The sequence below is a fragment of the Streptomyces callyspongiae genome (assembly GCF_047200695.1).
Lineage (GTDB): Bacteria > Actinomycetota > Actinomycetes > Streptomycetales > Streptomycetaceae > Streptomyces.
In genome coordinates this window covers 56,435-168,024 of the sequence record NZ_JBJZOM010000005.1, presented here as the reverse complement: position 1 = coordinate 168,024, position 111,590 = coordinate 56,435, and the positions used below count along the sequence as shown (strand labels likewise).

Genomic DNA, 111,590 nt, shown 5'->3' with positions numbered 1-111,590 from the left:
CGGCGGACCGCTCGTCGAAGAGCCGCATGGCCTTGGCGGTGACGGGACCGGGAGCGCCATCGAGGAGTCGGTCGCCGATGCGGTGGACCGCCTGGACGTCACGGAGGGAGGAGGTCAGGAAGACCTCGTCCGCCCAGTGGAGGACGTCGAGGGGCAGGTCGGTCTCCCGCGCGCCCGCCCATTCGGCGACCAGGGCACGGGTGATGCCGGCCAGGCAGCCGGAGGCCAGGGGCGGCGTGTGCAGTTCGCCGTCCAGGACGACGAAGACGTTGGAGCCGGTGCCCTCGCAGAGCCGGCCGGCGGTGTTGGCGAAGAGAGCCTCGGAAGCACCTTCCTGCCGGGCCCGTGCGAGGGCGACGACGTTCTCCCCGTAGGAGGTGGTCTTCAGGCCTGCCAGCGCACCGTGCTCGTTACGCGTCCACGGCACGGTGACGACGGCTGTGCTGTCCGGCCGCCGACCGGTCTCCCCGAGCGCGACGACCAGGGTGGGACCCGCGTCCCCGCGGTCGGAGCCGAGCGGCGAGCGCCCGCCGGTGTAGGTGATCCGCAGCCGTCCCAGCGGCGCGGGATGGGCTTCCAGCACCGCGGCGCAGGCACGGCGGACCTCCTCGGGGTCGGGCTCCGGAAGTCCCATGCCCCGGGCGGACACGGCGAGGCGGTCGAGATGCCGGGTGAGGGCGAAGGGAACGCCCCGGGTGGCCTTGACCGTCTCGAAGACACCGTCGCCGACGGTCAGTCCGTGGTCGAACACGGAGACGTGTGCGTCCTCGACGTCCCGCAGGGCTCCGTCCAGCCAGATCCTCACGTCGCGGTCCTCTCGTGGTGCGTGCCCGGCACGGCCGGGCCCGGGTCTGTGTCCGACGCTACCGCGAGCAACCGGGCGGCTTTGAGCTCGGTCTCGGCCCATTCCCGCTCCGGGTCGGAGCCCCAGGTGATGCCCGCACCGGTACCGAAGCGCAGCACGGGCCCGCCGGCGGCCCCGCGGTCGATCCAGAAGGTCCGGATGCCCACGGCCAGCTCTCCGGTGCCGCGGTCGGCGTCGACCCAGCCGACACCGCCGCAGTAGGGGCCGCGCGGGGCGGTCTCCAGGGCGCGGATGATCCGCATGGCGCTGCTCTTGGGGGCTCCGGTGACCGACCCGGGCGGGAAGGTGCCCTCGAGGAGACGGGCCCAGACCGGGGATTCCCGGTGGCCTCCCACCCGGCCGCGCACCGTCGAGACCAGGTGGACGAGCCCCGGGTGTGCCTCGACGGCGCACAGGTCGGGCACCGTGACCGTTCCCGGATCGCACACCCGGCCGAGGTCGTTGCGGACCAGATCGACGATCATGACGTTCTCGGCGTGGTCCTTCTCCAACAGGTCGGCGGCAGTGCGGCCGGTGCCCTTGATGGGGCCGGAGGTGACCGTGCGGCCCTCGCGGCGCAGATACAGCTCGGGCGAGGCGGTGGCCACCTCGACGCCGTGCGCGGGGAGTCGGACCGTACCCGCGTACGGCGCCGGGTTCCCGTCCGCCAGCAGGGCCCCGAGTGCGTCGATGTCGGAGTGTTCCGCGCGCGGATCGGGCAGGCGGGCGCTGAGGACCCGGCACAGGTTCGCCTGGTAGACGTCGCCGGCTGCTATGTGCTGCCGGATCCGTCGCACACCCGCGGTGTAGGCGGCACGGTCCAGCGAACTGAGCCAGACCTCCGGTCCGGGACCGCGCCAGCGTCCGGTGGGCCGGGGTACGGGGTCGGGGCGCACATCACCGAACCGGGCACAGGTCAGGCCACCCTCGAAATCGGCGACGACGGCCCACCACCCCCGGGAGTCGAGGGCGGCCGGGTCACTGGTCACCTCGCGCAGATCGGTGGCGAGGAGCCCGCCGAAGCGGGCGAGAGGGGACGGATCGCGCACGCGTACGAGTGTAGGAGGCGCACGTCGGCGACAACGCTGTGCGAACGGAATTTGAGCTGCGCCCGGAATCCGATAGAGTTCATGGCGTCGCCGGGTCGCACCACACACCCCGGGGACGGGTTCTCCCCGGGTTCGCCCCGGGAAGACTCAGGCGGACGTAGCTCAGCTGGTAGAGCATCACCTTGCCAAGGTGAGGGTCGCGAGTTCGAATCTCGTCGTCCGCTCGGATGGGGGCCCTGCGGCCCCTGCCATGGTGGAGTGGCCGAGAGGCGAGGCAACGGCCTGCAAAGCCGTCTACACGGGTTCAAATCCCGTCTCCACCTCGGACGATTAGCTCAGCGGGAGAGCGCTTCCCTGACACGGAAGAGGTCACTGGTTCAATCCCAGTATCGTCCACTGCACCAGCGGTCCGCCGTCGCCCCTCGGCGGCGGACCGCGAGTGGTCCCGCGCGATTAGCTCAGCGGGAGAGCGCTTCCCTGACACGGAAGAGGTCACTGGTTCAATCCCAGTATCGCGCACGCATGTCCCGGACGATTAGCTCAGCGGGAGAGCGCTTCCCTGACACGGAAGAGGTCACTGGTTCAATCCCAGTATCGTCCACTCCTCGAGGAGCCCCCGGCCGCCGCGGCCGGGGGCTTCTTGCGTGCGGATGCCGCAGGCCGGCCCGCACGCCGCTTCGTCGGGATCCTCAGGAGGAGAACAGCATCCTGCCGAAGCCGCGGTGCCCGTGCCCGTGGTGTGTGCGGTGCGGGGCTCCCCAGGCGGGGCCGGAGGGATAGGGCTGCGGCGCGTGACCGGTGGGAGGCGGAGGCGGAGGCGCCTGGTGCGCCCACTGGGACTCGAACGCGCTCAGGGCTTCGAGTTCGCCGTAGTCGAGGAAGATCCCCCGGCATCCGCTGCACTGCTCGATCTGCACCCCGTTGCGGTTGTACGAATGCATCGGTGCGCGGCACTTGGGACACTGCATCGTCCGACTCATCTCCTCACCCGTCGACTTGACCGGTTCACCAGCCTACGTCCGCACAGAGCGGGAAAGTTCGACGATTCTGCTACAGGAGTCCACTAGTGCGGACTCGTCCTCGTCGAGCGGACGGCGTTCCCGCGCCGCCCGCTCGAGAGCGAGCGCGGCCGACTGCACGGTCAGGGCCCGCGCGGGGGTATCCAGCCAGGGCCACGGGTCGGCACCGGTCTCACGGTGCCGCCGGTATCCCGCGAGCAGCGCCTCCCACGCGGCAGGAGGCAGCAGACCGGCCGCGGTCCAGGCAGCGGGGCGCGCCAGATCCCATGCGGGGTCGCCGACGCCGAGATCGTCGATGTCGATGAGGTGCCACTCCCCCGACGGCCCCGGATGGCGCACGAGCTGCCCCAGATGGAAGTCCCCGTGGCACAGTGCGCGGCCTCGGTCGGCGGGCGGCTCCTCCTCTCCCCGGCACCAACGCGGCAGTCGGGCCCAGGCCAGCTCGACGGTGGTCCGCGCGGCAGCCGGTGGCGGAGGGTCGGCGGCACGCAGACGCGCCACGGCCGCTGCGGCCCGGAGGGGGCCACGCATGCGGGGCAGCGGGCCGACCCGTGCCCGGAGCGGAGCGAGCCCCACCGAATGGAGTCGGCCGAGCAGTGCGCCCGCCTCGGTCCAGGGCGCGCGGGCGGGAGAGTCGGGATCGACCGGCGGGCCGTAGGGCCAGACGGTCGCGGAGCGGCCGTCCACTTGAACGGCTTCGACGGGCGCTACGGGCGCCAGCAGCACCCCCTCCAGGGCCGGGTCGGCGGCGACCCGGAGCCGGGTGGTCAGCGCAGCCGGGTCCGTTCCGGCGGCATGGGCCTTCGCCACCGTGTCCCCGACTCTCACCACCGTGCCGTCGGAACGGTCCGCGAGCAGGATCGGCTCCCCCGCGGCGGCCGTGCCTCCCTCGGCGAGAGCGGCCAGACTTTCCGGCGGCACACGGCCCGGGCCTGCGGGACGGACAGGGTCTGGCTGCATGCGCCGGGATGCTACGCGCTCACGGCGGGCGGCGGCAGCGCGGAGCCCGGGCAGCTCCCCAGCTGCCCGGGCTCGTGAGTCGTCCGCCGTGCCCCGTCCCCACAGGGCCGGATGCCGGATGTCCCCGGCCCGGGCCGCTTTCCCGGGCCCGCTGGGGCTCAACGCCCCAGCATTCCGGCCACGGACGACGCTTGGGTGAGCACTGCTTCGACCCCGCCGAACAGCACGGCGAGCAGTGCGGCCGCAGGAACGGCCATGGCGACCGCCACCAGCGGGTGGCGGTGTCCGCCGGTGCGTCTGCCGACGGCCCCTGCCGTGGCAGTCGACCACCGGCCCCGGAGCGCGATCCGCTCTCCCGTGGAGGCCATGGGCCCTCTCCCCCGTCCGTATCGGGGCGGCGGACGTCGGATCCCGGGGGACGAGTGCTGCGCCCGCCGCTCGGCCCCACGCTAGGCGCATCCGGGCGGTGCGGGCCTCCTGCCTGCGTACCGACCGTGAGGCATCCCGGAGGATGACACCGAGGGCCCGTGTACTCCGGAGGGTGGAGGAGTCCGGTGCGTCCCGGAACTGCGCGTACCCGGCGGGGAGCGAGTCGTGAGGTGGTGATGTCTCTCACGGCGGGAGGTCCCGGACGGCCGGGAGACGGTCGCCCGCCGCGCTGCTCCCGCCGACGGGGCGAGACGGTCGGGCGGCCGTACTCGGACGCTCAAGCCAGCCTGTATCGCGCCCTGTTGACCTCGTGTCCCCTGCGTTCCCGGACTTCTGCCGTGCCCACGGGACGTCACCCTGCACACCCGGCCGCGACCTGACGGCGCGTGCGCCGCTCTCGTGGGGCGGCACCGTCAGTCCGTAAGCTGTCCCCGTCAGCAACGCACGGAGCGGACGGGGCGTCCCGCCGGAGGTAGGGGAACGACATGGCGATGATGCGGCTCCGGCGCGAGGACCCGCGAGTCGTCGGCTCCTTCCGTCTCCATCGGCGTCTCGGCGCCGGTGGAATGGGAGTGGTCTACCTCGGTTCGGACAAGCGCGGGCAGCGCGTCGCCCTGAAGGTGATCAGGCCCGATCTCGCCGAGGACAAGGAGTTCCGGTCCCGCTTCGCCCGTGAGGTGTCCGCCGCACGGCGGATCCGGGGCGGCTGCACCGCGCGGCTGGTGGCCGCGGATCTGGAGGCCGGGCGCCCCTGGTTCGCCACACAGTACGTTCCCGGGCCCTCGCTGCACGACAAGGTGACCGAGGGCGGTCCGCTGCCGGCCTCGCAGGTCGCGTCGATCGGCGCGGCACTCGCCGAAGGGCTGGTGGCGGTCCACGAGGCCGGAGTGGTGCACCGGGACGTCAAACCGTCGAACATCCTGCTGTCCCCGAAGGGGCCGAGGATCATCGACTTCGGCATCGCGTGGGCGACCGGGGCCAGCACCCTGACCCACGTCGGCACCGCCGTCGGCTCGCCCGGGTTCCTCGCTCCGGAACAGGTCCGCGGGGCATCCGTCACACCCGCGACCGACGTGTTCTCGCTCGGAGCGACGCTCGCCTACGCCGCCACCGGGGACTCCCCGTTCGGGCAGGGCAGTTCCGAGGTGATGCTGTACCGGGTGGTGCACGAGGAGCCGCAGTTGCACAACGTGCACGCCGCACTCGCACCGCTCGTCGAGGCCTGCCTGGTGAAGGCGCCCGAGGAGCGGCCCAGCACGCTGCAACTGTCGATGCGTCTGAAGGAGATCGCGGCACGCGAGGCCCGCGGCATGCCGGAAGCGGCGGGGCCGACGGAGACCCGCGTGCCCGCGGGGCGCCGCCCCACCGGCCGTCAGGCGGAGGAGTACGCCCGCCAGCACACCGCGCGGGACGGCGGAGGCACGCTGCCGGACGCCCCGGCCGCGTCCGCGGACGAGCGACAGCGCAGTGAGCGGCGGCCGGCGCCGCGGAGCACGAAGCGGCGCGCCCGCGCGCGGCGCTCCACCACGGCACGCGGCGCGCGCACCGGCACGTCGGGCACGGCATCCGGCCGGCGCCCCGCGTCCCGCCCGGCCCCCCGCACCGGGGCGGACCGCAGGCTGCTGCGGCAACGACTGGTGGTGTTCGTGACGGTGACTCTGCTGGTGGCGCTGGGGATCGCGGCGGCCCAGGGCTGCCAGAGTTCCCTCGGCGGCATCGGCGCCCCTGCCCCGCAGGACGTGCGGTCCGGCGCAGGCCCCGATGTCCGGCTTCCGGCGTCGTCCCGACCGGGTCAGGAGACGGCGTAGAACGCGACCGCGGCCGCGGCCGCCACGTTCAGGGAGTCGACGCCGTGCGCCATCGGGATGCGCACCCGCCGGTCGGCTGCCCGTTGGGCGCGCAGAGAGAGTCCGTCGCCCTCCGCTCCCAGCATCACCGCGAGCGGGCGCCCCTCGCGGACCGACGCGACGTCACCGAGCGGCTCGGCCGATGCGTCGGGAGTGAGGGCGAGTACGTCGAGTCCCGCTTCCCGCACCGTTCGCAGGCCCTGCGGCCAGCCGTCGAGGCGCGCGTAGGGCACGGCGAAGACGGCGCCCATGGAGACCTTGACGGAACGCCGGTAGAGCGGGTCGGCGCAGGACGGCGACAGCAGCACCGCGTCCATCCCGAGCGCGGCGGCGCTGCGGAAGACCGCACCGATGTTGGTGTGGTCGTTGACCGCCTCCATCACCGCGACCCGCCGGGCGGTGGCCAGCAGGTCGGCGGCCACCGGCAGCGCCTTGCGCTCCATCGAGGCGAGCGCCCCGCGGTGCACGTGGTACCCGGTGACCCGCTCGGCGACCTCCGGCGGGACGACGTACGCGGGCGCTGCCGTCTCCTCGACGACGTCCTGCATCGTGGCGGCCCACTTGGGCGTCAGCAGCATCGACCGCATGCGGTACCCGGCCCGCACCGCGCGGCGGATCACCTTCGCGCCCTCGGCGATGAACAGGCCCTCCGCCGGCTCGCGGCGGCGCCTCAGTTCGACGTCGGTGAGGTCCGTGTAGTCGTGGAGCCGCGGGTCGTCCGCGGACTCGACGGGCACCGGCAGCGGCATGGCGCCTCAGCCGTCCGTTCCGAGGCCGACAACGGGGCCGATGACGATCACGGCGGGCGGCCGTATGCCGTGCTCGGCGACGGCCCCGGCGACGTCCGCGAGCGTCGCGTCCACACGTAGCTCGGTGGCGGTCGTGCCCTCCTGGATCACGGCGACCGGGGTGCCCGGGTCCCGCCCGTGCTGCACCAGGGTGTCGGCGATGGCCCCGATCCGCTCGACCGCCATCAGCACGACCAGTGTGCCCTGCATCCGGGCCAGGGCCGGCCAGTCGACCAGTGACTGCGGGTCGTCGGGCGCGAGGTGGCCGCTGGCGACGGTGAACTCGTGGGCGACGCCGCGGTGGGTCACGGGGATGCCGACCGCGGCGGGCACACTGATTGCGCTGGTGATCCCGGGCACCACGGTGACGGGGACGCCCTGGCGCGTCAGCTGCTGGACCTCCTCCATGCCGCGGCCGAAGACGAAGGGGTCCCCGCCCTTCAGCCGCACCACGAACCGGCCCGCTCGGGCGTGCTCGACGAGGGTGTCGTTGATCGTCCGCTGCGCCATGGCACGCCCGTAGGGGATCTTCGCGGCGTCCACGACCTCCACGTGCGGCGGGAGTTCGTCGAGCAGATCACGGGGCCCCAGCCGGTCCGCGACGACGACGTCGGCCTCGCTGAGGAGGCGGCGGCCCCGCACCGTGATCAGGTCGGGGTCGCCGGGCCCCCCTCCGACGAGTGCGACTCCCCCGCTCCTGTCGCGACGGTGCGGCGCCCCGATGGATCCGTCGCGAAGTCCGTCGACGATCACGTCGCGCAGTGCGGCGGAACGGCGCGGGTCCTGTCCGGTCAGGACCGCCACGGTCACACCGGCGGTTCGGCCCGTCGCAGGAGTCCAGGCCGTCGCCGCTTCGGCGTCGTCGCTCCGGACGGCCCACACCCGGTTGGCCTCGGCCTCGGCGGAAGCAGCCGCGTTGGCGGTGTCGTCGTCCGTGGCGATGAGGGCGTACCAGGCATCGGCGAGATCGCCCTCCCGGTAGCGCCGGGGCTCCCAGGCGATCTCCCCTGCATGTGCCATGGCCTCGACGGAGGGCGTGGCCGACGGTGAGACGACGGTGATGTCCGCCCCCGAGGCCACGAGGGCCGGGAGCCGCCGCTGGCTGACGGTACCGCCGCCGAGCACCACGACGCGGCGCCCGGCCAGGCGCAGGCCGACGGGATAGGCGGGGGTCTCGGGCATCGCGGTCGGCTCCTTGCGAGTGGCGCGGCGCCGCTGCGGCGTCGGAGCGGCGGAAGGACTACGGGCGGCGGGCGGACGCGGTCGCGGCGTACAGCGCCGCTTCGTGCTGCCGATCAGCTTATGGGGCGGGCGGGGCGGTTGCTGTGCCCGGGACCACGTCCCCCCGGTCCGGGTCCGTCACGCACGGAGCCGGACCGGGGCCGGGGTCAGTTCTTCTCGGTGACACCTGCGGAGTCGAACGTGGCGACCTCGTGCATCGCCCGCGCCGCGCTCTGCACCAGGGGGAGCGCCAGCAGGGCTCCGGTGCCCTCGCCGAGCCGCAGGTCGAGGTCGATCAGCGGCCTGAGACCGAGCTTGGTGAGCGCTGCCACGTGACCGGGTTCCGCGCTGCGGTGCCCGGCGATGCACGCCGCGAGGGCCTCCGGGGTGATCTGCCGCGCGACGAGGGCCGCGGCCCCGGCACTCACCCCGTCGAGGAGCACCGGCGTACGCAGCGAGGCGCCGCCGAGGATGAGTCCGGTGAGCGCCGCGTGCTCCAGCCCTCCGATGGCGGCGAGCATACCGATCGGGTCCGAGGGGTCGGGCCGGTGGAGTTCCAGGGCACGGCGTACGACCTCGACCTTCCGCGCATGGGTGTCGTCGTCGATTCCGGTACCCCTGCCCGTGACCTCGGCCGGGTCGGCTCCGGTGCAGGCGGCGATCAGGGCGGCGGAGGCCGTGGTGTTGGCGATGCCCATCTCGCCGGTGACGAGGGCCTTGTTCCCCGCGGCCACCAGGTCGCGTGCGGTTTCGATGCCGACCTCGACGGCCCGCAGCACCTCCTCCTGGCTGAGAGCGGGGCCCTGCGTCATGTCAGCGGTGCCGGCCCTCACCTTGCGGGGCAGCAGCCCGGGTGCCGTGGGCAGTTCGGCGGCCACTCCCACGTCGACGACGCAGACCTCGGCACCCACCTGGGCGGCGAACGCGTTGCAGACGGCTCCTCCGTTGAGGAAGTTGCCCACCATCTGCCCGGTGACCTCCTGCGCCCACGGTGTCACCCCTTGGGCGTGGACGCCGTGGTCACCGGCGAAGACGGCCACCGCGGCGGGCTCGGGCACAGGCGGGGGGCACTGGCGCGACAGCCCGCACAGCTGGGCGGAGATGATCTCCAGCATGCCCAGCGCACCGGCGGGTTTCGTCATGCGCTTCTGTCGTTCCCATGCCTCGCCGAGCGCCTTGGCGTCGAGCGGACGGATCCGCTCGAGCGTCTCGGCGAGGAGATCGTGCGGTTCCGCACCGGGGAGTGCCCTGCGGCCGTAGGACTCCTCGTGCACCACCCAGGAGAGCGGTCGGCGCTTGGACCAGCCCGCCTGCATCAGCTCGGGTTCCGAGGGGAACTCGTCGACGTAGCCGATGCACAGGTAGGCGACCACTTCCAGGTGCTCGGGCAGCTCGAGGACGCGGACCATCTCCCGCTCGTCGAAGAAGCTGACCCATCCGACGCCGAGGCCCTCGGCCCGTGCCGCGAGCCACAGGTTCTCCACCGCGAGTGCGGAGGAGTAGGGCGCCATCTGGGGCTGCGTGTGCCGTCCGAGGGTGTGGCGGCCCCCTCGAGTGGGGTCGGCGGTGACGACGATGTTGACCGGGGTGTCGAGGATGGCCTCGATCTTCAGTTCCTTGAACTGCTTCGCGCGTGCCTTGGGGAGCGACTTGGCGTACGCCTCCCGCTGTGCCACCGCGAGTTCGTGCATGGATCGCCGGGTCTGCTCCGAACGGATGACCACGAAGTCCCACGGCTGGCTGTGCCCGACGCTGGGTGCGGTGTGGGCGGCCTCCAGAACCCGGAGCAGCACGTCGTGGGGGATCGGGTCGGGGCGGAATCCGTTCCGCACGTCCCGCCTCTCCCGCATCAGCCGGTGGACGGCCTCCCGTTCGGCCTCGTCGTACCCCGGCGCGGGGCCGGTGGCCCCGGGGCCCGCCGGGTCCTGCGGCGCACCGTCGTCGGGCTCCGAGGGGAGGTCCTCCTCGTGGTGCGACCGGAGCGTTCCCTCTTCGGGGGCATGGCCGTCGGACGTTTCCGCGGCGTCCTCGGGGGCTGCCGGTCCGTCCTCGGAGTCGTCCGCCGTCGCGTCGCCGGACGCGGCAGGAGCCTGCTCCTCGACGACCGGCTCCTCGACCGCCTGCTCCTCGGCGGGGGCCGTGGCGGTGACGTGCACGGCGTCTTCGGGGAGGTCCGCCGGGGCGGAGTCCGGTGCTCGGTGCTCGGCGGGCGCCTCCACGGAGACGTCCTCGTCCTCGAGCGGCGGCACGGCATCGGCCGGCTCCGTATCCGGCGCCTCGCCCGGGCTCCGGGCCGCTCCGGCGACGTCGCCGGGAAGTCCGGCCCCGGGAGGGGAGGCAGCCTGGTCCGGGGCAGGCGCACTGCTGTCGTCCGGCAGCCCCGCCTGCTCGGCTTCCTGCACGATCTCCGGGGCCGCAGGGTCCGCGGCCGGGGAGGGGGCTCCTTCTCCGTCGTCGGCCGGGAGCGCCTCCGGGAGGGGCTCCACTGCCACGGGTCCTTCCGGCTCGGCGGGGTCCCCGGCCGCCTCCTGCGGCGCTTCCTCCGCAACGGCGGGTGCCCCGGGCTGCGGGTCCGGCGCGGCACCGTCCGGCTCCGCGTGGGCGGATGCCGATTCCGCGTGCGGAGCGGGACCGTCCTCGCCCGTCGCGGCGTCCGCCCCCTCGGAGGGGGCCACCACCGGCGCCGGATCGGCGCGGTCGGCCGGTGCCGGGTCCTCGACCCCGGTCACCGGCACGGGGTTCCGGGCTGCGGGGGGTTCGGGCACGACGGGCTCCTGGACGGCCTCGGCGGCCGGTCCCTGCTCGCCGGCAAAGGCCCCGGGGAGAGGCATTGCGGCCTCGGCTGCGGCAGCGTACGGAGCGGCTGCCCCCGGCGACTCGGGAGGTGCGGTGTGCACGAAAGACCCGGCCTCCGGGGCATCCTCCATCGGACGGACCGCCTCATCGCCGGGTGCAGGGCCGGACTCGGCCGGCTGCGGAGCGGGCGGCATCTCCGGAGGCGCCGGCTGCACCGGGGCGACGTCCGGCTGCGGCTCCAGCTCGACCGCCGGCATCGGTTCGTCCTCCGGGGCCGGAGGCGGCACGGCCACGTGCGCGACGTTCTGCGGCCGACCGGCCGTCGGCGGTGAGCTCGGCCCCCGATCCGCCAACGTCCTCACGGCTCCCGACTGTTCCGGAACCGGCGGCCCGAGGTGGAGCGGGCGCCGGGGAGCACCGGTGGAGGACGCGGACTGCCATGGCTGGGCGGACTGCTGCGACGGCATTCCGGAGGAGCCCGACTGTCCCTCGCCCCAGGCCCCCTGAGCGCCCGGCATCAGCAGGTCCTCGTCGTCACCGACGTCGGCGGACTGATCGACCTCCGGATCCGCGGCGGCATAGGCACCGTGAGCGGCTGGCGCCGCGTGCGGCTGCTGCGCCTCCGCGTCCGCGTGCCCGGGCTGCTCCTCGCCCGGGAACCGGCCGGTGTCGGTCATGCGTACCCCTCGCCCATCCGTAGTCTCCTTCCACCCCGGCGGACCGCCGCCGCACCCCAGAAGGGAGAACGAGCGCCCGCTCGTTGCGGCACGTGCCCCTGCCGGCACCTTCCGGACATCGGCGGACGAATCCATCCCGGTCCGGGGCGGCACAACGATCCATCAGCCTACCTGGAGCACGCCGCCCGACCGGCCACGGGTGGGTGAGAAGCAGCACTTCGCAGCGGGGGCCCGTCAAGTCGCCCCCGGAGCCCGGAGCATGGCGTCCAGGCGTGCTCAGTCCCGGGCTCCGGAGAGCAGGAAGACGACCGTGCGTTCGGATTCCTCCCAGGACTCGGTGTCCAGTTCGATCGACTGCAGGAGTGCGCACTCGACGACGTATCCACCGTCGGCGAGCGCCCGTCCGAGCGCTTCCGCCTCGTCCCGGTTCGCCGCATGCGTGACGATCCGTTCGGGCCGACGGTCGGCGATCGCGGCGACGGTCCGGACGCCTCCGCCGCCGACCCGCACCACGTCCGGCTCGGGGAGGTCCTCCAGTACCGGAGGCGCTGCCCCGGTGACGGTCTGCAGCGGGACACCGAAGCGTCGGGCCGCCGTTGCGGTGCGGGTGCAGGCGCGGGCGTCGCGGTCCACGGCGATCACTGCGGCGCCGAGGCGTGCCGCCTCGACGGCGAGTGCCCCGCTGCCGCATCCGATGTCCCACACCAGGTCCCCGGTGCGGGGCCCCAGGCGGGCCAGTTGGGCCGCACGAAGCCGGTCGGAGGCGCCGGCGGTGGGCGGCAGCGCGTGCTCCGGGTAGGCGGAGGCCGGAAGGGCCCAGCCGCGCGGGCCGCGTCCACGGGCCGGATCGCTGCCGGCGAGCCGGACCGCCCCCTGGTCGGCAACGCCGTCGCCGGTCGCCGTCCCGCCGACGACGATCACGACGTTGGGATCCCGCCAGACATGGTCCGCCGCCTTCTCCGAGGCGACCACGACGACCTGTTCGGCATCGGTGCCGAGGGCCTCGCAGACGACGAAAGTGCGGTGCACGTCGGGGAGAAGCAGCGCGAGTTCGGCGGGGCCGGCTCCGGGCGAGGTGAGCACGGCGACCTTGGCGTGGGCCCGGCAGACGTTCACCGCACGGCGGAGGGTCCGCCGGGTGGCGGTGACGACCTGCGCATCGTCCCAGGGCATCCCGGCGCGCGCGAACGCCGCGGCCACCGACGACACCGCAGGATGCACCTCGACCTCGAGGCCGAACTCGGGCGCGCGCAGCGTCCGCACGACGCCGAAGTAGCCGGGATCGCCGTCCGCGAGGACCACGGCGGTGCCGCGGTGCCGGGCGATCCGCCGGGCGGCGAGCTCGACACTGCCGAGCCGGACGCGCTCCGCGGTGGTGGGCACCTCGGGGAGAACGAGATGGTGCGCGGCCCCCGCGACGAGGGTCGCGGCGTCCAGGGCCGCTCGGGCCGCGCCGCTCAGCGCGGACCCGTCCCATCCGATCACGGTGACGCGGTCGGCCATCGGCGGGTCACTCCTGTGCGATGCGGCGGGAAGGGCAGAGCGAGACTACCGCCACGTCCGGCCGGGCCGGCCCTCAGGGCCCTCACGACCTCCGTCGTCGCACCCGGGGCTCCGCCTCGTCAGGTCCAGTCCGCGCGGGGCACCGCGCCACCGGCCTGCGCGATGCGCTCGGGAAGGCCGTCGAGGTCCTCCGGGAGCAGGCTCCAGACGATGAGGTCGGTGCGCGCCTGCTGCCAGGTGCCGTCCGCGGCACGGGTACGGGTGATCCAGGCACTGCGGAGGACGCCCTCGCTCACGCATCCGAGTTTCTGGGCGACCTGCTGTGCGGCCGTGTTGTCGGCCGCGGTGCGCAGCTCGAGCCGCTCGAACTTCTGGTCCTGGAAGAGCCACTGCACCAGGCCGAGCAGCGACTCGCAGGCGTATCCCTCTCCCCGTGCCCAGGGCGCGGTCGCGCAGTACGCCTCGGCGGTGCGCAGCCGCCAGTCGGTCCGCCGGAGCCGGAGACCGCCGACGAGGCGTCCGGTGAGGACGTCGGCCATCGCCAGGGCGAGGCCGTCCCCGTCGGCGCGGACCGCGGGTGCGCGCCGCACGACCCATTCCCTGGCGTCCGCCTCGGTGCAGGGGGCGGGAGCGGCATTCCGGGCGGCGACAAGCTCGTCATTCATCATCGCGGTGAGCGCCGGGACGTCTCCCTCGTCGAAAGAGCGCAGCACCAGCCGTTCCGTGCTGATCGAGATGTCCGGAAAGGTGGGTGTCATGCGCCGCTCCGTGCCGATGCCGTGAGGGTCTGGGCGGTCTCCCAGGGATTGCAGCAGTGCACAAGCATGCAGCATGCTGCGGCCGTTGCGCAGCGCGGGCTCCGCCACTCCCCTGGGACCGCCGCACGGGGCCCGTACCGGCAGGGGTGGGCGCGGCGACGGGAGGCGGCCTCCTAGACTCGGAGGATGCTCACCCCGCTGACGGTCGCGATCGCCGTGGCCGCTCTCCTCCTGGCCGCCTGGTGCGGTTTCGCGGCATACCGCGACCAGCCGGCCAAGGACTGGCATTTCCTCGGCATGGCGGTCGTGTCGCTGCTCGCCCTGGTGCAACTGGTGGTCGGCGTGGTGCGTCTCGCCGGGGGCGGCGAACCCGCGGGCGGCACAGCGGTGTTCGTGGTCTATCTGGTGAGCGCCGTGTGCTGCCTTCCGGTCGTGGGGGTGATCTCGCTGTCGGAGCGGAACCGTTGGGGCTCGTTGAGCGTGGTCGCCGGCGCCGTCGTGCTGGCGGCACTGCAGGCACGGCTGCACGAGGTGTGGGGAGGCGGCGGTGCCTGAGCAGGAGGAGGACGCCGCGCCGCGAAGGCTTCCCGGGATCGGCTCGGGGCCGGGGAAGCTGCTGGTCACGCTGTACGGGATCTTCGCGGTGGGGGCGACGTCACGGGCGGTCTTCGAGCTGACCACGAAGTTCGATCAGGCACCGCTCGCCTATGTGCTGTCGGCGGTTGCGGCAGCGGTGTACGTCTTCATCACCGCTTCGCTCGTGCGCGGTGGGGAGACGGCCCGGAGGTCGGCGCTGCTGTGCTGTTCCGCGGAGTTGCTCGGGGTCCTGGTCGTCGGCACGTGGACGCTGGTGGATCCGGCGGCCTTCCCCGAGTCCACGGTCTGGTCGTCGTACGGCATGGGCTACCTGTTCCTGCCCCTGGTGCTGCCGGTGACGGGGCTGGCCTGGCTGCGCCGCCCCGGGGCGACGCCGACGGAGGGGTGAGCACTCCACCCCGGGCCGGCGGTGCTACTGCCGCGCGGGGGCGGTCTTCTCCATGGTGACGAGGGTGACCCGCCGGGGACCGGCGTCGCTCCGGGTGCCGATCGTGGCGTACCCGCACCGGCGGTACAGGCGGAGGTTGCCGTCGCTGCGACGGTCGGTGTTCAGCCGGTAGCGCGTGGCAACCCCTTCGGCCGCCAGGCATTCCTCGATGCGGATCAGCAGCCGTCCTCCCAGCCCGTGACGGCGCATGCGGGGGTGCACGAACAGGCGGCTGATGCAGGCCATGGCGTCGGACTGCACCGTGGCGCGCACCGAGCCGACGATCTCGTCCTCCCGCCGTGCGACCAGTACGCGACCGGAGGTGAGGTGGGCGCGGAACTGGGCCAGTGTTTCCGTGAGGGGATCGATCCGCCAGTCCGCGTACTGCGCGGCCTCCGACTGGTAGCACAGGTACTGCAGTTTGAGGATCTGCTCGGCGTCGCTGTCGGTCGCCGCAGCGATGGTCACGCTCGTGCCCATGTGCGCATGCCTCCCCATGAGATTCCCGTCGGCCGGTGGGCCTACCGCAGCCTTCCCCGCGGGGGTCCGCCGGCAACCCCGCCGGCCAGGCTGCGGCGCAGGCAGGCGAGGCACCGGGACCGCAGTGGCCCCAGAGCGCCGCGCGGGATGCCGATTCCGTAGGCGATCTCGCGGTACGTGCGGTCGCCGCCGTCCAGGAACGCCCGGAGCAGCATCGGGCACCGTCCGGGCATGCGCTCGACCGCGGCGCGGACCGCCCGCCGCCGTTCGGCCGCCAGCAACGGCTCCTCCGTCTCGGAAGCAGGGTCGCCGTGGCCGTCGGCGGCCAGCACCCGCCGGCCCTGCCGGGCCGTGGGATCCGTCGGCAGGCCGCGGCCGAGCGGCACCTCTCGTCGGGCCCGGCGGCGTTCGCGCCGTGCCTCGGCCCGTACCGCGGCGCGCAACCAGGCGGCAGGGACGGCCGGCCGCCCCTCGGCGCGCACCCGCTCCAGCCAGCGCAGTCGAACCGCCTGGTGCAGGTCCTCGGGGTCGGCGGCGGTCCCGTGGGCTTCAGCGGCGCATTCCGCGGCCAGCAGGGCGTTGAGCGGTCCGGTGATCTCCTCGGCATCCATGCTGTCCGGGGACGTCCGGTCTGGCGGTGGGGTTTCCGGGCGGGTCCCGCCTCACCCGCGCGGGCTGCCGTGAGCGGCGCGTAAGGGCGAACTGCCGGACACGCGGCCGACTGCGGAGGGTATCGCTCCGGTTCGGTCCAGGAGGGCTCTGCCCAGTATCGTCCTCACCTGCGGGCGGCTCATCGGCCGACCGCGCAACGTCGTCGACCGGAGGGCCCGTTGTCCCGTTTTGTGTTGATCAAGGCAGTGCTCGGCAGTGTGCTGCGCCTCCTGTTCCGCCCGAAGGTGGAGAACGCGGACCGGATCCCGGGAAGCGGTCCGGTGATCCTGGCGGGAAACCATCTCACCTTCATCGACTCGATGATCCTGCCCCTGGTGACCGACCGGCAGGTGTTCTTCATCGGCAAGGACGAGTACGTCACGGGAAAGGGCGTCAGAGGACGCCTCATGGCGTGGTTCTTCACCGGGGTCGGCATGATCCCGGTGGACCGGGACGGCGGCAGGGGTGGTGTCGCTGCGCTGATGACCGGCCGGCGCATCCTGGAGGGCGGCAACGTGTTCGGCATCTACCCCGAAGGCACGCGTTCCCCCGACGGTCGGCTGTACCGGGGGCGCACGGGCATCGCCCGACTCGCGCTGATGACAGGGGCGCCCGTGGTTCCGTTCGCGATGGTCGGTACCGACGAGGTGCAGCCGGGAGGCAGCGGCCTGCCGCGGCTCGGCGGCGGGCGGCACATCAGCGTGCGCTTCGGGGAGCCGCTGGACTTCTCGCGCTACGAGGGCATGGACCGCGACAGGTACGTGCTGCGGGCGGTCACGGACGAGGTCATGAGCGAGGTCATGCGCCTCTCGGGACAGGAGTACGTGGACATGTACGCGACCAAGGCGCGCGCGGCCTGACGTGCCCGTCCGGCCGGGGCGCCGTCACGCGGGCCATTTCCCGGTCAGCCTGCGGACACCCTGGGCGCCGCCCCGGTTCAGCACGGCCCTGGTGACACCCAGCAACGCCCCCTGGAGTGCGGAGGCCAGGAGGATCTCGCTCCAGGCGCGCTCCTCGTCCGTGGCGTCCGGCGCGTCCTCCTCGCCGGCGACGGCCTTCCAGATCCGCTGGAAGACGGCGCCGGCCAGCATGCCGCTGGACACGGCCGCAAGGAGAGCGAAGGGCTTGTAGAGGGCCTGCTCCGTCTGCATCTTCTCCCCCTCAGGCGTGCCGGCGGCGGAGTACCACCGCGAGGACCGCGAGTGCGAGGATGCCCGCGCCCGTTGCGGCCGCCGCTCCCCGGGACCATCCACCCGGGCCCCCAGGGCCCCCCGGAGCCGCTGCGTGACGGCCCTGCCCGGGCTGCATCCTCGCCCGTGTCTCGCGGGCCCGGCTCCGGAACCGCGCTGTCACATCGGCCTTCGCGGCGAGCTGGGAGACGGTGTCCGCCAGCTCGTCACGGGCGTGCTCCACCTCGGCCCGCAGCTCCTGCGTGGAGGCGGCGGACCGGCCGTTGCGGGAGACCTGCGTCATCGGTGCGCTCCTTCCCTGATCGCCCGGACATCGGCGCGGACGCTGCCGATCGTCTGTTCGGGCTTGGCCGGTACGGCCCGGGAGACCTGTGTCTTCCCGATCAGTGCGAGAAGTCCGGCGACGAGCAGCAGGCCTGCCGCGATCACGAGGGCCGCGAGCCAGACGGGCAGCGCCGTCGCGACCCCGGCCACGGCGGCCGCCGCCAGCACCTGCAGTGCGAGGAGGGCGCAGAGCAGGGCACCGCCGAGCATGCCGCCCCCGAGACCCGCGCGCCTGCCCTTCTCCTTCATCTCGGCCTGTGCCAGCCGCATCTCGCTGCGGACGACGTCGGACAGCTGCTCGGACGCCCGCCTGACCAGTTCTCCCACCGAGGCCTGGTGGTCCTGCTCCGGCCGGTGGTGCACGGTTCCGGTCATCGGCCTCTCCTCGTCTCACGCGGTCGTCTGTGGGACGGGCGGCGAGTGCCCCGGTTCGGCGAAGCTACGCGTGGCGTTCGGCAGCCGTTCCGGCGCCGGGCGCGGGCCCCGGAGCGAGGCTCATCGGGCCGCGTCGGCCCAGTCCCGCTGCCGGGCCAGGTCGGACTTCACCTCGGCCAGCTGCCGGGCGACGGCTGCGGGAGCGGTACCTCCGCGCCCGTCCCGGGCCGCGAGCGCCCCCGGGACGTCGAGCACGTCCCGGACCCGCGGGGTCAGGTGCGGCGAGATCCGGGCGAACTGCTCGTCGGTGAGCTGGTCGAGTTCGATGCCCTGCTCCTCGCAGACCTTGACGCACTCGCCGGCGACCTCGTGGGCGACACGGAACGGCACACCCTGCCTGACGAGCCACTCGGCGACGTCGGTGGCCAGCGAATAGCCGGCGGGGGCCAGCTCGGCCATGCGCTCCCGGTTCACGGTGAGCGTTCCCATCATTCCGGTGAAGGCGGGGAGCAGCAGCTCCAGCTGGTCGCAGGAGTCGAACACCGGCTCCTTGTCCTCCTGCAGGTCGCGGTTGTACGCGAGGGGGAGGGCCTTGAGCATCGCCAGCAGCCCCGTGAGGTTGCCGATGAGCCTGCCGGACTTGCCCCGGGCCAGCTCGGCGATGTCCGGGTTCTTCTTCTGGGGCATGATCGAGGAGCCGGTGGAGAAGGCGTCGTGGAGCGTCACGAAGGAGAACTCCTTCGTGTTCCAGATGATCACCTCCTCGGCCATCCTGGAGAGATCCACCCCGATCATGGCCGTGACGAAGGCGAACTCGGCCACGAAGTCGCGGGACGCCGTGCCATCGATGGAGTTGGCCGAGGAACCGCCCTCGAAGCCGAGTTCGACGGCCACCGCCTCCGGGTCCAGTCCGAGCGAGGAGCCGGCCAGCGCGCCGGAACCGTAGGGGGAGACCGCGGTGCGGGCATCCCACTGCCGGAGGCGCTCGGCGTCGCGGGAGAGCGCCTGGGCGTGGGCCAGGACGTGGTGGGCGAACAGTACGGGCTGGGCATGCTGCAGATGGGTCCGACCGGGCATGGCGACGTCCGGGTGCGCCTCCGCGAGCCCCACCAGCGCCTCGGCCAGATCGGCGAGGAGGCCGCCGATGATGCGGGCGTGGTCGCGCAGGTACATCCGGAAGAGCGTGGCCACCTGGTCGTTGCGGGACCTTCCGGCCCGCAGCCTGCCGCCCAGGTCGGGGCCGAGCCGTTCCAGGAGTCCGCGTTCGAGAGCGGTGTGCACGTCCTCGTCGGCGACGGTTCCGGTGAAGGTGCCGTCGGCGACGTCGCGCTCCAGCCGGTCCAGGCCCGCGAGCATCGCGTCCAGCTCCTGCCCGGTGAGCAGGCCCGCACCGTGCAGGACCCGGGCGTGGGCACGGGAGCCGGCGATGTCGTAGGGCGCGAGGCGCCAGTCGAAGTGCACGGACGCCGAGAGCTTCTCCAGCGCCTCGGCCGGTCCGTCCGCGAAGCGGCCGCCCCAGAGGCGGACGTCGGCGTCTTCGGTGCTGTCGCTGGTCACGCGCTGCTCCTGTGGGTCGATCGGGTGGGTGGGGCATCACCCGCGCCGGGGCCGGTCCACGAGCGCGGGCGCGCCCCCGGGCCGCCACCGCCGAACGGTGCGGGCCCCGGGGGCGCGGTGGGCGGGACGAGACTACGCCGAGGCCTGGTCCCGTGTGGCGGCGATCTTGCTGGACATGCCGAAGATCTCGATGAAGCCCTTGGACATCGACTGGTCGAAGGTGTCTCCGGTGTCGTACGTGGCGAGGTTGAAGTCGTACAGCGACTTCTCGGACCGCCGTCCGGTGACGACGGCGCGGCCGCCGTGCAGCGTCATCCGGATGTCCCCGCTGACATGCTCGTTGGCCTCGTCCACGAAGCCGTCCAGGGCGCGCTTGAGAGGCGAGAACCACAGTCCGTCGTAGACGAGCTCGGTCCAGCGCTGCTCCACCTGCCGCTTGTAGCGGGCCAGTTCACGCTCGACGGTGACGCTCTCCAGCTCCTGGTGGGCGGTGATCAGGGCGATGCCACCGGGCGACTCGTAGACCTCGCGGGACTTGATGCCGACCAGCCGGTCCTCGACCATGTCGATGCGGCCGACGCCCTGCGCACCCGCCCGTTCGTTGAGCTGCTGGATCGCCTGGAGGACGGTGACCGGCTTGCCGTCGAGCGCGACGGGGACACCCTTGTCGAAGGTGATGACCACCTCGTCGGCGTCCCGCGGGGTGGCCGGGTTCTCGGTGTAGTCGTAGACGTCCTCGACCGGCCCGTTCCAGATGTCCTCCAGGAATCCGGTCTCGACGGCCCGGCCGAAGACGTTCTGGTCGATGGAGTACGGCGACTTCTTGGTCGTCGCGATGGGCAGGCCCTTCTCCTCGCAGAAGGCGATGGCCTTGTCCCGGGTCATCGCGTAGTCCCGCACCGGTGCGATGCACGTGAGGTCCGGCGCGAGGGAGGCGATGCCGGCTTCGAACCGGACCTGGTCGTTGCCCTTGCCGGTGCAGCCGTGGGCGACCGTGGAGGCGCCGTGCTTGCGGGCCGCCGCGACCAGATGCTTGACGATCACCGGCCGGGAGAGCGCGGAGACCAGCGGGTAGCGGTCCATGTAGAGGGCATTGGCCTTGATCGCGGGGAGGCAGTACTCGTCCGCGAACTCCTCCTTGGCATCCGCCACCTCGGCCTCGACGGCCCCGCAGGCGAGCGCACGCTTGCGGATGACGTCCAGGTCCTCGCCGCCCTGGCCGACGTCCACGGCCACGGCGACGACCTCGGCCCCGGTCTCCTCGGCGATCCAGCCGATGCAGACGGAGGTGTCCAGGCCGCCGGAGTATGCGAGTACGACGCGCTCGGTCACGGGTGTCTCCTTAGAAAGCATGCGCTGTTGGGTATAAGTATGCACCTCGGTGCATGGCGCGTCAATTCACCGGCGCGGCGAGGGTCGATTTTGGCCGGGCGCGCAGGTTCAGCGGGCGGCGCGCAGGATGTCCGCGAGCACCGCGGCGTGACCGGCGCCCACGTCGCGGACGGCGGTCAGCAGGAGGAGCGGCCCGGATGCGGCACGCTCGTGCAGCAGGGACAGCGCCCGTGCCCGTTCCGGCTGCCGAAGCTCCTCGTGGTAGCGCCGCACGAACTCCTCACGACGTTCCGGGTCGTGGCCGTACCAGCGGCGCAGCTCGTGCGAGGGGGCCACGTCCTTCGCCCATGCGGCCAGGTCGGCCCGCTCCTTCGACATGCCCCGGGGCCAGAGCCGGTCGACCAGGACGCGAGCGGCCCCGGCATCCCGGGCGACGTCGTAGATCCGTCCCACCCGGACGTCACGCGGCTCCGCACCCATGGCGCCAGCGTAGGCCGCGCTCCGCCCGCACGCCCCCACGAGACCGAGCGGAGCCGATAGCGTCGCGACCATGACAGATTTCCCCTCCCTCGCCCGCTCCGTCTGGCACCACCTCGAACCGGTGCACGCCTGCGTCTACTTCTCCACCGAGGCCGAAGCCGAGTCCGAGGCCGTGGGCTACGGGACGGCCGAACGCTGGCCCCGCTACTTCGCATGGCGGACGGCGCCCCTGGGCGCGGCCGGCCCGGGACTCACCGCTGCCGCGTACTACAGCTTCAGCCCGGACCGGATCGCCCGGTACGTTCCCGCGGTCTGGGACACCGCTCCGCCGGAACAGGCCCTGGCCTCCCGGTTGCGTGCGGTGGACGCGACACTGCGCCGGCTGCTCGGCGGGCGGGTCGACGACCCCGGACTGGCCCGGGCAGCAGAACTCGCCCGCAGTGCCGCCGAGGCCGCCGACACGGCCGGACGTCCATTGGCGGCGGCACAACTCGACCTGGACTGGCCGACCGAACCGCACCTCGTCCTCTGGCACGCCGCGACGGTGCTGCGGGAACACCGCGGGGACGGCCACATCGCCGCACTGCAGGCCGCGGGCCTGGACGGCTGCGAGGCGCTGGTCTCCTTCGCCGCCGTGGGTGCGGCACCCGTCGAGAACTTCTCCTCGCGCGGCTGGGCACCCGACGCGTGGACGGCGGCCCGGGAACGGCTGGCGGCACGTGGGTGGCTCGACGACGAGGGCCGGGCGACGGAGCGGGGGCGCAGCGGTCGCGAGCGTGTGGAACGGATGACCGACGAACTGGCGGCGGGGCCCTACCGGGCGCTGGGCAGCGACGGCTGCGCCCGCCTGACGGAACTGTGCGGCCCGGTCTGCGCGGCGGTGCTCGGGGCGGGGATGCTGCCCACGCAGTCGACCTTGGGGATCCTGACCGTCGCGACACCCGGCCCCCGGAGCTGAGTCAGCGTTCCTTCTCCGCGAGGGAGAGCAGGTGCGCGGCCAGGGACTGCCCGCCGTCCGGGTCCCGGCTGATGAGCAGCAGGGTGTCGTCGCCGGCGATGGTGCCGATGATCTCGTGCACCTCCGCCTGGTCGATCGCCGAGGCGAGGAACTGGGCCGCGCCCGGAGGCGTGCGCAGCACCACCAGGTTGGCCGACGCCTCGGCGGAGATGAGGAGCTCACCGGCGAGGCGGGCCATCCGCGCCTCGCTCGCGGACTCCCCGAGCGGAGCGCGGGGAGTCCGGTCGCCGCCCTCGCCGGGCACGGCGTAGATGAGTTCGCCCCCGGTGTTCCGGATCTTCACGGCGCCGAGTTCGTCGAGATCGCGGGAGAGCGTGGCCTGCGTCACGGACAACCCGTCGTCGGCCAGGACCTTCGCGAGCTGGCTCTGGGAGCGCACCGGCTGCCGGTTCAGGATGTCCACGATGCGGCGGTGCCGGGCGGTGCGGGTGTGCGGGACCGCCTGGCCGCTGTGCTGCTCGGTCATCTTCCCCGTTCCTCGTTCCGCGTCATCGGACTCCCGCGGCGGCGTCGAGGACCGCCGGAAGCGCCCGTACCAGCGCGTCGGCCTCCCCGTCCGCGAGGATCAACGGCGGTGCCAGCCGGACGACGTCCGGAGCCACCGCGTTGACCAGGAATCCCGCCTCCTGGGCCGCCTGTTGCACCCGTTGGGCGACAGGCTCGGTCAGCACCATACCGAGCAGGAGCCCGGCACCGCGGACATGGTCCAGCAACGGATGGCCCAGGGCGTCCAGCGAGGACCGCAGCCGGGCCCCGACACGCGCGACGTTCTCGAGCGTCCCGTCCCGGGAGAGGGTGTCCAGTACGGCGAGGGCCGCCGCGCAGGAGACCGGGTTGCCTCCGAAGGTGGAACCGTGCTGGCCCGCGGCGAGCAGCTCCGCCGCCGCGCCGAAGGCGAGCGTCGCACCGATGGGCAGCCCGCCGCCCAGCCCCTTCGCCAGCGTGACGACGTCCGGCTCCACGCCCTGCGCCCGGCACGCCAGCCAGTGGCCGGTCCGCCCGATGCCGGTCTGGATCTCGTCGACCACGAGCAGCGTACCGGTGCTCCTGGTGATGCTGCGGGCAGCGGCCAGGTACCCCTCCGGGGCCGGAACGACGCCGTTCTCCCCCTGGACGGGCTCGACCACGAACAGCGCCGTGTCCCGGGTCACCGCCTCGCGCAGGGCCTCGACGTCGCCGTACGGCACGTGGGTGACCGTTCCGGGAAGCGGCCGGAAGGGGTCCTGCTTGGCCGGTTGCCCGGTGAGGGCGAGTGCGCCCATGGTGCGGCCGTGGAAGCCTCCCTCGGTCGCCACCATGTGGGTGCGGCCGGTGCGCCGTCCGATCTTGACGGCGGCTTCGACGGCTTCCGCGCCGGAGTTGGAGAAGTACACCCGCCCCGGACGTCCCGCGATCCGCAGCAGCCTCTCCGCCAGCGCCACGGTGGGTTCGGCGGCGAAGAGGTTGGACACGTGCCCCAGTACGGCGACCTGCTCGGACACGGCACGCACCACGGCCGGATGCCCGGTGCCCAGTGCGTTGACCGCGATGCCGCCGACGAAGTCGAGGTACTCGCGCCCCTCGGAGTCCCACAGCCTGGCCCCCTCGCCGCGCACCAGGGCGAGCCGCGGGGTGCCGTAGGTGTCCATCAGGGCCTCGGGCCAGCGTTGCAGCGTCGAAGGGCGGTGACCGTCCACGGCTCAGGACCTCGCTTCCGGGTCGTCCTGCGGATCCGGCACGACCATCGTGCCGATGCCTTCGTCGGTGAAGATCTCGAGCAGGATGGCGTGCTCCACCCGGCCGTCGAGGATGCGTGCGGTGCGGACGCCGCCGCGCACCGCGTGCAGGCACCCCTCCATCTTCGGGACCATGCCGCTGGAGAGTTCCGGCAGCAGCTTCTCCAGCTCCGTGGCGGTGAGCCGGCTGATGACGTCGTCGCTCGCGGGCCAGTCGGCGTAGAGGCCCTCCACGTCGGTGAGGACGATCAGGGTCTCCGCGCCGAGTGCGGTGGCCAGCGCGGCCGCGGCCGTGTCCGCGTTGATGTTGTACACGTGCTCGTCGTCGACGCTGCGGGCGACGGAGGAGACCACCGGGATGCGGCCGTCGTCGAGCAGTGCCTCCACGGCGCCGGGGTCGACGCCGACGATGTCGCCGACGCGACCGAGGTCCACGGGTACGCCGTCGACGTCGGCGTACCGCTTGGTCGCGGTCAGCGTGTGCGCGTCCTCACCCGTCATCCCGACGGCCAGCGGGCCGTGGCGGTTGAGGAGCCCGACCAGTTCCCGCTGCACCTGCCCCGCGAGCACCATGCGCACGACCTCCATGGTCTCGGGCGTGGTGACGCGCAGGCCGGCCCTGAACTCCGACTCCAGCCCGAACCGTTCGAGCTGGGCGCTGATCTGGGGACCGCCGCCGTGGACGACGACCGGCCGCAGCCCGGCGTGCCGGAGGAACACCACGTCCTGCGCGAACGCGGCCTTCAGGTCGTCGTCCACCATGGCGTTGCCGCCGAACTTGACCACGACCGTCCTCCCGTGGTGGCGCGTGAGCCACGGCAGGGCCTCGATCAGGGTCTGCGCCTTCGGCAGGGCGGTGTGCTGACGAGCGGTCATGAGGCGTACGCGCTGTTCTCGTGGACGTAGTCCGCGGTCAGGTCGTTGGTCCAGAACACGGCGGAACTGTTCCCTTCGGAGAGGTCGGCGGTGATGCGGACCTCGCGGAAGCGCATGTCGACCAGCTCCCGGTCCTCCCCGATGGCACCGCCCCGGCAGACCCACACACCGTTGACCGCCACGTTCACGCGGTCGGGCTCGAACGCGGCCGAGGTGGTGCCGATCGCGGACAGCACCCGGCCCCAGTTCGGGTCCTCGCCGTGCACGGCGCACTTGAGGAGCGCGTTGCGTGCGACCGTCCTGCCCACCTCGACCGCGTCCTCCTCGGTGGCCGCGCCGACGACCTCGATGCGGATGTCCTTCGAGGCCCCTTCGGCATCGGAGACCAGCTGGCGCGCGAGGTCGGCGCACACCTCGTGGACCGCGGTGGCGAACTCCGCGGGGTCGGGGGTCCGGCCGGAGGCTCCCGAGGCGAGGAGCAGCACGGTGTCGTTGGTGGAGAGGCAGCCGTCGGAGTCCACCCGTTCGAAGGTGGTGCGCGTCGCCTCCTTCAGGGCCTTGTCCAGTTCGGCCGGTTCCAGGTCGGCGTCGGTGGTGAGGACGACCAGCATGGTCGCCAGGCTGGGCGCGAGCATGCCGGCGCCCTTCGCCATCCCGCCGACGGACCAGCCGTCGCGCTCCGCGACGGCCGTCTTGTGGACGGTGTCGGTGGTCTTGATCGCGAGTGCGGCCTTCTCCCCTCCGTGGCGGGAGAGGGCTCCGGCGGCCTCGGCGACCCCGGGCAGCACCTTGTCCATCGGAAGGCGTGCCCCGATGAGGCCGGTGGAGGCGACGGCCACCTCGGCCGCGTCGAGACCGAGCACGTCGGCGGCCGTCTCCGCGGTGGCGTGGGAGTCCTGGAACCCTTCGGGCCCGGTGCAGGCGTTCGCCCCTCCGGAGTTGAGGACGACGGCGGAGACGAGACCGCCCTTCAGCACCTGCTGGGACCACAGGACGGGCGCGGCCTTCACGCGGTTCCGGGTGAAGACGCCCGCCGCCGCGCGGCGGGGGCCCTCGTTGACGACGAGCGCGAGGTCGCGGCCGCCGCTCTCCTTGATTCCGGCCGCGACTCCCGACGCGGTGAACCCTGCGGGGGCGGTCACGCTCACGGCATTACTCCGATCGTGCTGAGCCCCTGGTCCTCGGGGAGGCCGAGGGCGATGTTCATGCTCTGCACCGCGCCGCCCGCGGTGCCCTTGGTGAGGTTGTCCACGGCCGCGATCACGACGATGCGCCCGGCGGACTCGTCGAGAGCGGTCTGGAGTTGCACGGTGTTCGAGCCGTGCACCGCCCCCGTCGAGGGCCACTGCCCCTCGGGGAGCAGCGTCACGAACGGCTCGTCCCGGTAGGACTTCTCGTAGGCGGTGCGCAGCTCCTGCGCGGCCACGCCGGGCTTTGCGGGTGCGGTGCACGTCGCGAGGATGCCGCGGGGCATGGGCGCCAGCGTCGGCGTGAAGGACACCGTCACCGGTTCGCCGGCCACTGCGGACAGGTTCTGCGACATCTCCGGGGTGTGGCGGTGCACACCGCCGACGCCGTAGGGGCTCATCGAGCCCATGACCTCGCTGCCGAGCAGGTGCGGCTTGAGCGCCCTGCCCGCTCCGGACGCTCCCGAGGCGGCGACCACCACCGCCTCCGGTTCGGCCAGCCCGGCGCCGTAGGCCGGACTCAGGGCGAGGGAGACCGCAGTGGGGTAGCACCCGGGGACCGCGATCCGCCGGGTCCCGCGCAGTGCGTCCCGTGCGCCGGGCAGCTCGGGCAGCCCGTAGGGCCAGCTCCCGGCGTGCGGCGATCCGTAGAACTTTGCCCAGGCCTCCGGGTCGGTGAGCCGGAAGTCCGCGCCGCAGTCGACGATCAGGACCTCGTCCCCCAGTTCCTCGGCGAGGAGCGCCGACTGCCCGTGGGGCAGGGCGAGGAAGACCACGTCGTGTCCGGCGAGCACCTCCGGCGTGGTCGGCTCCAGTACCCGGTCGGCCAGCGGGGCGAGGCCCGGCTGGAGTTCGCCGAGGGGCCTGCCGGCGTTGGACCCGCCGGTCAGTGCCCCGATCCCGATGCCGGGGTGGGCGCAGAGCAGGCGGAGGACCTCGCCTCCCGCATACCCGCTGGCCCCGGCCACCGCTGCGCGCACTGTCATCGCACCTCCTGCTCGTCATGCATGACAATACGCACTACGACAGGTTTATGCAATGAGTGTGTGCCGACCCGCCGGCGGCACCCACACCGCGCAGCTCAGGCCAGGGACAGGCGCCACTCCCCCGCCCGGCCGGCGAAGACGACGGCGGAGAGCGGCCTGGCGTCGACGCGCCAGTACACGTGGGGCGGAACCCGCAGGACGTAGCAGAGCGCCGCGCGCACCACTCCCGGCTCGGCGACCGCGACGACACGATCGCCCGCAGCCGCCGGGCGCGTGTCGAGCCAGGAGCCCACGCGGGAGATGAAGGACATCAGGGGCTCACCGCCGTGCGGGGCCGCGTACGGATCGGCCAACCACACATCCACCCCGCCGGGATCGCGGGCAGCCACCTCGTGCAGCGTGCTGCCGCGCCAGCGGCCCATGTCGCAGTCGCGCAGGGCGGGCTGCGCGATCGCGTCCACCCCGACGCCCTCGCAGGTCTCGCGACAGCGGGCCGTGGGTGAGCAGTAGCGCAGTTCCGCGGTGCAGAGCGAGGCGAAACCGGGCGCGGCCCGCCGCACCTCGGCACGACCCGCGCCGTCGAGCGGGCGGTCGTCACCGAAGCGCACGTCGAGCACGGAGGAGCTGCGAGCAGCGGAGAGCAGCGTCACACGTACGCCCATCCGGTGATCGTACGGTGAAGGGAGCGGTTGTTCGAGACCGCTGGGGACACTCGTGCGGGGAGGCGGGTGCGCGGACGGAGCGGGACCTGGACTGGAGACCGCGGCGCAGCCGCCGCCGACCGGCCCCGAGGCCAAGGAGGCACCGCGGATGCATGCGAACACGGGCGACCGGCTTCTGGTGCACGGCAGGACCGTGGGTCAGCACGACAAGGTCGCGGAGATCGTCGAGGTGATGGGACCGAACGGCGAACCGCCCTACCGGGTGCGCTTCGACGACGGCCACGAGGCGGTCATGTCACCGGGGCCCGACTCGGTGGTGCGGCACGAGCGCGCATCGGGTGAGCGGGGACCGACCTGAGCCGGGCCTCCGGTGAGGGGCCCGCCCGAGGACGAGCCCCTCACCGGCGGCCCTCCCGTCAGCGCGGGGGCCGCACCCGCCACCGGTAGTGGTCCCCCACCACCCGCGTCATGGCGCCGATCGGGTCCGCGGCCACCTGCCGCGCCGAGAAGTAGATGTTGCCCCGCACCCGGGGAATCCCGGCACACAGCGCCAGGTGGCGGGACAACTCCGCGGGATCGTGCCACGGAGCGCCCTGTGCCGGGTCGGCGACCTTGTACAGGGCCTCTCCGATGTAGAGGTCCGTGCCCGTTCCCCGCACCACGTCGGCCCACCACGGCACCAGCACCGCGTAGTCGGCGACGGTGAAACCGATGTTCCAGTACACCTGCGGCACGACGTAGTCGAGCCATCCCTGCCGGACCCAGGCACGCGAGTCGGCGTACAGGTCGTCGTAGGTCTCCACCCCGCCGGCGGTGTCCGACCCGGACTCGGGGTCGGTGGACGCGTTGCGCCAGATCGCGAACGGGCTGATCCCGAAACGCACCTGCGGCTTGGTCCGGCGCAGCCGCCGCGAGGTCTCCTGCACGAGGAGGTCGACGTTGTGCCGGCGCCATGCGGCCCGGTCGGCGAAGCCGCCGCCGTACTCCCGGTATGCGGCGTCGTCGTCGAAGGACTCCCCGGCCACGGGATACGGGTAGAAGTAGTCGTCCCAGTGCACGGCGTCGATGTCGTAGCGTTCGACCGCGTCGAACATGGCGTCCTGCACGAAGCGGCGGACCTCCGGCAGGCCGGGGTTGTAGTAGAGCTTGCCGCCGTAGGGGACGACCCAGTCCGGGTGCCTGCGTGCGGGGTGGCTCGGCACCAGGCGTGCGGGGTCGTCGTGGTTGGCGATGCGGTAAGGATTGAACCAGGCATGCAGTTCCAGGCCCCGCCGGTGAGCCTCCCGGACGGCGAATCCGAGCGGATCCCAGCCGGGGTCGCGCCCCTGTTCCCCGGTGAGGAAGCGGGACCAGGGTTCGAAGCGGGACGGCCAGAAGGCGTCGGCCGTCGGCCGCACCTGGAGCACGACGGTGTTCAGGCGGCGCTCCACCGCCAGGTCGAGCAGATCGACCAGTTCCGACCGGTGGACCTCGGCGGGCAGGCCGGGTCTGCTGGGCCAGTCTATGTTCGCGACCGTGGCGACCCACATGCCGCGCATCTGCGGCCGCCTGCCGTGGTGCCGCCCGGAACGCGCGGCTGCCGCGGCCGGGCCGCCCAGCGCGGTGCTTGACAGCACTCCTGCGGCAGCCGCACCGAACAGTCTTCGGGAAATGCCCTCCACGTGCCCCTCCTCGTGCGCTCCTCGCCCGATCGTTCGCGGCACGAGCCTGCTGCTGCCGCGCACCACCGGCAAGAGGGCACGCCGTACCAGGACACCGCGCCCGTTACTCCGGGTTGTCCTGTTGACACGCAACGACACCGCATCCGCGGGGAAATCCGCGGCGGCGCCCCGGACCTCCTGGCGCCCGGCCGAGCGCGATACCGTCGCTCCCCGGGGCGGTGCGGCCCGGAGGGACTCCCACGGCCGCCGCGCCCGGGAGACCCGAAGATCTGCGAAAGGCGAGATGTGACCGACATCGAACGCGTCGGAGTGGTCGGATGCGGCCAGATGGGCGCCGGCATCGCCGAGGTGTGCGCACGCGCCGGCCTGGACGTCAAGGTCGCCGAGACGACGGGGGAGGCCCTGGAGCTGGGACGCACCCGGCTGGTGAACTCGCTGGAGAAGGCGGCCTCCCGCGGCAAGCTCACCACTCAGGAGCGGGACGCCGCCCTGGAGCGCCTCACGTTCACCACGGACCTCGGCGAGTTCGCCGACCGCGATCTGGTGATCGAGGCGGTCGTGGAGAACGAGCAGGTCAAGACCGAGATCTTCCAGGTCCTCGACCAGGTGGTGACCCGTCCCGACGCCATCCTGGCGTCGAACACGTCCTCCATCCCGCTGGTGAAGCTCGCCGTGGCCACCTCCCGACCGGACCAGGTCATCGGCATCCACTTCTTCAACCCGGCCCCGGTGCAGAAGCTGGTCGAGCTGATCCCCGCGCTGACCACCGGCGAGGAGACCGTCAAGCGCGCGGAGGAGGCTGTCACCTCGCTGCTGGGGAAGCACGCCATCCGCGCCCAGGACCGCTCCGGGTTCGTGGTGAACGCGCTACTCATCCCCTACCTGCTGTCGGCGGTCCGCATGTTCGAGTCCGGGATCGCCTCCCGGGAGGACATCGACAACGGCATGGAGATGGGCTGTGCGCACCCCATGGGGCCGCTCAAGCTCGCCGACCTGATCGGGCTGGACACCGTGGTGTCCGTGGCGGATTCGATGTACGCGGAGTTCAAGGAACCGCTCTACGCGGCACCGCCGCTGCTGCAGCGGATGGTCGATGCCGGACGGCTGGGCCGCAAGACCGGCGCCGGGTTCTACGCCTACGACTGAGCACAGGACGGGCACCGCGTCAGGGTCCGGTGCGTTCCGATTCCGGAGCGCACCGGACCCTGACGTGTCACTACTGGACCTGGCGCCGCACCAGTTCGTGGAAAAGCCCCGCAGTGTCCTCCAGAAGGTCGGCGGGCGGTCCCTGCTGCACCACCCTGCCCTCCGACATGACCACGATGCGGTCGGCGTCCATCACGGTGGACAGCCGGTGGGCGATGACCACACGGGTGGCGCGCATCTGACGCGTGCTGTCGGTGACCAGGCGCTGTGTCTCGTTGTCGAGCGCGCTGGTGGCCTCGTCGAAGAAGAGGATGCGGGCTCTGCGTATGAGGGCCTGCGCGATCATGAGCCGCTGCCGCTGCCCGCCGGAGATGCTGCCGCCGCCGTCGGAGAGCATGGTGTGCATACCCATCGGCATGGCCTTGATGTCGTCGGCGAGGCCGGCCATCCTGGCCGCCTCCCACGCCTCCTCCAGCGAGTACGTCTCGGTCCCGCAGATGCATTCGAGGATCGATCCGGTGAAGGGCTGGGAGTTCTGCAGCACGACACCGCACTGCCGGCGCACGGCCGCCTGGTCCAGGGCGGAGAGGTCCTGCCCGTCGTAGCGGACCTCTCCCGAGGTCGGCTTGTCGAAGCCGATCAGCAGGCGCAGCAGGGTCGATTTCCCGCAGCCGCTGGCCCCCACGATGGCCACGAACTCCCCGGGCTCCACGGAGAAGGAGACGTCGTCCAGGACGAGGGGCTCGTCGTCCGCGTAGCGGAAGGACACCCCGCGTGTCTCGAGTGCACCGCTGAGACGCCCCGGCTGCACGCTGCCGGACTGCACTTCGGGACGCTCGTCCAGGATGGGCCGGAGCTGCTCGTACAGGGGAAGGACGGCGACGGTGGTGATGAGAGCGCCCGTCAGCTGGGTGGCCGAGGACAGCAGCATGGTCACGCCGGAGGTGAAGGTCAGGAACGCACTGGGGCTGAGTGCTCCGCGCGCCGGGCCGGCGAGCAGCATGAACAGCACGAGCATGCTGAGAGGCAGGTGCACGGCCCCCAGCACGGTGCTCAGGTTCCGGATGCGGCCGACCCTCCGCTGCAGTTCCCTGCTGCGCGCGAACTCCCCCGCCCAGGAGGCGTAGGCGAAGCTCTCGGCCGCGGCGACCCGCAGCTTGGGCAGTCCCCGCAGGGTCTGGAAGGCCTGGTTGTTCAGCTTGTTGTTCAGCTTCACCAGACGGCGCTGCCACCGCACCTGCCAGAGTCCCGCGACGAGGAAGACCGAGAGCACGAGCACCAGCAGCCCCACCGCGACGACCGCGAGCCGGGCGCTGTAGGAGAACAGCAGGACCAGGCTGACGGCGACCATGGTCGAGGACTGCACCGCGACGGAGCTGATCCCGGAGATGGTCTTGCGGATCGCGCTGACGCCCATCGCGGCACTGGCCAACTCGCCGGTCGAGCGGTGCTGGAAGAACCGGGTGGGGAGCCGGAGCAGCCTGTCCCAGACCGCGGGTTGCAGTGTGGACTCCAACCGGCCCTCCAGCCGGAGGATCGAGGTGTTCTGGAGCAGCAGGAACGCGGCGGAGACCAGGATGATGCCCATCAGGGCGACCGCGGTCAGCACGATGAGGTTGGTCTCCGCGTTGGGTACGTAGACACCCAGCACCTGGCCCGTGGCGATCGGCACGAGCGCACCGAGCCCGACCGCGGCGAGTGAGCTCAGTACGAGGTTCCGGAGATCGAAGCCGGTACCGCGCAGCGCGAAGAGCAGCAGCCTCTTCTTGGAGAGAGGGGCATCGGGCAGGGGCCGGTAGAACATCACGCCGCGGCTCTCGTACCGGACGTGGTTCCGCTTGCCCACCGGGGTCCGCTCCCCCGTTTCCGGATCGACGGCCTCGTACCGGTTGCGCCGCCACAGCAGCGCCACCGGCGCTCCGCTGCCGGTGCGGCGCCCCACGAGCGGGCCGCAGTTGTCCTTCCACCAGTCCCCGGTGAGCCCCACGACCCTGGTGCGGACCCGGGCCGCGGTCGCGATGCGTTCGATCGGGCTCTGCCGGTCCTCGCCGGGGCCGTCGGGAACAGTGTCGGGCAGGTCGATGCCGGCCGTCCGGGCGACGAGGCGGCACGCCGCCAGCGTCGCGTCGTCGCCCGCCCGTCCTGCTTGCGAGGCGTCCTTCGACCGGCGCCCCATGGAGTTGATCAGCGCCTGGTCGGCCTGTTCGCGCACGGCCTCGCCGGCCTCGATGCCCGCGGCGGTGCGGTCCTCGTGGGCCCGTTCGAGCCGTTCGATCCAGCGGTCCAGGGCGAACAGCAGCCGCGACTGCTGGTTGACCATGTGCTGCCAGGTGGCGGGGTCGATCAGCAGGTCGGCGGATCCGTCGCCGTATGCGTCGCCGTAGGCGGTGGCGTACTGCACGCATCCGGCGGTCACCTGCATCCACAGGATGTCGTCGTCGACGCTGTCCTGCGGCACTTCCGGCACGGTGCCGGGCTGCTGGGACGGCTGGCCGTCGAGCGGGGCCTCGAAGAGGATCCGCAGACCGCGGCCGGTACCGCGCGCGAAGGCGTCCTCCAGCGGACCGTACTCGGGAAGCGCCCACTGGCCGGTGTCGCCTTCGGCCCAGGTGCCGTAGGCGGCCCACTGGCCGGTGTCCTGGGGATCCCCGACAGCCGCCCACTGCCCCGTGCCGTCGGGATGGTACAGCTCCCGCAGGGCGATCCGCCGCAGGGCGCACCCGGCGAGCGGACGTCCCACGAGCGTGTGCTGCGGTCCCTCCACCGGGCCGAGCAGCAGCGTCCCTGTCTCGAGCCGGCCGAGGAAGTGCCAGTGCCCGTGCTCGGCGACGTCGACGGCGAAGACGTCCATCGCCCCCTGGACGACGAGCCAGAGAACGTGCGGCCCTTCCAGCGAGAGGCTCCGTACGCCGGTCGCGTCGACGGGCTGGCCCAGCCCGCCGAAATGGGCGACGACGGGGTCGTGGACGTACTCCCCGGTGGTGGCGGTGGAGGGCTGTTGTGCGTAGGTCACCTCAGTGCTCCTTCACCAGCTCGGCGTACGTCCCCCCGGCGGCGACCAGTTCGTGGTGGCGGCCCCGCTCGACGACCGTTCCCCGGTCGAGGACCACGATCTCGTCGCTGTCGCGGACGGTGCTGAGCCGGTGCGCGATGACGATGCAGGCGCATCCCCGGCGGCGCAGATTGTCGATGATGAGGGCTTCGGTCTCCGCGTCCAGGGCGCTGGTGACCTCGTCGAGGACGAGAATGCTCGGGCGGCGGACGAGAGCCCGGGCGATCTCGAGGCGTTGCCGTTGTCCGCCGGAGAAGTTCCGCCCGTCCTGCTCCACACGGCTGTGGATTCCGCCGGGCCGGCGGGAGACGACGTCGAGCAGTGCGGCGTCCTCCAGTGCGGCGGTCACCGCCTCGTCGGGTATCGAGGGGTCCCAGAGGGCGACGTTGTCCCGGACGGTGCCCTCGAAGAGGAAGACGTCCTGGTCCACGAAGGAGACCGAGGAGGCGAGTTCGCTCCGGGAGACGTCCTCCAGCCGGCGGCCGTCGACGCGGATGATGCCGTCCCACGGCGAATACAGGCCGGATATGAGGCGGGAGACGGTGGACTTGCCGCTGCCCGAACCGCCGACCAGCGCCACTTGCCGCCCCGGACCGACCGCCAGCGAGAAGCCCTTCAGGAGCGGGTCGTCGAGGGGGCTGTAGCCGAAGGTGATGTTCTCCAGCGTCACGTACCCCTTGAGACGACGGGTACTGGCCTCGAGTTCGCGGGTGTAGAGGCGGTCGGCGGGGAAGGTCTCGACGTCCTTGAGGCGCGCCACGTCGGCGGCGAAGTCCTGGATGCGCCCGACGACCCCGTTCAGCCGTGTGATGGGCGTGGTGAAGCTGGTGACCAGAGCCTGGAAGGCGACCAGCAGACCGACCGTGATCACGCCCTCGACGGCGCGCATGCCGCCGATGAGGAGGATCAGGGCGCTGTTGACCGCCGCGAGGGTCGGGGCGACGATCGCCAGCACCGCGGTGGGGACGCCCAGCTTCTGCTGTTCGTCCAACGTGGTGGCGTGCTGTCCAGCCCAGCGCCGGAAGTACCCGTTCTCGCCACCGGTGGCCTTCATCGTCTCGAGGAGCTGGAGACCGCTGTAGGCGGTGTTCGTCAGCCGCGCGTTGTCGGCACGCAGCTTCTGCGTACGGGTCGCCCGCAGCCGGATGACCGTGCGCATGGCGACCACGTTGAGCAGCGCGATGGACACACCCACCATGGTGAGCTGCGGATCGTAGGTCCACAGCAGCACCGCGTAGAGCAGCACGACGACCGCGTCCACGCCCGCGGCGGCGAGATCGCGGGCGAGCGTCTCGGCCACCGAGTCGTTGGAGCGCAGCCGCTGCACCAGGTCGGCCGGGTTGCGCTGGGCGAAGAAGGTGACCGGCAGCCGGAGCAGGTGACGCATGAACCGGGCGCTGCTGAGCGTCGAGGAGATGATGCGGCTCCGCAGCAGGTTGGCCTGCTGGATCCCCGTGAGCACGGCCGTGAGCACCACCGCCCCGGCCATGGCCGCGAACAGCACTCCCAGCAGGGACGTCTGCCCGCCGAAGAGGAACATGTCGATGTAGGTGCGGCTGAGCGCGGGAATGGTGGCGCCCGTGACGACCAGCAGGAAACTCGCCACGAGCGCGGCGAACATGGCTCCCGAGGTGCCCCGGAGCCGGGCGGGGAGGGCACCGGCGACACCGGGCTTGCGGCCTCCCCTGCGGAAGTCCTTCGACGGCTCGAAGGTGAGCACCACGCCGGTGAAGCTGGTGTCGAACTCCTCCATGGTCACGAACCGGCGGCCGCGGGCCGGGTCGTTGATGTACACGCCGGTGCGGCCGAATCGCCGCCCCATCCCGTCGAACACCACGTAGTGGTTGAACTCCCAGAACAGGATCGCGGGCGCCTGCACGTCGGCGAGAGCGGCCGGCTCCATCTGCATGCCCTTGGCGGTGAACCCGTAGCTGCGTGCGGCCTTCAGCAGGTTGCTGGCACGTGAGCCGTCCCGGGAGACCCCGCAGGCGATCCGCAGTTCCTCGAGCGGAACGTGCCTTCCGTAGTGGGCGAGGACCATGGCGAGTGAGGCGGCGCCGCACTCCACGGCCTCCATCTGCAGGATGGAGGGAGTGCGGACGGACTTGCGGCGGCCGCGCTTGGGCGGCGGTCCCGGGCGCGCGCTCGGGGCGCGCCTGCGGCGGCCCCCCTGCTGCGGTGCGGAGCGCCTCCTCCCGGGCGGGGGTGCCGAGCGGCTGCGCCGCGGTCCGTTCGTTGCCGACCTGCGGCCCTGCGGGCGGGGCGCACTCACGGAAGTATCCATTCGACGGGGTGCTGCGCGTCGAGGCGGACGGCGGCCGTCACCGTCGTCATGGATTCCAACTCGTAGGGCGGGCCGTCGTTCACCGACCAGCGCAGTCCGGACTCGGTCGTCGACGACCGCTGGAGCTTCACCTTCACCGCGATCGGCGGGCCGTTGCGGGTGTACTCCTGCGCCAGGCGGGCATCACCGAGGAACGATGCGATCTGCTTCTCCCCCTGCGGGACCCGTCCCACGGCGGCGACGGTGCCGCGCAGCACGCCGTACTTCTGGCTGGACACCGAGTGGACCGTGAGGTCGACGGAGTCCCCCGCGGAGATGTCCTGAGCCCCGGTGCCGGAGGCGTAGAGCGTGGCGACCAGCGGATCGTTCGGGCCTCGGAGCCTTTCGAGCACTGCCACGTCCGCCCCGGTGGTCACGACGGACCCGATGCCCGCGGAAAGCCCGGTGACCCGGCCAGGGGCCACCGTGCGTATGGCGCGGTCGCCTTCCGGCGTGCTGACCCGAACCAGCGGCTCTTCGGCCCCCATCACGTCGCCCTCCTTCGCGAGAACCGCGGTGACCTGTCCGGCCACCGGGCTCTGGAGGAGGTAACTCCCCTTGCCGTGGGTGAGGATGCCGGGCGCCTCGAGTTTCGAGGAGACGGTGCCGGTGACCGACCAGATCGCTGCGGCGGCGATCACCAGAACGGTGACCGCCAGGACGATGCGTCCCTGGGGCCGTGCGAAACGGACGGGAACGTCGAGTTCTTCGGGCGACTGCAGCTTGGAAAGCGCCTTCTGCCGAAACTGCACGTCACTGTTCCTTCGTTGCAAGTGCCTGCGGCGGCAATACGGCGACAACGGTGGACGACCGTAACACAGGCCCCGGAACGAAGTTCCGGGGCCTGTGCGCCGTTACGGGCGATCACTCACCCGCTGCCGGCCGACATGGTGCGGATCGCGATCCGCGTGCCGAATGTCCGTCAGAGGCTGATGCCGGTCTGCGGGGCGATGCCGGTCTCGGGCATGACGCCCACGCCACCGAGGTCGGTGGCGACGCCGCCGAGGTCGGCACCGACGACGTTCTCGACGGTGCCGGTGACCTGGCTCATGGCGCCCTCGAGCAGACCGCCCGAGACGTTGTCCAGCTCGGTGTCGGCGATCTCGGCGGTCTCGATGTGCTCACGCATGGGAAGCGCTTCCCTTCATTGCTTCTTACAAGGATTTCGTCCGGGCCGAAGAACGGCGCGGACGCGGAGCGCAGCAGCACGAGATCCATCCCGCAAAGGGAATTTGCCTGCCGCGCGATCCGCCGAATGATCAGAACATGTGAGCGGAGGCGACTGCCACTCAGGAACCACGGGGTCGTCACATCTTCACAACGGGCATCAACATGGCGGCCACTTCCCACTCATCCTTTCCATCCGCGCCGCCTTCGGCTCCGAATAGCCCATGGGCTTCTCTGCGGCATCGGGGAGAAACCGCTTTCCGGGCATGCGGAAGGGGCGCCCCAGCGAACTGGGACGCCCCTTGCGTCACTGCTCCCGGCCGCTTCGGTCCGTCACCCGTGGGCGCGGAGCGGCCGTCGGCTCAGAAGCTCAGAGCAGGCCGCCGGTCAGGCCGGTGACCGTGCCGGTCACGCCGGAGACGGTGCCGGTCACGCCGGAGGCGGCACCGGTCACGCCGGAAACGGCGCCGGTCACGTCGGAAACGTCGGCGGAGACGCCGGTCGCAACCTCGACACCGGCAACGCCGACGCCACCCTCGACACCGACACCGCCGGCAACCTGGTCCAGCTCGGCGTCCGCGATCTCGGCGGTCTCGATCTTGTCGTTCAGCATGGGAAGCGCTTCCCTTCCATACAGTGATCTCGTGAGGTGAATCGACCGGCACATGGTGCGTGCCGCCCGAGACGGCGACGCCGCTCCGGGCCTGCGAGGTACCCGTCGGTAAGTGCGGCGCCCGCCGGAGTTGGATGAGATCACGATGCGACGAACCGAAGCCACCTGAGGCAGCGCCCGTCTTCATATCTTCACACCATCGGCTTCAGCGCCTCGCATCCGCTGCGCCCCGTTCACGACACGCGCGGCGGGGACGGTTCCGCTTGTCCGGAACCGTCCCCGCCTGTCAGGTGTTCGGGAGGTGTTGTCGGATTCCTCTCAGGCGCCGCGGAGGACCGCGCCAGTGCGTTCCACCGCTGCCGCGACGGCTCCGTCACGCGCCTCCGACGCCTCGTCAGCCTTCAGCGTCCGATCGGTCGCGCGAAAACGCAGCGCGTACGCAAGGGACTTGCGGCCCTCGCCGAGCTGGTCACCGGTGAACACGTCGAAGAGCCGCACCGACTCGAGCAGCGGACCCGCTCCCTCGCGGAGGGCCTCCTCCACCCGCGCACTGGGCACCTCGGCGTCCACCACCAGAGCGACGTCCTGGGTGGCCACGGGGTACGAGGAGACACCCGGCGCCTGCACCCCGCCCGTGCCGGCCTCCTCCAGGGCATCGAGCTCCAACTCCATCGCGCAGGTGCGTGCCGGCAGCCCGAAGGCCTTGATGACACGGGGATGCAACTCACCCGCGTACCCGACGGTCCGCTCCCCGACGGCGAGCCGTGCGCACCTGCCGGGGTGCCAAGGACCGTACTGGCCACGCTCGACGACCAGTTCGGCACCGGCCTCCCGAGCAACGGTGCGCGCGGCCTCGATCGCGTCGGCCCAGCCGGCCGGGTACCCGGCGCCCCACCAGCCCGCCCGCTCGCGGGGCCCGGAGAGGACGGCGGCCACATGGCGCGGCTGGTCCGGAAGCGCGGCGTCGAGCGCGGCGATCTCCCCGTCGGTCGGCCTGCCCGTCACACTCGGCCGGGGAGCGGCGGTCTCCTCACCGGTGGGGCGGAATACCAGCCCCGTCTCGAACAGCGCCAGACCGCCCTGGGCCCCCTGGCTGCCCCGACCGTCGTTGCGCCGCAGCGCCTGAAGCATGCCGGGAAGCAGCGAGGTCCGCAGGGACGGCTCCTCGTCCGACAACGGGTTGACCAGTTCCACCGTCCGGCGGCCCGGGTCACCGGCATCCAGTTGGAGTGCGTCCAGTGCCGGAGCCCCGATGAAGGGGTAGTTCAGGACCTCGGTGAAGCCGGCACCCGCCAGCGCGCGGCCGACGCGGCGGCGCAGGCGCTGCCCCTCGGTGAGACCGCGTCCGGCGGGAGGACGGGGCAGCCTCGACGGCAGTGTCGCGTACCCCTCGAGCCGGATGACCTCCTCCGCGAGGTCGTTGGGATCGGTCAGGTCCGGTCGCCACGGCGGCACGGTGACGGTCAGGCTGTCCTGCCCGTGCACATCGCAGCCCACCTGCTGCAGACGGCGGACGACCGTCTCCCTGCCGTAGGTGACACCGGCGACCCGATCCGGATGCCCCGCGGTCATCGTCACGGTGCGCGGGCCGCCGCCCTGCGCGGCGAACTCGGTGACGCCGGCCTCGGCCGACCCTCCGGCCAGCAGCACCAGCAGGTCGACGGTGCGCTGCGCCGCGGCGGCCGCTGCCTCGGGGTCCACGCCCCGCTCGAATCGGCGGGACGCCTCGGACGAGAGCCGGTGCCGCCGTGCGGTGCGCGCCACGGAGACAGGGTCGAAGTGCGCGGCCTCGATGACGACCTCGGTGCTTCCCGCCGCTCCGTCGGCCGCGTCGGCGATCTCGCTGTGGGCGCCCCCCATCACGCCTGCCAGGCCGATCGGGCCGCGGCTGTCGGTGATGACCAGATCCTCGGGGTGGAGCGTGCGCTCCACCGCGTCCAGGGTCGTCAGCTTCTCGCCCGCTTCGGCACGGCGCACGCCGATGGCACCGTCGATCCGGGTGCGATCGTAGGCGTGCAGGGGCTGACCCAGTTCGAGCATCACGTAGTTGGTGATGTCGACGGCCAGCGAGATGGGCCGCATACCGGCCTTCTGCAAGCGGCGCTGCAGCCAGAGAGGAGAGCGCGCGTCGGTGCGCAGGCCCGTGACGGCGCGGGCCGTGAAGCGGTCGCATCCCGCCACGTCGCCGACCTCGACCCGCGGGCCGTACTCGTTCGGGGCGGGCACGTCCAGCAGCGCCGGGTCGCGCAGCGGCAACCCGTACGCGGTGGCCGTCTCACGGGCGACTCCGCGCATCGACAGGCAGTAGCCGCGGTCGGGTGTGACCGCGATGTCCAGCACCTCGTCGACGAGTTCGAGCAGCTCGACCGCGTCGGTGCCCGCTTCGTGCTCGGGCGGCAGCACGATGATGCCGTCGTGGTCCTCACCCATGCCCAGTTCGCGGGCGGAGCAGATCATGCCCTCGGAGACCTTCCCGTAGGTCTTCCGTGCGCTGATGACGAAGTCCCCGGGGAGCACCGCTCCCGGCAGCACCACGACGACCTTGTCGCCGACGGAGAAGTTGGTGGCACCGCAGATCAGGTTCTGCGGCTCACCGGTCCCGTTGGCGTCGCCCACGTCGACCTGGCAGTAGCGGATGGGCTTCTTGAACTCCGTCAGCTCCTCGATCGCCAGCACCCGCCCGACGACCAGGGGCCCCTTCAGGCCGGCGCCGAGCCGGTCGACGGTCTCGACCTCCAGTCCTGCCTCGATCAGCCTCGCCGCGACGTCACGACCGGTCTCGCCCGCCGGCAGGTCGACGTACTCACGCAGCCAGGAAAGCGGCGCCCGCATCAGATCTCCATCCCGAACGGCCGGGTGAAGCGCACGTCACCCTCGACCATGTCTCGCATGTCCTCGACGTTGTGGCGGAACATCAGCATCCGCTCGATGCCGAACCCGAAGGCGAAGCCGCTGTACTTCTCCGGGTCGACGCCGCAGGCCGTGAGCACCCGCGGGTTGACCATCCCGCAGCCGCCGAGCTCGATCCAGCCCTCGGAGGAGCAGGTGCGGCAGGGGCGGTCCGGATTCCCGACGGAGTCCCCGTGGCACACGTAACAGACCATGTCCATCTCGGCGGACGGTTCGGTGAAGGGGAAGTAGTTCGGGCGCAGCCGCGTCGTCATGTCCGCTCCGAAGAGGGACTGCACCATGTGGTCCAGGGTCCCCTTCAGATCGGCCATGGTGAGCCCCTCGTCCACGGCCAGCAGCTCGACCTGGGTGAAGACGGGCGTGTGGGTGGCGTCCAGCTCGTCGGTGCGGAACACCCGCCCGGGGCAGATCACGTAGACCGGCGGCTCGCGGTCGAGCAGGGTGCGGATCTGCACGGGGGAGGTGTGGGTGCGCAGCACGACACCGGACTCGTCGGCCGCCTCCTCACCGTCACCGCGGCTCCGGACGAAGAAGGTGTCCTGCATGGTGCGCGCGGGGTGGTCCGGCGGGATGTTCAGCGCGTCGAAGTTGAGCCACTCGGCCTCGACCTCGGGCCCTTCAGCCACCTCGTACCCCATGGCGACGAAGACGTCCTCGATGCGCTCGGACAGCGTCGTCAGGGGGTGCCGTGCGCCGACGGGCAGCCGGTCGTAGGGCAGCGTGACGTCGACGGCCTCCTCGGCGAGGACGCGCTCGTCCCGCTCGGCCTCCAGTTCCTGCTGGCGCTTCTTGAGGGCCTGGCCCACCGCACCGCGTGCCTGACCGACGCGTTTGCCCGCCTCGGCCTTGGCGTGCGGGGGCAGAGCCCCGATCTCGCGGTTCGCGAGGGCGAGCGCGGAGCGGTCTCCCGCGTGCGCGATCTTCACCTCGCGCAGCTCGTCCAGGTCCGTCGCGGTGGCGATCGCCTCGAGTGCCTCGTTCCGCGCCCGCTCGATCTCTTCCGGTTTCAGTGCCTCGACCTCGACAGGGTCGTACGACTTGTTGGGTGCCGACATCTCTTCCCGTGTTTCCGATTGGCGTGGCTGCGCATGCGTGCCGTTCACCGAGTCTAAAGGCCGCGCTGCGCAGGAGAGGCACGGAGAACCCGCGGCGGCGGCTCAGCCGAGTACGGCTGGGGCACCCACGGGCAGGGTGAAGCGGAACCGGGCACCGCCGCCCGGCGCCCGGGAGACCGTGATGGCGCCACCGTGGGCTTCGACGATGCCCTTGACGATGTACAGACCGAGGCCGGTGCCGCCGCGCTTGCTGCCGCGCCAGAAGCGGGTGAAGACACGACTCATGGATTCCTCCGGAATGCCCGGGCCTTCGTCACTGATGGTGACCACGGTGCCGACGGCTTCCTGCCGGTCCCGGGGTGACGAGGGGGCCACCTCCATGGTGACCGTCCCCTCGCCGTGGCGCACGGCGTTCTCCAGCAGGTTGCCCAGCACCTGGTCGATCTTGTCCGGATCGGCCCACAACCGGGGCAACGGCTGCCGCACCCGGGTCACGAACCGGTCGGCCGGCTGGCCCGCGGCCGTGTGCGCCTCGACGTGGCGGCGGACGGCCGCTGCCATGTCGAGAGGCTGCCGGCGCACCTCCAGACGGCCGGAGTCGATGCGCGAGATGTCCAGGAGCTCGGTGATGAGGCGGGTGACACGGTCGGCGTCGGCGTCGACCGTCTCCAGCATGAGTCGCTTCTGGTCGTCGGTGAAACGCTCCCACTTGGCCAGCAGCGTGGCGGTGAATCCCTTCACCGAGGTGAGGGGCGAGCGCAGTTCGTGGGCAACCGTGGCGATCAGTTCGGCGTGGCTCCGCTCGGTGCGGCGGCGCGCCTCGGTGCCGCGCAGCGTGACGACCAGCCGGTGCAGCGGGCCCGTGGGCCTGGTGCGCAGGTAGCGGGCGGAGACCAGCACCTCCCGCCCCCGCAGCAGCAGGTTGCGCTCGGGCTGCCCGCTGCGGGTCGCCAGACCGCCGTAGGGGTCGGTCAGGTGCCACCAGCGTCTGCCCTTGAGGTCCTCTAGGGGGAGAGCGCTCTGCAGGGGCCGGCCCAGCACCTCGGAGGGCTCCGTCAGGCAGATGCGGCCTGCCGCGGCGTTGAAGCAGACGACACGGCCCTCCTCGTCCGCGACGACGAGGCCGTCCGGCAGGTCGTCGGGATGGAGTCCGAGGTCGCCGAGAGGGGGCAGGGCCCGCCGGACAGACTCCTCGCGCACCCGTCCTGTCATCCCCGCACCCCTTCGTCGGGCTCCCCTGCTCCCGGATCCCGGGGCAACCTTAGCTGTTGGAGGTGACGGAGCGGCACCCTCCGGGCGCACGCTGCGCACGGGCGGAGGAATACAGGCACACCGCGGCGGCCGTGGCCAGGTTGAGGCTCTCCGCGCGTCCATGGATCGGTACGCGCACCACCTCGTCGGCGAGGGCGCGGGTCTCCTCCGGCAGTCCCCAGGCCTCGTTGCCGAACATCCATGCCGTGGGCGGCGCCAGGCCGCCGTCGTCCAGTTCCGCGTCCAGGTCCCGGGGCCCCGCCCCGTCGGCCGCCAGTACCCGCACTCCGGCCTCCCGCAGCGCGGTGACGGCCTCGGCGGCCGGCACCCCGACGGCCACCGGCAGGTGGAACAGCGACCCCACGGAGGCACGGACCGCCTTGGGGTTGTAGACGTCCACCGACGAGTCGGTGAACACCACGGCATCCGCTCCGGCCGCGTCGGCGCACCGGAGCACCGTCCCCGCGTTGCCGGGGTCCCGGACGTGGGCGAGGACGGCGACGAGCCGGGGACGGGACGCCACGATCCCGTCGAACGGCCGGTCGAGGAAGCGGCACACCCCCACCATCCCCTGGGGAGTGACCGTCTGCGCGATCCCGGTGAGGGTGTCCTCCGGCGTCAGGTGGAGCACCGCTCCCGCCTCGTCCGCGGCCGCCACGATGCCGGGGTGCCGGTCCGCGGCCTCCTCGGTGACGAAGAGCTCGGCCAGGGCGGCTGTGCCGTGGGCGACGGCAGCGGCTGCCTCACGCACGGCCTGCGGCCCCTCGGCAAGGAAGCGGCGTTCCTTGGCTCGCCGGCTCCGGCGGCTCAGGCGCCGGGCCGCTGCGGTCCGGGCTGCGGACGGGGGGATCACGGATGCTTCCTCTCGGTGCGCGGACAGCACCGGACCCGCAGGCTGCTGCCTGCGGGTCCGGGTGGGATGTGCTGGGCCGGGCGTCCGCCCGGAGCCATGAACGCCGGTCAGGCGGCCTTCGGGGCGTTGACGTCGCCCGGGAGGGCCTTCTGCGCGACCTCGACGAGCGCGGCGAACGCCGGGGCGTCGTTGACGGCGAGCTCGGCCAGCATCTTGCGGTCGACCTCGACGTTGGCGGCCTTCAGGCCCTGGATGAAGCGGTTGTAGGTCATGCCGTTGGCGCGGGCACCGGCGTTGATCCGCTGGATCCACAGCTGGCGGAAGTCGCCCTTGCGCTTCTTCCGGTCGTTGTAGTTGTAGACGAACGAGTGGGTGACCTGCTCCTTCGCCTTGCGGTACAGGCGCGAGCGCTGACCGCGGTAGCCGCTGGCCTGGTCGAGGATCGTCCGGCGCTTCTTCTGAGCGTTGACTGCCCGCTTGACGCGTGCCACTGGTGAGTCTCCTTGTAGGCGGGGCCGTGGCTGTCGTCACACGGCCCGGGTGGAAAAGAGTCCCGGTCGAACGGGGATTACTTGCCGAGAAGCTTCTTGATCTTCTTGGCGTCGGCCGGAGCCATCTCCTGGTTGCCCGCGAGGCGGCGCGTCAGCGTGGACGGCTTGTGCTCGAGGTAGTGGCGGCGGCCGGCCCGCTGGCGCAACACCTTGCCGGAGCCCGTGACCTTGAAGCGCTTGCGGGCACCACTGTGCGTCTTGTTCTTCGGCATGTCGCCGTCTTCTCCTCGTCGGTGGCGCCGGCCCGGCCCGTTTCGGGGCGCGGGGCAGCGCCGGTTGGTTCGGTTGGCTGGTCCTGGGCGGTGCCCGGGAGGGCTCACGCCTCTGCAGGCTCCTCGGCGGGGTTGTCCTGCTGGCGCCCGGCTGCCTTGCGTGCGGCCTGCGCCTCGCGGGCCTCGGCCATCGCCTCGGTCTTCTTCTTGTGCGGACCGAGAACCATGATCATGTTCCGGCCGTCCTGCTTCGGGTTGGACTCCACGAAACCCAGGTCGGCGACATCGTCCGCGAGCCGCTGGAGCAGACGGAAGCCCAGCTCGGGCCGGCTCTGCTCGCGACCACGGAACATGATCGTGATCTTGACCTTGTCCCCCTGCTTGAGGAACCGGACGACATGACCCTTCTTGGTGTCGTAGTCGTGCGGATCGATCTTCGGCCGGAGCTTCATCTCCTTGATGACCGTGTGCGCCTGGTTCTTGCGCGCCTCACGGGCCTTCATGGCCGACTCGTACTTGAACTTTCCGTAGTCCATGAGCTTGCACACGGGCGGGCGGGCGTTCGCCGCCACCTCGACGAGGTCGAGGTCGTACTCCGTGGCGAGCTCCAGGGCCTTTGCAAGCGGCACGATGCCGACCTGCTCGCCACTGGGACCGACGAGTCGCACCTCGGGGACGCGAATCCGGTCGTTGATGCGGGGCTCGGCGCTGATGGGGCCTCCTCAGGTGCACCACGCGGCCATCTGGCGAACGGCCGCGCAAGAGTGATGTGAGTCTTGCGAACCCCCCGCGCCGTGACGCACGAAACGCCCCGGACGGGGACACAGGCGGAGCTCCACGGACCGGGAACACCGCCGCGAAGCCTCGCGGGGCGCAACCTGACCTGTGACCCAGGGTCCCGGGGGACCACAGGGTGGGAGTGCGGAGCCTCCACTTGCGGGCCGGATCCTTCGGGTCCTTCGCGGGGCGAACCCCTTCGAGCCCCGGCGATCCAGCCGGTCGGTCTTCGAGCATACCAGGCTCCGCGGTCGCTGGAGGCACGCCTACGCTTGGTCCCCATGAACGACTCCGCCGAGAACCGGCCCGACGACCCGCCCGTGGAACAGCCGGTCGGCTTCGACTCCATGACCCGCGACATCGCGGACGTACCCGCGGTCGAGGTGATCACCACCGTGGCCGTGCACCTGATGAGTTCCGCCGCCGTCAAGTGCGGACTCGCCGAGGAGGGCGAGGGCGAGAAGGACCTGGACGAGGCGCGGAAGCTGATCCACGCCCTCGCGGGCCTGGTCACCGCGAGCGCCACGGAAGTCGGCTCCTACCACGCGGCTCCGCTGCGGGACGGGCTGAAATCCCTGCAACTGGCTTTCCGGGAGGCCTCCGAGGTTCCCGACGAGCCCGGGCAGGGGCCCGGCGAGAAGTACACCGGTCCCGTACTCGGCTGACGCCTCCGCTGCGCCCGGCGGCGGTCACTCTCCGGGTGCGCCGCCGGCCGGGGCGCCACGCCCCCGGCGTCCGGGCTCGCCCCACCCGCGGGTGACGAGACGGTGCGCGGGTGCCGCGAGTGCCCCGCCGATCAGCGGAGCGACGAGGAACAGCCACACCTGGGTCAGTGCCGCTCCCCCGGCGAACAGCGCCGGAGCGAGGCTCCGCGCCGGATTGACCGAGGCCCCGGTCAGCGGGATGCCGACCAGGTGCACCGCGGCCAGCGTCAGCCCGATCGGCACCCCTTCGCCTCCGACGATCTGCCACGACCGGGTCACCGACAGCCACACGTAGACCAGGAGGAAGGTGAGGACGACCTCGGCGACCAGCGCACCGAAGGTGCCGAGGCCGACCGCCGACCTGTCGCCGAACCCGTTGGTGCCGAACCGGTCGTGGATCCGCAGCCCGGGGATCTGGTGCGCGACCAGGAACAGCAGCAGGGCACCGAGGATCGCACCCACGAGCTGTGCGACCCAGTAGCGGATCGCGGTGACGCCGTCGATGCGGCGGGCGATCAGCATGCCCAGGGTCACGGCCGGATCCAACTGGCTGCCGGAGAGGGCACCGAGCGCGCGGGCCAGTCCGATCATCGTCAGCCCGAAGGCCAGCGCGATGCCCAGGCTTCCGACGTACTCCCCCGCCACGACGGCAGCTCCCACTCCCGTGAAGACCAGCAGCAGGGTGCCCAGGCACTCCGCCATCAGCGGCCGGGGATCCGCCATGGTCAGGATCCGAGCCCTCATCCGGGCCTCCCGTCGGGGACGAGCGCGGTCACGAACGTCCCCACAGTGTCCGGCCGGCGGCACGCTTCCGCACGTGCGGCGCGGCGGACGGGTGGTACGCGGGTTCTCCGCCGCGACCGTCAGCGGTGGAAGAGCGCCCGGGCGGGAAGCCGGCTGCCGGGCGGCATCACCGCGACGTCCAGCCCCTTGACGAGCACCGCGCGCAGCGCCTCGTCCGCGGCGAGACGCTGCGCGACGCGACGGGCGACCGCTGCGGGCTCGGCGCCGGAGGAGAGCAACAGGGCGAGCGTGCCGTCGGTCTCGCCGCTGCCGGGAACGAGATGGGCCGCGAGAACGTCGGGGTCGTCGGCGAGATGCGCCCGCAGGGCTGCGAGGACGTCCGGATCGTCCACGGGCCCCCCGTCGCCCGAGCCGCCTGCCTCGCCCGAGGCGAGACGCCGCAGGGCGGATCCGGTGAGTTCGTAGGGAACGGGGCCCGCCATGTCGATCACCAGGGTGTCCGCGCCCTCCTGCGCACAGGCGCTGAGAGCCTGCGGCAGCGGCACGGCGACCGGACGCGCCTCGGGCTGCCACCGCGCCAGGCTCGCGGTCGAGGTGAAGGCGGGCAGCGCCCTCCGGCCTCCCGGGGCGGACAGTGTCGGGACGGCCATGTCGCTGGATTTGTCCCGCCGCAGTCCGTTCGCACCGGTGCCGGTCTCGCCCAGCACCGCGACGACGGGGACGAGAAGCCGCGCTCCGCGCAGGGCCCGCAGCACGCTCTCCTCGGCAGCCGGGTCGTGCTGCCAGGCAGCGAGCGCCCGGCTCAGCGCGGGGTCGGGAGAGCCGTCGTCGTCGGTGAAGCCGGGATCCGGGATGTTCTTCGAGGGCACGGGCACGAGGTTATCCGTCCCGGTGGCGGGCGCCCCGATGCAGGGCCACCGCGGCAGCCACGAGCAGGGCGCCGAAGGCGAGTCCCGCCGGAGCGAGCCAACCGGTGGCCACGCTCTCCTCGGGGTCCGGACCGGCCCCGAAGTAGCGGTCCGGGTGGGAGCGCGCGCCGTCCTGCAGGGTCCGGGGTTCGACGGCGCTGCCCAGGGCGATGGCCGCCGCGGGATCCACGATGCCGCTGCCGAGTGCGTCGCTGTGACCGCCCGCCGGGGTGTCCTGCGCGGTGTCGGAGAGCAGTTGCCGGACCTGCGCCGGCGTGAGGTCGGGTTGGGCCGCGGTCAGCAGCGCGGCGGCGCCGGAGACGAACGCGGCGGCTGTGCTGGTGCCCCAGCCCTCGTAGTAGCGGCGGTCGGGTTCGGTGATGATGACGTCGTCCCCGGGAGCGCTCACGGTCGCGTACCAGCCCCGCGTGGAGAACCCGGCACGCCGGCGATCCCGGTCGACGGCCGTGACCGCGATCACACCGGGATAGGCGGCCGGGTAGGACAGGTGGTCGCCGTCCTCGCCGTCGTTGCCCGCCGAGGCGACGACCACGACGCCGCTTTCGAGCGCGTAGCGGACGGCGGCGTCCTGCTGGGCGTCCGGGTGGGCGGAGTCGCTGTCGTCGCCGAGGGAGAGATTGATGACGTCCGCGCCGTGGTCGACCGCCCAGCGGATCCCGGCGGCGAGCGCACCACCGTGCGTGCGGCGGGCCTTCTCCTGAGCCGGGTCGTCCTTCTCCAGCAGGACGCGCACCGGGAGGATCCGCGCCTCCGGGGCCATGCCGAGCACGCCGTCGCGACCCCCGGGGCCGTGGCCGTGTCCGGCGATGATGCCGGCCATGGCGGTGCCGTGGCGGGCCCATGCGCGGTCGCCCCGCTTCGCGCCGATCCCGACGAAGTCCTTTCCGTCGAGGACCGAACCCGCGAGGTCGGGGTGGGTGCCGTCGACACCGGTGTCCAGGACCGCGACCGTGACGCCCTCACCGCGCGTGGTCTTCCAGGCCTCGCGGGCATGCACGGCGTCCAGGCCCCACTGACGGCTCTGGATGCCCTCCCCCGCGGCGTGCGCGACCCCCGCGGTGAGCGGGAGCACGGTGAACAGTGCGGCCGAGGACACCGCCGCCGCGCGGCGCGCGGCCCGGCGGACATGGACTCGGAGGTTCATGGCGTTCCGCCCTCCCGGGACTCCCGCAGCCTCTTCCGCACCTTCTCGCGGAGATGGGACGCCAGGCTCTCCGCCTCGTGCCCGAGGCCGGCCTGCGCGGGCACGGACGAGGCCTCCGGCGCGGTGGCTTCTGCGGCGGGACGCGGATCCTGCACGGTACGTCCGTCGGCGAACCCGGAGACGGCGAGCACAACCACCGGGGCGTCGGTCAGGACGTCCACGGTCCAGCTGCCGCGCTGGGCGTCGCCGAACCCGGCGGCGGGGGTGCCGCGCGGGCCGTACGCACGCGGCATCAGATCGCTGCGGCGGTCCAGCTCCTCCCGGGCGAAACGCCGTTGGAGCCGCCGCATCCCCGCAGGGTCGGCCTCGGTGAAGACGAGACCGACCGTGGTCGCGTCGGTACCGGTCTCGTCGAGATAGGTCGCACGGACCAGGCGGCGGCACCCGACCGGTGCCAGGGCACGGGCGAGCAGCCGGTCGACCGCGCCGGAGCAGGGGCTGTCGGGTGCAACGGCGACGCGGATCCAGTTGCGGTCCGCCCCGCCCGGTCCTGCCGCGGCTCCGTGGACGGTGCGGGCGAACAGGCCGTTCACGGGGACCGAGTGCCACATCTCGCGCGCGTCCTCGAAGACCTGCCGGGGTGTGCCCGCCTCGGCCCGGCCGTCGAGCACGATGCCGGCGGTCGTGCCGCCCAGCAGCCCGACGCCCAGGACGAGGCAGGCCGCGGCGGCGACGGCGCGCGAGGGCCGCCGTCGTCCGGGGGTCCCGGTCTCGATGCGTATCGGTTTCAGCCGGAACGTGGGCGGCCCGGCGACGTCGTCTGCGCCGAACGGTCCGGACTCCGGCGGGTGCTGGGGCTGCGGGGGCACGGCGGGCGCGGGAACCGGAGGGCGGGACGGCTCGGGCGGGGCTGTCGCGGGTGGTCGCGGGGGCCGACGCGGGGTGGCCCCGGCCGGTTCGGCTTCCCCTTCGGGCCGGGCGGTCCCGGTGCTCCCGGCGTCCTCCATCGGCCGGGCCGCTTCACCGGAACCCGGTTCCCCCTCCTTCACCGTGGCGGGACGCCCGGAGTCGCGCGGGGCGCGGGGGCCGGAAGCGACCTGCCGGGTGGCCTCGTCCCGCGGCAGGGGCTCGGCGCCCTCCGGCTCGGGGGCGGCTGCCCGCTCGCGAGGACGGGGCGGCCCGGCGGGCCGCGGGGGCACGGCGGGAGGAAGCGGCATGCGCGGAACGCGGGGGCGTCCGGCCTCCGTGCTGCTCATGGCACCCCTCCCCCGGCCACGACGGCACGGCGCCCACCGCACGCCCTCATGGCTGATCCGTTCTGCGAAGGCACACCGGGCTCGGGTCACGGTGTGTGAGGTCACTCTACGGTGCCTGCCGGTGCTCCCGGCAACCCGCCCTGCACGCTGGGTGGTTCGCGGTCAGACCGCCTCGCTGTCCTGATCCTCCGAGACCGTCCCCCGCTCCGCGCCCGCGACGATCCTGGCCATGTCCCGCACCGGCGGGGCGGCCCGGTGGATGTCGAAGCCCAGGCGGAGCACGAGCATCCGGCCGCTGCCGTCGGGGTGGGGGAAGGCGACGGACTCCACCCAGGCGTCCGGGCCCTTGCGGTTCTCGATCCGCCAGCGGACCAGATAGCCGTCCTGCCCGGCGACCTCGACGGGCTCGGACCGGACCTGCCGGTGGGAGACGATTCCGCCGTAGTAGTCCTTGCCGTAGGACTGCTTCGCGTGGGGCGCGATGTCCGCCCCGGCCACCTTCTCGGGGTCGCCCTCGGCGGACGTCACGTGCACGGAGGCGCCCCCGCGCACACACCGTTCGTTCTTGAGCGGGCAGATGTAGGAAGTGGTGGTGACGGCGGCTCCGTGCGTGCCGGGCGCCCGGTCCCACCCCGCGAGAAGCGGCAGCCTGACGCCTTCGGCGAGAGTGGGGCGACGGCTCTCGGGCGCGGGTGACGCGCTGTCGTCCGGACCCCCGCGGGCTCCGCCGCCTTCGTCGGGGGCACCGGTGCCGGCCGCGGGGCCGGGGTCGTCCGCCGCCCGGCTGCCGTCGCTCCCGCCGACGAGGATCGCACCGACGGCGACGGCGAGCACCACCGCGATCGCCGCAGCGACCACGGCCACCAGCGGCCCCCGCGAGCCGGAGGGCGACCGCGGAGGGAATCCGCCTCCGGCGGTCTCCGCACGGCGGGTGTGGGCGGTCCACGCCGCGCCGTCCCACCAGCGCTCCGTGACGGGTCCGAAACCTGCGTGCCCGGGATCCGGATACCAGCCGGGCGGTGTGCTGCTGCTCACCCGGAGCACCCTAGGGCAACATGCGTGCGAACGGCACGGCGCCCGGGGGCCGTACCGTCACAGGGGCGTCACATAGGCCCCCGAAATGCCGCCGTCGACGAGGAAGTCGGTGGCGTTGACGAACGAGGAGTCGTCACTGGCCAGGAAGGCGACCGCTGCGGCGATCTCCGTCGCCCGGGCGAACCGGCCCGCGGGGACGTGGACGAGGCGCCGCTGTGCACGCTCGGGGTCCTGGGCGAACAGCTCCTGGAGCAGCGGGGTGTCCACGGGCCCGGGGCAGAGTGCGTTGACGCGGATCCCCTCCCTGGCGAACTGCACCCCCAGTTCGCGCGACATCGCCAGGACGCCGCCCTTGGAGGCCGTGTAGCTGATCTGCGAGGTCGCCGCTCCCATGCGGGCGACGAACGACGCGGTGTTGATGATCGATCCGCGTCCCTGCCGGCGCATGTACGGCAGCGCCGCCCGGCAGCACAGGTACACCGAGGTCAGGTTCGTCTGCTGCACCCGCTCCCAGACGTCGGGCCCGGTGGTGAGGATCGAGTCGTCCTCCGGGGGCGAGATGCCGGCGTTGTTGAAGGCGACGTCCACGGACCCGTAGTGCTGGTGGGCCGCGGCGAACAGGGCCTCGACAGCGGCCTCGTCGGTGACGTCGGTCTCCACGAAGACCCCGCCGCACTCCTCCGCGGCGGCCTTGCCCCGTTCGGTGTCGACGTCCGCGCAGACGACGTGGGCTCCCTCCGAGGCGAGGCGGCGCGCAGAGGCGAGTCCGATGCCGCTGCCCGCGCCGGTGACGACCGCGGTACGCCCCACCAGGCGTCGGCAGGGCTGCTCCTCGGCTGCTTCGGTACGGGGTTCGGGTGCGCTCACGGCTGCTCCTCGGTGTTCAGGAAGACGTTCTTGGTCTCGGTGAAGGCCTCCAGGGCCCGCGGGCCCAGTTCACGGCCGAGTCCGGACTGGCCGTATCCGCCGAACGGCGTGGAATAGCGCACGCTGGCGTGGGAGTTGACGGACAGGTTGCCGGCGGCCACCCCGCGCGACACCCGCAGGGCGCGGCCCAGGTCGCGCGTCCACACCGAGCCGGACAGCCCGTAGGGGGAGTCGTTGGCCAAACGGACCGCCTCGGCCTCGTCGTCGAACGGCACGACGACGGCGACGGGGCCGAACACCTCCTCGGTGGCGACCGGGTCGCCGGGACGTGCTGCCAGGACGGTCGCCGGATACCAGTAGCCCGGCCCGGCCGGCACCTCGCCGCGGATGAGTGTGTCGGCGTCCGGCCGGACATAGGACCGGACGCGGGCGAGTTGGGCGGCGGAGATCAGCGGGCCCATCCGGGTGCCCGGGTCGGCGGGGTCGCCGGCCGTCCAGGCCTTCACCTCGGGTTCCAGCAGTTCGAGGAAGCGGTCGTGGACCTCGCGCTGCACGAGGATGCGGCTGCGGGCGCAGCAGTCCTGGCCGGTGTTGTCCAGGAAGGACCCGGGGGCGGCGGCCGCGGCAGTCGGCAGGTCTGCGTCGGCGAAGACGATGTTGGGGCTCTTGCCGCCGAGTTCGAGGGTCACCCGCTTCACCTGAGCGGCGCATGCGGCCATGATGCGCCGCCCGACGTCGGTGGAACCGGTGAAAACGATCTTGGCGATCGAGGGGTGCCGCACGAGCGCGTCACCGGTCACCTCGCCGGCACCGGGGAGAACCTGGAAGAGGTCCTGGGGCAGTCCCGCCTCCAGGGCGAGTTCGGCGAGACGCAGCGCGGTGAGCGGAGTGGCCTCCGCGGGCTTGAGGAGCACGGCGTTGCCGGCCGCGAGAGCGGGTGCGGTGCCCCAGGCGGCGATCGGCATGGGGAAGTTCCAGGGCGCGATCACCCCGACGACGCCCAGCGGTTCCGCGAAGGTCAGGTTCACGCCGCCAGCGACCGGGATCTGACTGCCCGTCAACCGTTCTACTCCGCCGGCGGAGTAGTCCAGGAGGTCGCGGACGTTGCCCGCCTCCCCGCGGGCGTTGCCGACGGGATGCCCCGCTTCCCGCACCTCGAGCCGTGCCAGTTCCTCCAGGTGGTCGTCCACAACGGCGGCGAACCTGCGCAGCAGCCGGGCGCGGTCGGCGGGGGCGAGCGCGGCCCAGCTCCGCTGGGCGGCCTGCGCACGGCGGACGGCACGGTCGACCTGCCCGGGAGTGGTGGCCGGGACGGTGGTGACGGTCTCCTCCGTGGCCGGGTCGACGATCGTGTGCTCGGAAGCCGGTTCGTCGTCGCCCGGCGTGTGCGTGGGCTGCTGGTTCACTCAAGACCTCACATGCGCTCGAAGGAACGGAAGCGTTCCCAGTCGGTCACGGCAGTGTCGTACGCGTCCTGCTCCACCCGCGCCATGTTGGCGTAGTGGCGCACCACGTCCTCGCCGAAGGCCTCGCGCGCCGGCACGCTCCCCCGCCACAGTTCGGCGGCGTCGCGCAGTGTGGTGGGCACGTGCTCGGCGTCGGAGGTGTAGGCGTTCCCGGAGCAGGGGTCCGGGAGTTCGAGGCCCTCGTCGATCCCGTACAGTCCCGCGGCGATCATGCCGGCGACGGCGAGGTAGGGGTTGACGTCACCGCCGGGGACCCGGTTCTCCATACGGTGCGAGGGGCCGTGTCCGACGACGCGGTAGGCGCAGGTGCGGTTGTCCGGCCCCCAGGCCACCGCCGTCGGGGCGAAGGACCCGGGCTGATACCGCTTGTAGGAATTGACGTTGGGCGCGTAGAGGAGGGTGAAGTCGCGCAGCGCGGCGAGTTGTCCGGCCAGGAACCGCCGCATGGTGGTGGACATTCCCCCCGGCTGCCGCTCGTCCGCGAGGACCGGGCGGCCGTGCTCGTCGCGCAGGGACAGGTGGATGTGGCAGGAGTTGCCCTCGCGCTCGTCGTACTTGGCCATGAAGGTCAGCGCGCGGCCCTCCTGGGCGGCGATCTCCTTCGCTCCGGTCTTGTACACCACGTGCTGGTCGCAGGTGGTGAGGGCGTCCTCGTAGCGGAAGGCGATCTCGTGCTGGCCGAGGTTGCACTCCCCCTTCGCCGACTCGACGGTCATGCCGGCCTGCCCCATCTCATTGCGGATGCGGCGCAGCAGCGGCTCCACCCGCCCGGTGCCCAGCACGGAGTAGTCGACGTTGTACTGGTTGGCAGGGGTCAGCGCGCGGTATCCCGCGTTCCAGGCCTGCTCGTAGCTGTCCTGGAACACCATGAACTCCAGCTCCGTGCCGACGTGCGCGGTCCATCCGCGCTCGGCGAGCCGGGCCAGTTGGCGGCGGAGCACCTGCCGGGGCGAGGCGGCCACCGGAGAGCCGTCGTGCCAGGCGAGATCGGCGGTGATCAGGGCGCTGCCCGGGTTCCAGGGGATGCGGCGGAGCGTCGCGGTGTCGCCGTGCATGGCGAAGTCGCCGTAGCCCAGCTCCCAGGACGACATCTCGTACCCGTCGACCGTGTTCATCTCCGTATCCACGGCCAGCAGGTAGTTGCATCCCTCGGTGCCGTGCGCGAGCACCTCGTCGAGGAAGAAGCGGGCGGCGAAGCGTTTGCCCTGCAGTCTGCCCTGCATGTCGGTGAAGGCCAGCACCACGGTGTCGATCCGCTCCTCCTGGACGAGCCAGCGGAGCTCTTCGACGGTGAGCGGGGGCGTGCGGTCTGCCACGGTGGGCCTCCTGACATCTCGCCGGAGTCGTCCGGGCTCCTTAAGGTAGTTCCGTAGACCATTTCTTGGGAAGAAGGACGATGGAAAACCTTCCGAACGTCACGGGGGCGGCGGATCCGCTGACACCGGTGCTCCGTCCGGTGAGAGCGGGGAACGGCTTCGAGGAAGCACTGGAGCAGATACTCCAGGTCATCCGGCTGGGGCTGGTGCCGGCGGGCGAGCGCCTGCCCGCGGAGCGGGAACTCGCCGAACGGCTCGGGGTGAGCCGGGTGACGCTGCGCGAGGTGCTGCGGGCGCTGGCGGACGAGGGCCTCGTGGAGAGCAGACGCGGCCGCTACGGCGGTACGTTCGTGCGTGAGCCGCCCGCGCACGGCGGCCTTCCGGCCGCACTCGGGGAAGCCGAACTGGAGGACGCCCTGCGGTTCCGCGAGGTGCTGGAGGCGGGGGCGGCCGGGCTCGCCGCGGAACGGAACCCGGCCGGGGAGGGCGCCCGCCGGCTGCGGCGGGCCCTGGAGGACACCGGCGACGCGGCGCCGGAGGACTACCGCCGACGGGACACGCTTCTCCACCTCGCGCTGGTCGAACTCGCCGGTTCCACCTCGCTGACGTCGCAGTACGCGGCCGTCCGCGCCACGCTCAACGACTGGCTCGGCCGCATCCCGATCCTGGTGCGGAACCTGGAGCACGCCCAGCACCAGCACGCCGCCCTGGTCGACGCGGTCACCTCGGGCGATGCGGAGGCCGCAAGGGCGGTGGCCCGGGAGCACTGCGCCGGAACCGCCGCGCTGCTGCGCGGCTTCCTCCTCTGACGCGCCCCGGAGGGACGGGGCACTGCACACCTCTTGTGCATCCCGCTCACCGCGGCAATGGTATGGGGTCACACCAAAGACCCAGCGCGGGAGCTGCTCATGGCTGACGACACCGGACTGGACCACCGGACGACCGGCGCGTCGAAGGGCGCGCCCCGGGACGCGTATCTGGAGAGGCGGACACTCCGCCGGGGCAGCGCGGGCTGGTTGCTCCTGACCGGCCTGGGGGTGGCCTACGTGGTGTCCGGCGACTACGCCGGATGGAACTTCGGCCTCGCGGAAGGCGGCTTCGGAGGCCTTGCCATCGCGACGGTGCTGATGGGAGCGATGTACGCCTGCATGGTGTTCTCGCTCGCCGAACTGTCGTCCGTGCTCCCCACCGCGGGCGGCGGGTACGGGTTCGCGCGCCGCGCCCTGGGCGTCTGGGGCGGGTTCCTGACGGGCACGGCGATCCTCATCGAGTACATTCTGGCCCCGGCGGCCATCTCGGTGTTCATCGGCGGGTACGTCGAGTCGCTGGGACTGTTCGGGCTGGAGTCCGGCTGGCCCGTCTACCTGGCCTGCTTCGTCGTCTTCACCGGTGTGCACCTGTGGGGCGTCGGCGAGGCGCTGCGCTTCAGCTTCGCGGTCACGGGGATCGCCGTGGCGGCACTGCTGGTGTTCTGCGTTGGAGCACTCACCCACTTCGACGCGGGGTCGCTCGACGACGTCCCCGTGGACCCGAGCGCGTTCGGGTCGGGCTCCTGGCTCCCCTTCGGCCTGCTCGGCGTCTGGGCGGCGTTCCCCTTCGGCATGTGGTTCTTCCTGGGCATCGAGGGCGTGCCGCTGGCCGCGGAGGAGGCGAAGGAGCCGGAACGAACGCTGCCGCGCGCGATGGCCGCCGCCATCGGTGTGCTGGTGGTGCTGGCACTGCTGACGCTCCTGCCCGCGGCCGGAGCGGCCGGTTCCGACGCCATCAAGGACGCGGACAATCCGCTGGTGGCGGCGCTGGAGTCCGCGACCGGCGGAGATCCGACGCTGCTCAGCCGCCTCGTGAACTACGCCGGGCTCGCGGGCCTGGTCGCCTCGTTCTTCTCCCTGATCTACGCGGGATCGCGTCAGCTGTTCGCTCTCTCGCGCGCCGGCTACCTTCCGCGGTTCCTCTCGCTCACCAGCCGCCGCAAGGCCCCCTACCTCGGTCTCATCGTGCCTGCCGGTATCGGCTTCGCCCTCGCCGCCGCCACCGGCGACGGTGCCCGCATGCTCAACATCGCGGTGTTCGGCGCGGCCGTCTCCTACGTGCTGATGTCCCTGTCGCACATCGTGCTCCGGCGCCGCGAGCCCGGTCTCCACCGGCCCTACCGCACGCCGGGCGGGGTGCTGACGTCGTCGGTCGCCTTCGTGCTGGCCTGCGCGGCCGTGGTCGCCACCTTCCTCGTCGATCCGGGCGCCGCCGGTATCGCGCTGCTGCTGTACGTGGTGGCGGCGGGGTACTTCGCCCTCTACAGTCGGCACCGTCTTGTCGCCACGGCACCGGAGGAGGAGTTCGCCGCACTGGCCGAGGCGGAGGCCGAGCTGGAGCGGCGACGCGACGTATGACTGGTCCGCTGATCGGCCTGAGCACCTATCTGGAGTCCCGGGCACGCTGGGGCGTGTGGGACATGGCCGCGGCACTGCTGCCCGAGGGCTACCATCGCCTCGTCCAAGCGGCGGGAGGCCTGGCCGCCATGCTGCCGCCCGACCCGCGCCCCGGAGCGGCGCAGCAGGCGGTGCGGCACCTCGACGGGCTGGTCGTGGCCGGAGGTCCCGACGTCGATCCGGCACGGTACGGCGCGGAGCGCGACGACCGCACCGGCCCGCCCGCACCGGAGCGGGACGCCTGGGAACTCGCCCTCATCGACGCAGCGATGGAACGCGGCCTGCCGCTGCTGGGCGTCTGCCGGGGCATGCAACTGCTCAACATCGCCTGCGGCGGCACCCTGGTGCAGCACCTGGACGGCCACGCCGGACCGCCGGGGACCTTCGCCGAGCACACGGTGACCCCGGTGCCCGGTTCGGCTCTCGCCCGGATCCTTCCCGCCACGGTCACCGTCCCCACCTACCACCACCAGGCCGTGCAGTTGCTGGGAGCGGGCCTGGTCGCCTGTGCCCACGCCGAGGACGGCACGGTCGAGGCCGTGGAGATGCCGGGGGCCACGGCCTGGACGCTCGGGGTCCAGTGGCACCCCGAGGCGGACCGTACCGACCTCCGGGTGATGCGGGCCCTCGTCGGGCAGGCGGGGCACTGAGAGCGGGCCGTCTCAGCCGAGCGCGCGGCGCAGCGCACCCGCCAGGACTTCGGGCGCCTCGGTGAGGGAAGGCCCGTACCAGGTGAGGTGCCGGCCGCTGACCAGGGCGGCCGGCAGGCCGGAGAACGCCTCCGGCCCGTCGTCGGCCGCGAAGGCGTACGGCTCGTCGGGCAGCACGACCAGGTCGGCGGCGTCCGGGTCCGCGAGACGGGGCAGCGGCACGCGGGGGTAGCGCTCGGCGTGGTCGCTGTACCGGTTCCGTACCCCCAGGTGTGCGAGCAGGGCGCCGGCGAAGGTGTCGCGCCCCAGCACCATCCACGGCCGGCGCCACACGGGGACCACTGCCGTCACGTCGAACTCCGCACGCACCCGGGCCCACGCGGCCTCCGCCTCGTCCAGCCAGGCGGGACGGGGCAGCGCGCAGCCGTCCACCAGCACCCGGTGCAGCTCGGTGAAGGCCTGCGGCACGCTGCGCACCTCGGTCACGAGCACGCGCAGTCCGGCGTCCCGCAGCGCCGCGAGATCGGCCGGCCGGTTCTCCTCCTCGTTGGCGAGGACCAGGTCGGGTGCCAGTGAGACGATCCGCTCCACGTCCGGGTTCTTCGTCCCCCGCACCCGGACGACGTCCAGGTCCGCGGGACGGCTGCACCAGTCGGTCGCGCCGGCCAGCAGTCCCGGCGCCGTGACGGCCACCGCCTCGGTCAGCGAGGGGACGAGGGACACGACGCGGCGTACGGCGTGCGGAGAGGTCATGACGGCACGGTAGTGCCCCGCCGCCCCCGCATCCCCACCGGTGTCACCGGCATACGGCATCATGCGGCAGGTGACGACACCTCGGCTCATGCTCCTCGACACCGCCTCGCTCTACTTCCGCGCGTACTTCGGCGTGCCGGACTCGGTGACGGCACCCGACGGCACCCCGGTGAACGCGGTGCGCGGACTGCTGGACTTCATCGCCCGGCTCGTGCAGGACCACCGTCCGGACGAACTCGTCGCCTGCATGGACGCCGACTGGCGACCGCAGTGGCGCGTGGACCTCATCCCCTCCTACAAGGCCCACCGGGTGCTGGAGGAGGTGGCGGCGGGGCCGGACACCGAGCAGGTGCCGGACACCCTGTCGCCGCAGGTCCCGGTGATCGAGGACGTGCTGGACGCACTGGGCATCGCACGGGTGGGCGCCGAGGGGTACGAGGCGGACGACGTCATCGGGACCCTCACCCGGCGTGCCCGCGGGCCGGTCGACATCGTCACCGGCGACCGCGACCTGTTCCAGCTCGTCGACGACACCCGCGGGGTCCGGGTGCTCTACCCGGTGAAGGGCATGGGCAACCTGGCATCGTTCGACGAGGCCGCGCTGCGGGATAAGTACGGGGTGGACGGCCCCGGCTACGCGGCCATGGCCACCCTGCGCGGGGACCCGAGCGACGGGCTTCCCGGGGTTCCCGGGATCGGCGAGAAGACCGCCGCCAAACTGCTCGCCGCCTACGGAGACCTGGACGGCATCGCGGCGGCCGCCGAGGACCCGGCGTCGAAGGTCACTCCCGCGCAGCGGCGGAAACTGAAGGAGGCGGGCCCGTACCTCGCCGTTGCCCCGCGGGTGGTGCGCGTCGCCGACGACATCCCGCTCCCCGAGGTCGACGCCGCGCTGCCGGACGAACCGCACGACGCGACCGCGCTGGTGGCGCTGGACGAGCGCTGGGGGCTGCGGAGTTCCCTCAACCGGGTACTGCACGCCCTCCAGGGCTGAGGTGTCCTTCCCGCTTCGTCCGGGCGATGTTCCCCGGGCGTGCGCGGTCACGCCCGGGGAGAACGCTCAGCCGACGGAGGTGTAGGCGACGACTCCCCGCCGCATGGCGTCGATCGCGCGGCGCGCGTTCTTCCCGACCGTGCCTCCCTCGGGAGCCGCGGCCGCCAACTGACCGAGCACGTCGATGATCTGCTTGCACCAGCGCACGAAGTCGCCGGCCGGCATGTCGGCCTCCCGCAGCACGGCGTCCAGCCCGTGCCCGTCGGCCCACTGGTACGCGGCCCACGCGAAGCCCAGGTCGGGCTCCCGCTGGCCGACCCCTTCGGCCGCGCTCACGCCGTGCTCCTCCTCCAACGCGTCGAGCCGGCCCCAGATGCGGACCATCTCGCCGAGGGCGTGCTTGGCACGTCCCCCCGGCAGCGGCGGCGCGAGGGCGTCGTCCGAGGCGCGTGCCTCGTACACCAGGGCCGAGACGCAGGCGGCGAGTTCGGCCGGCGGCAGGCCTTCCCACACACCCTCCCGCAGGCACTCGGACGCCAGCAGGTCGAGTTCGCCGTAGAGCCGGGCGAGGCGCCGGCCGTCCTCCGTGACCTGATCGCCGTACAGGTAGTCGAGAGCGGACAGCAGGCCGTACACCCGGTCGAAGGTTCGGGCGACGGTGTTGGTGCGGCCCTCGATACGCCGCTCCAACTGCCGGGTGTCGCGGCGCAGACGGTGATAGCGCTCGGCCCAGCGGGCGTGGTCCTCGCGCTCGTCGCAGCCGTGGCAGGGATGGTGGCGCAGCTCCTCACGCAGCCGCGCGATCTCCTCGTCGTCCGCGGCGGCGGACCGCTTGCGCCGGTGGCGCTGCGGCTCGTGGTGCCCCGCCTTGGTCCGCAACGCCGAGGCCAGGTCGCGCCGCGACTGCGGGCTGCGCGGATTGAAGGACTTCGGAACGCGCATCCGCTCCAACGGTTCCACCGGTACGGGGAAGTCCATCGCGGCGAGCCGTTTGACCTGGCGCTGCGCGGTCAGCACCAGGGGACGCGGCCCGTCGTGGTGGTCGAATCCGCGCCTCGACCCCGGGGTCCGGCCGGGCGTGGTGCCCGGGTCGAGAACCAGCGCGAGACCGGCGAACCTGCCGGTGGGCACATGGATGACGTCCCCGGTCTTCAGCTTCTCGAGCGCCGCGGCGGCCTGGGCGCGGCGCTGGGCAGCGCCCTGCCGGGCCAGTTCGTTCTCCCTGTCCTTCAGCGCACGCCGCAGACGCGCGTACTCGTCGAAGTCGCCGAGGTGGCAGGTCATCGAGGCGCGATACCCCTCCAGCCCCTCCTCGTTGCGCTGCACCTGGCGGGAGATCCCCACCACCGAACGGTCCGCCTGGAACTGGGCGAAGGAGGTCTCCAGCAGTTCGCGGGAGCGGTGCCGCCCGAACTGCGCGACGAGATTGACCGCCATGTTGTACGAGGGCTTGAAAGACGACCGCAGCGGATAGGTACGCGCGCCGGCGAGGCCGGCGAGAGCGCCCGGGTCCATGCCGCGCTGCCACAGCACCACCGCGTGCCCCTCCACGTCGATGCCGCGGCGTCCCGCTCGCCCGGTGAGCTGGGTGTACTCGCCGGGCGTGATGTCGGCGTGCTGTTCACCGTTCCACTTGACGAGCTTCTCCAGCACCACCGAACGTGCCGGCATGTTGATGCCCAGCGCCAGCGTCTCGGTGGCGAAGACGGCCTTCACCAGGCCGCGGACGAACAGTTCCTCCACGACCTCCTTGAACGTGGGGAGCATGCCCGCGTGGTGGGCGGCCACCCCGCGCTCCAGGCCCTCCAGCCACTCGAAGTAGCCCAGGACGTGCAGGTCCTGGGCGGGGATGTCCGCGGTGCGGTCCTCCACGATCTCGCGCACCCGCCCGCGCTCCGCGGGTGAGTTCAGGCGCAGCCCGGCTGCGAGGCACTGCTGGACGGCCGCCTGGCACCCGGCGCGGCTGAAGATGAAGGTGATGGCGGGCAGCAGGCCCTGGGCGTCGAGGCGATCCACCACTTCGGGACGGCTGGGGGTGAAGATGCGGGCACGCTGCCGGCGTTCCCGTTCCCGGTCGGCCTCGCGCTTGGGACGGCCGTTGCGCCGGCGGTCGCGGGAGGAGGACGGGCGGCTGTTCTCCATGCGCGCCATGCGCACGAGGTCCGGATTGACCTCCTTGCGGTCCCCCTTCTCCTCGAAGAGGTCGTACATCTTCCGTCCGGCCAGCACGTGCTGCCACAGCGGTACGGGGCGGTCCTCGGAGACGATGACGCGGGTGTCGCCGCGGACGGTGTCGAGCCAGTCACCGAACTCCTCGGCGTTGGAGACGGTCGCGGAGAGCGAGACCAGCGTGACCGAGTCCGGGAGGTGGATGATCACCTCTTCCCACACTGCGCCGCGGAACCGGTCCGAGAGGTAGTGCACCTCGTCCATGACGACGTAGCCGAGACCGCGCAGCGCCTGGGACCCCGCATAGAGCATGTTGCGCAGGACCTCGGTGGTCATGACGATCACCGGAGCGTCGCCGTTGACGCTGTTGTCGCCCGTGAGCAGCCCGACCTGCTCCGCCCCGTACCGGGACACCAGGTCGTTGTACTTCTGGTTCGACAGCGCCTTGATCGGTGTGGTGTAGAAGCACTTGCGGCCCTGCTCGAGCGCGAGGTGCACGGCGAACTCGCCGACGATCGTCTTGCCGGAGCCGGTGGGCGCGGCCACCAGCACTCCCTCTCCGGCTTCGAGGGCTCGACACGCCTCGATCTGGAAGTCGTCCAGGGCGAAGTCGTACAGGTCACGGAACGGTGCGAGAGCGGTGGCCTGCTCCGCAGCCCGTTTCCGGGCTGCGGCGTACCGCTCGGCGGGGGACAGATCCTCGGTCATCGTGGAGTCGAGCCTACCGGCCTCCCCGATGTGGATCGATCGCTATTCCCCCACGAGCAGGCGCACGGCGCGGGGCACGCTGTCGACCGTCAGGGGCAGCGGCCCCACCTGCTCTCCGTCCGCGTAGCCGGTGACGTCCTCCGCCTCCAGCACGACCTTCCGGGCCCGGTGGACCGTCACGGCCGGGTGGCGCAGATGCGTGCCGCGGTAGACCCGGGGGAACACCCGCAGCAGAGTGGTGCGGCTGCACGCGCCCACGACGGTGACGTCGAGCAGCCCGTCCTCCAGGTCGGCGTCGGCGCATATGCGCATGCCGCCCCCGTAGGAGGGTCCGTTCCCGACCGCGACCAGGGTGGCGGCGATCTCCTGCGGTGGGCCGTCGTCGAGGGTGATCCGGTAGCCGATGGGACGGAACGCGGCGAGTTCGGCGAGCATCGCGATGTCGTAGCGGCGCGGTCCCGAGGGCCAGCGCATGCGGTTTCCGCGGTCGTTCACGCGGGAGTCGAAGCCGGAGGCGAGGACGCAGCCGAACCAGTGGTCGTCGCCGGCCCCCCGCACCCTGCCGAGGTCGAGACTGCGCGTGCGCCCCGCCGTGAGCGCGCCGGCGACGAGCCGGGAGGCGGTGGCCGGGTCCCCCAGCGGGAGGCCGGTGGCCCGGGCGAAGTCGTTGCCGGTACCGACGGGGACGACGCCGAGCGGGATGTCGGTGCCCGCGACCGCCTGGAGGGCCAGGGAGGCCATGCCGTCACCTCCGACGGCCACGAGCGCACCGGTTCCCCTCGACACCGCCTCGCGGGCCTGGAGGAGCGCGTCGTCGGCGTCGGCACCCACCAGGGTGCGCGCGGAGAAACCGGCGTCCCGAAGGGCCCGGGCGGCGGGCTGGGCCGCGTGCGCAGCGCGTCCGCGCCCGGCCGTGGGATTCACAAGGAGGGTGATCTCGCTGGTCACCCGGCGGACACTAGCGCGTCAGGTGACGTCGCCGTAACCGTCGGGTCGGCGGTTTTCGTCGCCTGCGGCCTCCTCGCCGACGGGCAGGGCCCCGGCGGCGGACACCGGTTCCGGGGTGTGGTCGAGCTCGGACGCCTCGTCGTCGTCGAGGTCGGCGTCGCGGTCGCTCCGCTCCCGCCGCCGGTCGTTGAGGAGTGCGATCCCGACGGCGCCGAAGTACAGCACGACGATCGGGGCTGCCAGGGCGCCCATCGTGAGGGGGTCGCCGGTCGGGGTCGCGACCGCGGCGAACACGGTGATGGCGACGACGGTGATACGCCACCAGCCGAGCAGCCGGCGCCCGGAGACGATCCCTCCGAGGTTCAGCATGACCAGGACGAGCGGCAGCTCGAAGGCGAGCCCGAAGACGATGACCAGCCGGGAGACGATGTCGACGAAATCGCCGAGGTCGATGAGGTTCTCCGCTCCCTGCGGCGTGAAGCCGATCAGCGCCTCGGCAGCGGTGGGCAGGATGAGGTAGGCCACGTAGGCGCCGGCCAGGAAGAGCGGCACACCGGAGGCGACGAAGGCGCCCGCGTACTTCTTCTCGTGGCGGTGCAGGCCGGGGGCGAGGAAGCCCCAGAGCTGGTAGAGCCACACCGGCGACGCGAGGACCACGCCCACGGTGAAGGAGATCTTCAGCATCACCGTGAACGGTCCGACGAGGCCGTTGATGGTCAGGTTGGCGCAGACGTCGTGCGTGGCGGAGGCGCCGAAGCCGTCCGTGCAGCCGACCCGCTCCAGCATCGGCCCGGTGAGGAAGTCGGCGATCTCGTTGTAGAAGACCATGCCGAAGACGGTCACGGCGAGGATCGCCAGGACCGCCTTCATGAGGCGGTTGCGCAGCTCCCGCAGGTGCTCCACGAGAGGCATCCGCCCCTCGGGGTCCTTCGGCTGATTACCCTGTTGGCGGGCGGACTTGAGCAACCCACGTCCTCGGTGTCGGATGTGTCGTCAGGGGGGGCGGAGCGATCAGTTCTGCTGCGGCGGGCGGGCGGTGTCCTCGACCGGGCGCGAGCTGTTGACGTCGCCGGGCGCCGCCTGGATCGTCTTCGGCGCGCTCTGCTGCGTGTCGGCTCCGGCGTCCTTGCCACTGTCGCCGTCGCCGCCGTCCTTTTTCATGGCCTTGGCCTCGCTCTTGAGAATGCGGGCCGACTTGCCGAGGGAGCGGGCCATGTCCGGGAGCTTCTTGGCGCCGAACAGCAGCAGGATGACAAGGAGAATCAGAACGATCTCCATGGGCCTCAGGTTGGGGAGCATGTGCCACTACCTTCTCGCCGGGGCGGCGTGAGTCCTGGTGCCTGCCGTGTGTGTCGGGCTGGCTGCGTTCGTGCTGCGCACGATCGTAACCCTGGGGAGTGAACGCTGAGCAATGCTCGTGCATGTTCCACGTTGTCCCCGGGAGACCGGCGCAGCAGCACTCCACACTACCGCTCGACGGACCGCGCGCAGGAGGCCGCAGCACGCTCGAGGTCGTCGGCGGCACGGGCGACTCTCTCCGAGCCGTCCCCCACGGCGCGGGCGAGGCGCCGCACCTCCAGTCCCACACGGACGGCGAGGACACCGAGCACCGCGGCACCGGCGAAGGCGAGCGTCAGGAACACCATGGGCCAGAGCATGCGGGCAGCCTAGTGCGCGTCACTCGCCGTAGGCGGCCAGGGCCGCCCGGGCGGCGTCGCGCGCGGTGACGGCCAGATCGCGGGGGGAGACGATGCGGCCGTCGGCCCCGAGGCGGAGCGCAAGCCGCCGCAGGGACCCGGGGTCGGGTGTGCGCAGGGTGATCCGCAGCCCCCCGTCCGGCAGCTCCTCGGCCTGGTCGTGCGGGTAGTACTCCGCCACCCAGCGCCCGCCCGGCGCCACCTCGACGACCACCTCGGGGTCGTCCGGCGAGGGCTGCACAAGCCCTTCGGACAGGTCGCGGGGCGTGAGGGGCGGCGGGTCGGCAGGCTCCTCGAGCAACCGGATCTCGGCCACCCGGTCGAGCCGGAAAGTGCGCCGGGCCTCCGTGCGCCGGCACCAGGCCTCCACGTAGGTGTGACCGACGGCGAACAGCCGGATGGGGTCGATCTCCCGCTCGGTGAGCTCGTCGCGCGCGGGAGAGTAGTACCGCAGCCACAGCCGGCGGCGCTCCGCGATGGCCCGGTCCACGTCGGCGAAGACGCCGCCCTCGGCCTCGAAGGTCACCGACAGGCGGGAACTGGCACCGGCGTTCTCCCCGGCTGCCGCCTCCAGCTTCGCCGTGGCACGCAGCAACGCGTCCCGGTCGCTCTCCCGCAGTCCGGGCAGCGTGGCGACCGCTCGTGCCGCCACCAGCAGTGCCGTGGCCTCGTCGGCAGCGATGCGCAGCGGCTCGGCGACGTCGTCCGCGTTGCGCCACCAGATCCGCTCACCGTCGGTGTCGATCTCCAAGAGGTCGCCGCCACGGAAACTGGTCCCGCACAGGGGCAGCACATCGAGGTCGGCGATGAGCTGATCGACCGTGATGCCGAACGCCCGCGCCACGTCCTCGACACGGGCACCGGGACGATCCCTGAGATAGGTGACCAGGGACAACATCCGGCGGGTCTGGTCGACGGCGTTCGACGCCATTGTCTCCTACGCTCCTGCTCTGTTCAGCCCTTGGCGACGGCGCGCAGCCGGTCCACCACGTCGGCCCGCAGTTCCGCGGGCTCCAGGACCACCACGTCAGGGCCGAACTCGACCAGCCAGGCGTCCAGTCCGTGTCCGTACGGAATCTCCAGCTCGTCCCAGTCCGCGTCCAGCCGGCGGATCTCGCCGGCACGGGCGCGCAGCGGGTAGCCTGCGTCGCGCCGCAACCGGATGCGGGCGCGCCCCGTGGCGCTCTCTCCGGCCCAGCGCTCGACCGTCTCGCGCACGGCCACCTGGTCGGGAACGGCCGCGGTGAACGGGCCGGTCCGGGACCGTACCGGCCCGGTGATGCGGGAGAGCCTGAAGACCCGTTCGGCCCCCCGGTCCCGGTCGTGGCCGGCCAGGTACCAGTGGCCCCGCCAGCACTCCAGCGTCCAGGGCTCGACGCTGCGGCGCTCCGGACGGACGGCGTTGGCCTTCCGGTAGTCGAAGGCGACGGGGCGGCGGTCGCGGCACGCCAGCATGAGCGGCTCGAACGCGGCCTCGCGCGCCGGGATGCGGGGCTCCAGGGAGCTGTGCGGGTTGGGGTCTCCGTAGCCGCCGTCGTCGCCCGCCTGAGGCATGCCCCCTGCGGCCCGCAGCTTGTGGAGAGCACCGCTCGCGGCGCCCGCGAGTCGGGCCTGCTGCCAGACCCGCGCGGCCAGGCCCAGCGCGGTGGCCTCGGCGGCGTCCAGGGTGATCGGCGGCAGCCGGTTGCTGTCGCGCCGGGCGAGATAGCCGGTCTCTCCGTCGAGGTTGTCCACGATGTCGATGACAAGGCCGAGTTCGCGCAGATCGTCCTTGTCGCGCTCGAACATGCGGTTGAAGGAGTCGTCGCTGCCGGCTTCCAGGTACGCCTCGATGGAGCCGCGCAACTCGCGCTTGGTCAGGGGCCGCCGGGCCCCGAGCAGGCACAGCGCCAGGTTCATCAACCGCTCGGCCTTGGCAATCGCCATGGACCCCTTGCCTCTCTCATTCAGCTGGAGGCTACCGACCGTACCGCTCCGGTGGCACACGACCAAAGCGGAATCCGGGCGGTACGCAACGAGGCCCCCCGCCGCGGCGGGGGGCCTCCGGTCGCATGCCTCAGACGGCGACCAGGTCGCAGACGAAGATCAGGGTCTCGCCCGGCTTGATGCGGCCGCCGCCGGCGCCGGCGTCGCCGTACGCAAGGTGCGCGGGGATGGTCAGCCGGCGGCGCCCGCCGACCTTCATGCCCTGCACTCCGCGGTCCCAGCCCGCGATGACCTGTCCGGCACCGAGCTGGAACTGCAGCGGCTTGCCGCGGTTCCAGCTCGCGTCGAACTCCTCACCGGTGGAGAAGGACACGCCGACGTAGTGCACGGAGACGGTGTCCCCGGCCTTGGCCTCCGGTCCGTCGCCCTCCCAGATCTCCTGGACCTCCAGGTCCGCGGGGGGCTCCCCCTCGGGGAAGTCGACCTCGGGCTTGTCGATGCTCACGAATTGGCTCCTACGAATGGTGCACTTCCGACCCGCTCAGTGTGACAGACGCGCGCTCAGCGGATCTTCATGACGTCGACGACCATCACCACGTCGGACGCCTGCTTCTGCTGCTCCTTCGGGAACTCGCCCTTGGGCACCACGATCATGACCCGGCTCCCGGCCTTCTTGCCCACCAGGCCGTCCTTCCAGCCGGGCATCCGGCCGACCGGAATCTCCTGGGGGCCGCGGGGCATCTGCGCCGCCGGATTACCCTTCCAGGTGCTGATCTCGGCCTTCGGGTTGTCCCATTCGACGGCCCGGTAGTTGGCGAGCACCGTGTCGCCCGCGGCCACCTTCTCGCCGTCGCCCTCGATGACGGTCCTGCTCACGAGTTCCTCGGGGGCCTGCGCGCCCTCGGGGACGGTGATCCGCGGAGCCTTGTCGTCGGTGTTCACTCCGACACGCGGCAGTGCCTCGTCCTTCTGCGGCACCTTCGCGCCCTGCGGCGCCATGGGCACCGCCTCCTTGACGTCGATGGTGAACACCAGGGTGTCGCCCTTGCCGATGGCACTGCCCTGGGGCGGGTTGTCCCCGTAGCCGAGGTCCGGCGGCACCACCAGTTCCAGCCTGCTCCCGACCTTCTTGCCGATCAGGCCCTTGTCCCAGCCGTCGATCACGCCACCGACACCGATGGGGAAGCCCGAGGGGAGCTTGCGCTGGTAGCTGTCGTCGAAGGGCTTGCCCTCCCAGGTCTGACCCGCGTAGTGGGCGGTGATGAAGTCGGACTTCTCGATCCGGGGCCCGTCGCCCTTCTCGAGGACCTTCACCTGGAGATCGCCCGGCGGCTCTCCGGCACCGGCGTCGATCTCGGGCTTCTTGCCGTCCTCCCAGGACACGGCGGGCATGCCGCTCTGCTGCCCGGAATCGCCTCCGCCGCAAGCGGCGGTCGAGGCGATCAGCAGGGGTACGGCCACGGCCGCGGCGAAGCGGCGGGCAGTCGTGAAGCGCGTCATGTGGTCACTCTTGGGGTAGGGGATCCGGCTCGTGCCGGTGTCGAGCCCCCAGCCTACGGCCCGGCTGCTGCGGGACGGGGAAGCGCGACACGGAATCACCCCGGCGGGGCGACCGGTCCGTGTCCGCGCTCCCCTCCGCCATCGCCTCACATGCCCGCGATCAGCTTCTCCACCCGCTCGTCCACCGACCGGAAGGGGTCCTTGCACAGCACGGTGCGCTGCGCCTGGTCGTTCAGCTTGAGGTGCACCCAGTCGACCGTGAAGTCGCGCCGTTGCTCCTGGGCGCGCCGGATGAAGTCGCCGCGGAGCCGGGCACGCGTGGTCTGCGGCGGCACCGACTTGCCCTCGAAGATCCGCAGGTCGTCGCAGATCCGTGCCGCCTGTCCCTTGCGTTCCAGCAGGTAGTACAGCCCGCGGCGCCGGTGGATGTCGTGGTAGGCGAGGTCGATCTGCGCGACCCGCGGGTGCGACAGCGTGATGTTGTTCTTCGCCCGGTACCGCTCCAGGAGCTTGTACTTCATCACCCAGTCGATCTCGGTACCGACCTTGTCGAGGTCCTGCGTGCGGACCGCCTCGAGGGTTCGGCCCCACAGGTCGAGGACCCGCTCGACCATGCCGGTGCGGATCCCGCGACGCTCGCAGAAGTCCAGTGCCTTCTCGTAGTACTCCTGCTGGATCTCGAGCGCCGAGGCCTCCCGCCCGCTGGCGAGGCGCACCTTGCGCTGCCCGGTCATGTCGTGGCTGACCTCGCGGATCGCCCTGATGGGGTTCTCCAGCGTGAGGTCGCGCATGACCGTGCCCGCCTCGATCATGCGCAGCACCAGATCGGTGGCCCCGACCTTGAGCAGCGTGGTCGTCTCGGACATGTTCGAGTCGCCCACGATGACATGGAGACGGCGGTAGCGCTCCGCGTCCGCGTGCGGCTCGTCACGCGTGTTGATGATGGGCCGGGAACGGGTGGTCGCGGAGCTGACGCCCTCCCAGATGTGCTCGGCGCGCTGGCTGACGCAATAGACCGCTCCGCGTGGGGTCTGCAACACCTTTCCCGCTCCGCAGACCAGCTGACGGGTGACCAGGAAGGGAATCAGGACGTCGGCGAGCCGCGAGAACTCGCCGTGCCTGGCGACCAGATAGTTCTCGTGGCAGCCGTAGGAGTTCCCCGCCGAGTCGGTGTTGTTCTTGAACAGATACACGTCGCCGGCGATGCCCTCCTCGTGGAGGCGCCGTTCCGCATCGACGAGCAGCCCCTCCAGGATGCGCTCGCCGGACTTGTCGTGGGTGACCAGTTCAGTGACGCTGTCGCACTCGGGAGTGGCGTACTCCGGGTGCGATCCGACGTCCAGGTAGAGGCGGGCGCCGTTGCGCAGAAAGACGTTGCTGCTGCGGCCCCATGACACGACACGGCGGAAGAGGTACCGCGCCACTTCGTCGGGGGACAGCCGCCGCTGCCCCCGGAACGTACACGTGACGCCGTACTCGTTCTCCAGCCCGAAGATTCGGCGGTCCATGACTGAACATTACGCCTTATGGCCTGTTCTGAAACCGGGTTCGGGTTCCGCGTGCCGATCATTTTCCGCCTCCCGGCCGCTCGTCGCACCGCCGGTGGCCGGTTCCGGCGCGGAGGCCGCGGAGGCCGCGGTGACGGGTGAGAGCACACCGCCGGTGACGAGGAGGACGCAGAACGCGGCGGCCCCTCCCGCGGCCGCCACTCCGAAACCGGCCGCTGTTCCGGCCTCCTCCAGTACGGGGCCGACCACTGCGGTGCCGGCGGCGGCACCGACACCGAAGGTGGTGACGAGCCAGGAGAACGCCTCGGTGACCGTGCCGGTCGGCGCGTGCCTGTCGACCACCACGAAGGAGCAGGCCAGCGCAGGGGCCAGGAAGATTCCCGCAACACCGGCCAGCGCGGTCATCAGCACCGGTCCCGGAACCAGCAGGAGCGGAGCGTAACCGGCGGCCAGGGCTGCGACGAGCGTGCGGAGTCTGCGCTCCGGCGCGCCCGGCCAGGGTCGCGCCCCGTAGAGGAGTCCGCCGAGGAGTGCACCGGTGCCGAGGGCGGAGAGCAGGTAGCTCGAGAGAAGACTGTTCCCCTGGTCGTCGGCGTAGGCGACGGCGGCCACGGCGATCGTGCCCAGGGCGAGGCCGACGAAGAAGAAGGAGCCGAGCAGGGCCAGCAGCCCTCCGGAACGCAGTGCGCCCAGCCAGTGGGCCTCGCGCGGAGCGGAGCGCCAGAGCCGGGAGGGCGGCGAGACGACCACCGAGAGCGCCCCCAGCACGCCGAGCAGGTTGATGACCAGCAGCGCCGCCGCCTCGTTCCACAGGGCCACCAGCAGCGTCACCAGCAGCGGCCCGACGGCGAACATCACCTCCTGCGCGACGGCGTCGAGCGCGTACGCGGCGTGGACCCGGTCGTTGCGGCCGAGGACGCCCGGCCACAGTGCCCGGAGTCCGCCTTCCAGCGGTGGCGTGAAGAGACCGGCCACCAGCACGGCCGTGTACGCGATCCACGGGACTCCGGTGCCCTGCACCGCCAGGAGTGCCATGCCGGCTCCGGACAGGACCGCGGCGGGGAACATCACCCGGGGCTGCCCGTGGAGGTCCACGGCACGGCCGAGCAGGGGTTGCCCGACGGCCGTGGCGAGTCCGTACACGGCCGCCAGCGCCCCGGCCAGCGAGTAGCCGCCGCCCTCGGCACGCACGAACAGCACGATCGCGAGGGCGGCTGTGGCGTTCGGCAGCCGTCCGATCAGGGTCCCGACGAGCAGGCGCACCGCGTGCCGCGCGCGCAACAGTTCGGCGTAGCCGTTCGCCACGGCACGCTCCTCTCGCCCGGCCCGAGGGAGTGGGACCGGATCGGTCGCAGTAATACGTATAACCTGCCGCGTCATACGTACCATGACGCCAGTCGGGGGTCCACCCCGCCCGGCGCCGCGCCGGAGGAGGAAGGTGACGAGCGGGATGCGGAGCAGCAGAGCGGCCGTGCCGCCCACCGGCCGGGACGTGGCGCGCCGGGCCGGGGTGTCGCAGGCGACCGTGTCCCTGGTGATGGGCGACAAGTGGCACGGGAGGGTCTCGGCACGCACGGCGGAGGCGGTGCGTGCCGCGGCGGCCGAGCTGGGATACCGGCCGAATCTGGCGGCGCGGAGCCTGCGGCTGGGCCGCAACCGGACGGCCCTGCTGGTGGTCCCGGCACTGACCGGCGACTTCTTCGCCCGCGTGCATGCGGGCGCGGCCCGGGTCGCCGCGGAGCACGACTTCGGGATGGTGCTGTACCCCTCTCCCGAAGGAGTGGGGCCGGCACCGGACCCGTTCAGTTCCGCGCGCTCCTCGCTGGACGGGGTGATCGCGTCCTCGATGGCCCCCGAAGCCCTTGCGGCGCTGCAGTCCGGCGGGCTCCCGCTGGTCATGCTGGACAGCGATCCCGCGGACGCCGAGGGCGGCGCCGACGCCACGGTCAACCTCGACATCGCCTCGGGAATGCGGGCGGTGGCCGGGCATCTGCTGCGGCTGGGGCACCGACGGGTCGGTCACCTGTCGGCGGAGGTGGGATCGTGGACCTTCCGGGTGCGCGCCGACGCCCTGTACACCGCACTCGCGGAGAGGGGCGCCACCCTGACCGGCACGGAGCCCGCCGAGCTGAGCGTCACGGGCGGTCTGCGGGCTGCGGCACGGCTGCTGGAGCGGAAGCCCGAGACAACGGCTCTCGTGTGCGACGACGACCTGCTGGCGGCCGGTGCCTGCAAAGCGGTGCGCAGACGGGGGCTGCGGGTGCCCGACGACATCTCCGTCACCGGATTCGACGACCTGGCGCTGGCGACCGCGGTGGAGCCGGAGCTGACGACTGTGCGGCTGCCGGCCGAAGAGATCGGCGCTGCCGGCATGGACGCGTTGCTGGCCGTGCTCGACGGCCGGGCGGCGCGTCCCGGGGTGCTGCCCGTCTCGCTGGTGGAACGGGGTTCCACCAGCGCTCCGGGCGCCGCCTCCCGCCCCGGCGGCGGCTGAGCGGCTCGGGAGCCGCGCGCCCCGCCGAAGCGCTCCCTACTGCTCGGGGTCGGTGTCGTTGTCGTCCGTGCCGGCGGAGGAGCCGCCGGCCGGTGTCTCGTCGAGGAGGTGGGCGACACGACGGCCGAGTACCCGCTTGAACTTCCGCGTCTGCGGCCGGGAACGGTCCAGGACGGCGACTTCGAGCTGCTCGGAGGTCAGGGAACGGTCGCCACCGTTGTTGTCGCGCGACAGCGCCTCGACGGCGAGCTTGAGGGCCTCGCCGAGCGACATGTCGTCACGGTGCCGCTGTTCCAGGTGGCTGCCGATGGAGTCGGAGTTGCCTCCCACCGCGACGGACCCGTGCTCGTCGACGATCGATCCGTCGTGCGGCAGCCGGTAGATCTGGTCCTCGTCCGGCGTGGCGCCCACCTCCGCGACGATCAACTCCACCTCGTAGGGCTTCTCCGCGGCGCTGGAGAAGATCGTGCCGAGCGTCTGGGCGTAGACGTTGGCCAGCCCCCGCGCGGTCACGTCGTCGCGGTCGTAGGTGTAGCCGCGCAGGTCGGCGTAGCGCACGCCCCCGATGCGGAGGTTCTCGAACTCGTTGTACTTGCCCACCGCGGCGAAGGCGATCCGGTCGTAGATCTCGCTGACCTTGTGCAGTGCGCGCGAGGGGTTCTCCGCGACGAACACGATGCCGTCGGCGTACTGCAGCACGACCACGCTGCGTCCCCGCGCGATGCCCTTGCGGGCGTACTCGGCACGGTCGGCCATGGCCTGCTGGGGTGAGACATAGAACGGCGTCGACACCGGTTGTTGCCCCTTCCTTCTTCGACGGGTGCTGGAGGGCCCTCAGAGAACCGGGGCCTGCGGCCCGTTGGGCTGCTGCAGACGGCCCTCGTGCACCGTCCGGGCGATCTCGGACACCTCGGCCTCCGTCATCCGCCGGTAGCCGTCGTCCGTGATCACCGTGACGATGGGGTAGATGCGCCGGGCCATGTCGGGACCACCGGTCGCCGAGTCGTCGTCCGCGGCGTCGTACAGCGCCTGGACCACGGCGGTGGCGGCCTGCTGCTCGGTCATGTCCTCGCGGAACAGCTTCTTCAGCGATCCGCGCGCGAAGACCGAACCGGAGCCGACCGCGGCGAACCCGGTCTCCTCGGAACGGCCGCCGGTGACGTCGTAGCTGAAGATGCGGCCCTTCTCGCGCTCCACGTCCCAGCCGGCGAAGACCGGCACCACCGCCAGACCCTGCATGGCCATGCCGAGATTACTGCGGATCATGGCGGACAGGCGGTTGGCCTTGCCCTCCAGGGAGAGCTGGGAGCCTTCGACCTTCTCGAAGTGCTCCAGCTCCAGCTGGAAAAGCTTGACCATCTCGACGGCCAGGCCGGCCGTGCCGGCGATCCCGACGGCGGAGTACTCGTCCGCCGGAAAGACCTTCTCGATGTCCCGCTGCGCGATGACGTTGCCCATCGTGGCCCTGCGGTCACCGGCCAGCACCACACCTCCCGGGAACGACGTCGCGACGATCGTCGTGCCGTGCGGCGCCTGGACGGCACCCTCGACCGGCGGCAGCGGCCGGCTGCCCGGCAGTTGCTCCGGTGCGTGCGTGGACAGGAAATCCATGAACGAGGAGGAACCGGGAGTCAGGAAGGCGGCCGGCAGACGCCCGGTGCTACGAGTTTCGGCTTCCACGCGTTTCCTTCCGGGTAGGCGACGGCCCGCAGTCCCCAGGGCCCTTGCTCGAACCGCCTCGACACCGCGTTGCGGCCGAAGCACGGTACGCCACGGACCTTACCCGTCCTGCGGCGGTGATCCACATGCTCTTCCGCACCGGACGGAAGAAGTTTCGCGGGCGCGGAGTCAGGGCCGTCGGGCATGCAAACCCGCCGGTCGACCCCGCACAGCAGCGGGGTCGACCGGATCCCGGACCGGTGGCCCGGTGGGACCTCGGCCCGACGGGGCGGTACTCGCTTGCGTCAGGGGCCCGGACGGGGCGGCGGCAGCAGGACCGTCACTGGCCGCCCTTCTGCACGAAGCTGCGGACGAAGTCCTCGGCGTTCTCCTCGAGGACGTCGTCGATTTCGTCGAGGACGGAGTCCACGTCGTCGGACAGCGCCTCCTGGCGCTCCTTGAGGTCCTCGGAGACCTGCGCGTCCTGCGCCTGCTCCTCGGTCTCCTCGGTCTGGCGGGTGGCCTTCTGCTGGCCGCCGTCGGTGTCCTTGGTCGCCATTTCCCTCACCCCGCTCGGGTCGGTGTACGCGAAAGGTACAAGATCAGAGCTTACAAGCAGTGGCTGACATCGGCGCTCCCTCCGGCCGCCTCACCGGTCGAGGGGATCATTCCCCGTCAAGGCTCCGGATAGCCCTGGATCGGCGGACGTATCAGCTGCCGGAGAGCGCCCTGACCAGCTCCTCCGCCGTACGGCAGCGGTCGAGGAGGCTCTCCACGTGCTCGCGGGTGCCGCGCAGCGGCTCCAGCGTGGGCACGCGCTGCAGCGAATCACGGTCCGGAAGATCGAAGATCACCGAGTCCCAGGAGGCGGCGGCCACGGCATCGGCGTACTTGTCGAGGCAGCGGCCCCGGAAGTAGGCCCTGGTGTCCTCGGGCGGCCGGGTCACGGCACGGCCGACGTCCTGCTCGTCCAGGAGGCGCTTGATGCGTCCCCGCTGGGCCAGACGGTTGTAGAGCCCCTTGTCGGGCCGGACATCGGCGTACTGCAGATCGACGAGGTGGAGCCGGGAGGCGTCCCAGTCGAGGCCGTCACGGCGGCGGTAGCCCTCCATCAGCTCCCGCTTGGCGACCCAGTCGAGCTCGCCGGAGAGGCTCATGGGGTCCGCCTCGAGCCGCCCGAGGACGTCCTCCCACCGCGACAGCACGTCCTTGGTCTGGTCGTCGGCGTCGTCGCCGTACCGTTCCTCGACGTACTTGACGGCCAGCTCGTAGTACTCCATCTGGAGCTGGACCGCAGTGAGCTTTCGGCCGTTCCGCAGCGTGACCAGGCGTTGCAGCGTCGGATCGTGCGAGACCTGGTGGAGCGTCCGCACGGGCTGGTCGACGGCGAGATCGACGGCGATGAACCCGTCCTCGATCATGGACAGGACGAGTGCGGTGGTACCCAGCTTCAGGTAGGTGGAGATCTCCGAGAGGTTCGCGTCACCGATGATCACGTGCAGGCGGCGGTACCGCTCGGCGTCGGCGTGCGGCTCGTCGCGCGTGTTGATGATCGGCCGCTTCAGCGTCGTCTCGAGGCCGACCTCGACCTCGAAGTAGTCGGCGCGCTGACTCAGCTGGAAGCCGTGCTCCCCGCCGTCCTGCCCGAGGCCCACCCGGCCCGCCCCGCACACGACCTGGCGGGAGACGAAGAACGGTGTCAGGTGCCTCACGATCTCGGAGAACGGCGTCTCCCGCTTCATCAGGTAGTTCTCGTGGGTGCCGTAGGCGGCACCCTTGTTGTCGGTGTTGTTCTTGTACAGGAGGATGGGCTGGGTCCCGGGCACCTCGGCCGCGCGGCGGGCGGCCTCGGCCATGACCCGCTCCCCCGCCTTGTCCCAGAGGACCGCGTCCCACGGGTTGGTGACCTCGGGGGCGCTGTACTCGGGGTGGGCGTGGTCGACGTACAGCCGGGCACCGTTGGTGAGGATGACGTTGGCCAGGCCGATGTCCTCGTCCGTGAGCTGGCTGGCCTCGGCGGCCTCCCTGGCGAGGTCGAACCCCCGGGCGTCCCGGAGCGGGTTCTCCTCCTCGAAGTCCCAGCGCGCCCGCCTCGCCCGGTGCATCGCCGCCGCGTAGGCGTTCACGACCTGGGACGAGGTCAGCATGGCGTTGGCGTTCGGGTGGCCGGGCACGGAGATGCCGTACTCCGTCTCAATGCCCATTACTCGCCGTACGGTCATACGACCCTCCTTGCCGGCAGTGTCCCGCCACCAACGGCCGGCTGCGGGACCCCGAGCCGGGGGACCCGCAGCCGGTCGTGTCGTCTCTACAGGTACTGACCGGTGTTGGCCACCGTGTCGATGGAACGGCCGGTGTCCGCGCCCTGCTTCCCGGTGACGAGGGTGCGGATGAAGACGATCCGCTCGCCCTTCTTGCCGGAGATCCGGGCCCAGTCGTCGGGGTTCGTGGTGTTGGGGAGGTCCTCGTTCTCCTTGAACTCGTCCACGCAGGCGGCGAGCAGGTGCGAGACGCGGAGCCCCTTCTGGTTCTGGTCGAGGAAGGCCTTGATGGCCATCTTCTTCGCGCGATCGACGATGTTCTGGATCATCGCTCCCGAGTTGAAGTCCTTGAAGTACAGGACCTCCTTGTCACCGTTGGCGTAGGTGACCTCGAGGAAGCGGTTCTCCTCCGATTCAGCGTACATCTGCTCGACGACCGACTGGATCATGCCGTCCACGGTGGCCACTGCGTCCCCGTGGTGCTCGGCAAGGTCGTCCGCGTGCAGCGGCAGGTTCGCGGTCAGGTACTTGGAGAAGATGTCACGGGCGGCCTCGGCGTCGGGACGCTCGATCTTGATCTTCACGTCGAGGCGTCCCGGCCGGAGGATCGCGGGGTCGATCATGTCCTCGCGGTTGGAGGCGCCGATGACGATGACGTTCTCCAGTCCCTCCACACCGTCGATCTCGGACAGCAGCTGCGGGACGATCGTGTTCTCCACGTCCGAGCTGACGCCGGACCCTCGGGTGCGGAAGAGGGAGTCCATCTCGTCGAAGAACACGATGACGGGGGTTCCCTCGCTCGCCTTCTCCCGTGCCCGCTGGAAGACCAGGCGGATGTGCCGCTCGGTCTCGCCCACGTACTTGTTGAGCAGCTCCGGCCCCTTGATGTTGAGGAAGTAGCTCTTCCCCTGGGGCTTGCCGGTCACCTCTGCGACCTTCTTGGCAAGGGAGTTGGCGACCGCCTTGGCGATCAGGGTCTTGCCGCATCCCGGCGGTCCGTAGAGCAGCACGCCCTTGGGCGGGCGGAGTTCGTGCTCCTGGAAGACGTCCGGGTGCAGATAGGGGAGCTCGACCGCGTCGCGGATCGACTCGATCTGGCCACCGAGGCCGCCGATGCGGCCGTAGTCGATGTCGGGAACCTCTTCGAGGACCAGTTCCTCGACCTCGCTCTTCGGCACGACCTCGTAGACGTAGCCGGAGCGCGTCTCGAGCAGCAGCGCGTCACCGGCGCGCAGTGTGGCCTCCAGCAGCGGCTGGGCGAGCCGGACCACGCGCTCCTCGTCGGTGTGGCCGACGACGAGGGCACGCTCGCCGTCCTCCAGCACCTCCTTGAGGGTCACGATGTCGCCGGCGCGCTCGAAGGCCATGGCCTCGACCACGTTGAGCGCCTCGTTGAGCATGACCTCCTGGCCGCGCCGGAGGTCCTCCAGCTCCACGCTGGGGCTCACGTTCACCCGGAGCTTGCGGCCCCCGGTGAAAATGTCGGCCGTGCCGTCCTCGTTGGCCTCGAGGAAGACCCCGAATCCGGCCGGGGGCTGCGCCAGCCGGTCGACCTCTTCCTTGAGGGCCACGATCTGGTCCCGTGCCTCGCGGAGGGTGCCCGCGAGCCGTTCGTTCTGGGCGGACACTCCGGCCAGATTCGTCTGCAGCTCGACGATCCGCTCCTCGAGAATCCGAGTATGCCGCGGAGAGTCGGCGAGCTTCCGGCGCAGGACGGCGATCTCCTGCTCGAGACGGGCGACCTCGCCGGACGGGTCCTCCGGGCCCTGTTCCGGGCGGATGCCGCGGTTGGTGTCGTCGTCTTGGGCTGCCACGGTCCTCACCTCCTCCAGGGGGAGCTGGACGTTTCTGACCCTACCTGCACAGGTAGGGGTTGAAACCCCTAGATCACAAAGACGGCGGGGTGTGTCCGATCTTCACCCCTGCGCGCTCCCTCACGCCTGGGGAATACCCACCCGCAAACCTCCGAAGCCGCCCGGCTGTATCGTCGGAGCAGCCAACACCCGTGGGGAGTGGCTTTGTTTCACACGCGAGCGCAGGAACGGCAGGCGACAGGATGACCAACGGGAACGAGGCTCTCGAGGTCTGGATCGACCAGGACCTGTGCACCGGCGACGGCATCTGCGCGCAGTACGCGCCGGAGGTCTTCGAGCTGGACATCGACGGTCTGGCCTACGTCAAGGACGCCGACGACGAGCTGCTGCAGGACGAGGGCGCGACGACTCCCGTGCCGCTCCCGCTGCTGAAGGACGTGCGGGCATCGGCCGAGGAGTGCCCCGGCGACTGCATCCACGTACGGCGGGTTTCGGACAGGGTCGAGGTCCACGGTCCCGACGCGGAGTGACCCGGCGAGGGCGGCGGTCGCCCGGAGCGCTCACACGCTGCGGGCGACCGGTTCCGGGACGAGGACGAACCGGCCGTCCTGCCACCGCCAGGTGACCTTGCGCTCCAGATCCGGACAGCAGCGGGGGACGTCGTCGGAGGAGTAGCCGAGCAGGGTGACCGCGATGGCGCGGCTCCCGCTCTCACGCAGAGTGAAGTCCTGCGTGCTCATGCCCTCCTCCGGTGCCAGCAGGGTCTCCACGATCCGCGGGCGGCCCCCGGAGCCGACCGGCCGGGTGAGCACGAAGATGCCGCTCGGCGGGGTGCCCGTGGGTGAGGCGCAGCGGACCAGCGCCACCGTCTCGGCCCGCCCGTCGTCGTCGAAGTCGGCGGAGGCGGCGTCGATCACGTCCACGGCAGGCCCCGACGGCCCGCAGTCCAGCGGGTAGCGCGCGCGGTCCGCCTCGGGGGCCTCCCCGGCAGCGGTCGCCGCCTGTTCGGCGCTCGCCCCGGACGGCTGGATCACGGCGGCCAGGGCCACCACTGCCGTCAGGGCGAGACCGGTGGCCGCCCAATGGACGAGACGGGTGCGGGTGTGCGGGAGAACGTCCTGGCCGGCCGGGTGCTGCACGCGAGTGGTCTCCTGGGGGAGCTGTGACGGCTGGGGTGCCCAGCATGGTGCCACAGGTCACATTCCCGGGAGGATGCGGGGGGGGTGCGACACGTCCGTGGTGCTCCGGCCGGAACGCCGAGGACGCCGCCCCCGGAGATCGGGGTACGACGTCCTCTGTCGGGATCGGTACTGCCAGGCGGGTGTCAGCGGCTCCCGGAACCGGGGCCGGAGTAGTCGGCTCCGTACGCGCCCTTCGACGGCCGGCGGCGGCGCAGGGGCGGCTCCACCCCGTCCGCGAGGCGGCGGGCGGTGAGCAGGAACCCGGTGTGGCCGATCATGCGGTGGTCGGGGCGGACCGCCAGCCCTTCCACGTGCCAGTTGCGGACCATGGTCTCCCAGGCCTGCGGCTCGTTGAACGTGCCGTGCTCGCGGATGGACTCCACGGTGCGGGCGAGCTGGGTCGTGGTCGCCACGTAGGCACAGAGGATGCCACCGGGCACGAGGGCCTTGGAGACGGAGTCCAGGCACTCCCAGGGCGCCAGCATGTCGAGGAGGACCCGGTCGACGTCGGTGTCGGAGAGGTTGTCCTGGAGATCGCCCACCGTGAGCGTCCAGGCGGGGTGGGGGCTGCCGAAGTAGCGCTCGACGTTGCGCTCGGCGATCTCGGCGAAGTCGGCCCGGCGCTCGTAGGAGTGGAGCATGCCCTGGTCGCCGACGGCACGGAGCAGGAACGTGCTGAGGGAGCCCGAGCCCACACCTGCCTCGACGACGCGCGCGCCGGGGAAGATGTCGGCCATGGCGAGTACCTGTCCGGCGTCCTTGGGGTAGACGACGGCGGCTCCGCGCGGCATGGACAGGACGTAGTCGGGGAGCAGGGGGCGCAGCGCGAGGTACGCGACGTTTCCGGTGGTGCGGACGACACTTCCCTCGGGAGCCCCGATCAGCTCGTCGTGGGGGAACGCTCCCTTGTGGGTGTGGAAGCTCTTCCCTGCCTCGAGCGTGATCGTGTAGTGGCGTCCCTTGGGATCGGTGAGCTGGACCTGGTCCCCGACCTCGAAGGGCCCGCGACGGCGGGCGGCACCGGTCGGTTCGGACATGGCTCCAGCCTATCGGGCGCCGGACGGGGGCGGCGCCCCGGGCCCGTTCCGGTGTCAGGCGGCGGGTTTCGACATCGCCGTCACGAAGGCGCGCTCGACGTCGCCGGTCGACAGCACGCCGTAGATCGCGCCGGTGTCCTCGACCACCAGGTACTCGGTCGCCGGTGTGGCCCGCAGGTGGTCCAAAAGGTCCTCTCCCGCGAGTTCGGCGGGGATCCGCATGCCGTCCTTGAGGTCCTGCGCGAGCGAGCCGGCGGAGACCCAGGGCCTGCGGTGCTGGGGCACGGCGACGATGGCGGTCTCGCGCACCACGGCGACGGGGTCGCCGTGGCCGTCGACCACGACCAGGGCGCGGGCCCCGGCCTCGTTGGCCCGCCGCAGGGCCTCCGAGAGGGGCGTGTCCTGCTCGACGGGCACGGCGCGGCGGGTGAGGGTACGGGCCCGCAGGTCCGGGAGCCGCTCCCGCAACCGCGCCATGCGGAGGCTGTTGCCCGCACCCGTCCAGATGATGGCGGCCAGGATGGCGGCCAGGAGCGCGTCGGTGAGCGCGTCGACGCCGCCGGAGCCGTCCTCGGTGAATCCCCCCGCGTGGGTGGCGAGCGGGAAACCGACGAGCACGACCACCGCGAGGGCACGGCCGGTCCAGGCGGCGGCGACCGTGCCCGTCATCGCCCTGCCGCTGAGCTTCCACACCACGGCCCGCAGCATGCGGCCGCCGTCCAGGGGCAGCCCGGGAAGCAGGTTGAACGCGGCGACGATGAGGTTGGAGAGCATGAGGCCCGCCAGCAGCACGCCGGGGACGGTGCCCGGTTCGACGGCGCTCATGCCGGCGTAGAACACCCCGGCGAGCACGAGGGACAGCAGGGGGCCCACGAAGGCCAGCACGAACTCGCGGCCGGGTGTCTCCGATTCCTTCTCGATCTCCGAGACGCCGCCGAAGAACTGCAACTGAATCCGGCGCACCGGCAGCCCGAAGCGGAGCGCGGCGACCGTGTGGGCGAGTTCGTGGACGAGCACGGAGGCGTAGAAGGCGACCGCGAAGAACAGGGCGATGAGGTAGCGGGCGCCTCCGAGATGGGGCAGCACACGTTCGAGCTGACCCCCGAAGACCCAGGTGATGAGGGCCGCGACGAGGAACCAGCTGGGTGCGACATACACCGGTACCCCGAACAGCCGCCCCATCAGGATGCCGCCGCCGCTGCCGCGCCGCCGCCCCGGGCCGGGGCGGCCGTCGCCGCGCTGCGGTCCGCCGGAGCCGGCTCCGTGCGGCTCGCCGCCGTTGTCCGTGTCCGCCACGGGTTCCCCTCTGCCGCTGCCTCGCACCCGCGAAGTCCGCGGTCACTCGTTCTTGCAGTGTGACAGCTTCCGGACCCGATGGTATGCGCCCTCGTGTCCGTGACGGGCCCTAGGGTCGGTACCCATGAGAGACGCCGCAGTCACCGCTCCCGACTCGCTGTCGCCGTCGAGGGCGAACGATTTCCTGCAGTGCCCGCTGCTGTACCGCTTCCGGGTGATCGACAAACTGCCGGAGAAGCCCTCGGCCGCGGCAACCCGGGGAACCGTGGTGCACGCGGTCCTGGAGCGGCTTTTCGAGGCGCCCGCGGCGCAGCGCAGCGCCGGGCGGGCGCGGGCGATGGTGCGTCGGGAGTGGGAGCGGCTGCTGGCGCGACGCCCCGAGCTGGCGGAGCTGTTCGCCGGGGCCGGAGAGGCTCCGGAGGAGGGCGGCGACGCAGCGGCACCCGTCGACACCGCGGAACTGGCCCGCTGGCTGGCGGAGGCCGAGTCCCTGGTCGAGCGCTGGTTCTCGCTGGAGGACCCGGCGCGGCTGGAACCCGCCGAACGGGAACTGCGTGTGGAGGCCCGGCTGGAGTCGGGGCTGCGGCTGCGGGGGATCATCGACCGGGTGGACGTGGCGCCCACCGGCGAGGTGCGCATCGTCGACTACAAGACCGGCAAGGCCCCTCGGCCGGAGTACGCGGGTCAGGCGCTGTTCCAGATGAAGTTCTACGCCCTCGTGCTGTGGCGGTTGCGGGGCACTGTGCCGCGACGACTCCAGCTGGTGTACCTGGGCAGCGGGGACGTGGTCACGCACGATCCGGTCGAGTCGGACCTGATCGCGGTGGAGCGGAAACTGCTGGCGCTGTGGGACGCGATCCGCAGGGCGACCGAGACCGGGGACTGGCGGCCGAAGCCGAGCCGGTTGTGCGGCTGGTGCGACCACCAGGCGCACTGTCCGGAGTACGGCGGCACTCCCCCGCCGTATCCGCTGACCGTGCAGCCGCGGCTGCCCGAACCGCGCGAGCCCTCCGGGGATGAGGCACCCGCGGACGGTGCCGGTCGGCCCGCTGCGCCAGAATGAGTTCCGTGAGCCCGCCACCGTCGAAGGGGACGACGTGACCATCCGCGTACTGCTGGTCGACGACCAGCCACTGCTGCGCACCGGCTTCCGCATGATTCTCGAGGCCGAGTCCGACCTCGCGGTGGTCGGCGAGGCCGGCGACGGCCAGCAGGCCCTGGACCAGGTGCGGGCGCTCCAGCCGGACGTGGTGCTGATGGACATCCGGATGCCGCGGATGGACGGTGTGGAGGCGACCCGTCGGATCACCGGCCCCGACAAGGACGGCCCCGCGAAGGTGCTGGTGCTGACCACCTTCGATCTGGACGAGTACGTCGTGGAGGCGCTCCGGGCAGGCGCTTCCGGATTCCTCCTCAAGGACGCGCCCGCGGCAGAGCTCGTGCAGGCCATCCGGGTGGTGGCGGCGGGCGAGGCGATGCTCGCGCCGTCCGTCACCCGACGCCTGTTGGACAAGTACGCGGGACGGCTGCCCTCGGGCGAGGAACCGCTGCCCGACACGCTGCAGGTTCTGACCGAGCGCGAGGTCGAGGTACTCAAGCTGGTGGCCCGCGGCCTCTCGAACGCCGAGATCGCCGCCGACCTGTTCGTGAGCGAGACGACCGTCAAGACGCACGTGGGGCACGTGCTGACCAAGCTCAGCCTGCGGGACAGGGTGCAGGCAGCCGTCTACGCCTACGAGAGCGGCCTGGTTCGCCCGGGCGCCCAGTGACGGCGACGGGCCGGACGCTTCCGCGCGTCCGGCCCGTTCGGTGAGCGGCGGTCTCAGCCGGCCACGCCGCGTCCCAGCTCCCAGAGCTGCATGACGGAGGCGGAGTTGAGAGCCCACTCGGCGCCGGTGATGCCGTCCCGGACCGCGATGTACTGGTTGCCCTGCCACAGCGGCAGCACCGGGACGTCCTCGGCGACGACGTCCTGGGCCCGGCCGTACGACTGTCCCGCGGCAGCCCGGTTCGTCTCACGCCGTGTTTGGGGAATGATGCGGTCCCGGATCTCCTCGTCGACGTACGGCGTCTGCAGGAAGTTGTCCTTGGCGAAGAACGGCGCCATGAAGTTGTCGGCGTCGGGGAAGTCGGGGAACCATCCGAAGCCGTACACCTCGTACTTCCCACCGGTGGCGGAGGGGCGGAACTTCGACCACGGGGTGCCCTCGATGTCCACCTCGAAGAGCCCGGTGGAGTTGAGCTGCTGCTGCAGGGTCTCGAACTCCCGCTCGGTCACCGCACCGTAGTGGTCGGTGGTGTAGTTCAGGGTCATCCGGACCGGAGTGTCGACCCCGGCCTCCTCCAGCATGTCCCGGGCGGCCGGGACATCGGGGTCGCCGTACTCGTTGAAGAACGAGTTCCGGTGGCCGAGCAGGCCGGTCGGGACGATCGAGTACAGCGGGTCGGTGGTGCGCTGGTAGACGTCGCGCACCAGCTTCTTGCGGTCTATCACCTGCGCCATGGCGCGCCGTACGGCGTCCTGGCCGGCGACCGGGGCGTCGGTGTCGAAGACCAGGTAGCGGATCTCCTGCCCCGGGGACTCCACGAGGTCGACACCGCTGTCGGAGTGCTCCAGCCGGAGCACCTGCTCCGGTGTCAGGGTCCGGCTCATGACGTCGACCGAGCCCTTCTGGAGGGCCTTCTCCATGTTCTCGGCACTGTCGAAGGTGCGCAGCTCGATGCGTTCGTTCTCGATCTCGAGCGTCCCCCGGTACTCCGGGTTCCGCTCGAAGACCCCGACCGCGGCGGACTGGTCGTAGGACGACAGGACGTACGCACCGGAGCCGACGACCTCGGTGCCCTCGAGGTATCCGTTCCTCGGGTAGACCTCGCTGTCGACGATGGCGGCCGCGGGCGTGGCCAGCTTGAACGGGAAGGTGGCGTCCGGCTTCTTGAGGTGGAAGACGACCTCGTTCTCGCCCGCGGTCTCCACCTTGTCCAGGTTGTTCAGCAGCGAGGCGGGACCCAGCTTCTCACCGATGTCCAGCATGCGGTTGATTGAGAACTCCACGTCCTCCGCGGTCAGCGCGTTGCCGTTGGAGAAGGTGAGGTCGCTGCGCAGGGTGCACCGGTACTGCTCGCCCTGCTTGTCGGTGAACTCGCACTTCTCCGCGGCCTCGGGCACCGGTTCCGTACCCGAACGGGGAGGGCGCAGCAGGGTCTGGAAGGTGCTGCGCATCACGTTCCAGGAGGCGATGTCGTAGGCCGCCGCCGGGTCGAACGGCGCGGGACTGTCCTCATCGACCGAGAACCGGTCCGTGGTGCCCACCACGATGGCTTCGCCGCCGGAGTCCTGCGACTCGACCCCGCCGCACCCGGACAGGATCGGTACGAGCAGCGCTGCCAGGGCAGGCAGCACCAGGGTCTTTCGATTCATCGTCGATGGTCTCCTCGTCCGGCCCGGATTGTTGCCACGTATGTCATGGCCGGTGTACAGAGGTTAGTTGCTTCCCGCAGCGACATGTGACGGGCCGTGGTAATCACCCGGTCACCCAGCGCCAGGGCGGCGGGCGACCCCGCAGGGCCACGCCTCGCGAACCGGTCGACATGTCATGCCAATTCGGATATTCCGAGGGCGGGCGCGTGCCGCACCCGCGTGTGCGGAACACTCGCGAGAGCGCATCGCAACAGCGCGGGGTGATGAACATCACGACTTCAACTTGCCGGGTTTCCAGGGCATTTCGCCCTGGCAGCGGAGGCCGTCCGTGTCAGGCCCGGGCACCCCGCGCCACGAGTTCGCTGAGGAACCCGAGGTCGACCTCCTCCAGGGAACCCACGACGACGCGCCCTCCGTCGCGCGGGATGGGGGCGACGGACGGAACCGCCACCACGTGGCACCCCGCCGCCTCCGCCGAGGCGACCCCCGTGGCGGTGTCCTCGAGCACCGCGCAGCAGGCGGGGTCGGCGCCCAGACGGGATGCCGCCGTCAGGTAGGGGTCGGGGTGCGGCTTGGTGCGCGCCAGTTCGTCCCCGGCGACCGTGTAGGCGAAGTGCTCCGGGCCCAGGGAACGCAGCATCCGGTCGATGACCGTGCGGTGCGACGCCGAGACCAGAGCCGTGGGAATCCGATGGGCGGACAGTTCGGTGAGGAGCCGCCGCGCACCGGGCATCAGCGGCACCCCGCGGTCGAGCCGTTCGACGAACCTCTCGTTGAGCAGGACCGTCAGCTCACCCAGGGTGATGTCGGCGCCCGTGGCCTCGATGAGGAATCCGGCACTGCGCTTCATGGGGCCGCCCACGACGATGTGGCGCCAGGTCTCCTCGAGACGGTGGCCGAGCTCCGCGAAGACCTCCACCTCCGCATCCCACCAGAACCCCTCGGTGTCCACGAGCGTGCCGTCCATGTCCAGCAGGACCGCTTGCAGCGCCGCGCCGTCGGCCGATCGGGCCATGGGAGCCGGGATGGAGCTCGTCATCCGCGTCGCCCTCCTCTCCAGGGACGAGAAGGCCGGCCGCACGCTCCACCGGGAACGGGCGACCGGCCTGTACCGGACCCATCATTGTACGACGTTCCGGTCCCGCCTGCTCTCTTCCATCCTTACCGCGCGTTGAAGTACTTCGCCTCCGGGTGGTGCAGCACGATCGCATCGGTGGACTGCTCCGGGTGGAGCTGGAACTCCTCGGAGAGTTCCACCCCGATCCGCTCGGGCTTCAGCAGGTCGGCGATCTTGGCCCGGTCCTCCAGGTTCGGGCAGGCGCCGTAGCCCAGGGAGAACCGGGCGCCCCGGTACTTCAGGTCGAACATGTCGACGACCTCCGCGGGGTCCTCCCCGGAGAAGCCCAGTTCGGCGCGCTGACGCGCGTGCCAGTACTCCGCCAGCGCCTCGGCGAGCTGCACGGACAGACCGTGCAGCTCCAGGTAGTCGCGGTAGGAGTCGGAAGCGAAGAGTTCGGCGGTCTCCTCGCCGATCCTGGACCCCACGGTGACCACCTGGAGACCCACCACGTCGGTCTCGCCGCTGTCCTCGGAGCGGAAGAAGTCCGCCAGGCAGAGCCGGCGGCCGCGCCGCTGACGGGGGAAGGTGAAACGGGTGCGCTCCTCGCCCGAGTCATCGAGCAGGATCAGGTCGTCCCCCTTGGAGACGCAGGGGAAGTATCCGTAGACGACGGCGGCCTCCAGCACATTGTCGCGCTGCAGGCGGTCCAGCCAGCCGCGCAGCCGCGGCCGCCCCTCCGTCTCGAGGAGCTCCTCGTACGAGGGACCCTCGCCCGTGCGGGACTCCTTCAGCCCCCACTGGCCCTTGAAGAGCGCACCCTCGTCGAGCCAGGAGGCGTAGTCCTTCAACGGGATGCCCTTGACGACCCTCGTGCCCCGGAACGGCGGAGTGGGGACGGGATTGTCGCGGGCGACGTCGGAGCGAACGGAGCCGTCGTTCACCGGCTGCTCCGGCACCGCCCCTTCCTTCTTGGGCACGCGGCGCTTCTTCAGCTCCGGCAGCTCCGCACCCGGAACGCCCCTCTTCACCGCCATCAGGGCGTCCATCAGGCGCAGCCCCTCGAAGGCATCGCGGGCGTAGCGCACCTCGCCCTCGTAGATCTCGTGGAGATCCTGCTCGACGTACGCGCGGGTGAGTGCCGCCCCGCCGAGGATGACCGGATACTCCGCCGCCAGCTTGCGCTGGTTCAGCTCCTCCAGGTTCTCCTTCATGATGACGGTCGACTTCACCAGCAGGCCGGACATGCCGACGACGTCGGCCTTGTGCTCCTGCGCGGCGTCCAGGATCGCGGAGACAGGCTGCTTGATGCCCAGGTTGACCACGTTGTAGCCGTTGTTGGCGAGGATGATGTCGACGAGGTTCTTGCCGATGTCGTGCACGTCCCCGCGGACGGTGGCGAGCACGATGGTGCCCTTGCCCTCATCGTCGGACTTCTCCATGTGCGGCTCGAGGTGGGCCACCGCGGTCTTCATCACCTCGGCGGACTGCAGCACGAACGGAAGCTGCATCTGGCCGGAGCCGAACAGCTCTCCGACCACCTTCATGCCTGCGAGGAGCGTGTCGTTGACGATCTCGAGCGCCGGACGCTCCTCCAACGCGGCGTCCAGGTCGGCCTCCAGGCCGTTGCGCTCCCCGTCGATGATCCGGCGCTGCAGGCGCTCCTCCAGCGGCAGGGCGGCCAGTTCCTCGGCCCGGCCCGCCTTGAGGGACTTGCTGTCCACTCCCTGGAAGAGTTCCAGCAGCTTCGACAGCGGGTCGTAGCCCTCGCTGCGACGGTCGTAGATCAGGTCCAGTGCCGTCTGCACGTGCTCCTCGTCCAGACGGGCGATCGGCAGGATCTTGGAGGCGTGCACGATGGCGGAATCCAGCCCCGCCTTGACGCACTCGTCGAGGAAGACGGAGTTGAGCACCTGCCGGGCCGCCGGGTTGAGGCCGAAGGAGATGTTGGACAGGCCGAGCGTGGTCTGCACCGCCGGGTGGCGCCGCTTGAGTTCACGGATCGCCTCGATCGTGGCGACGCCGTCCTTGCGGGACTCCTCCTGCCCCGTGCAGATGGTGAAGGTCAGGCAGTCGACCAGGATGTCGGACTCCGCGATGCCCCAGTTGGTGCTGAGGTCCTCGATGAGGCGCTCGGCCACCGCCACCTTGTGCTCGGGGGTACGGGCCTGGCCCTCCTCGTCGATGGTGAGCGCGATGAGTGCGGCCCCGTGTTCCGCCGCGAGGCGGGTGATGCGGGCGAACCGCGAGTCGGGGCCGTCACCGTCCTCGTAGTTCACGGAGTTGAGGACGGCGCGGCCACCGAGCTTCTCCAGCCCCGCCTGCAGGACCTCGGGTTCGGTGGAGTCCAGCACCACCGGCAGCGTGGAGGCGGTGGCGAACCGGCCCGCCAGTTCGTTCATGTCGGCGACGCCGTCGCGTCCGACGTAGTCGACGCACAGGTCCAGCAGGTGGGCGCCCTCGCGGATCTGGTCCCGGGCCATCTCCACGCAGTCGTCCCAGCGGCCCTCGATCATCGCCGTGCGGAACTTCTTCGACCCGTTGGCGTTGGTCCGCTCACCGATGGCCAGGTAGGAGGTGTCCTGCCGGAACGGGACCGCCTGGTACAGGGACGAGGCCGCGGGCTCGGGACGCGGTTCGCGCTCGGCGGGCGTGAGCCCGCGCACCCGCTCGACCAGCTGCCGCAGGTGTTCGGGGGTGGTGCCGCAGCACCCGCCCACCAGGGAGAGGCCGTAGTCGCTGACGAAGGACTCCTGTGCGTCGGCGAGTTCGGTAGCGGTGAGCGGGTAGTGGGCGCCGTCGCTCCCCAGCACCGGCAGGCCCGCGTTGGGCATGCACGAGATCGGCACCCGGGCGTGCTGCGCCAGGTACCGCAGGTGCTCGCTCATCTCCGCCGGCCCGGTGGCGCAGTTGAGGCCGATCATGTCGATGCCGAGCGGTTCCAAGGCGGTGAGCGCGGCCCCGATCTCCGACCCCAGCAGCATCGTGCCGGTGGTCTCGACAGTGACGGAGCAGATCAGCGGCAGCGAGGTGCCGGTGGCGTCGAGCGCCCTGCGAGCCCCCAGCACGGCCGCCTTCGTCTGGAGCAGGTCCTGCGTGGTCTCCACCAGCAGGGCGTCGGCCCCACCGGCGATCATGCCTTCGGCGTTCTGCTGGTAGGCGTCACGGAGCGCGGTGTACGGGGCGTGTCCGAGGGTCGGCAGCTTGGTGCCGGGCCCCATGGAGCCCAGGACCCACCTCATCCGGCCGTCGCCGTCCTCGAATTCCTCCGCGACCTGCCGGGCCAGTGCCACACCGGCCTCGGAGAGCTCGAAGATGCGGTGGGCGATGTCGTACTCGCCGAGCGCGGCGAAGTTGGCGCCGAAGGTGTTGGTCTCCACGCAGTCGACACCGGCGGCGAAGTACTCGCGGTGGACGGAGGTGACAATGTCGGGCCGGGTGACGTTCAGGATCTCGTTGCAGCCCTCGAGCTGCTGGAAGTCGTCGAGGGTGGGTTCCTGCGCCTGGAGCATGGTCCCCATGGCTCCGTCGGCGACGACCACCCGGGAGGCGAGCGCCTCCCGGAAAGCGTCTGCACGGTTGGTGCGGGCGTGGGGCGGCGTGCTGGGCGAGGCCATGGAAAAAGCTCCCTGGGATGCGACGGCTGTCGGCTTTGCGCCGACCGGTTGCGGAACGGCGCACCCGACCAGGGTAGCGGCCCGTACAAGACCGCCTCGGTGACGTTCCGCGGAAGGTGCGCAGCGCACGGTGGGGAGAGGCACCGCGACGACCCGGTGTGCCACAGTGTCCACCCGGGGTGTCGACGGGGAGCGGGGGCCGCGATGGCGTGGCGCGGGATGTCGGTGGCATTGCGTCCCGGGAGGCGCGCGCTGAAGTGGTGCGCATGCGCCCTGGCGGCGGTGCTTCTGGTTCCGCCCGCCGCCACGCTGGTCGTGCTGCGCGCGTACGCCGCGGGCTCTCCCGGGGCGGGCACGCACACGCGTGGACGGGACGCGCTGTGGATGGGGCACGCGTGGGTCGACGGCCGCCGGGACGAGGACGATCTGGCCCGCCTGGCGCAACGGGTCGCCGGGACCGGCATCCGCGACCTGTACGTCCACGCGGGACCGCTGGAGTTCGACGGCACGCTCCGCCCGGCGCGCCACCGGCGGGCCCGCTGGCTGCTGCAGGGTGTGGAGCGGGAACTCCCCGGAGTCCGGGTGCAGGCGTGGCTGGGACAGCTGGTGAGCTACGGCGGGGCGGCCCCGGGCAGGCTGCCGCTCGACGATCCGCGGGCACGCAGCGCCGTGGTGGACAGCAGTCGCCGCATGCTGCGGGTCGGGTTCGACGGGGTGCACCTGAACCTGGAGCCGCTGCGTTCCGGCAGCCGTTCCTACCTCCGGCTCCTGGAGCGGTTGGCGCCCGCCGTGCACCGGAGGGGCGGGGTGCTGTCGGTCGCCACGCACCAGATCGATCCCGTGCCGGGCGCCCACGCGGCGGCGGGTGCGGTCAGTGCGGACGGTCGGACGAAGTGGTGGTCCCACTCCTACTTCGCCGAGGTCGCGACGCGCGTGGACCAGGTGGCGGTGATGTCCTACGACACCTGGACCCCCTGGGAGAGCCTGTACCGCGGCTATGTCGCCCAGCAGACCGAACTGGCACTGGAGCACGCCCCGGCCACGACGGACGTGCTGATGGGGCTGCCCTTCTACCACACCGACACTCCGGGCCGTGAGCCCGATGCGGAGACGGTTCCGGCCGCGGTCCGCGGCGTCCGCCTGGGGCTGGACCGGCAGGACGCGTCGCGCGAGCGGTTCGGGGTCGCGCTGTACGTGGACTTCGCCGCGACCCCCGGGGACTGGCGGGTGTACCGCAGCGACTGGTGCACCACCCGGAGTGCTCGAGGGATACGGCGGAGGCCGCGCACGCCGTAGGCTTGGCCGGGCACGCAACACGTACGGCAGCCGGTCCGGTGCGCAGCGCTCCGGACCGGAGGTAAGGAGGCGCTGGGTGATCGAGCTCGAGGGCGTTCCCGAGCTGGTCGACCCGGTCATGGTGGCCGCGTTCGAGGGCTGGAACGACGCCGGCGACGCCGCCTCCACCGCGGTCGGGCACCTGGAGAGGGAGTGGAAGGGCGAGGTGTTCGCGGCGCTCGACGCCGAGGACTACTACGACTTCCAGGTCAACCGGCCGCAGGTGTGGATGGACGAGGGCGTCCGCAGGATCACCTGGCCCACGACGCGCCTCTCGGTGGTCCGGGTCGGCGACTCCGACGGCAAGGGCAGAGCTCGTGACCTGGTGCTGGTCCGCGGAATCGAGCCGAGCATGCGGTGGCGGTCGTTCTGCAACGAGGTGCTCGGCTTCGCCCACGAGCTGGGGGTGGAGATGGTGGTGGTGCTGGGGGCACTGCTCGGGGACACTCCTCACACCCGGCCGGTTCCGGTGACGGGAGTGACCTCCGACCCGGACCTCGCGCGCACGATGCATCTGGAGGAGTCGAAGTACGAGGGCCCGACGGGCATCGTGGGCATCCTCCAGGAAGCGTGCACGCACGCCGGTGTGCCGGCCGTCAGCCTGTGGGCCTCCGTGCCGCACTACGTGTCCCAGCCGCCGAACCCGAAGGCGACACTCGCGTTGCTGAACCGGCTCGAGGACCTGCTGGAGATGCGCGTCCCGCTGGGTGAGCTGCCCGAGGACGCCCGCGCCTGGCAGCTGGGCGTGGATCAGCTGGCGGCCGAGGACGGGGACGTCGCGGAGTACGTGCAGTCGCTGGAGGAGGCGCGCGACACCGCGGAGCTCCCCGAGGCCTCGGGCGAGGCGATCGCGAAGGAGTTCGAGCGCTACCTGCGGCGGCGTCCGCCCCGCTCGTCGGGCCCGTCCTCGGAGGACGGGCCCGACGCGGGCGGGGGCTGAGCCGCTCCGCTGCGGCCGGGGCCTACAGGGCGACGCCGAGCAGGGCGTCGACAGCCCGGGAGACGAGTCCGGGAGCGCTCGCGTCCGCGCCGCCCTCCTCCTGCTGCCGTGCGACCCAGCGGTCGACCGCGACGAGCGCGGACGGCGTGTCGAGGTCGTCGGCCAGTGCCTCGCGGACCTGCTCGAGCAGCTGCCGCGCGTCCGGCCCGTCCGGACGGGACACGGCGTCGCGCCAGCGCTCCAGCCGGGTCACGGCGGTCTCCAGGACGTCCGGGGTGTACTCCCAGTCGGAGCGGTAGTGGTGGGCGAGCAGCGTGAGCCGGATGGCGGCCGGGTCGACGCCCCGCCGGCGCAGCGCGGAGACGAAGACGAGGTTCCCCTTGGACTTCGACATCTTCTCGCCGTCCAGGGCGACCATGCCCGCGTGCACGTAGGCGCGCGCGAAGGGGTGCTCCCCGGTGAGGGCCTGCGCGTGGGAGGCCCCCATCTCGTGGTGCGGGAATGCCAGGTCGGAGCCGCCTCCTTGGACGTCGAAGCCCATGCCGAGGTGCTCCAGGGCGATGGCGACGCACTCGATGTGCCAGCCGGGCCGGCCCGGCCCCAGCGAGCGGCCGTCCCAGCTCGGCTCGCCCTCGCGCTCGGCCCGCCAGAGCATCGGGTCGAGAGGGCTCTTCTTCCCCGGGCGGTCGGGGTCGCCGCCGCGTTCGGCCGAGAGGAGGCGCATGGTCTCGGTGTCCAGCCCGGACACCTCGCCGAAGTGGGGGTCGGCCTCGACGGAGAAGTAGATGTCCCCCTCGAGTTCGTACGCGGCTCCGGCGTCGCGGAGGCGCTCGACGAGGGGCACGAGTGCCGGGATGGCCTCCACGGCCCCCACGAAGTGCTGCGGGGGCAGCATCCGCAGCGCGGTCATGTCCTCGCGGAAGAGGGCGGTCTCCCGCTCCGCCAGGTCCTCCCATGCCTCGCCGGTCTCGGCGGCGCGTTCCAGCAGCGGATCGTCCACGTCGGTGACGTTCTGGACGTAGTGGACCTGCCGCCCGGAATCGAGCCACACGCGCTGCACGAGGTCGAATGCGTGGTACGTCGCCGCGTGTCCGAGGTGCGTGGCGTCGTAGGGAGTGATGCCACAGACGTAGAGACGGGCGACGGGACCCGGGGTGAGGGTCACGCGTCCGCCGGTGGCGGTGTTGTGGATCCGCAGGTCACGGCCCTGACCGGGCAGGACGGGGACTTGGGAGGCTGGCCAGGCATGCATGCGTCGAGCCTAACCGGACGGTCGTTGCGGTCACCAACGGGATGTGGGAGCGGCCTGCAAACCTCTTGACACGCTTCGCCGGAGCGTTCTCGCGAGGGCCCGCTCAGAGCGGCGGCCAGGGGATGGCCGGCCACCCGCCCCCCGGTGCCGGGTGCCTGCCGGAGGCCAGAAGGTGGCCGACACGTGCGCGCAGGGCGTCGAGTTCGGCCGCGGTGATCAGTCCGTCGAGACGGGCGGCCAGCGGCGCGGCACCGGTGAGCGCCCCGCGCAGATCCTCGAGGACCGCCAGGGCCTCACCGGTGAGCGGCTCGTCCGCCCAGCCCCAGAGCAGGGTGCGGAGCTTGTCGTCCGCGTGGAAGGTCACGCCGTGGTCGATGGCCCGCAGGCCGCCGTCCCGGGTGGTGAGCAGGTGACCGCCCTTGCGGTCGGCGTTGTTGATGACCGCGTCGAGCACGGCGAGGCGGCGCAGTCGCGGGTCGTCGGCGTGGACGAAGAGGGCGGGTCGGCCGTCGGCGGTCTCCGCGTGGCCGACGGTCCGCCACCCCGCGCCCGGACTCTCTCCCTCGACGAGGGCGAACAGGCCGGCCTGTTCCGGCTCCTCCTCCGGCGCCGGGTCCGGTTCGCGGCCGGGCTCCGGGGCATCCGGGTCCGCGGCGGGCCCCGTCGCCTCGTCGGGCGGAGCGCCCACCCATTCCTGGCACATGCCCTCGCCGTAGGGGCCGTCCCGCAGCACCGTGGCCGGGACGAGCCCCCACCCGGTGGCCTCGGACACCTCGTAGGCCGCGACCTCACGGGCGGCAAGGGTGCCGTGCGGGAAGTCCCACAGCGGGCTCTCGCCCGCCACGGGCTTGTAGACGCAGGACAGCGACACTCCGTCGTGCTCCACGGCCCCGAACAGAACGGCGTTCGAAGCGTCCCGGATCCGGCCGCGGACGGTCAGCGCCCCCTGCGCGAGGACGGTCCGCAGGTCCCCGACGGCGGTGCCGCTCACTCGTCGCGGCGGTACCCGTTCTGGCGCGGGCATACGTGTCCTTCCGGGTCGAGGGGCAGGCTGCACAGCGGGCACGGCGGCCGTCCGGCGTTCACCACCTCGAGCGCCCGCTTGGCGAAGGCACGGGCCATGGCGCCGCTGATGCGCACCCGCAGCATGGGCGGGCCGTTCTCGTCGTCCTGCAGCAGGCGCTCCTCGGCCTCGGCGAGGTCCTCCTCCGACTCGGCGTCGAGTTCGACGACGGCCTGCGCCTCGACCACCATGCGCTCTTCCTCGCCGTCCCAGGCCAGAGCCATCGTGCCGACGTGGAACTCCTCGTCCACCGGCGACTGCAGCGGGCCGGTGTCGTCGACCTCCGTGGGGGCGACCGCGGGCACCGGGGCATTGCCGCCGGAGCGGCGCACCACCTCGTCCAGCAGCTCGTCGATCCGCTCCGCCAGCGCCTCCACCTGTGCTTTCTCCAGGGCGACGCTGGTGGTGCGGCCGCCGGAGGAAGCCTGCAGATAGAAGCTTCTGCGGCCCGGCAGCCCGACCGTGCCGGCCACGAACCGGTCCGGCGGGTCGTAGAGGAACACCTGACGGGACACGTCCTGCTCCGTTGGGGTCGACAGCTTCGGACACTGGCACCCTACTGCGCCGGGCGATCACCCTGCCTCAGGGCGGGGAGTTCGCCGGCTACCGGCCTCCCCCGACCGTGGCGTCCCCGGCGCCGGCCGCCCGCTCGGGTTCCTCCTCCCGGGGTGCCGGTGCCAGGGAGGACAGTTCGCCGGTGTCCCCGAGGCGCAGCAGGAACGGACGTTGCGGCGTCCAGCGGATCACGGTCACGGAGCAGGGGCTCATCGAGAGGCGCTGGAAGAGGTCGAGGTGCAGGCCGAGGGCCTCGGCCACGAGTGACTTGAGGACGTCGCCGTGCGAGCACATCAGGTAGCAGGCGTCGGCACCGTACTCGGCCGTGATCCGGGCGTTCCAGTCCCGCACCGCGTCCACCGCACGGTTCTGCATCGCGCGCAGGGACTCGCCGCCGGGGAAGGAGGCGCCCGAAGGGTGCTGCTGCACGGTGGCCATCAGCGGCTCGTCGGTGAGGTCCGCGAGCGTGCGGCCCGTCCACTCGCCGTAGTCGCACTCGTTCAGGCGTTCCTCGGTGTGCACGGGGAGGTCGGGGCGGGCGGCGGTCAGCGGGGCCAGGGTCTCCGAGCAGCGCTGCAGGGGACTCGTCACCGCGGCCACGGGCGCGAGGGGGGCGAGACGCGGGGGCAGGCCCGCGGCCTGTTCGCGGCCCAGGTCGTCCAGGCCGACGCCCGGGGTACGTCCGGCGAGCAGCCCGGCGGTGTTGGCGGTCGACCGGCCGTGCCGCAGAAGGATCAGCGTGGGCATGGCTGCCAGCGTAGAGCGTGCGCGGAGCGCGGTCACCGGACCGGTGCAATCCGCAGCGCCCGGACCGTAACCTCCGCGGACGCCGCGCGTTCAGCACGGCGACGGCCGTGGCGGGGAGGACCCCGAGCCCCCACCACGGCCGTGATGTGCGCACGGGGCCTCAGGCCAGCCCGGCGCGTTCCATGGCCTCCACGCCGGTGCGGAGGCCGGCGATCCGCTCGTCGAGCGTGAAGCCCGAGGGGGCCAGTGAGAGCGTCCCGACCCCCGCCTCCGCGTAGGCCCGCATCCGGTCGGCAATGCGGTCCACCGGGCCGAGCAGGGTCGTCGACTCGATCAACTTCCGCGGAACGGCGGCGGCGGCACCCTCCTTGTCGCCGGCCAGGTACTTCTCCTGGATCTCGGCGGCCTCCTTCTCGAACCCCATGCGCTGGGCGAGGCGGTTGTAGAAGTTCTGCTTGCGGCTGCCCATACCGCCCACGTAGAGCGCGGTGTAGGGGCGGAAGAGGTCGGCCAGCGCGTCGATGTCCTCACCGACGGCCATGGGGACGGTCGGACAGAGGTCGAAGCCGTCGAGGTCCTTGCCCGCCTTCTCCCGTCCGGCGCGCAGCGGGGCGAGCGCGGTCTCCTCGGCGTGCTCCGGGGAGAAGAACACCAGCAGCGCGCCCTCGGCGATCTCCCCGGTCTGCTCGAGGTTCTTGGGCCCGATCGCGGCGATGTACAGCGGGATGCGCTCGCGCACCGGGTGCACGGTCAGCTTGATCGGCTTGCCCGGCCCGTCGGGCAGCGGGAGCGTCCAGTGTGCGCCGGAGTGGCTGAGCCGTTCGCGGGACATGGCCTTGCGGACGATCTCGACGTACTCGCGGGTGCGGGCGAGGGGCTTGTCGAACTTGACGCCGTACCAGCCCTCCGACACCTGGGGGCCGGAGACTCCGAGGCCGAGCCGGAACCGGCCGCCCGAGAGGGTGTCCAGGGTGGCCGCGGTCATCGCGGTCATCGCGGGGGTGCGCGCCGGGATCTGGAAGATGCCGGATCCCACGTCGATGCGCTCGGTCTGGGCTGCCACCCACGACAGGACGGTGGGGGCGTCCGAGCCGTAGGCCTCGGCCGCCCAGCAGACGGAGTAGCCGAGGCGGTCCGCCTCCTGGGCCACCGCGAGGTTGTCCGCGTCCATCCCGGCGCCCCAATAGCCGAGGTTGATGCCGAGCCGCATACCGGCCCCCTTACTGGTCAGTAACTCATGTGTCCCGGGGACTCTAGCCTGTGCCGTGGGTACGCTCAACGCCCATCAGGACCTAGCCAGGGGACGCCCAGCTAGAGCGGGGTCGTCGACGCGGTCGTCACCGCGGCCGACGGCCTGGCGGTGACGCCCCTGCAGGTGGCGCTCGCCCGGGTGCGGGACCGGCCGGGAGTGGCGGCGCCGGTCGTCGGAGCACGGACGGCGGAGCAGCTCACCGAGGCGCTGTCGGTGGAGGGACTTAGTCTTCCCCAGGAGATCCGCCGAGCGCTGGACGAGGTGTCCGCGCCGGTGCACCGCTACCCCGACCAGGACTGGAGCGAGCTGTGACCAGCCAGGACCCCTCCGGCACGACCCCGACCGGAGCGGCCCCGCGCGACGGGAAGGCCGCAGAACTCCTCGCGGCCGTACGAGCGGTGGAGAGCGGCGAGCGCTCCGCCGACTCCTTCTTCACCGAACGGCGGCGGCCTCCGGCTGCCCCGCGGCCACAGCCCGCCGGGCAGCCGGCCGCGCGGGAGGAGGCGGAGCCGTCACGCCGGGAGCCGATGGCGGTGCCCGACGCCGTGCGTGCCGTACTGGAGGAGGGCGACGCTCCTCCGGCGCTCGCGGCGCGGGTCGTGGCGACCCTCGGAAGCGAGGCGGACCGGGTGCTCAGGGGTGATCCGTGGCAGCTCCTCGCGGTACCAGGGGTCCGCGCCGGACAGGCGGACGCCTTCGCCCGCGCGTTGCTGGGCCCCCAGAGCGGGCCGGGCGACGGACGGCGGTCGCGTGCTCTCGTGCTCCACCTGCTCGAGCGGGCCGCGCTGCGTGGTCACACGGCGCTGCCGCCGGTGTCGCTGGAACGTGGGCTGGCTCAGCAGGGTGTGCCGGAGCCGGAAGCAGCGGTGCGCGAGGCCCTCGACGACGCGGCGGTGCTGGCTTTCGAAGAGGCGCTGGACGGTCTGTCCGCGACCGCGCGGGCCGAGCCTGCGGACCCGGAGCCGGCCGACCCGCCGGAGGCGGCAGAGGAGCGTCCGGTCCGGCTGCTGATCGGCCTGGAGCATCACGCGCTGGCCGAGGAGAGCCTCGCGGACGGACTCGCCCGGCTGTCCGGCACGGTCGCTCCGCTGCCGGAGGAGGATTGGATCCGGGCGGCGGAGGCCGCGGGAGTGGCCGCGACACCGACCGCTCCCGAACTCCTGCGGGCCGTCGCGGGGCACGGGCTCGCCGCACACACCGGAGGCGAGGCGGCGCGTGCGGAACCCGCGGCGCTCCTGCCGACGGCGGAACGCCTCGGGCTGCGCTGCTGCCTCGTGGCGCACGGCGGGAACAGCCTGCGGCGTCTGGCCCGGCTGATTCCGGAAGCAGAGGGGCCGGAAGGGCGGCTCGTCACCCTCGCGGGGCTCCTCGCCGGGCGCGAGGGACCGCCGCGGGACACGCACGGTGTCTGGGAGGTGGACCTTCTGGTGGTCTGCGACGCCGACCGTCTGGCGACGGAGGAGGCGGCGGCACTGGTCGAGTCGCTGCCCGACGGGGCACGGCTGGTGCTCAGCGGGGACCCCCACCGGCTCGGCCCGGCCGGAGCGGGGAACGTGCTCCGGGACGTGCGCTCGAGCCGCTGCTGCCCGGTCGTCGTCTCCCGCACCCCCGACCCGGGGCCGCTGGGCACCCTCGTGTCCTCGATCGGGGCGGGCGAGTTGCCGCAGGTGGACTCACCGGAACGGGAACTGGTCATCGTTCCGGTGCGGGACACCGGGGAGGCCGTGCACCGCACGGTCCAGCTGGTCTGCGACTCCGTCCCGCGGGCTCTCGGCATCCCCGCCGAGGACACCCGTGCGGTCACGGTCGGGCACGGAGGTGCTGCGGGGACCCGGGCACTGAACGAAGCGCTCAAGGACCGGCTCAACCCTGGTCCCGGGCGGTTCGGAGGGTTCGACGCCGGGGACCGTGTCGTCCACTCCCCCGTTGCCGGCCGCTTCGAGGAGGGCACGGTGAGCGGTGGCGACGAGGAGGGACTGCACCTCGACCTGCAGGGGCGGCAGGTGACCGTGCCGCCGGACCGCGTGCCGGAGATTGTCCGCCACGGGTGGGCCGTGACCGCCCACCAGGCGGCCTCGTCCCGGTGGCCCGCGGTGGTGGCGGTGCTGCCGGGCGACAGCGCGGAGGAGCTGACGCGGGAGTGGGTCCTCACGGCGTTCGGGCGGGCGGAACGGCACCTGTCCGTCGTGCAGGGCGTGGAGTCGGCACTGGCCGAGGCGGTGTCGGCACGGACCGCCCCGGAGCGGACCACGCGGCTGCGGAATCTGCTCGTCCAGGCGGTGCGGGCCGCCGCGGGGTGAGCGCCGCCGTCACCGGAGGGGCGTGCCCCGGGAGAAGCCGCCCTCCTCGTCGTCGAGGTCCTGGTCGTCGAAGACGGTGCTGACGTCGAACCGGCAGACGACCCGCTCCGGGTCGGCGTCGTCGAAGGGCGCGGCCAGCCACTCACCGGGTTCCGCGGCCTCGTCGGCGGCGGCGATCCACAGCGTGGCGTCGCCCTCGTCGAGACCGAACTCCTTGTGCCGGGTGGCGATCTCGTCCGGCTCGTACTCCCCGAAGACGACGCCCAGGGCGGCGTGCACGCTGCGCCCCGCGGCCGCGCCGTGGCGCTCGCGCTCGTCCTCGGTGGACTCCGGGTCGAGGTCGGTGACCCGTTGCGCCTGCGAGAGCAGCCGGAGCGGCTCCGACACCGTGTAGTCCCTCCTGATGAAGACCGTCAGCGCGCGCGGCTCGTCGGGACCGGTGTAGTCCGGCATGGCGTCCCCGCCGGGGACCTCGAACGGAGTCACCTCGTCGTAGACGTCGTAGAGCAGCTCGTCGTACCGCTCGCCCGCTGCGGCCAGCTCGTCGAAGGCGGCGTAGACGGCCGTGTCGGCCTCGGGCACCGGGACACCGGAGTCCGCGGCCTCGGATCGCCGTTCCACCGCCTCCAAGTGCCTCTCCAGCGCGGCCTTGACCGCCTCGGCGGCGGCGCGTACGTCGGCAGCGGTCGGCTGCGCAGCATCAGACATAGTGCAGACGCTATCCGCAGTCAGCCCCTGCACGCACAATGGATGAGATGCCGGAATACGAATTTCGTGATGTGTATGTTCCGCGCGGGGTGTCGCGGCGAGCTGCGACGCAGCTCCTGACGGACCACGCCGAGTACGGGCACTGGGAACTGGACCGACTGCGGCTGTACCCGGACGGCAGTCGCAGGGTGCGGCTGCGCCGACGGATCATCCGCCAGCTCCACGCGACCTGGTGACCGCGACGGCCCCGTGTCCTGGAACACGCGGGAGCGGGCCCCGCGACATGCGGGACCCGCTCACGACGGCGCCCCCGCGCCCCGGTCGTCGGGGCGGACGCGCGGGCACAGGGTGGATCAGCGCCGCAGCGCGCGGGCGCGGCGGTAGAGGATCGAGCCGCCGAGCAGCAGGCTGGCGCCCATCCCCAGCGACGTCTCCAGTCCGTAGTCGGCACCGGTCTGCGCCAGTTCGGGCTGGCTGACGGTCTGCGTCTCGGGAGTGACCGGCTTCTCCGGAGCGTCGGGCTGCTCGGGAGTCTCCTTCTCCGGCTCCTCCGGGGTCTCGACCGGCGGCTCCCAGTGGCGCCCGGACTCGTTCACGCACTCGTTGCCGAACGCCGGGTTCAGCAGTCCGACGACGTCGACGCTGTTGCCGCACAGGTTGACCGGCACGTCGACCGGGACCTGGGTCTGGTTGCCCGAGCCGACGCCGGGCGAACCCTCGGTGACCCCTTCGGCCGTGCTGCCGCCGCCGTGGTGCCCCTGGTGGGAGCCCCCGGTCTGCTGGTGGCCGCCCTCCTGGTGTTGACCCTGGTGGCCGCCGCCCTGCTGCTGCTCGCCACCTCCCTGGTCCTCGTGGTGGCGTGCGCGTTCGTGCCCGCCGTCGTTGACACAGGTGTTGCCGAACGCCGGGTTGAGCAGCCCGACCGCGTCCACGGTGTTGCCGCACGCGTTGACCGGCACGTTCACCGGCACCTGCACCGTGTTGCCGGACGCCACACCGGGCGAGCCCTCGGCAGCACCGGTGGCGGTGGCGTCGGCGAAAGCCGCGCCGCCCGAGAGCGCCAGGACGCCCCCCGCTGCGGCGACAGTGATCAGGCCCTTTCTGGTGACCTGTCGCATGATTGTTCCCCTGCCTTCATTCCTCACGAGATCACGAGCGGGGCACGGTGGTCCGACCGTCACACCGGCTCGTCCGGAAGGCCGACGGCCCCGGAGCACGTGGCTCGCACTCCGAGGCCGCCCGGCACTGGCCCCTCAGCGGGGCGAAAACACAACGTCAGTCGTTGATGCAGGTGTTGCCGAAGGCGGGGTTCAGCAGCCCGATGACGTTCACGGTGTTGCCGCAGACGTTCACCGGCACGTGCACGGGAACCTGGACGACGTTGCCCGACAGCACACCCGGAGAGTGCAGGGCGGCACCCTGGGCACCGGCGTCGGCAGCGGCCATGCCCGCACCCGCGAGCACCAGAGAACCGGTGGCAGCCGCGGTGGCGACGACCTTCTTGAGCATTGTTCCTCCTAGTTGGCAATGCGATCCCATACCGCGGACCGCACCACGTGTAACGAGGAGGGGAGAACGGGGGAACGAGCCCTCGGACTCATTCACCCTTTGTGAGTACTTCCGTACACGCGTGCGAGGAATGGCGGGGCTCGTGCGGAAGCCCCCGCGCGATCAGCACTGGTCCAGGAACCGGTCCAGGACGCGCACACCGAACCGCAGGCCGTCGACCGGGACCCGCTCGTCGACGCCGTGGAACATGCCGGCGAAGTCGAGCTCCGGCGGCAGCTTGAGCGGCGCGAACCCGAAGCAGCGGATGCCGAGGTCGTCGAACGACTTGGCGTCGGTTCCGCCCGACAGCATGTACGGCACCGCGCGGGCCACGGGGTCCTCGGCGCGCAACGAGGACTGCATGGCGTCCACCAGGGCGCCGTCGAAGGTGGTCTCCAGCGCCCTGTCGGCGTGCACGTCCTCGCGGCGGACCCGGGGGCCGAGGACGCGGTCGAGGTCGGCGAGGAACTCGTCCTCGTGCCCCGGCAGGAAGCGGCCGTCCACGTGGGCCGTGGCCTGCCCGGGGATGACGTTCACCTTGTAGCCCGCGCCGAGCTGCGTGGGGGCGGCGGTGTTCTGCAGCGTGGCACCGATGATCTTGGCGATGCCCCCGAGCTTGGCGAGGGTCTCGTCCATGTTCTCCGGGTCGAGCTCGGTGCCGAGCGCGTCCGAGAGCTCGTCCAGGAAGGACCGCACGGTCTTGGTGACCCGGACGGGGAAACGGTGCCGGCCGAGGCGGCCCACCGCCTCGCACAGCTCCGTCACGGCATTGTCGGAGTTGGTCATCGAGCCGTGGCCGGCGGTGCCGTCCACGGTGAGCCGCATCCAGTGCATGCCCTTCTGAGCGGTCTCCACCAGGTAGAGCCGCAGGTTCTCGTTGACGGTGAAGGAGAACCCGCCGACCTCGCCGATGGCCTCGGTGACGCCCTCGAACAGGTCGGGGCGGTTGTCCACCAGGTAGCGGGCGCCGTAGAGACCGCCGGCCTCCTCGTCGGCGAGGAAGGCCAGGACGATATCCCGGGGAGGCCTCCGGCCGCTCCGCAGGCGGTCCCGCACGACGGCGAGGGTCATGGCGTCCATGTCCTTCATGTCGACCGCACCACGTCCCCAGACGCATCCGTCCGCGATCTCCCCGGAGAACGGGTGGTGCGTCCACGCGTCCGGGTCGGCCGGCACCACGTCGGTGTGCCCGTGGATGAGCAGCCCCGGACGTGACCGGTCCTCCCCCGCGATGCGAGCCACCGTCGAGGCCCTGCCGCGCTCGGACTCGATGATCTCCGGCTCCACCCCGACGTCCGCGAGCATGGCCGCCACGTACTCCGCCGCCGCCCGCTCCCCTCGGGCGTCGTTGCCGCCGAAGTTGCTGGTGTCGATGCGGATGAGGTCGCGGCAGAGGTCGACGACCTCGTCCTCACCGCTGGGTGCCGTTCCCGACTGGCTCACGCTGCCTCCTCACGTAGGGACCTCCATCCTCGCGCCTGAGCGGCGCTGCCCCAAGAGGCAGCGGGGGTGATCGACCACCGTCGCGGCGATGTTAGAGTTGTTCCCGTCAAGGCGGCGGAGCCCGCCGGACACACCCTGTCGGGGTGGCGGAATGGCAGACGCGCTAGCTTGAGGTGCTAGTGCCCTTTACAGGGCGTGGGGGTTCAAGTCCCCCTCCCGACACCAGTGAGAACCCCTCTTCGTGAGGGGTTCTTCTTTTTCCGTCCCCCTGCTGCCCCGGGGCGGCCCACCGTTCCGTCAGGCCCCGCGGGTGCTGCGGTGGCGCCGCGGCGCCCGCAGCAGTGTGACTCCGGCCGCGGCGCAGCGCTTCTCGACGTCCGGCGGGGCGTCCTCGTCGGTGACCAGGGTCCAGGGCCCGGGCAGCGAGGTCCACGCGGGTGCCGCGCCGACCTCGAGCTTTTCGGCGTCGGCGAGAACGACCACGTGGTCCGCCCGTGCGGCGATGCGCTCCTTGATCACCGTCTCCTCCAGGGTGGGCTCACCGATGCCGCGCTGCGGATCGACGGCGTCGCCGCCCAGGAAGGCGACGGAGAAGGCCAGCCGCTCCAGCGCCAGATCGGCGAGCGGCCCGACCACACCGTGGCTCATGCGCTGGACGCTGCCACCGAGCATGAGCACCTCCAGGTCTCCGGACTCGGACAGCGCCACGGCGGTCTCCAGGCCCCGGGTCGCCGCGGGACCGGGACCCCGTCCGCCGCTGTCCGGGACGTTCGCCGAGCGGGACACCCTGCGGGCCAGGGCCGCGCAGGTGGTGCCCGCGTCGACGAAGAACGCACCCGTCGCCGGCACCAGGGAGAGCGCCGCGGCCGCGATCTCGGCCTTGGCTCCGGTGCGCACCCGGGCACTCTCCCCGATCGGCCTCTCGTGGAACGCCTCCGGCACCACCGCTCCCCCGTAGGTGCGCGCCACCCGCCGGTCCTCGGTCAGACGCGCCAGGTCACGGCGGACCGTCGATGGCGACACGTCCAGTGCGCCGGCGAGTTCGTCGACCTTCGACATGCCGTCGCGGAGCAGTGCGAGCAGTGCCTGGTGGCGTTCCTTCGTGCTGCGTCGGGCGTCGGACCGGTCGGGACGCTCCACGGTGCAGGTTCTCCCATTCTGACGAGGTGTTCGGCGCGGATGCCGTCATCCCCCGTAGGTGGCGCGGATCCTCGGGGCATACGGACTGTAGTCCACTGCGGCCAGGTACGCGGAGAGCATGGTGGCGTGGTCGGCCTTCCCGGTGCCCGCGATGTCGAAGGCCGTCCCGTGGTCGACGGAGGTGCGCAGCACGGGCAGGCCCACGGTGACGGAGATGGTGCCGTCGAAGTCGTAGGTCTTGGCGGGAATGTGGCCCTGGTCGTGGAAGTGGGAGAGCACACCGTCGTAACGACCGGTCAGCCCCTGGTGGAAGACGGAGTCGGCCGGCACCGGGCCCCTGACGTCCAGTCCTTCCGCCCGCGCGTTCTCGCAGGCGGGTGCGACGTGAAGGATCTCCTCGTCGCCGAAGGCCCCGTTCTCACCACCGTGCGGGTTCACGGCCGCCACCGCGAGCCGTGGCGCATCGACGCCGAACACCTCGAGAGCGGTGTGGGCCTCTTCGATGGCGGTTGCCACACTCTCCCGGGTGATGCGGTCGAGCGCCTTCCGGAGGGAGACGTGCCGGGTGGTGAAGAAGATCCGCAGGTGGTGGCCCTCGCGTGCGGTGTTCCGTACGACGAACATGGTGTTCTGCCGGGTGACTCCGGTGAGTTCGCCGAGCATCTCGGTGTGTCCGAGGTGCTCGGAGCCGGCCTGCCAGATGGCCTCCTTGTTGATCGGGCCGGTCACGATGCCCTGCACCTGCCGATCGAGGGCGGCACGGGTGGCCACCTCGATGGCGGTGACGGCCGCGCGGCCGGCGCGGGCGTCGACGACGCCCCAGTCGGGGACGTCGTCTCCCAGGACCGAGGTGTCGAGTACGTCGATGACGCCCGGGCCGGCGGGCTCGGTGTCGAACCCGGTGACTTCGCGCACCTCGGCGTCTACGCCCGCCGCCCGCGCGCCGCGGCGCAGCGCCGCGGCGTCCCCCACGGCCACGCCGTGGTGGTCGTCGGCCCCGGCCACCTCGGCAAGGGTTCGGGCCGTGATCTCGGGACCGATGCCGGCGGGGTCGCCGAGGGTGAGGGCGAGTACGTGACGTGTCATGTGGTCCTCCTGTTGCCGGTTCCGGACGCGGCCGGAACCTGGCGGCGGGCGGCTGCCGCGGCCCGCCGCAGTTGCTGTACGCATACCGTCGTGGTGTCGGTGTCGCCGACGAGGCCGCCCTTGGTGGCGATCTGGAGACCTTTCCACGGTCCGCCGACGAGCGTTCCGGCCACGGCGAGGGGTTCGATCTCCTCGCGCACGTCGAGGCCGTCCGCGTCCAGTGCCGCGAGCAGTGCGGCCGAGACGTCGCCGCCGGTGGTGAACACGCCGTCCACGGTGTGCCGTCGGAGTGCGTGGCGGACGGCCCGTGCGAGTGCGGCCGGCAGCCGCTGCGCCTCGTCCGGGTCCGGGTGCCGGACGTCGGAGCCGTCCAGGACCGTGGCGAGAAGCACCGTACCGTCGGGGCCCGTGTCCGCGAGTGCGGCGGCCAAGGCGTCGCCGGTGGCCTCCGGGTCCGGCACCACGCCGGGTCCGGTGCCCTGCGGACGCACCACCGTCACCGGTTCCACGGTGCGCAGCCGCGCCAGTTGGGCGCGGGTGAGCGCCGTGGTGGAACCGGACACGGCGAGCACGGGAGACCGTGCGCGGCGGCCGGTGATGCCCAGGGCGGCGGCCAGTGCGACCGATCCGGGCCCGGGATCGACGGAGATCCACCTGGTGTTCCCGCCTCCCGCGGCCACCGCGGCCCGGGCGGTGCGCCGCAGGTGGTCCTCGGTGAGCGCGTCGGCCACGACGACGTCGGCGCCCTCGTGCACGTGGCGGGCAACGAGTTCCTCGAGCGCACCGGCGGGCCCGGTGACGGCGGACAGCGGAAGGTGCGCGGTGGTCAGTCCGGAGGGTGCGAAGAGGGCGGCGACCTCGGAGGCGTGCACCGGTGTCCTCGGGTCGCGGGCGAGCTCCGTCTCCTCGAGCCGGGTGCCGGACAGCAGTTGCGTCCCCTCCACCGTCTGCCGGCCGGCGGCCGGATGGGCGGGCGCGCACAACGCCACGACGCGTGCGCCGCACGTCCGGCGCACCGCGTGCAGGGCGGCCGCGGCGGACGGTCCCACGTTGCCCCGGAGCGTCGAGTCGACGCGGTCGCAGACCAGTGTCGCGGGCAGGGCCTTCCCGACGACCTCCGTCACGCGTGCGGCGGCCTCGGCGGCGCCGTGGTGGCGGCTGTCGGTGCTGACCACGACGACGTCGAACCGGTCGGTGAACTCCCGCAGGAGGGAAGGTGGGCGGTCCGCCCCGACGGTGACGGCGCGGAGGCCCGCCCTCGCGAATCCCGCGGCGGTGGCGTTCGCGCCGGTCAGGTCGTCCGCGACCGCGAGCACGGGGAGTTCCCGTGCGGACGCGGTCACAGCAGTGCGCTCGCGACGAGGAGCAGGGGCAGCGAGCCCAGCCAGACGGCCGTGGTGATGCCGGACCAGCCGCGGAGGGCCGCGACGCCGTCCAGACCGGTGAACCGGGTGACGACCCAGAAGTAGGAGTCGTTGAAGTAGCTCAGGACCATGGAGCCGGCGCAGCAGGCGAGCGCGGCGAGCAGGGGCGAGAGGCTCAACCCGGCGACCAGCGGGGCGGTCACCGAGGCTGCGGTGATCATGGCGACGGTTCCGGAGCCCTGAGCGATGCGGACGAGCGTGGCGATGAGGAAGGGCACCAGGACTCCGGGAAGGCTCCAGGAGGCGATGGTGCGGGCGAGTTCGTCCCCGACGCCCGAGTCGCGGAGGACCTGTCCCAGGGCGCCGCCGGCGCCGGTGATGAGGATGATGAGTCCGGCGGAGGCCGCGGCCTCGGCGAGCCAGCCGGTGACGCGCGCCCGCGGTGTCCAGCGGGGCAGGAGCACGTACACGGCGAGGACGAGTCCGACCAGGAGCGCCACGACGGGGTTGCCGACGAAGGCCAGCACCTCGACGAGGGGGGACGGTTCGTAGCCCTCGCCGGTGAGGGCGTTCTGCGCGCTCTGGTCGAAGGCGGTGGCCACGGTGTTGGCGACGATCAGCAGCAGCGGTACGAGGAGGGGGAGCAGCGCGGTGAGGGGGGACAGGCGGTGGGGGCTCGCGCCTTCGGGAGGGGTGCCGAGGTCTGCGGCCGGTTCGGGCTCCGTGTGCTGCGGCCGGTCGTCGTCCGTGCCGGAGGTGCCGGCGCCGCCGGCCGGACGGTCCTCGTCGGTGGGCGCGTCGGCGGCCGTCCTCGCGGCGGTGGCCGCGGCGACGGGCTGTGCCGCGGTGCGGCCGTAGACCGCCTCGCGGACCTTCGGGCTCAGCTCGGGTTCCAGCTTGGGGCCGATCCATCGCGCGTAGACGACCACGACCGGGACGAGGGCGAGGGTGAAGCACAGGCCGGCGAGTACGAGGCCGCCGAGGTCGGCGCCCAGGATGCCGGCGACGCCGAGCGGGCCGGGTGTCGGGGGCACCAGGTGGTGGGTGAGCGTCATGCCGCAGCCGAGGGCGAGAGCGAGCGTGACGTATCCGGTGCGTGCCCTGCGGGCGACGGAACGCGCCAGCGGATTCATGATCACGTAGCCGGAGTCGCAGAAGACGGGTATCGACACCAGGGCGCCGGTGCCGGCCATGGCCCAGGGTTCGCGCCCTTTGCCCAGAGCGCGCAGGAACGAGCGGGCGATGGTGTCGGCTGCGCCGGACACTTCGAGGATCTTGCCGACGGCGACGCCGAGTCCGATCACGATGCCGATCGATCCGAGGGTGTCGCCGAATCCGGTGACGACGGATTCCAGGACGTCGGGTGCCGGGGTACCGGCGACGAACCCGGTGACCAGCGCGGCCACGAGTAGTGCTGCGAAGGCGTCGAGCCGGGTGCGCAGCACGATCACGATGATCGTGGCGATACCGAGCACGAGCGCCGCGAGGAGTTGGAGATCCACGCCGGCCTCCTTGCCGTCGGAAGCGGAATCGGACATGCGTCGAGTTCGCGCCATCGTGCCTCCGACGGACTGCACGGAACAAGCATCTTGCACGAGCTGGTTGCGCGAATTGCGCAACCAGCTCGTGCAGGAAGCGTGTCAGCCGCGGGTTTCCTCCCCCTCCGACCGGGTCTCGGCGTGCGCCGTGGCGGCGTTCTCCAGGCGGAAGGCCTCGTTGCCGAGCCCGATACGGGCGTGGGCCTCGGGGTCCCGCGAGCGGAGCGCGAGGCCCACGGCCACACCGACGGCGAGGGCGGCGGCGAGGACACCGGGGAGTATCCAGCGCAGCGCGGAATCCTCGCCGGTACCGACGAGCACGTCGAAGTCGGCGACGGCATAGCAGAAGATCACGGTGAGTCCCACGGCGGCCAGGCCGGAGCAGACCAGCCTGGCCGCCTGGTTCCCGGCCGCACCGCGGCGCACGAAGAACGCGATCACCGCGACCGAGGCGAGCGCCATCAGGACGATGACGCCGAGAGCGCCGATGTTCCCCATCCAGGTGAAGAGCCGCATGATCGGCACCGTGGGGTCGCCGGCCGGCTTGTCGTCGGTGAGGGCGAACACACCCACGATCAGCACGGCGGAAACGGTCTGCAGCAGCGAACCGAACGCCGGAGCGCCGGTGGTCGGCGAGGCCTGCCCGACACGCGCGGGCAGCAGCCGCTCACGCCCCATCGCGAAGGCGTAGCGGGCGACCACGTTGTGGAAGGCCAGCATGGAGGCGAAGATGCCGGTCACGAAGAACAGGTGCAGCGCATCGGTGAATCCGCCGCCCAGCCGGTCCTGCGCGAGGCTGAACAGCAGCTGCGGCCCCTCCTCCTGAGCAGCCGGGACGACGTTGTCCGGGCCCGAAGCGACACCCATCAGCCAGGACGTCGCGGCGAAGAACACCGCGACGCAGCCGACGGCGAGGAACATCACGCGGGCCACCACGGTCTGCGGACGGCTGGTCTCCTCCGCGTAGACCGGCGCCTGTTCGAACCCGAGGAACGCGGCGACCGTGAAGCAGAGCGCGGTTCCGAGCCCGGCCCCGGCGAGGGTGCCGGGGTCGAACGCCGCGAAGGACAGCCCGTCCGGCCCCGGGTCGGACGCGAAGGCGAAGTCGACGATCACGATGAGCAGCACCTCGACGACCAGCAGCACGCCCAGCACCCGGGCGTTCAGGTCGATCTTCAGGGCTCCCAGGACACCGGTGAGTGCCACACCTGCCAGAGCGGGGACCCACCAGGCGACGGTGATCCCGAGGTGTTCCGAGATCAGGAGGGATGCCTCGAAGCCGAAGATGCCGTAGATGCCCACCTGGAGGGCGTTGTAGGCGATGAGCGCCACGAAGGAGGCGCCGGCGCCGGTGGTGCCGCCGAGTCCCCGGGCGATGTAGGCGTAGAAGGCGCCGGCGTTGTGCACGTGCCGGCTCATCTCGGCGTAGCCGATGCCGAAGAGAGCCATGACCACGCCGAGAATGACGTAGAGCAGCGGCTGCCCGGTGATTCCCATGACGGCGTAGGTCGTCGGCATGACTCCGGCCACCACCATGAGGGGCGCGGTGGCCGCGAGGACCGACAGCAGGAGACCCGCGGTGCCGATGCGTCCGGCGCGCAGCGCCCTGTCCTGCCCTTTGTACGTACTTATTTCGTCTGCCGTGAGCATGGCGGTGTGGATCCTCTCGGGTTGCCGGGGCTCTCGAATGGCTGGGAACGGCGTGCGAAGGGGGTCAGGTGGCACCGAGCGCGGCGTCCCGCGCGGAGCGGAACGCCGCGTTCGCGTCGCGGCCTGCGTAGGCCCAGGGGGCCGGAGTGACGACCTCCCCGATGCGCTGGAAGAGAGCAGCCGCTTCCGCGAACCGGCCCTCGTGGAACTTGGCGTGCGCGAGGAAGTTCAGGTCCACCATCCGGCGGGGGTGCCTCGCCTCGCCGCCCCACTCCAGCCACCAGTCGAAGGCCGTACGCACCAGGTGGTGGGCCCGTCTGCTGTTCCAGTGCCGGTCGAGGGCGTCCGGGGCGGCCTCGCCGCCCTCGACGTCGACGCGGAAACGCTCGGCGTGCGCAACGACCGGCAGTACCGCGAGCGGTGAGTCATGACCCGCACGGGACGCCGACTCCTGTGCGAAGTCGTACAGTTCACCGGCCGGAACGTCGTCCGCCAGCACCGCGGCCATCAGATGGTGCGCGTGGTGGTGGTCCCGGTGGCGGGCCCGCACCTCCTCGAAGGCGCTGCGGGCCTCGCCCGGGGCGCCGGCGTCCCGGGCGAGGCGGAGTCGGGCGAGCCAGGGTGTCGGGTCGGCGGGAACACGCGAAGCGACTTCCTCGAGCGCCTTACGGGCGTCCTCGCCGCTCGCAAGGCCGTGGGAGGCAGAGTCGGCCAGGGCGCAGGCCGCCAGTGCGGCGGCGTCGGCACTGTCCGGCTCCGTCATCTGCCACTCGCGCGCCCAGGCGAGGCTGCCGTTGGCCCCGGCGAGAACCAGGAGCCGGTGGCCACGAAGATCCCAGTCCTCGCCCGTGCCGGCGAGGAGGGTGCGGCTCTCGGCCCACCGGCCCTGGGCAAGTGCTTCCCGGGCGGCGGCGAGGGACGCGTCGTCGAGTGCGGGACCCGCGCGGTTCATGGAGCCGCGGCGGGTGAGACGGAAAGGCAGTGGCGGCGGAGGGGGTGTCATGGGCAACGATCACCCAACCGGAGCACCGCGACCACGTCAAGCAATCTTTTGTGAACTCCTCGTGAAAACACCACAGTTCACATCGGAACGGATATTGCGTCAGGCGACCTGTGCGGCGGCGGCCCGTCCTGCCGTACGGCCCGAGAACAGGCAGCCGCCGAGGAAGGTGCCTTCCAGCGAGCGGTAGCCGTGCACACCGCCGCCGCCGAATCCCGCCGCCTCACCCGCCGCGTACACGCCCGGCAGCGGATCGCCGTCACCGGTGAGGACCCGGGAGGAGAGGTCGGTCTCCAGCCCGCCCAGCGTCTTGCGGGTCAGGATGTTGAGGCGCACGGCGATCAGCGGTCCTGCCGCGGGATCGAGCAGTCGGTGCGGCGCAGCGACCCTGATGAGCCGGTCCCCCAGGTAGCCGCGCGCACCACGCATCGCGGTGAGCTGGAGGTCCTTGCCGAAGGGGTGGGCCGTCCCACGGTCGCGGGCGGCGATCTCGCGGTGCAGCGCGTCCGCGTCGATGAGCCGGTCGCCGGTGAGGTCGTTCATGCCGCGCGCAAGGGTGGCGACGTCCGGTGCGACGACGAAGTCGGCCCCGTGGTCCAGGAATGCCTGGACCGGCCCGGGTGCTCCCTGCTTCACGCGGGCGAGCACGCCGCGGAGCGACTTGCCCGTCAGATCGGGGTTCTGCTCGGACCCGGAAAGCGTGAACTCCTTCTCGACGATCTTCCGGCTGAGGACGAACCAGGTGTACTCGTGCCCGGTGTGCAGGATGTGCTGCA

103 protein-coding genes, 6 tRNA genes and 2 pseudogenes (2 of these 111 running past the window's edge) are annotated in these 111,590 nt (G+C 72.0%); 27 read left to right on the top strand and 84 right to left on the bottom strand.

Annotated elements, in window-relative coordinates; genetic code table 11:
* Together ACL06G_RS06415 and ACL06G_RS06410 are read right to left on the bottom strand one after the other, a co-directional pair.
* On the bottom strand, window positions 1-805 hold the 5' portion of the coding sequence (locus tag ACL06G_RS06415; protein ID WP_412835553.1) for an aminotransferase class IV. 17 nt of this gene lie to the left of the window's left edge; 805 of the gene's 822 nt are visible here — the first part of the coding sequence; its start codon is at window positions 803-805; its stop codon lies beyond the left edge, outside the window.
* Window positions 802-1,893 (bottom strand): chorismate-binding protein, encoded by a 1,092-nt coding sequence (locus ACL06G_RS06410; protein WP_412784260.1) that lies wholly within the window; start codon window positions 1,891-1,893, stop codon window positions 802-804. Before ACL06G_RS06410 ends, ACL06G_RS06415 begins: the two co-directional genes overlap by 4 nt.
* 151 nt (window positions 1,894-2,044) lie before the next feature.
* On the opposite strand from ACL06G_RS06410, the gene ACL06G_RS06405 reads away from it, so the two are divergent.
* The 5 genes from ACL06G_RS06405 (at window position 2,045) to ACL06G_RS06385 (ending at window position 2,494) form a co-directional block, all read left to right on the top strand.
* Window positions 2,045-2,117 (top strand) — tRNA-Gly (locus tag ACL06G_RS06405).
* Window positions 2,118-2,145: 28 nt separating this feature from the next.
* Window positions 2,146-2,216, top strand: a tRNA-Cys gene (locus ACL06G_RS06400).
* A 1-nt stretch (window position 2,217) separates the two neighbouring features.
* Window positions 2,218-2,289: transfer RNA gene (locus ACL06G_RS06395), tRNA-Val, on the top strand.
* A 51-nt stretch (window positions 2,290-2,340) separates the two neighbouring features.
* Window positions 2,341-2,412: transfer RNA gene (locus ACL06G_RS06390), tRNA-Val, on the top strand.
* Between the two features lie 10 nt (window positions 2,413-2,422).
* Window positions 2,423-2,494: transfer RNA gene (locus ACL06G_RS06385), tRNA-Val, on the top strand.
* Between the two features lie 88 nt (window positions 2,495-2,582).
* Here the strand turns inward: ACL06G_RS06385 and ACL06G_RS06380 are convergent.
* The 3 genes from ACL06G_RS06380 to ACL06G_RS06370 form a co-directional block, all read right to left on the bottom strand.
* Entirely contained in the window at window positions 2,583-2,861 is a 279-nt protein-coding gene (locus ACL06G_RS06380; RefSeq protein WP_412784259.1) for a TFIIB-type zinc ribbon-containing protein, read from the bottom strand.
* Window positions 2,862-2,906: 45 nt separating this feature from the next.
* The gene (locus tag ACL06G_RS06375; protein WP_412784258.1) at window positions 2,907-3,872 is read right to left on the bottom strand and encodes a phosphotransferase; all 966 of its coding nucleotides are present in this window, start codon (window positions 3,870-3,872) and stop codon (window positions 2,907-2,909) included.
* Window positions 3,873-4,030: 158 nt separating this feature from the next.
* On the bottom strand, window positions 4,031-4,240 hold the full coding sequence (locus ACL06G_RS06370; protein WP_412784257.1) for a hypothetical protein: 210 nt from the start codon (window positions 4,238-4,240) through the stop codon (window positions 4,031-4,033).
* A 546-nt stretch (window positions 4,241-4,786) separates the two neighbouring features.
* Between ACL06G_RS06370 and ACL06G_RS06365 the strand changes: the two genes are divergently transcribed.
* Window positions 4,787-6,109, top strand: a complete 1,323-nt coding sequence (locus tag ACL06G_RS06365; RefSeq protein ID WP_412784256.1) for a serine/threonine-protein kinase — start codon at window positions 4,787-4,789, stop codon at window positions 6,107-6,109.
* On the opposite strand, the gene ACL06G_RS06360 is transcribed toward ACL06G_RS06365, so the two are convergent.
* The 5 genes from ACL06G_RS06360 to ACL06G_RS06340 form a co-directional block, all read right to left on the bottom strand.
* Window positions 6,094-6,897, bottom strand: coding sequence for a TrmH family RNA methyltransferase (locus ACL06G_RS06360; RefSeq protein ID WP_412784255.1), 804 nt, complete (start codon window positions 6,895-6,897; stop codon window positions 6,094-6,096). The genes ACL06G_RS06365 and ACL06G_RS06360 overlap by 16 nt on opposite strands.
* Window positions 6,898-6,903: 6 nt before the next feature.
* The gene (cobA, locus tag ACL06G_RS06355) at window positions 6,904-8,118 is read right to left on the bottom strand and encodes a uroporphyrinogen-III C-methyltransferase (protein WP_412835552.1); all 1,215 of its coding nucleotides are present in this window, start codon (window positions 8,116-8,118) and stop codon (window positions 6,904-6,906) included.
* 206 nt (window positions 8,119-8,324) lie between these two features.
* Window positions 8,325-11,630 carry a nicotinate-nucleotide--dimethylbenzimidazole phosphoribosyltransferase gene (gene cobT / locus ACL06G_RS06350; protein WP_412784253.1) on the bottom strand — a complete coding sequence of 1,102 codons (3,306 nt, stop codon included), beginning with the start codon at window positions 11,628-11,630 and terminating at the stop codon, window positions 8,325-8,327.
* A 276-nt stretch (window positions 11,631-11,906) separates the two neighbouring features.
* The gene (cbiE, locus tag ACL06G_RS06345) at window positions 11,907-13,133 is read right to left on the bottom strand and encodes a precorrin-6y C5,15-methyltransferase (decarboxylating) subunit CbiE (protein ID WP_412835551.1); all 1,227 of its coding nucleotides are present in this window, start codon (window positions 13,131-13,133) and stop codon (window positions 11,907-11,909) included.
* Window positions 13,134-13,252: 119 nt separating this feature from the next.
* Window positions 13,253-13,891, bottom strand: a complete 639-nt coding sequence (locus ACL06G_RS06340) for a GNAT family N-acetyltransferase (protein ID WP_412835550.1) — start codon at window positions 13,889-13,891, stop codon at window positions 13,253-13,255.
* A gap of 186 nt (window positions 13,892-14,077) precedes the next feature.
* Between ACL06G_RS06340 and ACL06G_RS06335 the strand changes: the two genes are divergently transcribed.
* Together ACL06G_RS06335 and ACL06G_RS06330 are read left to right on the top strand one after the other, a co-directional pair.
* Complete coding sequence (locus ACL06G_RS06335) at window positions 14,078-14,446, top strand: hypothetical protein (protein WP_412835549.1); 369 nt, start codon at window positions 14,078-14,080, stop codon at window positions 14,444-14,446.
* Window positions 14,439-14,876, top strand: a complete 438-nt coding sequence (locus ACL06G_RS06330; RefSeq protein WP_412784249.1) for a hypothetical protein — start codon at window positions 14,439-14,441, stop codon at window positions 14,874-14,876. The genes ACL06G_RS06335 and ACL06G_RS06330 overlap by 8 nt, the downstream gene beginning before the upstream one ends.
* A 24-nt stretch (window positions 14,877-14,900) precedes the next feature.
* On the opposite strand, the gene ACL06G_RS06325 is transcribed toward ACL06G_RS06330, so the two are convergent.
* Both ACL06G_RS06325 and ACL06G_RS06320 read right to left on the bottom strand, forming a co-directional pair.
* Window positions 14,901-15,395, bottom strand: coding sequence for a GNAT family N-acetyltransferase (locus ACL06G_RS06325; RefSeq protein WP_412784248.1), 495 nt, complete (start codon window positions 15,393-15,395; stop codon window positions 14,901-14,903).
* Window positions 15,396-15,436: 41 nt separating this feature from the next.
* A complete protein-coding gene (locus ACL06G_RS06320; protein ID WP_412784247.1) occupies window positions 15,437-16,006 on the bottom strand; it encodes a sigma-70 family RNA polymerase sigma factor in 570 nt (189 codons plus the stop codon).
* Between the two features lie 219 nt (window positions 16,007-16,225).
* On the opposite strand from ACL06G_RS06320, the gene ACL06G_RS06315 reads away from it, so the two are divergent.
* Window positions 16,226-16,906, top strand: coding sequence for a lysophospholipid acyltransferase family protein (locus tag ACL06G_RS06315; protein WP_412784246.1), 681 nt, complete (start codon window positions 16,226-16,228; stop codon window positions 16,904-16,906).
* A gap of 24 nt (window positions 16,907-16,930) precedes the next feature.
* On the opposite strand, the gene ACL06G_RS06310 is transcribed toward ACL06G_RS06315, so the two are convergent.
* The 6 genes from ACL06G_RS06310 to ACL06G_RS06285 all read right to left on the bottom strand — a co-directional run bounded on the left by ACL06G_RS06310 (window position 16,931) and on the right by ACL06G_RS06285 (window position 21,304).
* The gene (locus ACL06G_RS06310; RefSeq protein WP_412835548.1) at window positions 16,931-17,197 is read right to left on the bottom strand and encodes a DUF4235 domain-containing protein; all 267 of its coding nucleotides are present in this window, start codon (window positions 17,195-17,197) and stop codon (window positions 16,931-16,933) included.
* 10 nt (window positions 17,198-17,207) lie between these two features.
* Window positions 17,208-17,519 carry a DUF3618 domain-containing protein gene (locus ACL06G_RS06305; RefSeq protein WP_412784244.1) on the bottom strand — a complete coding sequence of 104 codons (312 nt, stop codon included), beginning with the start codon at window positions 17,517-17,519 and terminating at the stop codon, window positions 17,208-17,210.
* Window positions 17,516-17,935 (bottom strand): phage holin family protein, encoded by a 420-nt coding sequence (locus ACL06G_RS06300; RefSeq protein ID WP_412784243.1) that lies wholly within the window; start codon window positions 17,933-17,935, stop codon window positions 17,516-17,518. Before ACL06G_RS06300 ends, ACL06G_RS06305 begins: the two co-directional genes overlap by 4 nt.
* 120 nt (window positions 17,936-18,055) lie before the next feature.
* Complete coding sequence (gene argH / locus ACL06G_RS06295; protein ID WP_412784242.1) at window positions 18,056-19,492, bottom strand: argininosuccinate lyase; 1,437 nt, start codon at window positions 19,490-19,492, stop codon at window positions 18,056-18,058.
* 132 nt (window positions 19,493-19,624) lie between these two features.
* Window positions 19,625-20,824 carry an argininosuccinate synthase gene (locus ACL06G_RS06290; RefSeq protein WP_412784241.1) on the bottom strand — a complete coding sequence of 400 codons (1,200 nt, stop codon included), beginning with the start codon at window positions 20,822-20,824 and terminating at the stop codon, window positions 19,625-19,627.
* Between the two features lie 108 nt (window positions 20,825-20,932).
* Entirely contained in the window at window positions 20,933-21,304 is a 372-nt protein-coding gene (locus tag ACL06G_RS06285; RefSeq protein ID WP_412784240.1) for a DUF488 domain-containing protein, read from the bottom strand.
* A gap of 70 nt (window positions 21,305-21,374) precedes the next feature.
* Between ACL06G_RS06285 and ACL06G_RS06280 the strand changes: the two genes are divergently transcribed.
* Window positions 21,375-22,262 carry an SCO6745 family protein gene (locus ACL06G_RS06280; RefSeq protein WP_412784239.1) on the top strand — a complete coding sequence of 296 codons (888 nt, stop codon included), beginning with the start codon at window positions 21,375-21,377 and terminating at the stop codon, window positions 22,260-22,262.
* 1 nt (window position 22,263) lies between these two features.
* Here ACL06G_RS06280 and ACL06G_RS06275 read toward each other — a convergent pair whose 3' ends face one another.
* The 6 genes from ACL06G_RS06275 to ACL06G_RS06250 form a co-directional block, all read right to left on the bottom strand.
* Window positions 22,264-22,788 carry an arginine repressor gene (locus ACL06G_RS06275; protein ID WP_412784238.1) on the bottom strand — a complete coding sequence of 175 codons (525 nt, stop codon included), beginning with the start codon at window positions 22,786-22,788 and terminating at the stop codon, window positions 22,264-22,266.
* A gap of 22 nt (window positions 22,789-22,810) precedes the next feature.
* Complete coding sequence (locus tag ACL06G_RS06270; RefSeq protein ID WP_412784237.1) at window positions 22,811-23,998, bottom strand: acetylornithine transaminase; 1,188 nt, start codon at window positions 23,996-23,998, stop codon at window positions 22,811-22,813.
* A gap of 3 nt (window positions 23,999-24,001) precedes the next feature.
* A complete protein-coding gene (argB, locus tag ACL06G_RS06265; protein ID WP_412784236.1) occupies window positions 24,002-24,913 on the bottom strand; it encodes an acetylglutamate kinase in 912 nt (303 codons plus the stop codon).
* The gene (gene argJ, locus ACL06G_RS06260) at window positions 24,910-26,061 is read right to left on the bottom strand and encodes a bifunctional glutamate N-acetyltransferase/amino-acid acetyltransferase ArgJ (RefSeq protein ID WP_412784235.1); all 1,152 of its coding nucleotides are present in this window, start codon (window positions 26,059-26,061) and stop codon (window positions 24,910-24,912) included. The genes argB and argJ overlap by 4 nt, the downstream gene beginning before the upstream one ends.
* Entirely contained in the window at window positions 26,058-27,086 is a 1,029-nt protein-coding gene (gene argC / locus ACL06G_RS06255) for an N-acetyl-gamma-glutamyl-phosphate reductase (RefSeq protein ID WP_412784234.1), read from the bottom strand. Before argC ends, argJ begins: the two co-directional genes overlap by 4 nt.
* Before the next feature lie 95 nt (window positions 27,087-27,181).
* On the bottom strand, window positions 27,182-27,748 hold the full coding sequence (locus ACL06G_RS06250) for a histidine phosphatase family protein (RefSeq protein ID WP_412784233.1): 567 nt from the start codon (window positions 27,746-27,748) through the stop codon (window positions 27,182-27,184).
* Window positions 27,749-27,896: 148 nt separating this feature from the next.
* On the opposite strand from ACL06G_RS06250, the gene ACL06G_RS06245 reads away from it, so the two are divergent.
* Window positions 27,897-28,106, top strand: a complete 210-nt coding sequence (locus tag ACL06G_RS06245; RefSeq protein WP_412784232.1) for a DUF1918 domain-containing protein — start codon at window positions 27,897-27,899, stop codon at window positions 28,104-28,106.
* Between the two features lie 58 nt (window positions 28,107-28,164).
* Here ACL06G_RS06245 and ACL06G_RS06240 read toward each other — a convergent pair whose 3' ends face one another.
* Window positions 28,165-29,409, bottom strand: coding sequence for a glycoside hydrolase family 10-like protein (locus ACL06G_RS06240; RefSeq protein WP_412784231.1), 1,245 nt, complete (start codon window positions 29,407-29,409; stop codon window positions 28,165-28,167).
* Window positions 29,410-29,694: 285 nt separating this feature from the next.
* Here ACL06G_RS06240 and ACL06G_RS06235 point away from each other — a divergent pair, with 285 nt between their 5' ends.
* Window positions 29,695-30,555, top strand: coding sequence for a 3-hydroxybutyryl-CoA dehydrogenase (locus ACL06G_RS06235; RefSeq protein ID WP_412784230.1), 861 nt, complete (start codon window positions 29,695-29,697; stop codon window positions 30,553-30,555).
* A 70-nt stretch (window positions 30,556-30,625) separates the two neighbouring features.
* On the opposite strand, the gene ACL06G_RS06230 is transcribed toward ACL06G_RS06235, so the two are convergent.
* The 12 genes from ACL06G_RS06230 to infC all read right to left on the bottom strand — a co-directional run bounded on the left by ACL06G_RS06230 (window position 30,626) and on the right by infC (window position 45,255).
* A complete protein-coding gene (locus tag ACL06G_RS06230; RefSeq protein ID WP_412784229.1) occupies window positions 30,626-33,568 on the bottom strand; it encodes an NHLP bacteriocin export ABC transporter permease/ATPase subunit in 2,943 nt (980 codons plus the stop codon).
* A 1-nt stretch (window position 33,569) separates the two neighbouring features.
* Window positions 33,570-35,879 (bottom strand): NHLP family bacteriocin export ABC transporter peptidase/permease/ATPase subunit, encoded by a 2,310-nt coding sequence (locus tag ACL06G_RS06225; protein WP_412835547.1) that lies wholly within the window; start codon window positions 35,877-35,879, stop codon window positions 33,570-33,572.
* Window positions 35,876-36,682, bottom strand: coding sequence for an HlyD family efflux transporter periplasmic adaptor subunit (locus tag ACL06G_RS06220; protein ID WP_412784227.1), 807 nt, complete (start codon window positions 36,680-36,682; stop codon window positions 35,876-35,878). The genes ACL06G_RS06225 and ACL06G_RS06220 overlap by 4 nt, the downstream gene beginning before the upstream one ends.
* 170 nt (window positions 36,683-36,852) lie before the next feature.
* A complete protein-coding gene (locus ACL06G_RS06215; RefSeq protein WP_412835546.1) occupies window positions 36,853-37,059 on the bottom strand; it encodes a type A2 lantipeptide in 207 nt (68 codons plus the stop codon).
* 408 nt (window positions 37,060-37,467) lie between these two features.
* Window positions 37,468-37,710, bottom strand: coding sequence for a type A2 lantipeptide (locus ACL06G_RS06210; protein WP_412784225.1), 243 nt, complete (start codon window positions 37,708-37,710; stop codon window positions 37,468-37,470).
* 318 nt (window positions 37,711-38,028) lie between these two features.
* On the bottom strand, window positions 38,029-40,542 hold the full coding sequence (gene pheT / locus ACL06G_RS06205) for a phenylalanine--tRNA ligase subunit beta (protein WP_412835545.1): 2,514 nt from the start codon (window positions 40,540-40,542) through the stop codon (window positions 38,029-38,031).
* Complete coding sequence (gene pheS / locus ACL06G_RS06200; protein WP_412835544.1) at window positions 40,542-41,675, bottom strand: phenylalanine--tRNA ligase subunit alpha; 1,134 nt, start codon at window positions 41,673-41,675, stop codon at window positions 40,542-40,544. The genes pheT and pheS overlap by 1 nt, the downstream gene beginning before the upstream one ends.
* Window positions 41,676-41,777: 102 nt before the next feature.
* On the bottom strand, window positions 41,778-42,887 hold the full coding sequence (locus tag ACL06G_RS06195) for a sensor histidine kinase (protein ID WP_412784222.1): 1,110 nt from the start codon (window positions 42,885-42,887) through the stop codon (window positions 41,778-41,780).
* Window positions 42,888-42,936: 49 nt separating this feature from the next.
* Window positions 42,937-43,779, bottom strand: coding sequence for a TrmH family RNA methyltransferase (locus ACL06G_RS06190; protein WP_412835543.1), 843 nt, complete (start codon window positions 43,777-43,779; stop codon window positions 42,937-42,939).
* Between the two features lie 107 nt (window positions 43,780-43,886).
* Window positions 43,887-44,270, bottom strand: a complete 384-nt coding sequence (rplT, locus tag ACL06G_RS06185) for a 50S ribosomal protein L20 (RefSeq protein ID WP_412784220.1) — start codon at window positions 44,268-44,270, stop codon at window positions 43,887-43,889.
* 77 nt (window positions 44,271-44,347) lie between these two features.
* Entirely contained in the window at window positions 44,348-44,542 is a 195-nt protein-coding gene (rpmI, locus tag ACL06G_RS06180) for a 50S ribosomal protein L35 (RefSeq protein WP_023527301.1), read from the bottom strand.
* 104 nt (window positions 44,543-44,646) lie between these two features.
* Window positions 44,647-45,255 (bottom strand): translation initiation factor IF-3, encoded by a 609-nt coding sequence (gene infC / locus ACL06G_RS06175; protein ID WP_412784404.1) that lies wholly within the window; start codon window positions 45,253-45,255, stop codon window positions 44,647-44,649.
* Window positions 45,256-45,600: 345 nt separating this feature from the next.
* Between infC and ACL06G_RS06170 the strand changes: the two genes are divergently transcribed.
* Window positions 45,601-45,984 carry a DUF1844 domain-containing protein gene (locus ACL06G_RS06170; protein WP_412784219.1) on the top strand — a complete coding sequence of 128 codons (384 nt, stop codon included), beginning with the start codon at window positions 45,601-45,603 and terminating at the stop codon, window positions 45,982-45,984.
* Window positions 45,985-46,008: 24 nt separating this feature from the next.
* Here the strand turns inward: ACL06G_RS06170 and ACL06G_RS06165 are convergent, their stop codons facing one another.
* From ACL06G_RS06165 to ACL06G_RS06130, 8 genes are all read right to left on the bottom strand, one after another.
* On the bottom strand, window positions 46,009-46,767 hold the full coding sequence (locus ACL06G_RS06165) for an aquaporin (protein ID WP_412784218.1): 759 nt from the start codon (window positions 46,765-46,767) through the stop codon (window positions 46,009-46,011).
* A gap of 119 nt (window positions 46,768-46,886) precedes the next feature.
* Complete coding sequence (locus tag ACL06G_RS06160) at window positions 46,887-47,636, bottom strand: SseB family protein (RefSeq protein WP_412784217.1); 750 nt, start codon at window positions 47,634-47,636, stop codon at window positions 46,887-46,889.
* 10 nt (window positions 47,637-47,646) lie between these two features.
* Window positions 47,647-48,840, bottom strand: coding sequence for a type VII secretion-associated serine protease mycosin (mycP, locus tag ACL06G_RS06155; RefSeq protein WP_412784216.1), 1,194 nt, complete (start codon window positions 48,838-48,840; stop codon window positions 47,647-47,649).
* Window positions 48,837-50,096, bottom strand: coding sequence for a hypothetical protein (locus tag ACL06G_RS06150; RefSeq protein WP_412784215.1), 1,260 nt, complete (start codon window positions 50,094-50,096; stop codon window positions 48,837-48,839). Before ACL06G_RS06150 ends, mycP begins: the two co-directional genes overlap by 4 nt.
* 162 nt (window positions 50,097-50,258) lie before the next feature.
* Window positions 50,259-51,131 carry a DUF2510 domain-containing protein gene (locus tag ACL06G_RS06145; RefSeq protein ID WP_412784214.1) on the bottom strand — a complete coding sequence of 291 codons (873 nt, stop codon included), beginning with the start codon at window positions 51,129-51,131 and terminating at the stop codon, window positions 50,259-50,261.
* A 57-nt stretch (window positions 51,132-51,188) separates the two neighbouring features.
* A complete protein-coding gene (locus ACL06G_RS06140) occupies window positions 51,189-51,998 on the bottom strand; it encodes a 3-oxoacyl-ACP reductase (RefSeq protein WP_412784213.1) in 810 nt (269 codons plus the stop codon).
* Entirely contained in the window at window positions 51,995-53,404 is a 1,410-nt protein-coding gene (locus ACL06G_RS06135) for an aldehyde dehydrogenase family protein (RefSeq protein WP_412784212.1), read from the bottom strand. Before ACL06G_RS06135 ends, ACL06G_RS06140 begins: the two co-directional genes overlap by 4 nt.
* Before the next feature lie 8 nt (window positions 53,405-53,412).
* Window positions 53,413-54,780 (bottom strand): glutamine synthetase family protein, encoded by a 1,368-nt coding sequence (locus ACL06G_RS06130; RefSeq protein ID WP_412784211.1) that lies wholly within the window; start codon window positions 54,778-54,780, stop codon window positions 53,413-53,415.
* 80 nt (window positions 54,781-54,860) lie between these two features.
* Here ACL06G_RS06130 and ACL06G_RS06125 point away from each other — a divergent pair, with 80 nt between their 5' ends.
* The 3 genes from ACL06G_RS06125 to ACL06G_RS06115 all read left to right on the top strand — a co-directional run bounded on the left by ACL06G_RS06125 (window position 54,861) and on the right by ACL06G_RS06115 (window position 57,856).
* Window positions 54,861-55,589 (top strand): FadR/GntR family transcriptional regulator, encoded by a 729-nt coding sequence (locus ACL06G_RS06125; protein ID WP_412784210.1) that lies wholly within the window; start codon window positions 54,861-54,863, stop codon window positions 55,587-55,589.
* Window positions 55,590-55,688: 99 nt separating this feature from the next.
* The gene (eat, locus tag ACL06G_RS06120) at window positions 55,689-57,167 is read left to right on the top strand and encodes an ethanolamine permease (RefSeq protein WP_412835542.1); all 1,479 of its coding nucleotides are present in this window, start codon (window positions 55,689-55,691) and stop codon (window positions 57,165-57,167) included.
* A complete protein-coding gene (locus tag ACL06G_RS06115) occupies window positions 57,164-57,856 on the top strand; it encodes a gamma-glutamyl-gamma-aminobutyrate hydrolase family protein (RefSeq protein WP_412835541.1) in 693 nt (230 codons plus the stop codon). Before eat ends, ACL06G_RS06115 begins: the two co-directional genes overlap by 4 nt.
* 12 nt (window positions 57,857-57,868) lie before the next feature.
* Here ACL06G_RS06115 and ACL06G_RS06110 read toward each other — a convergent pair whose 3' ends face one another.
* A complete protein-coding gene (locus ACL06G_RS06110) occupies window positions 57,869-58,609 on the bottom strand; it encodes a helical backbone metal receptor (protein WP_412784207.1) in 741 nt (246 codons plus the stop codon).
* Window positions 58,610-58,697: 88 nt separating this feature from the next.
* Here ACL06G_RS06110 and ACL06G_RS06105 point away from each other — a divergent pair, with 88 nt between their 5' ends.
* Window positions 58,698-59,603 (top strand): 5'-3' exonuclease, encoded by a 906-nt coding sequence (locus ACL06G_RS06105; RefSeq protein WP_412784403.1) that lies wholly within the window; start codon window positions 58,698-58,700, stop codon window positions 59,601-59,603.
* Between the two features lie 66 nt (window positions 59,604-59,669).
* Here the strand turns inward: ACL06G_RS06105 and ACL06G_RS06100 are convergent, their stop codons facing one another.
* From ACL06G_RS06100 to ACL06G_RS06050, 11 genes are all read right to left on the bottom strand, one after another.
* Window positions 59,670-62,480, bottom strand: coding sequence for a DEAD/DEAH box helicase (locus tag ACL06G_RS06100; RefSeq protein ID WP_412835540.1), 2,811 nt, complete (start codon window positions 62,478-62,480; stop codon window positions 59,670-59,672).
* 42 nt (window positions 62,481-62,522) lie between these two features.
* Window positions 62,523-63,428, bottom strand: coding sequence for a diacylglycerol kinase (locus ACL06G_RS06095; RefSeq protein ID WP_412784205.1), 906 nt, complete (start codon window positions 63,426-63,428; stop codon window positions 62,523-62,525).
* Window positions 63,429-63,446: 18 nt separating this feature from the next.
* Window positions 63,447-64,394, bottom strand: a complete 948-nt coding sequence (tatC, locus tag ACL06G_RS06090; protein ID WP_412835539.1) for a twin-arginine translocase subunit TatC — start codon at window positions 64,392-64,394, stop codon at window positions 63,447-63,449.
* Between the two features lie 45 nt (window positions 64,395-64,439).
* Complete coding sequence (gene tatA / locus ACL06G_RS06085) at window positions 64,440-64,727, bottom strand: Sec-independent protein translocase subunit TatA (RefSeq protein ID WP_412835538.1); 288 nt, start codon at window positions 64,725-64,727, stop codon at window positions 64,440-64,442.
* A 167-nt stretch (window positions 64,728-64,894) separates the two neighbouring features.
* A complete protein-coding gene (locus tag ACL06G_RS06080) occupies window positions 64,895-65,086 on the bottom strand; it encodes a hypothetical protein (protein ID WP_412784202.1) in 192 nt (63 codons plus the stop codon).
* A 19-nt stretch (window positions 65,087-65,105) separates the two neighbouring features.
* Window positions 65,106-66,056: a helix-turn-helix transcriptional regulator gene (locus tag ACL06G_RS06075; RefSeq protein WP_412784201.1), complete on the bottom strand. Its 951-nt coding sequence runs from the start codon at window positions 66,054-66,056 to the stop codon at window positions 65,106-65,108.
* A 23-nt stretch (window positions 66,057-66,079) separates the two neighbouring features.
* On the bottom strand, window positions 66,080-67,051 hold the full coding sequence (locus ACL06G_RS06070) for a helix-turn-helix transcriptional regulator (RefSeq protein WP_412784200.1): 972 nt from the start codon (window positions 67,049-67,051) through the stop codon (window positions 66,080-66,082).
* 130 nt (window positions 67,052-67,181) lie between these two features.
* On the bottom strand, window positions 67,182-67,556 hold the full coding sequence (locus tag ACL06G_RS06065; protein WP_412784199.1) for an FKBP-type peptidyl-prolyl cis-trans isomerase: 375 nt from the start codon (window positions 67,554-67,556) through the stop codon (window positions 67,182-67,184).
* 56 nt (window positions 67,557-67,612) lie between these two features.
* Window positions 67,613-68,551 (bottom strand): FKBP-type peptidyl-prolyl cis-trans isomerase, encoded by a 939-nt coding sequence (locus ACL06G_RS06060; protein ID WP_412784198.1) that lies wholly within the window; start codon window positions 68,549-68,551, stop codon window positions 67,613-67,615.
* A 146-nt stretch (window positions 68,552-68,697) separates the two neighbouring features.
* Window positions 68,698-70,059 (bottom strand): Pup--protein ligase, encoded by a 1,362-nt coding sequence (gene pafA, locus ACL06G_RS06055; protein ID WP_412784197.1) that lies wholly within the window; start codon window positions 70,057-70,059, stop codon window positions 68,698-68,700.
* Between the two features lie 9 nt (window positions 70,060-70,068).
* Window positions 70,069-71,364: an MFS transporter gene (locus ACL06G_RS06050; RefSeq protein ID WP_412835537.1), complete on the bottom strand. Its 1,296-nt coding sequence runs from the start codon at window positions 71,362-71,364 to the stop codon at window positions 70,069-70,071.
* 145 nt (window positions 71,365-71,509) lie between these two features.
* Between ACL06G_RS06050 and ACL06G_RS06045 the strand changes: the two genes are divergently transcribed.
* Window positions 71,510-72,553, top strand: a complete 1,044-nt coding sequence (locus ACL06G_RS06045; protein WP_412835536.1) for a LacI family DNA-binding transcriptional regulator — start codon at window positions 71,510-71,512, stop codon at window positions 72,551-72,553.
* Window positions 72,554-72,589: 36 nt separating this feature from the next.
* Here ACL06G_RS06045 and prcA read toward each other — a convergent pair whose 3' ends face one another.
* The 5 genes from prcA to arc all read right to left on the bottom strand — a co-directional run bounded on the left by prcA (window position 72,590) and on the right by arc (window position 78,287).
* Window positions 72,590-73,345 (bottom strand): proteasome subunit alpha, encoded by a 756-nt coding sequence (prcA, locus tag ACL06G_RS06040; RefSeq protein ID WP_412784194.1) that lies wholly within the window; start codon window positions 73,343-73,345, stop codon window positions 72,590-72,592.
* A gap of 42 nt (window positions 73,346-73,387) precedes the next feature.
* On the bottom strand, window positions 73,388-74,233 hold the full coding sequence (prcB, locus tag ACL06G_RS06035) for a proteasome subunit beta (protein ID WP_412784193.1): 846 nt from the start codon (window positions 74,231-74,233) through the stop codon (window positions 73,388-73,390).
* Window positions 74,234-74,552: 319 nt separating this feature from the next.
* The gene (locus tag ACL06G_RS06030; protein WP_412784192.1) at window positions 74,553-74,771 is read right to left on the bottom strand and encodes a ubiquitin-like protein Pup; all 219 of its coding nucleotides are present in this window, start codon (window positions 74,769-74,771) and stop codon (window positions 74,553-74,555) included.
* Between the two features lie 151 nt (window positions 74,772-74,922).
* Window positions 74,923-76,434 carry a depupylase/deamidase Dop gene (dop, locus tag ACL06G_RS06025; RefSeq protein ID WP_412784191.1) on the bottom strand — a complete coding sequence of 504 codons (1,512 nt, stop codon included), beginning with the start codon at window positions 76,432-76,434 and terminating at the stop codon, window positions 74,923-74,925.
* An 86-nt stretch (window positions 76,435-76,520) separates the two neighbouring features.
* A complete protein-coding gene (arc, locus tag ACL06G_RS06020; protein ID WP_412784190.1) occupies window positions 76,521-78,287 on the bottom strand; it encodes a proteasome ATPase in 1,767 nt (588 codons plus the stop codon).
* A gap of 242 nt (window positions 78,288-78,529) precedes the next feature.
* Here arc and ACL06G_RS06015 point away from each other — a divergent pair, with 242 nt between their 5' ends.
* Window positions 78,530-78,817: a ferredoxin gene (locus ACL06G_RS06015; protein ID WP_412784189.1), complete on the top strand. Its 288-nt coding sequence runs from the start codon at window positions 78,530-78,532 to the stop codon at window positions 78,815-78,817.
* 30 nt (window positions 78,818-78,847) lie between these two features.
* Here the strand turns inward: ACL06G_RS06015 and ACL06G_RS06010 are convergent, their stop codons facing one another.
* The 3 genes from ACL06G_RS06010 to ACL06G_RS06000 form a co-directional block, all read right to left on the bottom strand.
* Entirely contained in the window at window positions 78,848-79,426 is a 579-nt protein-coding gene (locus ACL06G_RS06010; RefSeq protein WP_412784188.1) for a hypothetical protein, read from the bottom strand.
* 185 nt (window positions 79,427-79,611) lie between these two features.
* A complete protein-coding gene (locus ACL06G_RS06005; protein ID WP_412784187.1) occupies window positions 79,612-80,505 on the bottom strand; it encodes a tRNA (adenine-N1)-methyltransferase in 894 nt (297 codons plus the stop codon).
* Window positions 80,506-80,559: 54 nt separating this feature from the next.
* Window positions 80,560-81,801, bottom strand: a complete 1,242-nt coding sequence (locus tag ACL06G_RS06000; RefSeq protein WP_412835535.1) for a site-2 protease family protein — start codon at window positions 81,799-81,801, stop codon at window positions 80,560-80,562.
* A 124-nt stretch (window positions 81,802-81,925) separates the two neighbouring features.
* On the opposite strand from ACL06G_RS06000, the gene ACL06G_RS05995 reads away from it, so the two are divergent.
* Together ACL06G_RS05995 and ACL06G_RS05990 are read left to right on the top strand one after the other, a co-directional pair.
* Window positions 81,926-82,864 (top strand): RecB family exonuclease, encoded by a 939-nt coding sequence (locus tag ACL06G_RS05995; RefSeq protein WP_412835534.1) that lies wholly within the window; start codon window positions 81,926-81,928, stop codon window positions 82,862-82,864.
* A 34-nt stretch (window positions 82,865-82,898) separates the two neighbouring features.
* Window positions 82,899-83,570, top strand: coding sequence for a response regulator (locus tag ACL06G_RS05990; RefSeq protein ID WP_412835533.1), 672 nt, complete (start codon window positions 82,899-82,901; stop codon window positions 83,568-83,570).
* 53 nt (window positions 83,571-83,623) lie between these two features.
* Here the strand turns inward: ACL06G_RS05990 and ACL06G_RS05985 are convergent, their stop codons facing one another.
* The 3 genes from ACL06G_RS05985 to metH form a co-directional block, all read right to left on the bottom strand.
* On the bottom strand, window positions 83,624-85,219 hold the full coding sequence (locus ACL06G_RS05985; protein WP_412784183.1) for an ABC transporter substrate-binding protein: 1,596 nt from the start codon (window positions 85,217-85,219) through the stop codon (window positions 83,624-83,626).
* Window positions 85,220-85,550: 331 nt separating this feature from the next.
* The gene (locus ACL06G_RS05980) at window positions 85,551-86,258 is read right to left on the bottom strand and encodes an HAD family hydrolase (RefSeq protein ID WP_412784182.1); all 708 of its coding nucleotides are present in this window, start codon (window positions 86,256-86,258) and stop codon (window positions 85,551-85,553) included.
* A 122-nt stretch (window positions 86,259-86,380) separates the two neighbouring features.
* Window positions 86,381-89,893, bottom strand: a complete 3,513-nt coding sequence (gene metH, locus ACL06G_RS05975) for a methionine synthase (RefSeq protein ID WP_412784180.1) — start codon at window positions 89,891-89,893, stop codon at window positions 86,381-86,383.
* Between the two features lie 204 nt (window positions 89,894-90,097).
* Between metH and ACL06G_RS05970 the strand changes: the two genes are divergently transcribed.
* Together ACL06G_RS05970 and ACL06G_RS05965 are read left to right on the top strand one after the other, a co-directional pair.
* Window positions 90,098-91,189: a glycoside hydrolase family 18 protein gene (locus ACL06G_RS05970; protein ID WP_412835532.1), complete on the top strand. Its 1,092-nt coding sequence runs from the start codon at window positions 90,098-90,100 to the stop codon at window positions 91,187-91,189.
* Between the two features lie 76 nt (window positions 91,190-91,265).
* Window positions 91,266-92,126: pseudogene (locus tag ACL06G_RS05965) on the top strand (PAC2 family protein); the annotation flags it as partial.
* 64 nt (window positions 92,127-92,190) lie between these two features.
* On the opposite strand, the gene mshC reads toward ACL06G_RS05965, so the two are convergent.
* From mshC to ACL06G_RS05940, 5 genes are all read right to left on the bottom strand, one after another.
* Window positions 92,191-93,420 (bottom strand): cysteine--1-D-myo-inosityl 2-amino-2-deoxy-alpha-D-glucopyranoside ligase, encoded by a 1,230-nt coding sequence (gene mshC, locus ACL06G_RS05960; RefSeq protein WP_412784178.1) that lies wholly within the window; start codon window positions 93,418-93,420, stop codon window positions 92,191-92,193.
* Window positions 93,421-93,523: 103 nt separating this feature from the next.
* On the bottom strand, window positions 93,524-94,444 hold the full coding sequence (locus ACL06G_RS05955) for an SCO1664 family protein (protein WP_412784177.1): 921 nt from the start codon (window positions 94,442-94,444) through the stop codon (window positions 93,524-93,526).
* Window positions 94,408-94,998: a DUF3090 domain-containing protein gene (locus ACL06G_RS05950; protein WP_412784176.1), complete on the bottom strand. Its 591-nt coding sequence runs from the start codon at window positions 94,996-94,998 to the stop codon at window positions 94,408-94,410. Before ACL06G_RS05950 ends, ACL06G_RS05955 begins: the two co-directional genes overlap by 37 nt.
* A gap of 88 nt (window positions 94,999-95,086) precedes the next feature.
* Window positions 95,087-95,785, bottom strand: a complete 699-nt coding sequence (locus tag ACL06G_RS05945) for a histidine phosphatase family protein (protein WP_412835531.1) — start codon at window positions 95,783-95,785, stop codon at window positions 95,087-95,089.
* A gap of 160 nt (window positions 95,786-95,945) precedes the next feature.
* Entirely contained in the window at window positions 95,946-96,995 is a 1,050-nt protein-coding gene (locus tag ACL06G_RS05940; protein ID WP_412784174.1) for an LLM class F420-dependent oxidoreductase, read from the bottom strand.
* Between the two features lie 111 nt (window positions 96,996-97,106).
* Here ACL06G_RS05940 and ACL06G_RS05935 point away from each other — a divergent pair.
* Both ACL06G_RS05935 and ACL06G_RS05930 read left to right on the top strand, forming a co-directional pair.
* Window positions 97,107-97,349: pseudogene (locus ACL06G_RS05935) on the top strand (aldo/keto reductase); the annotation flags it as partial.
* Window positions 97,346-99,337, top strand: a complete 1,992-nt coding sequence (locus ACL06G_RS05930) for a helix-hairpin-helix domain-containing protein (protein WP_412835530.1) — start codon at window positions 97,346-97,348, stop codon at window positions 99,335-99,337. The pseudogene ACL06G_RS05935 and the gene ACL06G_RS05930, both read left to right, overlap by 4 nt.
* A 9-nt stretch (window positions 99,338-99,346) precedes the next feature.
* Here ACL06G_RS05930 and ACL06G_RS05925 read toward each other — a convergent pair whose 3' ends face one another.
* The gene (locus tag ACL06G_RS05925) at window positions 99,347-100,045 is read right to left on the bottom strand and encodes a hypothetical protein (RefSeq protein ID WP_412835529.1); all 699 of its coding nucleotides are present in this window, start codon (window positions 100,043-100,045) and stop codon (window positions 99,347-99,349) included.
* Window positions 100,046-100,092: 47 nt separating this feature from the next.
* Here ACL06G_RS05925 and ACL06G_RS05920 point away from each other — a divergent pair, with 47 nt between their 5' ends.
* Window positions 100,093-100,281, top strand: coding sequence for a DUF5703 family protein (locus ACL06G_RS05920; protein WP_412784171.1), 189 nt, complete (start codon window positions 100,093-100,095; stop codon window positions 100,279-100,281).
* 117 nt (window positions 100,282-100,398) lie between these two features.
* Here ACL06G_RS05920 and ACL06G_RS05915 read toward each other — a convergent pair whose 3' ends face one another.
* From ACL06G_RS05915 to ACL06G_RS05905, 3 genes are all read right to left on the bottom strand, one after another.
* Window positions 100,399-101,163: a chaplin gene (locus ACL06G_RS05915; protein ID WP_412835528.1), complete on the bottom strand. Its 765-nt coding sequence runs from the start codon at window positions 101,161-101,163 to the stop codon at window positions 100,399-100,401.
* A 157-nt stretch (window positions 101,164-101,320) separates the two neighbouring features.
* On the bottom strand, window positions 101,321-101,554 hold the full coding sequence (chpH, locus tag ACL06G_RS05910) for a chaplin ChpH (RefSeq protein ID WP_412784169.1): 234 nt from the start codon (window positions 101,552-101,554) through the stop codon (window positions 101,321-101,323).
* Window positions 101,555-101,716: 162 nt separating this feature from the next.
* Complete coding sequence (locus tag ACL06G_RS05905; protein ID WP_412784168.1) at window positions 101,717-103,036, bottom strand: M20/M25/M40 family metallo-hydrolase; 1,320 nt, start codon at window positions 103,034-103,036, stop codon at window positions 101,717-101,719.
* 137 nt (window positions 103,037-103,173) lie between these two features.
* On the opposite strand from ACL06G_RS05905, the gene ACL06G_RS05900 reads away from it, so the two are divergent.
* Window positions 103,174-103,261, top strand: a tRNA-Leu gene (locus ACL06G_RS05900).
* Between the two features lie 72 nt (window positions 103,262-103,333).
* Here ACL06G_RS05900 and ACL06G_RS05895 read toward each other — a convergent pair.
* From ACL06G_RS05895 to ACL06G_RS05865, 7 genes are all read right to left on the bottom strand, one after another.
* Entirely contained in the window at window positions 103,334-104,176 is an 843-nt protein-coding gene (locus tag ACL06G_RS05895) for a DeoR/GlpR family DNA-binding transcription regulator (RefSeq protein ID WP_412784167.1), read from the bottom strand.
* A 45-nt stretch (window positions 104,177-104,221) separates the two neighbouring features.
* Window positions 104,222-105,262 carry a 4-hydroxythreonine-4-phosphate dehydrogenase PdxA gene (gene pdxA, locus ACL06G_RS05890; protein WP_412784166.1) on the bottom strand — a complete coding sequence of 347 codons (1,041 nt, stop codon included), beginning with the start codon at window positions 105,260-105,262 and terminating at the stop codon, window positions 104,222-104,224.
* Window positions 105,259-106,605, bottom strand: a complete 1,347-nt coding sequence (locus ACL06G_RS05885) for a four-carbon acid sugar kinase family protein (protein WP_412835527.1) — start codon at window positions 106,603-106,605, stop codon at window positions 105,259-105,261. The genes pdxA and ACL06G_RS05885 overlap by 4 nt, the downstream gene beginning before the upstream one ends.
* Complete coding sequence (locus ACL06G_RS05880; protein WP_412784164.1) at window positions 106,602-108,164, bottom strand: GntP family permease; 1,563 nt, start codon at window positions 108,162-108,164, stop codon at window positions 106,602-106,604. Before ACL06G_RS05880 ends, ACL06G_RS05885 begins: the two co-directional genes overlap by 4 nt.
* Window positions 108,165-108,266: 102 nt before the next feature.
* Window positions 108,267-109,814, bottom strand: coding sequence for an APC family permease (locus tag ACL06G_RS05875; protein ID WP_412835526.1), 1,548 nt, complete (start codon window positions 109,812-109,814; stop codon window positions 108,267-108,269).
* A 64-nt stretch (window positions 109,815-109,878) separates the two neighbouring features.
* Entirely contained in the window at window positions 109,879-110,817 is a 939-nt protein-coding gene (locus ACL06G_RS05870) for a hypothetical protein (RefSeq protein WP_412784162.1), read from the bottom strand.
* 99 nt (window positions 110,818-110,916) lie between these two features.
* Window positions 110,917-111,590 carry the 3' portion of an FAD-binding dehydrogenase gene (locus ACL06G_RS05865; RefSeq protein WP_412835525.1) on the bottom strand. The gene runs 982 nt beyond the window's last position, so the window shows 674 of its 1,656 coding nt (coding positions 983-1,656); its start codon lies beyond the right edge, outside the window; the stop codon is at window positions 110,917-110,919.

What these genes read in the sequence shown, in the direction of transcription:
- ACL06G_RS06380 (WP_412784259.1), bottom strand. Translation starts at nt 2,861, where the DNA reads ATGCAGTGTCCCAAGTGCCGCGCACCGATGCATTCGTACAACCGCAAC.
- ACL06G_RS06375 (WP_412784258.1), bottom strand. Translation starts at nt 3,872, where the DNA reads ATGCAGCCAGACCCTGTCCGTCCCGCAGGCCCGGGCCGTGTGCCGCCG.
- ACL06G_RS06370 (WP_412784257.1), bottom strand. Translation starts at nt 4,240, where the DNA reads ATGGCCTCCACGGGAGAGCGGATCGCGCTCCGGGGCCGGTGGTCGACT.
- ACL06G_RS06365 (WP_412784256.1), top strand. Translation starts at nt 4,787, where the DNA reads ATGGCGATGATGCGGCTCCGGCGCGAGGACCCGCGAGTCGTCGGCTCC.
- ACL06G_RS06360 (WP_412784255.1), bottom strand. Translation starts at nt 6,897, where the DNA reads ATGCCGCTGCCGGTGCCCGTCGAGTCCGCGGACGACCCGCGGCTCCAC.
- cobA (WP_412835552.1), bottom strand. Translation starts at nt 8,118, where the DNA reads ATGCCCGAGACCCCCGCCTATCCCGTCGGCCTGCGCCTGGCCGGGCGC.
- cobT (WP_412784253.1), bottom strand. Translation starts at nt 11,630, where the DNA reads ATGACCGACACCGGCCGGTTCCCGGGCGAGGAGCAGCCCGGGCACGCG.
- cbiE (WP_412835551.1), bottom strand. Translation starts at nt 13,133, where the DNA reads ATGGCCGACCGCGTCACCGTGATCGGATGGGACGGGTCCGCGCTGAGC.
- ACL06G_RS06340 (WP_412835550.1), bottom strand. Translation starts at nt 13,891, where the DNA reads ATGACACCCACCTTTCCGGACATCTCGATCAGCACGGAACGGCTGGTG.
- ACL06G_RS06335 (WP_412835549.1), top strand. Translation starts at nt 14,078, where the DNA reads ATGCTCACCCCGCTGACGGTCGCGATCGCCGTGGCCGCTCTCCTCCTG.
- ACL06G_RS06325 (WP_412784248.1), bottom strand. Translation starts at nt 15,395, where the DNA reads ATGGGCACGAGCGTGACCATCGCTGCGGCGACCGACAGCGACGCCGAG.
- ACL06G_RS06320 (WP_412784247.1), bottom strand. Translation starts at nt 16,006, where the DNA reads ATGGATGCCGAGGAGATCACCGGACCGCTCAACGCCCTGCTGGCCGCG.
- ACL06G_RS06310 (WP_412835548.1), bottom strand. Translation starts at nt 17,197, where the DNA reads ATGCAGACGGAGCAGGCCCTCTACAAGCCCTTCGCTCTCCTTGCGGCC.
- ACL06G_RS06305 (WP_412784244.1), bottom strand. Translation starts at nt 17,519, where the DNA reads ATGACGCAGGTCTCCCGCAACGGCCGGTCCGCCGCCTCCACGCAGGAG.
- ACL06G_RS06300 (WP_412784243.1), bottom strand. Translation starts at nt 17,935, where the DNA reads ATGACCGGAACCGTGCACCACCGGCCGGAGCAGGACCACCAGGCCTCG.
- ACL06G_RS06285 (WP_412784240.1), bottom strand. Translation starts at nt 21,304, where the DNA reads ATGGGTGCGGAGCCGCGTGACGTCCGGGTGGGACGGATCTACGACGTC.
- ACL06G_RS06280 (WP_412784239.1), top strand. Translation starts at nt 21,375, where the DNA reads ATGACAGATTTCCCCTCCCTCGCCCGCTCCGTCTGGCACCACCTCGAA.
- ACL06G_RS06275 (WP_412784238.1), bottom strand. Translation starts at nt 22,788, where the DNA reads ATGACCGAGCAGCACAGCGGCCAGGCGGTCCCGCACACCCGCACCGCC.
- argB (WP_412784236.1), bottom strand. Translation starts at nt 24,913, where the DNA reads ATGACCGCTCGTCAGCACACCGCCCTGCCGAAGGCGCAGACCCTGATC.
- argC (WP_412784234.1), bottom strand. Translation starts at nt 27,086, where the DNA reads ATGACAGTGCGCGCAGCGGTGGCCGGGGCCAGCGGGTATGCGGGAGGC.
- ACL06G_RS06250 (WP_412784233.1), bottom strand. Translation starts at nt 27,748, where the DNA reads ATGGGCGTACGTGTGACGCTGCTCTCCGCTGCTCGCAGCTCCTCCGTG.
- ACL06G_RS06245 (WP_412784232.1), top strand. Translation starts at nt 27,897, where the DNA reads ATGCATGCGAACACGGGCGACCGGCTTCTGGTGCACGGCAGGACCGTG.
- ACL06G_RS06215 (WP_412835546.1), bottom strand. Translation starts at nt 37,059, where the DNA reads ATGCGTGAGCACATCGAGACCGCCGAGATCGCCGACACCGAGCTGGAC.
- ACL06G_RS06210 (WP_412784225.1), bottom strand. Translation starts at nt 37,710, where the DNA reads ATGCTGAACGACAAGATCGAGACCGCCGAGATCGCGGACGCCGAGCTG.
- pheT (WP_412835545.1), bottom strand. Translation starts at nt 40,542, where the DNA reads ATGCGGGCGCCGCTTTCCTGGCTGCGTGAGTACGTCGACCTGCCGGCG.
- pheS (WP_412835544.1), bottom strand. Translation starts at nt 41,675, where the DNA reads ATGTCGGCACCCAACAAGTCGTACGACCCTGTCGAGGTCGAGGCACTG.
- ACL06G_RS06195 (WP_412784222.1), bottom strand. Translation starts at nt 42,887, where the DNA reads ATGACAGGACGGGTGCGCGAGGAGTCTGTCCGGCGGGCCCTGCCCCCT.
- rpmI (WP_023527301.1), bottom strand. Translation starts at nt 44,542, where the DNA reads ATGCCGAAGAACAAGACGCACAGTGGTGCCCGCAAGCGCTTCAAGGTC.
- ACL06G_RS06170 (WP_412784219.1), top strand. Translation starts at nt 45,601, where the DNA reads ATGAACGACTCCGCCGAGAACCGGCCCGACGACCCGCCCGTGGAACAG.
- ACL06G_RS06165 (WP_412784218.1), bottom strand. Translation starts at nt 46,767, where the DNA reads ATGAGGGCTCGGATCCTGACCATGGCGGATCCCCGGCCGCTGATGGCG.
- mycP (WP_412784216.1), bottom strand. Translation starts at nt 48,840, where the DNA reads ATGAACCTCCGAGTCCATGTCCGCCGGGCCGCGCGCCGCGCGGCGGCG.
- ACL06G_RS06150 (WP_412784215.1), bottom strand. Translation starts at nt 50,096, where the DNA reads ATGAGCAGCACGGAGGCCGGACGCCCCCGCGTTCCGCGCATGCCGCTT.
- ACL06G_RS06125 (WP_412784210.1), top strand. Translation starts at nt 54,861, where the DNA reads ATGGAAAACCTTCCGAACGTCACGGGGGCGGCGGATCCGCTGACACCG.
- eat (WP_412835542.1), top strand. Translation starts at nt 55,689, where the DNA reads ATGGCTGACGACACCGGACTGGACCACCGGACGACCGGCGCGTCGAAG.
- ACL06G_RS06115 (WP_412835541.1), top strand. Translation starts at nt 57,164, where the DNA reads ATGACTGGTCCGCTGATCGGCCTGAGCACCTATCTGGAGTCCCGGGCA.
- ACL06G_RS06110 (WP_412784207.1), bottom strand. Translation starts at nt 58,609, where the DNA reads ATGACCTCTCCGCACGCCGTACGCCGCGTCGTGTCCCTCGTCCCCTCG.
- ACL06G_RS06105 (WP_412784403.1), top strand. Translation starts at nt 58,698, where the DNA reads ATGCTCCTCGACACCGCCTCGCTCTACTTCCGCGCGTACTTCGGCGTG.
- ACL06G_RS06100 (WP_412835540.1), bottom strand. Translation starts at nt 62,480, where the DNA reads ATGACCGAGGATCTGTCCCCCGCCGAGCGGTACGCCGCAGCCCGGAAA.
- tatA (WP_412835538.1), bottom strand. Translation starts at nt 64,727, where the DNA reads ATGCTCCCCAACCTGAGGCCCATGGAGATCGTTCTGATTCTCCTTGTC.
- ACL06G_RS06080 (WP_412784202.1), bottom strand. Translation starts at nt 65,086, where the DNA reads ATGCTCTGGCCCATGGTGTTCCTGACGCTCGCCTTCGCCGGTGCCGCG.
- ACL06G_RS06075 (WP_412784201.1), bottom strand. Translation starts at nt 66,056, where the DNA reads ATGGCGTCGAACGCCGTCGACCAGACCCGCCGGATGTTGTCCCTGGTC.
- ACL06G_RS06070 (WP_412784200.1), bottom strand. Translation starts at nt 67,051, where the DNA reads ATGGCGATTGCCAAGGCCGAGCGGTTGATGAACCTGGCGCTGTGCCTG.
- ACL06G_RS06060 (WP_412784198.1), bottom strand. Translation starts at nt 68,551, where the DNA reads ATGACGCGCTTCACGACTGCCCGCCGCTTCGCCGCGGCCGTGGCCGTA.
- pafA (WP_412784197.1), bottom strand. Translation starts at nt 70,059, where the DNA reads ATGGACCGCCGAATCTTCGGGCTGGAGAACGAGTACGGCGTCACGTGT.
- ACL06G_RS06045 (WP_412835536.1), top strand. Translation starts at nt 71,510, where the DNA reads ATGCGGAGCAGCAGAGCGGCCGTGCCGCCCACCGGCCGGGACGTGGCG.
- ACL06G_RS06030 (WP_412784192.1), bottom strand. Translation starts at nt 74,771, where the DNA reads ATGGCGACCAAGGACACCGACGGCGGCCAGCAGAAGGCCACCCGCCAG.
- dop (WP_412784191.1), bottom strand. Translation starts at nt 76,434, where the DNA reads ATGACCGTACGGCGAGTAATGGGCATTGAGACGGAGTACGGCATCTCC.
- ACL06G_RS06015 (WP_412784189.1), top strand. Translation starts at nt 78,530, where the DNA reads ATGACCAACGGGAACGAGGCTCTCGAGGTCTGGATCGACCAGGACCTG.
- ACL06G_RS06005 (WP_412784187.1), bottom strand. Translation starts at nt 80,505, where the DNA reads ATGTCCGAACCGACCGGTGCCGCCCGCCGTCGCGGGCCCTTCGAGGTC.
- ACL06G_RS05995 (WP_412835534.1), top strand. Translation starts at nt 81,926, where the DNA reads ATGAGAGACGCCGCAGTCACCGCTCCCGACTCGCTGTCGCCGTCGAGG.
- ACL06G_RS05985 (WP_412784183.1), bottom strand. Translation starts at nt 85,219, where the DNA reads ATGAATCGAAAGACCCTGGTGCTGCCTGCCCTGGCAGCGCTGCTCGTA.
- ACL06G_RS05980 (WP_412784182.1), bottom strand. Translation starts at nt 86,258, where the DNA reads ATGACGAGCTCCATCCCGGCTCCCATGGCCCGATCGGCCGACGGCGCG.
- metH (WP_412784180.1), bottom strand. Translation starts at nt 89,893, where the DNA reads ATGGCCTCGCCCAGCACGCCGCCCCACGCCCGCACCAACCGTGCAGAC.
- ACL06G_RS05970 (WP_412835532.1), top strand. Translation starts at nt 90,098, where the DNA reads ATGGCGTGGCGCGGGATGTCGGTGGCATTGCGTCCCGGGAGGCGCGCG.
- mshC (WP_412784178.1), bottom strand. Translation starts at nt 93,420, where the DNA reads ATGCATGCCTGGCCAGCCTCCCAAGTCCCCGTCCTGCCCGGTCAGGGC.
- ACL06G_RS05955 (WP_412784177.1), bottom strand. Translation starts at nt 94,444, where the DNA reads ATGCCCGCGCCAGAACGGGTACCGCCGCGACGAGTGAGCGGCACCGCC.
- ACL06G_RS05945 (WP_412835531.1), bottom strand. Translation starts at nt 95,785, where the DNA reads ATGCCCACGCTGATCCTTCTGCGGCACGGCCGGTCGACCGCCAACACC.
- ACL06G_RS05940 (WP_412784174.1), bottom strand. Translation starts at nt 96,995, where the DNA reads ATGCGGCTCGGCATCAACCTCGGCTATTGGGGCGCCGGGATGGACGCG.
- ACL06G_RS05925 (WP_412835529.1), bottom strand. Translation starts at nt 100,045, where the DNA reads ATGTCTGATGCTGCGCAGCCGACCGCTGCCGACGTACGCGCCGCCGCC.
- ACL06G_RS05920 (WP_412784171.1), top strand. Translation starts at nt 100,093, where the DNA reads ATGCCGGAATACGAATTTCGTGATGTGTATGTTCCGCGCGGGGTGTCG.
- ACL06G_RS05915 (WP_412835528.1), bottom strand. Translation starts at nt 101,163, where the DNA reads ATGCGACAGGTCACCAGAAAGGGCCTGATCACTGTCGCCGCAGCGGGG.
- chpH (WP_412784169.1), bottom strand. Translation starts at nt 101,554, where the DNA reads ATGCTCAAGAAGGTCGTCGCCACCGCGGCTGCCACCGGTTCTCTGGTG.
- pdxA (WP_412784166.1), bottom strand. Translation starts at nt 105,262, where the DNA reads ATGACACGTCACGTACTCGCCCTCACCCTCGGCGACCCCGCCGGCATC.
- ACL06G_RS05880 (WP_412784164.1), bottom strand. Translation starts at nt 108,164, where the DNA reads ATGTCCGATTCCGCTTCCGACGGCAAGGAGGCCGGCGTGGATCTCCAA.
- ACL06G_RS05875 (WP_412835526.1), bottom strand. Translation starts at nt 109,814, where the DNA reads ATGCTCACGGCAGACGAAATAAGTACGTACAAAGGGCAGGACAGGGCG.
- ACL06G_RS05870 (WP_412784162.1), bottom strand. Translation starts at nt 110,817, where the DNA reads ATGACACCCCCTCCGCCGCCACTGCCTTTCCGTCTCACCCGCCGCGGC.